The 115,343-nt window shown below is 30.3% G+C and carries 148 protein-coding genes (2 of these 148 cut by a window edge); 11 read left to right on the forward strand and 137 right to left on the reverse strand.

Annotated features, from left to right (window positions below):
* The 35 genes from RBU61_RS07965 to RBU61_RS08135 all read right to left on the reverse strand — a co-directional run.
* Positions 1–101, reverse strand: the start of a protein-coding gene (locus tag RBU61_RS07965) for a chemotaxis protein CheA (protein ID WP_308879128.1). It extends 1,888 nt beyond the left edge of the window; 101 of the gene's 1,989 nt are visible here — the first part of the coding sequence; the start codon lies at positions 99–101; its stop codon lies off the left edge, out of view.
* A gap of 2 nt (positions 102–103) precedes the next feature.
* Positions 104–1,150 (reverse strand): chemotaxis response regulator protein-glutamate methylesterase, encoded by a 1,047-nt coding sequence (locus tag RBU61_RS07970; protein ID WP_308879129.1) that lies wholly within the window; start codon positions 1,148–1,150, stop codon positions 104–106.
* Complete coding sequence (locus RBU61_RS07975; protein WP_308879130.1) at positions 1,151–1,813, reverse strand: flagellar brake protein; 663 nt, start codon at positions 1,811–1,813, stop codon at positions 1,151–1,153.
* A 4-nt stretch (positions 1,814–1,817) separates the two neighbouring features.
* Complete coding sequence (locus RBU61_RS07980) at positions 1,818–2,708, reverse strand: MinD/ParA family protein (RefSeq protein ID WP_308879131.1); 891 nt, start codon at positions 2,706–2,708, stop codon at positions 1,818–1,820.
* A complete protein-coding gene (flhF, locus tag RBU61_RS07985; RefSeq protein ID WP_308879132.1) occupies positions 2,701–3,792 on the reverse strand; it encodes a flagellar biosynthesis protein FlhF in 1,092 nt (363 codons plus the stop codon). The genes RBU61_RS07980 and flhF overlap by 8 nt, the downstream gene beginning before the upstream one ends.
* Positions 3,792–5,819, reverse strand: coding sequence for a flagellar biosynthesis protein FlhA (gene flhA / locus RBU61_RS07990; RefSeq protein ID WP_308879133.1), 2,028 nt, complete (start codon positions 5,817–5,819; stop codon positions 3,792–3,794). The genes flhF and flhA overlap by 1 nt, the downstream gene beginning before the upstream one ends.
* Before the next feature lie 11 nt (positions 5,820–5,830).
* Positions 5,831–6,913 (reverse strand): flagellar biosynthesis protein FlhB, encoded by a 1,083-nt coding sequence (gene flhB, locus RBU61_RS07995; RefSeq protein ID WP_308879134.1) that lies wholly within the window; start codon positions 6,911–6,913, stop codon positions 5,831–5,833.
* Positions 6,914–6,927: 14 nt separating this feature from the next.
* A complete protein-coding gene (gene fliR, locus RBU61_RS08000) occupies positions 6,928–7,695 on the reverse strand; it encodes a flagellar biosynthetic protein FliR (RefSeq protein ID WP_308879135.1) in 768 nt (255 codons plus the stop codon).
* Between the two features lie 11 nt (positions 7,696–7,706).
* On the reverse strand, positions 7,707–7,976 hold the full coding sequence (gene fliQ, locus RBU61_RS08005; RefSeq protein ID WP_308879136.1) for a flagellar biosynthesis protein FliQ: 270 nt from the start codon (positions 7,974–7,976) through the stop codon (positions 7,707–7,709).
* A 10-nt stretch (positions 7,977–7,986) separates the two neighbouring features.
* Entirely contained in the window at positions 7,987–8,745 is a 759-nt protein-coding gene (gene fliP / locus RBU61_RS08010) for a flagellar type III secretion system pore protein FliP (protein WP_308879138.1), read from the reverse strand.
* Positions 8,729–9,226: a hypothetical protein gene (locus RBU61_RS08015; protein ID WP_308879139.1), complete on the reverse strand. Its 498-nt coding sequence runs from the start codon at positions 9,224–9,226 to the stop codon at positions 8,729–8,731. The genes fliP and RBU61_RS08015 overlap by 17 nt, the downstream gene beginning before the upstream one ends.
* A 3-nt stretch (positions 9,227–9,229) precedes the next feature.
* Positions 9,230–9,592 (reverse strand): response regulator, encoded by a 363-nt coding sequence (locus RBU61_RS08020; RefSeq protein ID WP_308879140.1) that lies wholly within the window; start codon positions 9,590–9,592, stop codon positions 9,230–9,232.
* A gap of 23 nt (positions 9,593–9,615) precedes the next feature.
* On the reverse strand, positions 9,616–10,782 hold the full coding sequence (gene fliY, locus RBU61_RS08025; RefSeq protein WP_308879141.1) for a flagellar motor switch phosphatase FliY: 1,167 nt from the start codon (positions 10,780–10,782) through the stop codon (positions 9,616–9,618).
* Positions 10,772–11,770 (reverse strand): flagellar motor switch protein FliM, encoded by a 999-nt coding sequence (fliM, locus tag RBU61_RS08030; protein ID WP_308879142.1) that lies wholly within the window; start codon positions 11,768–11,770, stop codon positions 10,772–10,774. Before fliM ends, fliY begins: the two co-directional genes overlap by 11 nt.
* 13 nt (positions 11,771–11,783) lie before the next feature.
* Positions 11,784–12,197, reverse strand: a complete 414-nt coding sequence (gene fliL / locus RBU61_RS08035; protein ID WP_308879143.1) for a flagellar basal body-associated FliL family protein — start codon at positions 12,195–12,197, stop codon at positions 11,784–11,786.
* A 22-nt stretch (positions 12,198–12,219) separates the two neighbouring features.
* The gene (locus tag RBU61_RS08040) at positions 12,220–12,936 is read right to left on the reverse strand and encodes a flagellar motor protein MotB (RefSeq protein WP_308879144.1); all 717 of its coding nucleotides are present in this window, start codon (positions 12,934–12,936) and stop codon (positions 12,220–12,222) included.
* A complete protein-coding gene (locus RBU61_RS08045) occupies positions 12,936–13,721 on the reverse strand; it encodes a MotA/TolQ/ExbB proton channel family protein (protein ID WP_308879145.1) in 786 nt (261 codons plus the stop codon). The genes RBU61_RS08040 and RBU61_RS08045 overlap by 1 nt, the downstream gene beginning before the upstream one ends.
* A 21-nt stretch (positions 13,722–13,742) precedes the next feature.
* Positions 13,743–13,937, reverse strand: coding sequence for a flagellar FlbD family protein (locus RBU61_RS08050; RefSeq protein WP_308879146.1), 195 nt, complete (start codon positions 13,935–13,937; stop codon positions 13,743–13,745).
* A 56-nt stretch (positions 13,938–13,993) separates the two neighbouring features.
* Positions 13,994–15,385: a flagellar hook protein FlgE gene (locus RBU61_RS08055; RefSeq protein ID WP_308879147.1), complete on the reverse strand. Its 1,392-nt coding sequence runs from the start codon at positions 15,383–15,385 to the stop codon at positions 13,994–13,996.
* A gap of 75 nt (positions 15,386–15,460) precedes the next feature.
* Positions 15,461–15,841, reverse strand: coding sequence for a TIGR02530 family flagellar biosynthesis protein (locus tag RBU61_RS08060; protein ID WP_308879148.1), 381 nt, complete (start codon positions 15,839–15,841; stop codon positions 15,461–15,463).
* A 15-nt stretch (positions 15,842–15,856) separates the two neighbouring features.
* A complete protein-coding gene (locus RBU61_RS08065; protein WP_308879150.1) occupies positions 15,857–16,294 on the reverse strand; it encodes a flagellar hook capping FlgD N-terminal domain-containing protein in 438 nt (145 codons plus the stop codon).
* A gap of 14 nt (positions 16,295–16,308) precedes the next feature.
* A complete protein-coding gene (locus RBU61_RS08070; protein ID WP_308879152.1) occupies positions 16,309–17,598 on the reverse strand; it encodes a flagellar hook-length control protein FliK in 1,290 nt (429 codons plus the stop codon).
* Positions 17,599–17,634: 36 nt separating this feature from the next.
* Complete coding sequence (locus RBU61_RS08075) at positions 17,635–18,870, reverse strand: hypothetical protein (protein WP_308879154.1); 1,236 nt, start codon at positions 18,868–18,870, stop codon at positions 17,635–17,637.
* Between the two features lie 11 nt (positions 18,871–18,881).
* Positions 18,882–19,316: a flagellar export protein FliJ gene (gene fliJ, locus RBU61_RS08080; protein WP_308879790.1), complete on the reverse strand. Its 435-nt coding sequence runs from the start codon at positions 19,314–19,316 to the stop codon at positions 18,882–18,884.
* Between the two features lie 24 nt (positions 19,317–19,340).
* A complete protein-coding gene (gene fliI, locus RBU61_RS08085; RefSeq protein WP_308879156.1) occupies positions 19,341–20,666 on the reverse strand; it encodes a flagellar protein export ATPase FliI in 1,326 nt (441 codons plus the stop codon).
* 4 nt (positions 20,667–20,670) lie between these two features.
* Complete coding sequence (locus RBU61_RS08090; RefSeq protein WP_308879158.1) at positions 20,671–21,432, reverse strand: FliH/SctL family protein; 762 nt, start codon at positions 21,430–21,432, stop codon at positions 20,671–20,673.
* Positions 21,425–22,429 carry a flagellar motor switch protein FliG gene (gene fliG / locus RBU61_RS08095; RefSeq protein WP_308879159.1) on the reverse strand — a complete coding sequence of 335 codons (1,005 nt, stop codon included), beginning with the start codon at positions 22,427–22,429 and terminating at the stop codon, positions 21,425–21,427. Before fliG ends, RBU61_RS08090 begins: the two co-directional genes overlap by 8 nt.
* Before the next feature lie 11 nt (positions 22,430–22,440).
* Positions 22,441–23,964 carry a flagellar basal-body MS-ring/collar protein FliF gene (fliF, locus tag RBU61_RS08100; protein WP_308879160.1) on the reverse strand — a complete coding sequence of 508 codons (1,524 nt, stop codon included), beginning with the start codon at positions 23,962–23,964 and terminating at the stop codon, positions 22,441–22,443.
* Positions 23,965–23,988: 24 nt separating this feature from the next.
* Positions 23,989–24,285 carry a flagellar hook-basal body complex protein FliE gene (fliE, locus tag RBU61_RS08105; protein WP_308879161.1) on the reverse strand — a complete coding sequence of 99 codons (297 nt, stop codon included), beginning with the start codon at positions 24,283–24,285 and terminating at the stop codon, positions 23,989–23,991.
* Between the two features lie 5 nt (positions 24,286–24,290).
* Positions 24,291–24,731, reverse strand: a complete 441-nt coding sequence (gene flgC, locus RBU61_RS08110) for a flagellar basal body rod protein FlgC (RefSeq protein ID WP_308879162.1) — start codon at positions 24,729–24,731, stop codon at positions 24,291–24,293.
* A 2-nt stretch (positions 24,732–24,733) separates the two neighbouring features.
* Entirely contained in the window at positions 24,734–25,135 is a 402-nt protein-coding gene (flgB, locus tag RBU61_RS08115; RefSeq protein WP_308879165.1) for a flagellar basal body rod protein FlgB, read from the reverse strand.
* Positions 25,136–25,361: 226 nt separating this feature from the next.
* Positions 25,362–26,141 carry a GTP-sensing pleiotropic transcriptional regulator CodY gene (gene codY, locus RBU61_RS08120; RefSeq protein WP_308879167.1) on the reverse strand — a complete coding sequence of 260 codons (780 nt, stop codon included), beginning with the start codon at positions 26,139–26,141 and terminating at the stop codon, positions 25,362–25,364.
* A gap of 126 nt (positions 26,142–26,267) precedes the next feature.
* Positions 26,268–28,352 carry a type I DNA topoisomerase gene (gene topA / locus RBU61_RS08125; RefSeq protein WP_308879169.1) on the reverse strand — a complete coding sequence of 695 codons (2,085 nt, stop codon included), beginning with the start codon at positions 28,350–28,352 and terminating at the stop codon, positions 26,268–26,270.
* 24 nt (positions 28,353–28,376) lie between these two features.
* Positions 28,377–29,480, reverse strand: coding sequence for a DNA-processing protein DprA (gene dprA / locus RBU61_RS08130; protein WP_308879170.1), 1,104 nt, complete (start codon positions 29,478–29,480; stop codon positions 28,377–28,379).
* Positions 29,481–29,484: 4 nt separating this feature from the next.
* Positions 29,485–29,973 carry an ATP-binding protein gene (locus RBU61_RS08135; RefSeq protein WP_308879792.1) on the reverse strand — a complete coding sequence of 163 codons (489 nt, stop codon included), beginning with the start codon at positions 29,971–29,973 and terminating at the stop codon, positions 29,485–29,487.
* A gap of 32 nt (positions 29,974–30,005) precedes the next feature.
* Here RBU61_RS08135 and RBU61_RS08140 point away from each other — a divergent pair, with 32 nt between their 5' ends.
* Positions 30,006–30,413, forward strand: coding sequence for a helix-turn-helix transcriptional regulator (locus RBU61_RS08140; RefSeq protein ID WP_308879171.1), 408 nt, complete (start codon positions 30,006–30,008; stop codon positions 30,411–30,413).
* 501 nt (positions 30,414–30,914) lie between these two features.
* Here RBU61_RS08140 and RBU61_RS08145 read toward each other — a convergent pair.
* The 3 genes from RBU61_RS08145 to RBU61_RS08155 form a co-directional block, all read right to left on the reverse strand.
* Positions 30,915–31,583, reverse strand: coding sequence for a nucleotidyltransferase domain-containing protein (locus tag RBU61_RS08145; RefSeq protein WP_308879172.1), 669 nt, complete (start codon positions 31,581–31,583; stop codon positions 30,915–30,917).
* 400 nt (positions 31,584–31,983) lie between these two features.
* Entirely contained in the window at positions 31,984–32,133 is a 150-nt protein-coding gene (locus RBU61_RS08150; RefSeq protein ID WP_308879173.1) for a hypothetical protein, read from the reverse strand.
* Positions 32,134–32,329: 196 nt separating this feature from the next.
* A complete protein-coding gene (locus tag RBU61_RS08155) occupies positions 32,330–32,542 on the reverse strand; it encodes a hypothetical protein (protein WP_308879174.1) in 213 nt (70 codons plus the stop codon).
* Positions 32,543–32,836: 294 nt separating this feature from the next.
* Here RBU61_RS08155 and RBU61_RS08160 point away from each other — a divergent pair, with 294 nt between their 5' ends.
* A complete protein-coding gene (locus RBU61_RS08160; protein ID WP_308879175.1) occupies positions 32,837–33,007 on the forward strand; it encodes an aspartyl-phosphate phosphatase Spo0E family protein in 171 nt (56 codons plus the stop codon).
* Positions 33,008–33,046: 39 nt separating this feature from the next.
* Here RBU61_RS08160 and RBU61_RS08165 read toward each other — a convergent pair whose 3' ends face one another.
* The 63 genes from RBU61_RS08165 to RBU61_RS08475 form a co-directional block, all read right to left on the reverse strand.
* Positions 33,047–33,154, reverse strand: a complete 108-nt coding sequence (locus RBU61_RS08165; RefSeq protein ID WP_308879176.1) for a hypothetical protein — start codon at positions 33,152–33,154, stop codon at positions 33,047–33,049.
* Between the two features lie 129 nt (positions 33,155–33,283).
* Positions 33,284–33,574, reverse strand: coding sequence for a hypothetical protein (locus RBU61_RS08170; RefSeq protein ID WP_308879177.1), 291 nt, complete (start codon positions 33,572–33,574; stop codon positions 33,284–33,286).
* Between the two features lie 17 nt (positions 33,575–33,591).
* Positions 33,592–34,008 carry a hypothetical protein gene (locus tag RBU61_RS08175; RefSeq protein ID WP_308879179.1) on the reverse strand — a complete coding sequence of 139 codons (417 nt, stop codon included), beginning with the start codon at positions 34,006–34,008 and terminating at the stop codon, positions 33,592–33,594.
* A gap of 25 nt (positions 34,009–34,033) precedes the next feature.
* On the reverse strand, positions 34,034–35,104 hold the full coding sequence (locus RBU61_RS08180) for a hypothetical protein (RefSeq protein ID WP_308879180.1): 1,071 nt from the start codon (positions 35,102–35,104) through the stop codon (positions 34,034–34,036).
* 299 nt (positions 35,105–35,403) lie between these two features.
* Positions 35,404–35,553: a hypothetical protein gene (locus RBU61_RS08185; RefSeq protein ID WP_308879181.1), complete on the reverse strand. Its 150-nt coding sequence runs from the start codon at positions 35,551–35,553 to the stop codon at positions 35,404–35,406.
* A gap of 599 nt (positions 35,554–36,152) precedes the next feature.
* Positions 36,153–36,860, reverse strand: coding sequence for an N-acetylmuramoyl-L-alanine amidase (locus tag RBU61_RS08190; protein WP_308879182.1), 708 nt, complete (start codon positions 36,858–36,860; stop codon positions 36,153–36,155).
* A complete protein-coding gene (locus RBU61_RS08195) occupies positions 36,860–37,306 on the reverse strand; it encodes a phage holin family protein (protein WP_308879183.1) in 447 nt (148 codons plus the stop codon). Before RBU61_RS08195 ends, RBU61_RS08190 begins: the two co-directional genes overlap by 1 nt.
* 72 nt (positions 37,307–37,378) lie before the next feature.
* Entirely contained in the window at positions 37,379–37,567 is a 189-nt protein-coding gene (locus RBU61_RS08200) for a hypothetical protein (protein WP_308879184.1), read from the reverse strand.
* A gap of 135 nt (positions 37,568–37,702) precedes the next feature.
* Positions 37,703–37,858 carry a CD1375 family protein gene (locus tag RBU61_RS08205; RefSeq protein WP_308879185.1) on the reverse strand — a complete coding sequence of 52 codons (156 nt, stop codon included), beginning with the start codon at positions 37,856–37,858 and terminating at the stop codon, positions 37,703–37,705.
* A complete protein-coding gene (locus tag RBU61_RS08210; protein WP_308879186.1) occupies positions 37,858–38,010 on the reverse strand; it encodes a hypothetical protein in 153 nt (50 codons plus the stop codon). The genes RBU61_RS08205 and RBU61_RS08210 overlap by 1 nt, the downstream gene beginning before the upstream one ends.
* Entirely contained in the window at positions 38,010–40,025 is a 2,016-nt protein-coding gene (locus tag RBU61_RS08215) for a DUF6273 domain-containing protein (protein WP_308879188.1), read from the reverse strand. The genes RBU61_RS08210 and RBU61_RS08215 overlap by 1 nt, the downstream gene beginning before the upstream one ends.
* A complete protein-coding gene (locus tag RBU61_RS08220) occupies positions 40,025–40,399 on the reverse strand; it encodes a hypothetical protein (protein ID WP_308879189.1) in 375 nt (124 codons plus the stop codon). The genes RBU61_RS08215 and RBU61_RS08220 overlap by 1 nt, the downstream gene beginning before the upstream one ends.
* Entirely contained in the window at positions 40,396–40,695 is a 300-nt protein-coding gene (locus RBU61_RS08225) for a hypothetical protein (RefSeq protein ID WP_308879190.1), read from the reverse strand. Before RBU61_RS08225 ends, RBU61_RS08220 begins: the two co-directional genes overlap by 4 nt.
* On the reverse strand, positions 40,692–41,366 hold the full coding sequence (locus RBU61_RS08230; RefSeq protein ID WP_308879191.1) for a putative phage tail protein: 675 nt from the start codon (positions 41,364–41,366) through the stop codon (positions 40,692–40,694). The genes RBU61_RS08225 and RBU61_RS08230 overlap by 4 nt, the downstream gene beginning before the upstream one ends.
* Positions 41,353–42,444 (reverse strand): baseplate J/gp47 family protein, encoded by a 1,092-nt coding sequence (locus RBU61_RS08235; protein WP_308879193.1) that lies wholly within the window; start codon positions 42,442–42,444, stop codon positions 41,353–41,355. Before RBU61_RS08235 ends, RBU61_RS08230 begins: the two co-directional genes overlap by 14 nt.
* Positions 42,441–42,791, reverse strand: coding sequence for a hypothetical protein (locus RBU61_RS08240; protein WP_308879195.1), 351 nt, complete (start codon positions 42,789–42,791; stop codon positions 42,441–42,443). The genes RBU61_RS08235 and RBU61_RS08240 overlap by 4 nt, the downstream gene beginning before the upstream one ends.
* A gap of 12 nt (positions 42,792–42,803) precedes the next feature.
* Positions 42,804–43,175: a hypothetical protein gene (locus RBU61_RS08245; protein WP_308879196.1), complete on the reverse strand. Its 372-nt coding sequence runs from the start codon at positions 43,173–43,175 to the stop codon at positions 42,804–42,806.
* Complete coding sequence (locus RBU61_RS08250) at positions 43,175–44,203, reverse strand: hypothetical protein (protein WP_308879197.1); 1,029 nt, start codon at positions 44,201–44,203, stop codon at positions 43,175–43,177. The genes RBU61_RS08245 and RBU61_RS08250 overlap by 1 nt, the downstream gene beginning before the upstream one ends.
* 9 nt (positions 44,204–44,212) lie before the next feature.
* A complete protein-coding gene (locus tag RBU61_RS08255; protein WP_308879198.1) occupies positions 44,213–44,779 on the reverse strand; it encodes a LysM peptidoglycan-binding domain-containing protein in 567 nt (188 codons plus the stop codon).
* A gap of 36 nt (positions 44,780–44,815) precedes the next feature.
* Complete coding sequence (locus RBU61_RS08260) at positions 44,816–45,460, reverse strand: DUF4339 domain-containing protein (RefSeq protein ID WP_308879199.1); 645 nt, start codon at positions 45,458–45,460, stop codon at positions 44,816–44,818.
* 64 nt (positions 45,461–45,524) lie between these two features.
* Complete coding sequence (locus RBU61_RS08265) at positions 45,525–47,750, reverse strand: phage tail tape measure protein (protein ID WP_308879200.1); 2,226 nt, start codon at positions 47,748–47,750, stop codon at positions 45,525–45,527.
* Positions 47,743–47,916 (reverse strand): hypothetical protein, encoded by a 174-nt coding sequence (locus tag RBU61_RS08270; protein WP_308879201.1) that lies wholly within the window; start codon positions 47,914–47,916, stop codon positions 47,743–47,745. Before RBU61_RS08270 ends, RBU61_RS08265 begins: the two co-directional genes overlap by 8 nt.
* Positions 47,917–47,933: 17 nt before the next feature.
* Entirely contained in the window at positions 47,934–48,419 is a 486-nt protein-coding gene (locus RBU61_RS08275; protein WP_308879203.1) for a hypothetical protein, read from the reverse strand.
* A gap of 46 nt (positions 48,420–48,465) precedes the next feature.
* A complete protein-coding gene (locus tag RBU61_RS08280) occupies positions 48,466–48,897 on the reverse strand; it encodes a hypothetical protein (protein ID WP_308879204.1) in 432 nt (143 codons plus the stop codon).
* Positions 48,898–48,909: 12 nt separating this feature from the next.
* Positions 48,910–50,031: a phage tail sheath subtilisin-like domain-containing protein gene (locus RBU61_RS08285; protein ID WP_308879205.1), complete on the reverse strand. Its 1,122-nt coding sequence runs from the start codon at positions 50,029–50,031 to the stop codon at positions 48,910–48,912.
* 13 nt (positions 50,032–50,044) lie between these two features.
* Complete coding sequence (locus RBU61_RS08290) at positions 50,045–50,584, reverse strand: hypothetical protein (protein ID WP_308879206.1); 540 nt, start codon at positions 50,582–50,584, stop codon at positions 50,045–50,047.
* Between the two features lie 8 nt (positions 50,585–50,592).
* Entirely contained in the window at positions 50,593–51,036 is a 444-nt protein-coding gene (locus RBU61_RS08295) for a hypothetical protein (RefSeq protein ID WP_308879207.1), read from the reverse strand.
* Positions 51,033–51,509 carry a hypothetical protein gene (locus tag RBU61_RS08300; protein WP_308879208.1) on the reverse strand — a complete coding sequence of 159 codons (477 nt, stop codon included), beginning with the start codon at positions 51,507–51,509 and terminating at the stop codon, positions 51,033–51,035. The genes RBU61_RS08295 and RBU61_RS08300 overlap by 4 nt, the downstream gene beginning before the upstream one ends.
* Before the next feature lie 3 nt (positions 51,510–51,512).
* On the reverse strand, positions 51,513–51,902 hold the full coding sequence (locus RBU61_RS08305; RefSeq protein ID WP_308879209.1) for a hypothetical protein: 390 nt from the start codon (positions 51,900–51,902) through the stop codon (positions 51,513–51,515).
* Positions 51,903–51,946: 44 nt separating this feature from the next.
* The gene (locus RBU61_RS08310; protein ID WP_308879210.1) at positions 51,947–52,996 is read right to left on the reverse strand and encodes a hypothetical protein; all 1,050 of its coding nucleotides are present in this window, start codon (positions 52,994–52,996) and stop codon (positions 51,947–51,949) included.
* Between the two features lie 18 nt (positions 52,997–53,014).
* Entirely contained in the window at positions 53,015–53,380 is a 366-nt protein-coding gene (locus RBU61_RS08315) for a hypothetical protein (RefSeq protein WP_308879211.1), read from the reverse strand.
* A 15-nt stretch (positions 53,381–53,395) separates the two neighbouring features.
* Complete coding sequence (locus RBU61_RS08320) at positions 53,396–54,583, reverse strand: hypothetical protein (RefSeq protein ID WP_308879212.1); 1,188 nt, start codon at positions 54,581–54,583, stop codon at positions 53,396–53,398.
* 164 nt (positions 54,584–54,747) lie between these two features.
* Positions 54,748–56,946, reverse strand: coding sequence for a hypothetical protein (locus tag RBU61_RS08325; protein ID WP_308879213.1), 2,199 nt, complete (start codon positions 56,944–56,946; stop codon positions 54,748–54,750).
* Between the two features lie 4 nt (positions 56,947–56,950).
* Positions 56,951–58,624, reverse strand: coding sequence for a hypothetical protein (locus tag RBU61_RS08330; RefSeq protein ID WP_308879214.1), 1,674 nt, complete (start codon positions 58,622–58,624; stop codon positions 56,951–56,953).
* Positions 58,625–58,629: 5 nt separating this feature from the next.
* Positions 58,630–59,286 (reverse strand): hypothetical protein, encoded by a 657-nt coding sequence (locus RBU61_RS08335; protein ID WP_308879215.1) that lies wholly within the window; start codon positions 59,284–59,286, stop codon positions 58,630–58,632.
* 194 nt (positions 59,287–59,480) lie between these two features.
* Entirely contained in the window at positions 59,481–61,043 is a 1,563-nt protein-coding gene (locus RBU61_RS08340; RefSeq protein ID WP_308879216.1) for a hypothetical protein, read from the reverse strand.
* A 180-nt stretch (positions 61,044–61,223) separates the two neighbouring features.
* Positions 61,224–61,379, reverse strand: a complete 156-nt coding sequence (locus RBU61_RS08345; protein WP_308879217.1) for a hypothetical protein — start codon at positions 61,377–61,379, stop codon at positions 61,224–61,226.
* A 109-nt stretch (positions 61,380–61,488) separates the two neighbouring features.
* Positions 61,489–62,157 (reverse strand): hypothetical protein, encoded by a 669-nt coding sequence (locus RBU61_RS08350; RefSeq protein ID WP_308879218.1) that lies wholly within the window; start codon positions 62,155–62,157, stop codon positions 61,489–61,491.
* A gap of 394 nt (positions 62,158–62,551) precedes the next feature.
* Positions 62,552–63,331 carry a hypothetical protein gene (locus RBU61_RS08355; protein ID WP_308879219.1) on the reverse strand — a complete coding sequence of 260 codons (780 nt, stop codon included), beginning with the start codon at positions 63,329–63,331 and terminating at the stop codon, positions 62,552–62,554.
* A gap of 94 nt (positions 63,332–63,425) precedes the next feature.
* Entirely contained in the window at positions 63,426–64,403 is a 978-nt protein-coding gene (locus RBU61_RS08360; RefSeq protein WP_308879220.1) for a DUF4062 domain-containing protein, read from the reverse strand.
* 194 nt (positions 64,404–64,597) lie between these two features.
* The gene (locus RBU61_RS08365) at positions 64,598–64,915 is read right to left on the reverse strand and encodes a hypothetical protein (RefSeq protein WP_308879221.1); all 318 of its coding nucleotides are present in this window, start codon (positions 64,913–64,915) and stop codon (positions 64,598–64,600) included.
* A gap of 72 nt (positions 64,916–64,987) precedes the next feature.
* On the reverse strand, positions 64,988–65,245 hold the full coding sequence (locus RBU61_RS08370) for a hypothetical protein (RefSeq protein ID WP_308879222.1): 258 nt from the start codon (positions 65,243–65,245) through the stop codon (positions 64,988–64,990).
* Positions 65,246–65,545: 300 nt separating this feature from the next.
* Positions 65,546–66,346, reverse strand: coding sequence for an HNH endonuclease (locus RBU61_RS08375; RefSeq protein ID WP_308879223.1), 801 nt, complete (start codon positions 66,344–66,346; stop codon positions 65,546–65,548).
* A gap of 191 nt (positions 66,347–66,537) precedes the next feature.
* The gene (locus RBU61_RS08380) at positions 66,538–67,296 is read right to left on the reverse strand and encodes a DNA adenine methylase (RefSeq protein ID WP_308879224.1); all 759 of its coding nucleotides are present in this window, start codon (positions 67,294–67,296) and stop codon (positions 66,538–66,540) included.
* A 192-nt stretch (positions 67,297–67,488) separates the two neighbouring features.
* A complete protein-coding gene (locus RBU61_RS08385; protein ID WP_308879225.1) occupies positions 67,489–67,902 on the reverse strand; it encodes a hypothetical protein in 414 nt (137 codons plus the stop codon).
* Positions 67,903–67,907: 5 nt separating this feature from the next.
* Positions 67,908–68,237 carry a hypothetical protein gene (locus RBU61_RS08390; protein ID WP_308879226.1) on the reverse strand — a complete coding sequence of 110 codons (330 nt, stop codon included), beginning with the start codon at positions 68,235–68,237 and terminating at the stop codon, positions 67,908–67,910.
* Positions 68,238–68,431: 194 nt separating this feature from the next.
* The gene (locus RBU61_RS08395) at positions 68,432–68,572 is read right to left on the reverse strand and encodes a hypothetical protein (protein WP_308879227.1); all 141 of its coding nucleotides are present in this window, start codon (positions 68,570–68,572) and stop codon (positions 68,432–68,434) included.
* A 189-nt stretch (positions 68,573–68,761) separates the two neighbouring features.
* Positions 68,762–69,451: a DUF2786 domain-containing protein gene (locus RBU61_RS08400; protein ID WP_308879228.1), complete on the reverse strand. Its 690-nt coding sequence runs from the start codon at positions 69,449–69,451 to the stop codon at positions 68,762–68,764.
* A 48-nt stretch (positions 69,452–69,499) separates the two neighbouring features.
* Positions 69,500–70,372: a hypothetical protein gene (locus RBU61_RS08405; protein ID WP_308879229.1), complete on the reverse strand. Its 873-nt coding sequence runs from the start codon at positions 70,370–70,372 to the stop codon at positions 69,500–69,502.
* Between the two features lies 1 nt (position 70,373).
* Positions 70,374–71,771 carry a ParB/RepB/Spo0J family partition protein gene (locus tag RBU61_RS08410; RefSeq protein ID WP_308879230.1) on the reverse strand — a complete coding sequence of 466 codons (1,398 nt, stop codon included), beginning with the start codon at positions 71,769–71,771 and terminating at the stop codon, positions 70,374–70,376.
* Positions 71,772–71,921: 150 nt separating this feature from the next.
* The gene (locus tag RBU61_RS08415; protein ID WP_308879231.1) at positions 71,922–72,104 is read right to left on the reverse strand and encodes a hypothetical protein; all 183 of its coding nucleotides are present in this window, start codon (positions 72,102–72,104) and stop codon (positions 71,922–71,924) included.
* Positions 72,105–72,115: 11 nt separating this feature from the next.
* Positions 72,116–72,325, reverse strand: coding sequence for a hypothetical protein (locus tag RBU61_RS08420; protein WP_308879232.1), 210 nt, complete (start codon positions 72,323–72,325; stop codon positions 72,116–72,118).
* A 10-nt stretch (positions 72,326–72,335) separates the two neighbouring features.
* A complete protein-coding gene (locus RBU61_RS08425) occupies positions 72,336–72,998 on the reverse strand; it encodes a putative metallopeptidase (protein WP_308879233.1) in 663 nt (220 codons plus the stop codon).
* Positions 72,976–73,503, reverse strand: coding sequence for a Holliday junction resolvase RecU (locus RBU61_RS08430; RefSeq protein WP_308879234.1), 528 nt, complete (start codon positions 73,501–73,503; stop codon positions 72,976–72,978). The genes RBU61_RS08425 and RBU61_RS08430 overlap by 23 nt, the downstream gene beginning before the upstream one ends.
* A gap of 57 nt (positions 73,504–73,560) precedes the next feature.
* Positions 73,561–73,701 (reverse strand): hypothetical protein, encoded by a 141-nt coding sequence (locus tag RBU61_RS08435; RefSeq protein ID WP_308879235.1) that lies wholly within the window; start codon positions 73,699–73,701, stop codon positions 73,561–73,563.
* Positions 73,694–73,828, reverse strand: coding sequence for a hypothetical protein (locus RBU61_RS08440; RefSeq protein ID WP_308879236.1), 135 nt, complete (start codon positions 73,826–73,828; stop codon positions 73,694–73,696). The genes RBU61_RS08435 and RBU61_RS08440 overlap by 8 nt, the downstream gene beginning before the upstream one ends.
* A 12-nt stretch (positions 73,829–73,840) precedes the next feature.
* Positions 73,841–74,719 carry a hypothetical protein gene (locus tag RBU61_RS08445; protein WP_308879237.1) on the reverse strand — a complete coding sequence of 293 codons (879 nt, stop codon included), beginning with the start codon at positions 74,717–74,719 and terminating at the stop codon, positions 73,841–73,843.
* Between the two features lie 45 nt (positions 74,720–74,764).
* Complete coding sequence (locus tag RBU61_RS08450) at positions 74,765–75,646, reverse strand: hypothetical protein (RefSeq protein ID WP_308879238.1); 882 nt, start codon at positions 75,644–75,646, stop codon at positions 74,765–74,767.
* Between the two features lie 10 nt (positions 75,647–75,656).
* Entirely contained in the window at positions 75,657–75,788 is a 132-nt protein-coding gene (locus RBU61_RS08455; RefSeq protein WP_308879239.1) for a hypothetical protein, read from the reverse strand.
* Positions 75,788–75,991: a DUF6011 domain-containing protein gene (locus tag RBU61_RS08460; RefSeq protein WP_308879240.1), complete on the reverse strand. Its 204-nt coding sequence runs from the start codon at positions 75,989–75,991 to the stop codon at positions 75,788–75,790. Before RBU61_RS08460 ends, RBU61_RS08455 begins: the two co-directional genes overlap by 1 nt.
* Before the next feature lie 54 nt (positions 75,992–76,045).
* Positions 76,046–76,348, reverse strand: coding sequence for a hypothetical protein (locus tag RBU61_RS08465; RefSeq protein ID WP_308879241.1), 303 nt, complete (start codon positions 76,346–76,348; stop codon positions 76,046–76,048).
* Between the two features lie 11 nt (positions 76,349–76,359).
* On the reverse strand, positions 76,360–76,794 hold the full coding sequence (locus RBU61_RS08470; protein ID WP_308879242.1) for a helix-turn-helix transcriptional regulator: 435 nt from the start codon (positions 76,792–76,794) through the stop codon (positions 76,360–76,362).
* A 190-nt stretch (positions 76,795–76,984) separates the two neighbouring features.
* Positions 76,985–77,149: a hypothetical protein gene (locus tag RBU61_RS08475; RefSeq protein WP_308879243.1), complete on the reverse strand. Its 165-nt coding sequence runs from the start codon at positions 77,147–77,149 to the stop codon at positions 76,985–76,987.
* A 177-nt stretch (positions 77,150–77,326) separates the two neighbouring features.
* Here RBU61_RS08475 and RBU61_RS08480 point away from each other — a divergent pair, with 177 nt between their 5' ends.
* Entirely contained in the window at positions 77,327–77,686 is a 360-nt protein-coding gene (locus RBU61_RS08480; RefSeq protein WP_308879244.1) for a hypothetical protein, read from the forward strand.
* Here RBU61_RS08480 and RBU61_RS08485 read toward each other — a convergent pair.
* Both RBU61_RS08485 and RBU61_RS08490 read right to left on the reverse strand, forming a co-directional pair.
* Positions 77,679–77,912: a hypothetical protein gene (locus tag RBU61_RS08485; RefSeq protein WP_308879245.1), complete on the reverse strand. Its 234-nt coding sequence runs from the start codon at positions 77,910–77,912 to the stop codon at positions 77,679–77,681. The two genes, RBU61_RS08480 and RBU61_RS08485, sit on opposite strands and share 8 nt — an antisense overlap.
* A gap of 13 nt (positions 77,913–77,925) precedes the next feature.
* The gene (locus RBU61_RS08490; protein WP_308879246.1) at positions 77,926–78,171 is read right to left on the reverse strand and encodes a helix-turn-helix transcriptional regulator; all 246 of its coding nucleotides are present in this window, start codon (positions 78,169–78,171) and stop codon (positions 77,926–77,928) included.
* A 164-nt stretch (positions 78,172–78,335) separates the two neighbouring features.
* On the opposite strand from RBU61_RS08490, the gene RBU61_RS08495 reads away from it, so the two are divergent.
* From RBU61_RS08495 to RBU61_RS08510, 4 genes are all read left to right on the forward strand, one after another.
* Positions 78,336–78,737, forward strand: coding sequence for a helix-turn-helix transcriptional regulator (locus RBU61_RS08495; protein ID WP_308879247.1), 402 nt, complete (start codon positions 78,336–78,338; stop codon positions 78,735–78,737).
* A gap of 121 nt (positions 78,738–78,858) precedes the next feature.
* Entirely contained in the window at positions 78,859–79,302 is a 444-nt protein-coding gene (locus tag RBU61_RS08500; RefSeq protein ID WP_308879248.1) for an ImmA/IrrE family metallo-endopeptidase, read from the forward strand.
* A gap of 116 nt (positions 79,303–79,418) precedes the next feature.
* Positions 79,419–80,252, forward strand: coding sequence for a hypothetical protein (locus RBU61_RS08505; protein ID WP_308879249.1), 834 nt, complete (start codon positions 79,419–79,421; stop codon positions 80,250–80,252).
* Between the two features lie 17 nt (positions 80,253–80,269).
* The gene (locus RBU61_RS08510; RefSeq protein WP_308879250.1) at positions 80,270–80,716 is read left to right on the forward strand and encodes a peptidoglycan-binding domain-containing protein; all 447 of its coding nucleotides are present in this window, start codon (positions 80,270–80,272) and stop codon (positions 80,714–80,716) included.
* A gap of 146 nt (positions 80,717–80,862) precedes the next feature.
* Here the strand turns inward: RBU61_RS08510 and RBU61_RS08515 are convergent, their stop codons facing one another.
* From RBU61_RS08515 to RBU61_RS08535, 5 genes are read right to left on the reverse strand one after another with little or no spacing between them, the layout of a single operon-like run.
* Positions 80,863–81,528, reverse strand: a complete 666-nt coding sequence (locus RBU61_RS08515; protein WP_308879251.1) for a hypothetical protein — start codon at positions 81,526–81,528, stop codon at positions 80,863–80,865.
* A gap of 19 nt (positions 81,529–81,547) precedes the next feature.
* Complete coding sequence (locus tag RBU61_RS08520) at positions 81,548–82,318, reverse strand: ImmA/IrrE family metallo-endopeptidase (RefSeq protein WP_308879253.1); 771 nt, start codon at positions 82,316–82,318, stop codon at positions 81,548–81,550.
* Between the two features lie 16 nt (positions 82,319–82,334).
* On the reverse strand, positions 82,335–82,697 hold the full coding sequence (locus tag RBU61_RS08525; protein WP_308879255.1) for a hypothetical protein: 363 nt from the start codon (positions 82,695–82,697) through the stop codon (positions 82,335–82,337).
* 12 nt (positions 82,698–82,709) lie between these two features.
* Complete coding sequence (locus RBU61_RS08530) at positions 82,710–84,359, reverse strand: hypothetical protein (RefSeq protein ID WP_308879257.1); 1,650 nt, start codon at positions 84,357–84,359, stop codon at positions 82,710–82,712.
* 15 nt (positions 84,360–84,374) lie between these two features.
* The gene (locus tag RBU61_RS08535; RefSeq protein ID WP_308879259.1) at positions 84,375–85,463 is read right to left on the reverse strand and encodes a 3'-5' exonuclease; all 1,089 of its coding nucleotides are present in this window, start codon (positions 85,461–85,463) and stop codon (positions 84,375–84,377) included.
* 100 nt (positions 85,464–85,563) lie between these two features.
* Here RBU61_RS08535 and RBU61_RS08540 point away from each other — a divergent pair, with 100 nt between their 5' ends.
* Positions 85,564–87,300, forward strand: a complete 1,737-nt coding sequence (locus RBU61_RS08540) for a recombinase family protein (protein WP_308879262.1) — start codon at positions 85,564–85,566, stop codon at positions 87,298–87,300.
* Here the strand turns inward: RBU61_RS08540 and RBU61_RS08545 are convergent.
* From RBU61_RS08545 to RBU61_RS08650, 22 genes are all read right to left on the reverse strand, one after another.
* A complete protein-coding gene (locus RBU61_RS08545) occupies positions 87,203–88,330 on the reverse strand; it encodes a YifB family Mg chelatase-like AAA ATPase (RefSeq protein WP_308879265.1) in 1,128 nt (375 codons plus the stop codon). The two genes, RBU61_RS08540 and RBU61_RS08545, sit on opposite strands and share 98 nt — an antisense overlap.
* Before the next feature lie 74 nt (positions 88,331–88,404).
* On the reverse strand, positions 88,405–88,758 hold the full coding sequence (locus tag RBU61_RS08550; RefSeq protein WP_308879266.1) for a YraN family protein: 354 nt from the start codon (positions 88,756–88,758) through the stop codon (positions 88,405–88,407).
* Positions 88,748–89,035 carry an EscU/YscU/HrcU family type III secretion system export apparatus switch protein gene (locus RBU61_RS08555; RefSeq protein ID WP_308879268.1) on the reverse strand — a complete coding sequence of 96 codons (288 nt, stop codon included), beginning with the start codon at positions 89,033–89,035 and terminating at the stop codon, positions 88,748–88,750. Before RBU61_RS08555 ends, RBU61_RS08550 begins: the two co-directional genes overlap by 11 nt.
* 4 nt (positions 89,036–89,039) lie before the next feature.
* A complete protein-coding gene (locus RBU61_RS08560) occupies positions 89,040–90,476 on the reverse strand; it encodes a hypothetical protein (protein WP_308879270.1) in 1,437 nt (478 codons plus the stop codon).
* A 20-nt stretch (positions 90,477–90,496) separates the two neighbouring features.
* Positions 90,497–91,105, reverse strand: a complete 609-nt coding sequence (locus RBU61_RS08565) for a ribonuclease HII (protein WP_308879271.1) — start codon at positions 91,103–91,105, stop codon at positions 90,497–90,499.
* Between the two features lie 11 nt (positions 91,106–91,116).
* On the reverse strand, positions 91,117–91,965 hold the full coding sequence (ylqF, locus tag RBU61_RS08570; protein WP_308879273.1) for a ribosome biogenesis GTPase YlqF: 849 nt from the start codon (positions 91,963–91,965) through the stop codon (positions 91,117–91,119).
* 45 nt (positions 91,966–92,010) lie between these two features.
* Complete coding sequence (rplS, locus tag RBU61_RS08575) at positions 92,011–92,358, reverse strand: 50S ribosomal protein L19 (protein ID WP_308879275.1); 348 nt, start codon at positions 92,356–92,358, stop codon at positions 92,011–92,013.
* A 113-nt stretch (positions 92,359–92,471) separates the two neighbouring features.
* Complete coding sequence (gene trmD, locus RBU61_RS08580) at positions 92,472–93,197, reverse strand: tRNA (guanosine(37)-N1)-methyltransferase TrmD (protein WP_308879276.1); 726 nt, start codon at positions 93,195–93,197, stop codon at positions 92,472–92,474.
* Positions 93,194–93,697 (reverse strand): ribosome maturation factor RimM, encoded by a 504-nt coding sequence (gene rimM, locus RBU61_RS08585; RefSeq protein WP_308879277.1) that lies wholly within the window; start codon positions 93,695–93,697, stop codon positions 93,194–93,196. Before rimM ends, trmD begins: the two co-directional genes overlap by 4 nt.
* Before the next feature lie 46 nt (positions 93,698–93,743).
* Positions 93,744–93,974 (reverse strand): KH domain-containing protein, encoded by a 231-nt coding sequence (locus RBU61_RS08590; protein ID WP_308879278.1) that lies wholly within the window; start codon positions 93,972–93,974, stop codon positions 93,744–93,746.
* Positions 93,975–94,007: 33 nt separating this feature from the next.
* Positions 94,008–94,265 (reverse strand): 30S ribosomal protein S16, encoded by a 258-nt coding sequence (rpsP, locus tag RBU61_RS08595; protein WP_308879279.1) that lies wholly within the window; start codon positions 94,263–94,265, stop codon positions 94,008–94,010.
* Between the two features lie 33 nt (positions 94,266–94,298).
* Positions 94,299–95,639, reverse strand: a complete 1,341-nt coding sequence (gene ffh, locus RBU61_RS08600; RefSeq protein WP_308879280.1) for a signal recognition particle protein — start codon at positions 95,637–95,639, stop codon at positions 94,299–94,301.
* The gene (gene ylxM / locus RBU61_RS08605) at positions 95,639–96,022 is read right to left on the reverse strand and encodes a YlxM family DNA-binding protein (RefSeq protein WP_308879282.1); all 384 of its coding nucleotides are present in this window, start codon (positions 96,020–96,022) and stop codon (positions 95,639–95,641) included. The genes ffh and ylxM overlap by 1 nt, the downstream gene beginning before the upstream one ends.
* Positions 96,023–96,105: 83 nt before the next feature.
* Positions 96,106–97,389: a signal recognition particle-docking protein FtsY gene (ftsY, locus tag RBU61_RS08610; RefSeq protein ID WP_308879283.1), complete on the reverse strand. Its 1,284-nt coding sequence runs from the start codon at positions 97,387–97,389 to the stop codon at positions 96,106–96,108.
* Between the two features lie 10 nt (positions 97,390–97,399).
* Positions 97,400–100,978, reverse strand: coding sequence for a chromosome segregation protein SMC (gene smc / locus RBU61_RS08615; protein WP_308879284.1), 3,579 nt, complete (start codon positions 100,976–100,978; stop codon positions 97,400–97,402).
* 63 nt (positions 100,979–101,041) lie between these two features.
* Entirely contained in the window at positions 101,042–102,127 is a 1,086-nt protein-coding gene (locus RBU61_RS08620) for a radical SAM protein (RefSeq protein WP_308879285.1), read from the reverse strand.
* Positions 102,120–102,842 carry a ribonuclease III gene (gene rnc, locus RBU61_RS08625; protein ID WP_308879286.1) on the reverse strand — a complete coding sequence of 241 codons (723 nt, stop codon included), beginning with the start codon at positions 102,840–102,842 and terminating at the stop codon, positions 102,120–102,122. The genes RBU61_RS08620 and rnc overlap by 8 nt, the downstream gene beginning before the upstream one ends.
* Before the next feature lie 49 nt (positions 102,843–102,891).
* Positions 102,892–103,125 (reverse strand): acyl carrier protein, encoded by a 234-nt coding sequence (acpP, locus tag RBU61_RS08630; protein ID WP_374212499.1) that lies wholly within the window; start codon positions 103,123–103,125, stop codon positions 102,892–102,894.
* Positions 103,115–104,137, reverse strand: a complete 1,023-nt coding sequence (plsX, locus tag RBU61_RS08635) for a phosphate acyltransferase PlsX (RefSeq protein ID WP_308879288.1) — start codon at positions 104,135–104,137, stop codon at positions 103,115–103,117. Before plsX ends, acpP begins: the two co-directional genes overlap by 11 nt.
* Before the next feature lie 236 nt (positions 104,138–104,373).
* Positions 104,374–104,553, reverse strand: coding sequence for a 50S ribosomal protein L32 (gene rpmF, locus RBU61_RS08640; RefSeq protein WP_072972552.1), 180 nt, complete (start codon positions 104,551–104,553; stop codon positions 104,374–104,376).
* A 13-nt stretch (positions 104,554–104,566) separates the two neighbouring features.
* Complete coding sequence (locus RBU61_RS08645) at positions 104,567–105,085, reverse strand: DUF177 domain-containing protein (RefSeq protein WP_308879290.1); 519 nt, start codon at positions 105,083–105,085, stop codon at positions 104,567–104,569.
* 66 nt (positions 105,086–105,151) lie between these two features.
* Positions 105,152–106,348, reverse strand: coding sequence for an acetate kinase (locus tag RBU61_RS08650; protein ID WP_308879292.1), 1,197 nt, complete (start codon positions 106,346–106,348; stop codon positions 105,152–105,154).
* Between the two features lie 112 nt (positions 106,349–106,460).
* Here RBU61_RS08650 and RBU61_RS08655 point away from each other — a divergent pair, with 112 nt between their 5' ends.
* Positions 106,461–107,705, forward strand: a complete 1,245-nt coding sequence (locus RBU61_RS08655) for a nucleotidyltransferase (protein WP_308879293.1) — start codon at positions 106,461–106,463, stop codon at positions 107,703–107,705.
* A gap of 53 nt (positions 107,706–107,758) precedes the next feature.
* Positions 107,759–108,973, forward strand: coding sequence for a sporulation integral membrane protein YlbJ (gene ylbJ / locus RBU61_RS08660; RefSeq protein ID WP_308879294.1), 1,215 nt, complete (start codon positions 107,759–107,761; stop codon positions 108,971–108,973).
* Here the strand turns inward: ylbJ and RBU61_RS08665 are convergent.
* The 6 genes from RBU61_RS08665 to RBU61_RS08690 all read right to left on the reverse strand — a co-directional run bounded on the left by RBU61_RS08665 (position 108,966) and on the right by RBU61_RS08690 (position 114,643).
* On the reverse strand, positions 108,966–109,412 hold the full coding sequence (locus RBU61_RS08665; protein WP_308879295.1) for an ATPase: 447 nt from the start codon (positions 109,410–109,412) through the stop codon (positions 108,966–108,968). The two genes, ylbJ and RBU61_RS08665, sit on opposite strands and share 8 nt — an antisense overlap.
* A 5-nt stretch (positions 109,413–109,417) precedes the next feature.
* A complete protein-coding gene (gene coaD / locus RBU61_RS08670) occupies positions 109,418–109,900 on the reverse strand; it encodes a pantetheine-phosphate adenylyltransferase (RefSeq protein WP_308879296.1) in 483 nt (160 codons plus the stop codon).
* 11 nt (positions 109,901–109,911) lie between these two features.
* Positions 109,912–110,469 carry a 16S rRNA (guanine(966)-N(2))-methyltransferase RsmD gene (gene rsmD, locus RBU61_RS08675; RefSeq protein ID WP_308879298.1) on the reverse strand — a complete coding sequence of 186 codons (558 nt, stop codon included), beginning with the start codon at positions 110,467–110,469 and terminating at the stop codon, positions 109,912–109,914.
* Between the two features lie 68 nt (positions 110,470–110,537).
* On the reverse strand, positions 110,538–112,598 hold the full coding sequence (gene recG, locus RBU61_RS08680; protein ID WP_308879299.1) for an ATP-dependent DNA helicase RecG: 2,061 nt from the start codon (positions 112,596–112,598) through the stop codon (positions 110,538–110,540).
* Between the two features lie 50 nt (positions 112,599–112,648).
* Positions 112,649–114,268 carry a DAK2 domain-containing protein gene (locus tag RBU61_RS08685; RefSeq protein WP_308879301.1) on the reverse strand — a complete coding sequence of 540 codons (1,620 nt, stop codon included), beginning with the start codon at positions 114,266–114,268 and terminating at the stop codon, positions 112,649–112,651.
* Positions 114,269–114,286: 18 nt separating this feature from the next.
* Positions 114,287–114,643, reverse strand: a complete 357-nt coding sequence (locus tag RBU61_RS08690; RefSeq protein ID WP_308879303.1) for an Asp23/Gls24 family envelope stress response protein — start codon at positions 114,641–114,643, stop codon at positions 114,287–114,289.
* Between the two features lie 194 nt (positions 114,644–114,837).
* Here RBU61_RS08690 and rpmB point away from each other — a divergent pair, with 194 nt between their 5' ends.
* Positions 114,838–115,029, forward strand: a complete 192-nt coding sequence (gene rpmB, locus RBU61_RS08695) for a 50S ribosomal protein L28 (protein WP_094900042.1) — start codon at positions 114,838–114,840, stop codon at positions 115,027–115,029.
* A gap of 148 nt (positions 115,030–115,177) precedes the next feature.
* On the opposite strand, the gene RBU61_RS08700 is transcribed toward rpmB, so the two are convergent.
* Positions 115,178–115,343, reverse strand: the 3' portion of a protein-coding gene (locus RBU61_RS08700) for a hypothetical protein (protein WP_308879304.1). It continues 5 nt past the right edge of the window; only the last 166 of its 171 coding nucleotides appear in the window; the start codon falls outside the window, past its right edge; the stop codon is at positions 115,178–115,180.

Genomic DNA, 115,343 nt, shown 5'->3' on the forward strand with positions numbered 1-115,343 from the left:
AAATCTTTTTCTAACTCTAGTAAAACATCATTCATATTTTGCAAATGCTCTTTTGCTTCCTCTACAAATATATTTATATATTGACCGATATCTAAATCCATTTCTACACCTCCAATTTATTGACTATCTCTTTTCCTATTTGTTCCAAAGGCAAAATTTTATCTATAGAATTTGTAGCAATAGCTGATTTAGGCATACCAAAGACAACAGATGTGGACTCATCTTGAGCTACAGTGTAACTATTATTTTTTTTCATTTCAATTATGCCCTTTGTTCCATCAGAACCCATTCCTGTTAAAATAACTCCAACCTTTGAATAACCTTTTATTTTAGATACGGATTCCATCATTCTATCAACTGTAGGTCTTAATCCCATTACTTTAGATTCTTGATTTAACTTTATTACAAGATTATCTGCCATCTTTACAACTTCCATATGATAATCTCCTGGTGCAATATATCCATGTCCCCTTAAAAGTATATCACCATCTTCAGCCTCCTTGATTTTAATATTTGAAATAGAATTTAATCTTTCTGCTAAAGATTTAGTAAACTTAGGTGGCATATGTTGTACTATAACAATGCTAGCATTAATATCCTTAGGAAATTCTGGGAGTAAGGTCTGTAACGCTCGAGGTCCTCCCGTTGATGTTCCAATAGCTATAATATTGTCAAATTTTTTATCTACTAGGGTTTGTTTTTCAAATAGTGGCTTTGGAATATTTTTTTTCTTGGCGGATTGCCTAATATTAGGCTTTGCTTTCGCACCTGCTTTAATCTTTTCAATGATCTCATTTTTAATTTCATCTTGACTTAGACTAAATATATTAGTAGGCTTTGATAAAAAATCAATTGCTCCTTCGTCTAATGCTTTTAGTGTTAATTCTGCTCCTTCTACTGTTAAGGAGCTAATCATAATAACAGGTAAATCATATTTAGATATAATATGTTTTAATGTTGTTAACCCGTCCATTAACGGCATTTCAATATCTAATGTTACTATGTCAGGCTTCAGTGTTTCTATTTTTTCCAAAGCTTCTTTTCCATTTTTGGCAGTACCTACTACAGATATTTCATTATCTAGTATTAATACATCTGTTAATATTTTTCTAATTAAAGCAGAATCATCTACTACTAAAACTTTAATCATCTATATCAATCCTTTTAACCTTAAAATTCGCTGTTGCTCGAAAATATATTTAATAATTTCATCTCTCATTTCACTTTCAATCTCTAAAAATTTGATACCCATGCTATACTTGTAATTAAAACTATTCAATTCTTCCACCCGTATAACTCTAGCCTTTATCTTTATAGATTCTCCATTTACATTAAAGGAACATACTATTTCTTCTCCTTCTTTATGTTTGTAATTACAGTTAAGCTTCATTCCACCACCTGAAATATCTTTAGTTTCACAATGCTCATAAAATTTCTCAATATTATCACCTTGAGCTATTAAATGCTCTTTTTCTACTTTTAACCTCGTTAAAAGTCTATAGTGGTCCCTCAACTGAATCTTCTTTATTTCTGATATTCTTTCTATAGTCAAAGTATAAATAGATGAAAGATTTCTAGCTAATATTTTGGCTGTGAATAAATATTTTCCCTTATTTTCAACATTATAAGATATATATATTTTTTCATTTTTATGTAGCAAAACTAAATTACTTTGTTTAATTGGTCCGCTAATTATCATTTCATTTGATTCCAATATATCTAAAATTTGTGATGGATATGTAACACTTTTGTCGTTAGGTTTAATAATATCAATTTTTGAACCTATACTTAAATAATCAGCTCTAAAACTCACTTATTCACCTCTTCCCTCTAAAAATATCTACTATTTTTTTACTGAAGCTTTTTTTCGTATTTTCATCTTCCAAAGATTTGCTACCGAGAAAACTCATAGCAATTACATTTATTTTTCTCGAAATAGAATTATTAGGATTAGATATTGTAAAAGGTATCTGCTTTCTTACAGCATTATTAACTAATTCACTTCTCTCTATATACCCTAAATAATTAATATTTATCTGTAAGAATTTATTTGCAGCATTATAGAGTTTGTCAAATATTTCTTTTCCTTCATTTCTGCTGTTGACTAAATTACAAATTATATTTATAGGTCCTATAAATCCTGTATAAAATATGGATTTTATTAATGTATAAGAATCCATAAGGGATGTTGGGTCTGGGGTACAAATTATTATAGTTTCATCAGATGCCATTATAAAATCAGTTACAGCTTTTGAAATTCCGGCTCCTGTGTCTATTATAATATAATCTGCACAGGATTGTAACTTCTCCATTCCTTCCATTAACTTTGAAAAATTATCGTCCTTTAATAAACTTAACTCTTTTAAACCAGAACCTCCGGAAATAATCTTTACTCCTTCAGGGCCAGCAGCCATTATTTCAAATATATCTTTATTAGAAAATATTATATCCGATATGGTATAGTTAATATTAACTCCAGCCAGTATCTCAATATTACTTAATCCTATATCTGCATCAATTATGACTACCTCATAGCCCAATCTCTTTAAAGATATGGCAAAATTAATAGCAAAATTAGTCTTGCCTACTCCACCTTTACCACTAGATACAGAAATTACTTTAGCCCTATTCTTTACTACTGATATTTCCTCTTGGTTCATAGTCTTAGACTTCATAATATTTCTCAAGTTTTTTGCTTGATCATTCATTGTTATTCTCTCCAATAATCTTTTCAGCAATATGATCAACATCTACCATTTGAATGTCATCTGGTACATTTTGTCCTATTGTTAAATACGAAAGTTCCTTATTTGTAATATACCTGATATTTAAAATATTTCCGTAATTTTCGGCTTCGTCTACTTTAGTAATTATTAATCTATAATTATCTAAAAAACTATATTTTTCTATTAAGTTTTTTAATACCTTACAATCTATATTTGCATTAATCAGTAAAAAGATATCCTTAACATGGGTGGTATCTATAATCTGTTGTAATTCTTGTATTTGTTCAATATCGTTATGATTTCTTCCAGCAGTATCTATAAAAATAATATCTTTATCCTTAAATTTATGAAGTGCCTTTTCCATATCGACTTTATTATATGCAACTTCTAAAGGTAGTTGTAAAATATCACTATAAACTTTTAATTGTTCTACTGCAGCAATTCTATATGTATCAGATGTAATTAAACCTAGTTTATGTTTATCTTCAAGCACAAAGCTGGCTGCTACTTTAGCCAATGTAGTAGTCTTTCCCACACCTGTAGGACCTACAAAAAAAACAATCTTTTGTGAATCATCAATGGTAGTAGGTTTCGGGCTTCCTAAAATTTCAACTAAGTTAAACTTCAATAATTTCCTAATAGTATCTTTATCTTTTTCTTCTAAGTTAATTTGTTTTTGATTTTTTTCCAATATATCAGTAGCTATTTCAGAGTTTACTCCGTTTTTCACCATAATATCATAAAATTCCTTCAAAATAGGTGGAAGTCTATCTTTTTCTTCTCTCATTTGACTTATGGAAATGCTTGTCATCATATTCTTCAATTGGGTAAGCTCTCTATTTATATTACCTAGTTCCTTTTCATATGGATGAACAGTACTTTTACTTAATAAATTCTTTTCCTCAAAGCCCGCCGTAATTTCTATTAAAGGTTTTTTTAGAAAACCAAACAGACCTTTAGCCCTGATAGTTTTAGTACTTAATACTACTGCATCAGGGCCTAATTCCATTTTTAATTTTAGCATGGCTTCATGAGTTGTTTGACCTATATATTTTTTAATCTTCATTATATAACTACCACCCCAACTGATTGAACCTCTACTGAAGATTCAAGTTCATTATAAGATATTACAATTATATCACGAGTCATCTGCTCTGTTAGCTTTTTAAAATATAATCTAACAATTGGTGCTGTAAGTATTATAGGTTGTTCTCCTATTGATGTAAGTTTTTGAATAGCTTTAAATGTATTATTAAGTATTAGTTGTGCTTTATTAGGATCTATAGATAAGTATGAACCTGTTTCAGTTTTATTGATAGAATTCATCATCAATTCTTCTATTCCATTATCTAAAGTAATTACATTTAAACTATTATTTTCAACATATTTATTAGTAATATATCCTGACATTCTTTGTCTAACGTACTCTGTAAGTAAATCAGTATCACTTGTAATACTTCCATAATCCGCCAATGTTTCTAGTATACTAACCATATCTCTTATACTAATCTGCTCCCTAAGTAAATTAGATAAAACTTTTTGAACTTCTCCAAGAGACAGTACTTTTGGGATTACCTCTTCAACTACTGCAGGATATTCTTCCCTAACATTTTCAATTAATGTTTTTACATCTTGTCTGCCAATAAGCTCATAAGCTTTTTCTTTTATTACTTCAGTTAAATGAGTAGCTATTACAGAAGGTGGGTCTACCACAGTATATCCAAATATTTCAGCCTTTTCTCTTTCCTTTTCTGTAATCCATTTTGCTGGTAAGCCAAAAGCAGGCTCTGTAGTATCTATACCTTCAATATTTCCTTCTCCCATACCTGAGTCCATGGCTAAATAATGATCAAAATATACTTCACCTTTTGAAACTTTAACTCCTTTTACCTTTATTATATATTCATTGGGATTTAGTTGAATATTATCCCTTAATCTTACGATTGGAACTACTAGACCCAGTTCCATAGCAATTTGACGTCTGATCATTACTATCCTATCTAGTAAGTCTCCACCTTGATCTATATCAGCTAAAGGTATTAATCCATATCCAAATTCTAGTTCAATATCGTCTACCTTTAATAATCCTAATACATTTTCTGGCTTTCTTAATTCTTCTGCCTCCGTTGTAGATGCTATTTCCGGTTCCGCCATTTCTGGTTTAGCTGAAATGTTTGCTCTTAATCCAATGAACATAAAAATAGATCCTAATAAAATATTCGCAAATTTAGGTAGAGGTGTAAATAGACCTAATACCATCATTACTATACCTATGATAAATAATATCATTTTATTAGAGAATAACTGTTTAATTAAGTCTTGTCCTAGGTTGGCTTCAGATGCGGCTCTAGTAACTACTAGACCTGTAGCGGTAGAAATAAGTAATGCAGGAATCTGACCTACTAGTCCGTCTCCCACTGTTAATATAGTATATCGCTGTAACGCTTGTTGAAAAGGCATACCCTTTCCTACAATTCCAATAAGAAATCCTGCTCCAATATTAATTATTGTAATAATTATACCTGCAATAGCATCACCTTTTACGAATTTACTGGCTCCATCCATTGCACCATAAAAGTCAGCATATTTTTGTACATCTTTTCTTCTTTGTCTAGCTTCATCTTCCGTAATTAATCCAGCATTCAAATCAGCATCTATAGCCATTTGTTTACCTGGCATTGCATCTAAAGTAAATCTAGCAGCAACTTCAGATACTCTTTCAGCACCCTTCGTTATTACTAAAAAGTTTATAAGTACAATTATAAGGAATATTATAAAACCAACAACAGCATCATTTCCAATTACAAAATTTCCAAAGGCTTCTACTACTCCACCTGCATCTGCATCTTTAAGAATACCTCTTGTAGTTGAGACATTTAAACTCAACCTGAATAAGGTGGTTAATAGTAGCAGTGATGGAAATATAGTTATTTGTAGTGCATCCTCTGCATACATAGATAATAATAAAATCAATAAGGATAGTGAAATATTTAGACTTAATAAAAAGTCTAACATTCCCTTTGGTACAGGGATTATGATCATAAGAATTATCCCAATTATTGCTAAGGCTACAAATATATCTCCTCTCTTCATTTCCTATCCTCCTAAATCTCATCTTTTAAGCTATAAACATACGCCAATACTTCAGCAACCGCTTCATATAAATCTTCAGTAATTATATCACCAATATCTATTGAATCATAAATAGCTCGTGCCAAGGGTTTATTTTCTACTATTGGTATCATATTTTCCCTAGCTATTTTTTTAATATTTTCGGCTACTAGATCCACACCCTTCCCCAATATATAGGGAGCATAAAATTTATCTTTATCATATTTTATTGCCACTGCATAGTGAGTAGGGTTTGTAATTATTACATCTGCCTTAGGTATATCCTGCATCATTCGGCTCATAGCCATTCTTCTTTGTCTCTCTTTTATTTTCCCCTTAATAAAAGGATCTCCCTCAGTTTGTTTGTATTCTTCCTTTATTTCTTCTTTGCTCATCATAAGATTTTTTTCATGTTCACGCCATTGAAAAATATAGTCCATAATTGCCAAAACAAAAAGGACACTTAAAATTCTTACAATAAATCCATAAAGTAAGTCAGAAAAGTTTACCAATGCCTCTATGGGTTCTAGACTAGAAAGTTTTACTATTCTTGTTATTTGATTTTTTCCATAGTTTATAGTAACATATCCCACTAGTCCTAGCTTTAAGATTGATTTAACCAATTCCATTAAAGCACGTTTAGAAAATATTCTTTTAAAACCTTCTATAGGATTTAGTCTATCTAATTTTATCTTTAATGTTTTATTAGTAAATAAAAATCCTACTTGAAAGTAATTAATAATTAGGGAAGATAAAAAAGCAATTATTAAAATGGGAGAAGATATCGTTACGAAAACAATTAATATCTTTAAAAAGTTAATCATTAGATTATTATAATTTAAAAAAATATCTGTATTGTTTATTTCACTAAAAATATCAACCATAAATTTTTTTAGCTGCCCACTTATGAAACCTCCAAATATCTTTATCCCTATAAAGCAACTAAAAAGAATAACGACAGTATTGATCTCTTTACTTTGAAAAATTTGTCCTTCTTCTCTTGCATCTCTTCTCTTTTTTGGCGTAGGCTTTTCAGTTTTTTCAGAAAATAATTGTAAATTCAACTTTAATATCATAGTATCAACCTTAATCAAATCTTAATAAATTTATAAATATCATTAATAATTAAATCTAAAATGCTATTTACTGTAGTAAAAAAAATAGGCATACTAATTATAATAATTAATAGTCCGATTATTACTTTTAAAGGCATTCCTACAACAAATACATTCATCTGCGGTATAGTCTTAGATATTATTCCTAAAACTATATCTGTAATAAATATTATTGCCACTATTGGTGCACTTAGCTTAAAACCTATTTCAAAGGATTTAGCTAAAGAATTTATAAGTAGGTTTAATGTATCACCAGTATATTTAAAGCTTCCTATAGGTAAAAATTCATAACTATTAACTAGAGCTGATATGATTAAATGATGTCCATTAACACTCATTAGCAATAGGAATGAAAGTATATAGTAAAAATTGCCCATTAGCGGAACTTGCGTTTTATTTAGCGGATCTATTACATTTGCCATACCAAATCCAATTTTCATATCGATAATTTGACCCATTACATAAAAGGTTGAAAAAAATCCATAGGAGATAAAACCAATTATTATTCCTACCATGAGTTCCTTTAATATAATAAATAATAATACTTCATTAGCGAAATTAGAACTTGTAGGTAAATAAGATGTTATCAGTAAAGATATAAAAAAAGTCAAACCTACTTTCATTGTATTTGGTATGTTTTGAGAACTAAAAAAAGGTGAAAAAATAAAAATCCCTGATGTCCTAACCATAACGAATAAAAATAATTGATACTTACTAAGAAGTAAATCTAATATCATATCCATATTATTCACCTTTAATATATGTATAAGTTAATATTAGTAAGTAATTCCGATGTAAGCTGGACCATTAATTTAATTATCCAAGGTCCGAATAAAAGCAAAGATAAAAATACCGCAACAATTTTAGGTACAAAGGCAAGAGTAGCCTCTTGTATCTGAGTAACAGCCTGAATAATACTAACTATTAATCCCACAACTAAACTAATTATTAGCATAGGGGCTGAGGCAAAAAGTACTGTACGTATTGCATCTTGAGCTAATTTTAACATATCTACATTATTCATCCTATCACCCCTATTTAAATCCTAATACTAATGATTTTATTATTAAATTCCATCCATCTACTAATATAAATAATAATATTTTAAAAGGTAAAGATATTATTACTGGTGGTAACATCATCATTCCCATAGCCATCAATGTACTGGCAACTACCATATCTATGACTAAAAAAGGAATATATATTATAAATCCGATTTGAAATGCTGTTTTCAATTCAGAAATTATAAATGCAGGTATTAATACATGTGTTGGTATTTCATCTAAAGAACTTACCTTACTAATATTTTTCATATTTAGAAATAATCCTAAATCTTTATCTCTAGTTTGTTTAAACATAAAATCCCTAATAGGTTCCATTCCTCTTTCAATAGCAATATCCTGGCTAATCTCCTCTCTGATATATGGTTGTATAGCTTCACTATTAACCTCAGTAGCAATAGGTGCCATTATAAAGAAAGTTAAAAATAGTGCTAGTCCAACAATTGCCTGATTGGGAGGAGTTTGTTGAAGCCCCAATGCATTTCTAATAAAAGATAATACAATTAGAATTCTAGTAAAGCCAGTCATCATTATTAATAATGATGGTGCTAAAGTAAGAATCGTTAAAATAAAAAGCAATTGAAGTGAAAATACATAATTCTGTGGATTATTACTATTTTCTAGAGTAACGTCTTTTCCAAATAAGGATACAATAGGCTCAGCCCAAACAAAATTTGAAAATACAATCACTAAAATAAGTGATATTATGATTATCTTAATACTTTTCTTCATGATCCTTGCCTTCCTTATCCTTCTTGATATTTAATTTGCTAAGTAAACCTATTACAGTTTTATTTATCTTAGACTCATTACTTTGTTTTAAATATTTGCTTAAATAGTTATCAAACTCTTCATCCCGTATAGAAAAATTCTCTTCATCTATTATGTCTATAACAGTTGTGGCACTATTAGTTATAGACATAATATATACTTTATTGTTTATCTTAGTTATAATAATTTTAGAGCCACCTGGAATATTTATCATATCTATTATGGATATGTATTTACTTGTTCCAACACTTTTAAAATTTTTAGCAATAAGTTTTGTACCATATAAACTAAAAAATATAACTAAGGCAAAAATTATAATATAAAAGATCAACTGTAGAATTGTTTTAGCTAAACTAACGTCTTCATATCCTGAACCATATACAGGATATGAATATAAAAATATAAAGGTAAATATAAGGTATAAATTTCCCTTTGTTTTCATTATTTAGCTTAAAACTTTCTTTACTGCCTCAACAACTCTTTCAGGCTGGAACGGCTTAACAATGAAATCCTTCGCTCCAGCTTGGATTGCTTCTATTACCATGGCTTGTTGACCCATTGCAGAACACATTATTATTCTCGCATTACTATTTATCTTTTTAATTTCTTTTACTGCATTGATTCCATCCATTTCTGGCATAGTAATATCCATAATAACTAAATCAGGATCTAATTCCTTATATTTTTCTATTGCTTTTAATCCATTTTCTGCTTCTCCTAATATGGTAAAGCCATTTTTCGTCAAAATATCTTTTATCATCATTCTCATAAAAGATGCATCATCTACAACTAATATACCATTTGACATTTCAAAGACCTCCTATTTCGCCATTAAATTATTCTCTTGTTTGAACTTTCAATTTCTGTTACCCTTACACCAAAGTTATCGTCAATAACCACTACTTCTCCCTTTGCAATATATTTTCCGTTTGCATATATATTCAAAGGTTCACCAACTAGTTTATCTAGCTCCACAACAGTACCTTGTCCAAATTCTAAGATTTCGCTAATCCTTTTATGCGCTCTACCTAATTCTACTGTTATTTCTACAGGAATATCTCCTACTAAGTCAATTGAACCTTGATGAGTTGAACTGGAAGATATATCAAAACTTTGAAATTCTGGTTTCTTCACAATAACTTTTTCTTCACTTGCCTTGCCTATATTATTATAGTTCATATTCTCAGTTCTATCAATATTGTTTTCTTTATTATTAGATACGCTATAATTATTTTCATTTATGACTTCTTTTGGAGTTTCTGGTTCTTTTTCTATAATAGGTTGGATTTCTTCAACCATGGTTTCTTCAGCAATACTAGATGAACCTAATAAATTATCAACCAAAGTTTTACCAAATTCTAATGGAACTAATTGCATAATATTACTATCTATTAAATCTCCTATAACCATTTTAAAAGATATTTTAATTATTGGAGTAGATGTATTTAATAAGTCAATTTTATGTTTTCCTTCACTAAAAGTAATTTCTATAGACTTTGGAGGTTCTATGTCTATTTTTTTCATAAACATTTCAGATAATGATGTTGAGGCAGAGCCCATCATTTGATTCATAGCCTCACTAACAGCACTCAAATCTAAATCTGTTAACTCTCTTTCTGTATCAAAGTCTTCTTTACCCATCATAAGGTCTGTAATAATCTTAGTATCATCTGTATTTAAAATTAAAATATTTGATCCTTCCAAACCTGCTTTATAGCTAACATCTATGGCTACAAAAGGTAATTTATAGTCATCTGCTAATTCATCTGCAGTTGTTATAGTTACCCTAGGGGTAGTAATATTCACCTTTTTATTTAACAATGTAGATAAAGTCGTAGCAGCAGTGCCCATACTTATATTTCCTATTTCTCCTAGGGCATCCATTTCCATTTCTGATAAAAATTCTTCATGATCTTCGAATTCAATTGTAGATTCGTTGCTTGAGTCACCATTTAAAAGAACATCTATTTCTTCTTGAGATAACATATCAGTGGTCATTTACCATTTCACCATCCTTTACAACTTCAGTTATTTTCACAGCCATTTTTTTATTTATTACACCTATTTCACCCTTAAATTTAATATTACTTCCTACTCTTATGGATACCATATTATGCTCGGTATTTGGTAGTTTAATAACATCTCCATAGGATAAGTTTAATATATCTTTTACAGATATGGTTGTATTCCCTAGTTCCGCTATTACTGGAATGCCTGTTTGAAGTATTCTAGTTTTAATAAGATCTAGATCCTTCTCTGAATGTTCCTTAGTAGACGTCGCAAACCAATATCTTGTATTTAACTTATCTAATATTGGCTCCAATAGTATATATGGAATACATATATTCATCATTCCTTCTATAAGCCCAATCTCTATATTCATAGTTATTAGTGCGATTGTTTCATTGTGCGGAACTATTTGTGCAAACTGTGGGTTTGTTTCAATCTTTTCCAACATTGGATTTAGTTCTATTACATTACTCCATGCTTCCTTAATATCATTTACTATCTTCTGCATCATTTTCTTTAAAAGAGATAGCTCAATTTCAGTAAAAGATCTAACTTCTTGATTTTCAGATCCATCTCCACCCAGTAATCTATCTATTATCGTGTAGATTATATTAGGGGAAATATCTATAAGTATTTGTCCTTTTAAAGGATGAAAATCTATTATATTTAAAAATGCTGGATTAGATAATGCGTTACTATATTCACTATAGGCGAATTGGTCTACAGTTAAAATCTCTGTCTTTGCTGGAGCTCTTAAATATCCCGTTAAAAAAGTTTGTAGATATCTTCCAAAGTTCTCATGTATAACTTCTAAGGTTCTTAACTGCTCTTTAGATATCTTTTGGGGATTTTTAAAATCATACTTCTTTGCTCTCTTTGTATTGTCAACTTCTTGAATTTCCTTAACGTCTACTTCACCAGAGCTAAGAGCATTAAGTAGGGCATCAATTTCAGATTGTGACAGTATTTCAGACAATTGAATCCCCCCTTTATTGAATTATAAAATCATCAAAATATATATTAGTTATACTTTCATCATTAAATAACTCTATAATATTTTCTTTTAATTGACTTTGTAAATTAATTTGCCCTTCTTTTCCCTTCAGATCTTCATCTGTTAAGTTTCTTATAATCTTATTCGCTTCATCTCTAATGAGGAATTGCTTCTCAGTTAAGTTCTCAAGAGTTTTCTTACTAGTGGTTTCTAGCGTGAATTTCAATTTCAATATTTTCTTACTATCCTTGATATTACAATACATATCGTCTAATGTTAAAGAATAGGTCTTTAAATTCTTTGCAGTAGTTGTAGTTCTACTTGAAAAGAAAAATATACCTACGCCTATACCAGCAATCAATGATAAAAGTAAAATAATAATTATTATTAAAATAGTGTTTTTCGACATAGTATCACCTCATTCTATTTTACTACGGTTCTAATTCTATATAAGCATCATTTAATATTACAATATCTACTCTTCTGTTTTTAGCCTTATTCTCAGGAGTGTCATTTGGTGCAACCCCTCTATAATAACTATATCCTGAAGATGATATTCTATTTCCTTCTATATTTTCAGTTTCAACTAAGTATCTTAATACATTAGTTGCCCTGGCAGATGATAATTCCCAGTTAGTAGGAAATTTTGACACCTTTACAATTTGATCAGAGTCTGTGTGCCCTTCTACTTTAATATGCCTTGTGGAAAACTCTTCTCGATTTAAAACTTCTGCCACTGTTTTTAAAATCTCCAAAGATTCTTTTTTAATCTCTGCACTACCCGAATCAAAGAATATATTGTCCATAAATCTAATGACAATTCCTCTTTCTTCAGGTTTAATAGTAATTTTTTCTCCTAGATTTAAAGTTTCTGCATATTCTTCTAAGTCCTTTAACATCTCAACAAGTTCAGCCTCTAGATTATCTTCGGGAAATTCCATGGGAAAGTCTAAAATAGTTCCACCACTTAATACCCCAGTGCCACCTTGAAAGCTGGCCATTATACTTTGAAACTTTTCAGAATCTACTGAGGAAAAAGAAAATAGGAGAATAAAGAAACATAATAGAAGTGTAACTAAATCACTATAAGTAGTTAGCCATTCAGGTGAGCCTCCACTTGGTTCTTCCCGTCTTCTCTGCCTAGCCACTATGCTTCCTCCCTTCCTAATTCCTTTTCCATAGACTTTCTCATTTCAGGTGGTATAAAAGTCTTAAGCTTTTCCTCAATTATTCTTGGATTTTCTCCTGCCTGTATGGAAAGTAGTCCTTCTATCATTAGTTCCTTAATTAGAACTTCTGATTTACTTCTTACCTTTAATTTTTGTGCCAGGGGTAAGAAAATAATATTTGCTAATGCAGATCCATAAAATGTTGTTATTAAAGCAACAGACATATTAGGACCTATGGATTTTGGATCTTCCATTTTCTGAAGCATATTAATAAGTCCTATTAATGTACCAAGCATACCAAATGCAGGAGCAAAGGCTCCCATAGACTCAAGGATACCTTGTCCTTGAGTGTGCCTATCTTCTAAAAACATAAGCTCTGTCTCTAGGATATTTCTAACAAGATCAGGGTCAGTCCCATCCACAATTAACATAATACCCTTTTGTAAAAAATCATCATCTAATTTAGAAGCATATTCTTCTAAGGAAAGTAGTCCTTCTTTTCTAGCCACATTAGCAAGGTTGATTATATCATCAATTATTTCATTAGCTGATGTTGCTTTATGCAAGAAGGCTTTTTGAAATACCTTTCCTATGGTAGATATTTCCTTTAATGGGTAGGCTAAAAGTGTAGCAGCTACAGTACCACCTAATACGATAACTACTGAAGCAAAATCCCAGAAATCCAATAAACTACCAGATTGTAAGATTCCCCAAACAGTAAATCCAATACCTAGAAATAATCCTAAAATTGTCGTAATATCCAATCCTTACACCTCGTTTCAAATTTATCTTCCTTCGAAGCTATGTATCTTTCCTTTATATTTAATTACTTTATCCATTACATCTTCTACAGAATCTGATACTACAATCTTTTGTCCATTAGTAAGAGTAATAACAGTATCCGGTGTTGCTTCAATAAAAAGTATAAGTTCACTATTTACTACAAATTCCTTATTATTTAACCTTTTTACTTTTATCATAGTTATCCCACCTTTTTAAAGGATAGGGTAGATAAAATCTACCCTATAGTATTATATTATCTCTTCATATTAACAAGCTCTTGTAACATCTCATCTGAAGTTGTAATAATTCTTGAATTTGCTTGGAATCCTCTTTGAGTAGTTATCATTTCAGTAAACTCAAGAGAAATATCTACGTTAGACATCTCAAGATTACCTGATCTTATGGCTCCAAGTCCACCTGTACTTGCCTTACCTAATTGTGGCTGTCCTGAGTTTCTTGTGTCTATAAAGTTATTACCTCCTAGTTTTTGTAATCCCATAGGATTATCAAACTTAGCAAGCATTAATTGTCCTAAAACCTTCTTCTCATCATTGCTGAATATTCCCAAAACTATACCTTTGGAATCAATAGTAAATCCTTCTAAAGTTCCTGAAACATTACCATTTTGGGGATAAGGCTTTAAGTTCATTTCATTGGCATATTGAGTTATATTTTTAGTAGTTTCTTCATTTTCTGGATCGAATAAAACTATAGTTTCAAATGTACCAGAGGTTTTTGGAACTGGAGTTGGAGTTGGAGTTGCTGATCCAGGATCATCCACTATTACTTTTCCTTCCTTATTATGAGTAAACTCAATAGTATCACTAATCTTAAAAGTAATGTCATCAGTTATGGCAGTTGTTAACTTACCATTATTATTAAAAGTTAATTTTCCAACTCCTGTTCCAGCTAGGGTAACACCAGCTAGAGCTCCACCATGATCGTCTGCATCTACATAATTATTATTAGATAAATCCGTCACTCTTTTAACTTTATAATCCCATCCATTACCATTATCTTTAATAAACTCAAAAGTCACTTTATATGAGTTCCCAAGGGAATCATGGATAACTGTATCAATTAATTCCTTATCTCCCTCTTCTGCTCTACTATCTAAATTGCCTTTAAATATTACATCCTTTGTGGCAGTAGGCGCTTGAGTCTCTGACATATTTATTCTAATATTAGTTATATCTGAAGTAACATTTCCTTCATTATCTACTCCATATCCTAACACTTTGTCTCCATTAGCTGTAACTAGATTTCCAGCTGCATCTAAAGTAAAGTTTCCAGCTCTTGTATAGTATTTATTATTTAAATTGGGGTCTGAAGTTATTACGAAGAAGCCTTCTCCTTCTATCATAAGGTCTGTTGCGTTGTCTGTTCTTTGTCCTGGACCTTGAGTGTGAATAGTATTAATCGACCCTGTAGTTACTCCCATACCTATTTGTTGAGGGTTTGTACCTCCTTTTCCTCCTTGTGGTGCAGAAGCTCCTCCTACCACTTGACTAAATACTTCTTGAAAAGTAACTTGTCCTCTTTTAAATCCAACTGTATTTACATTGGCTATATTATTACCTATGGTATCCATTTTGCCTTGGTGTACCCTCAGACCTGATACGGCCGAGTACATTGATCTCATCATATTTCATTCCTCCATTTTTTCGAGCAGTCATAGACCTTCTATCAGTCAGATCTACATAACCTCCTACTGGTCCAGTTATATTATTACTGCTCCATCAATATTAGTAAATATATTATCTTTTAGTTGCTCTTTATTAACTGTTGTAATTATTACTTTATTATTGATATTTGCTATAAAAGCTTTATCATCCATTAGTATTAAAGCATCATTTACACCTTTCATCTCTGCTTTATGAAAAGCTTCTTGTAATCTATTTATTTCATCTGAACTTAAACTCATATCCCTACTGTTCAATCTTTCTGTTGCATGTTTTGAAAACTTAATTTCTGTTTCTTTATTTTGAATTTTCTCCAGTATATGGTTAAAACTCTTATTAGAATTCATTTGTTTTCTTTCAGTAGGTTTTGATGAAGTAATTAATCGGTTTTCAAGTTGTCTAATATCTATTTTACTCATAAGAACAGCTCCATATTAATCATCTATTGTGTTATCTTCTTGTTCTTTCCCATTTTCGTCTTCTGAACCATCAACAGGTTCTTTATCTCCAGGTATCTCTCCTAAATATGCTTCCATCGCTTTTCTTATATTGGTGATTTCCTTCAGTATCTCAACATTAGCTTGAATCTGATTTAAATTCATCATATCCATTCCATCTAATATTTCCTCTGCCATATCTTGCACATTTTCATTTAAGTTTTGCATTTGCTCAAGGGCACTAAACTGTGCTAATTGTGCAATAAATTCTCTATCCTCCATAGGATTAAGAGGATCTTGGTGAGATAGCTGAGTAGTCAACAACCTTAAAAATGCATCTTTATCTAAATCATTGGTTTTTTTATCTTCTGTTGGAGTATTGTTTTGTTGTCCAAATTTATAAATATATTCTTGATAATCATTATTTGTTCTCATATTAACCCTCCTATCTAAGCCAGTAAATCAAGGCCATTTTCTGAGTATATATTCTCTGTTTTTTTTGATACTTCTAATGATGTGTCTTCGTAATTTGATATTGCTTTTTTATTTTCCGATTTGATTTTTAACCTTTTATTATTTTGATTAAAGTTAAATTTGTTAGGGTTATGTTTATCAAAGTCACTACTATTTCCTACAAAGACTTCAAAGGTTTTAATCTCCAACCCAGTATCTTTTATTTCTTCTCTTAATTGGATCAGATTAGCTTCTATTATTTCTTTAGTCCTTTGGTTATCTACTATTACCTTTGCTATTACTTCATTTTTAGTAACTTCAATATTCATTAACATTTCACCCAGAACTTCTGGTTTTAATTGAATCCTGATTTCATTTTTTTCTCCAGCTAAATCAATTCTAACCTTTTCCACTATTTGATTTATAACTTCCTTAGGATTAACTACTTCTGGCTTCTCCAATTCTGTTGAAATTTTTTTAGTATATTCTACATTCTGTTTGTGTACTGAAAAAGAGGGTTCATTATTGATTTTATCTTCTTTGTTATTTTCCTTTGCTGAATTGGCTTCAAGATTATCTTTAGATGACATTTCCTTAGAATTATTATTCTCTAAGTCAACAGGTTGTTCTTCCTGTGTTACAGAACTAATTAGTTCTGAGTTCACTTCATTATCTAAAGATATATCCTCCTCTATGCCTTTAGTATTTTCCCTTACTGCACTTTTGGGTTCTGGCTTTATTTCATTATAAGCTAGATTTGCATTTTCCTCTGAAACTTCCTTATTTCCTAAGTTTCCTTTACCCTTTTCATGGTCTGCTTTGTTGATTAGAAGTTTTTCAAAATCAAACTCATTTTCAATTATGTTTTTATTTTCTTCAGAACTTTCAATATCTAAATCTTCATTTTCTAAAACAATCTCATCAGCTTCAATAGAAATTTCTTGTCCTTCGGCAGATTCCATAACATTATCATCTTCTACAGTATTTATCATATTGTTAGCTAAAAACATTAAGTTTTCATATGCTATCTTCTTTTTCTTATCTTCTTTTTCTACTGTATCTAAGTTTTCTGTATCTTCTACTTTAGTTTCTTCTGTTTTATTCTTAGTGTTATGATCTTTTGTTTTAGCTAAATTTTTATTATTAGAATGTTTTTTTTCATCAATCTTATTATTTATTGATTTTAAAGTAGAGGAGAAATCTTTATTTTTTTCAAGATTATCCTTGTGAGCCACTTCAAGATTAGTATTTATAGATTGTTTGAAATCAAAAACTATAGCTTTCATCTATTCACCTCCTTCTAAATAATCTTTCATTTTTTCTTAGTCCTTTGGCCTTGCCAAAAGTCTAGTAATTTGTGAAGCCTTATCAGGCTCCATATAATCAAAAACCTTAGATAAGGTTTGATTTTTCATTTTTGACAATACGTCTACAACAATAGTTCTATCTGATAATTCATAGATGTTTTCTGAATTTATCTCAATGGAAGTTATAGTGTTAGTGTTCTGCATCATTTTTTCAACAATTTTCGCTATTTTATCAGGAGCCATTTTCTCATAAATCATAACAAGGTTATTTATCTTATTGGAATACTCATTTAAAAACTCCATTGTTTTACTTATATCACTGGTTATATTTGTCTCTGATTTTGTTAACTGTTCTTCACGAATTATTGCCGCAAACAAATCTTCTATAAACTTTTCATCTTTTATATTTGATAATAATTCAGCTGACTTTAATATTGATAAATTCCTATATATGGTTCCTAATTTATCTAGAGAATAAGCCTCTGTATTTCCAATGGTTTCTATGGACATATCTAAGGGCTTAGTTTCATATACTTTTGCCACATCTATTAAAGTGTTTATTTCATTAGTCTTTTCATTAATTACTCCTTCAATTGAAGTCTTTTTGGTTTCTTTAAAAGTATTTGTAATATAAGCTCTTATATCAGAGTCAACATAATATAATATTTCTCCTAATTTATCAGTTTTAACTTCGCTTAAAACTTTTAAAAATTCCCTATCTGAAAACTTTTTTTCTATTTCCAACAAGGAGGTTAATATGTCTTGTCTTTCAATTCTACTTACCTCTAGTTGAAATTGCTCTTTTTCTTCTTCCTGAGCCTCTTCATATATGGAAAATAGTAGATCTTTTCTTAGCTCCATGTTTCTAACTTTCAATACTATTTCTTCAGTTTTGGAATTAGAAATATTATTCATTTCCTTTAAAATATCTATATAGAGCTTTTCATCATCCTTTTTGATTATATACATCTTATCTGCTGCCACACTTGGATCTAAATCTATATAATGTTTGGAAAGATAATTTATCTTTTCATCTTTCTCAACCTCTGTAGGATAATTTCTAAAGTGCTCACCTATTATACCTGGCATCTTAGATAACATTTTGTTTGTATTATTCTTAAAGTTTTTATTTGTGCTATAAATAAGAATCGTTATTCCTAAAGGTACAAGAACTATACTAATAATTACAATAGATATAATCCTAGATATTTTGTTGTTTTTATTTCCTCTTTCAATGTTTGTTGTTTCCATTTATTTGCCCCCTATTGTTGGCTAGTATTAAATGTAACTATACCATCAAGTAACTTTTCCTCTTGCCTCTTAGATTCTATAATAAATTCTTTATAATCATTTTCTTTTAACTTTTCAAAAGCTTTTTTTTCCTGCATAGCAACTAAAAGTTCTTCCTTAGCTTCTTCTAGTTCCACTTTCATCTCTTCTATTTTTCTTTCTTGATTTTGAATAGTTACGGAGATATCCTGCAAATAACTATTATATAGTTTTAAATTACCTATACTAGTGCTTTTCACTGATTTGTTTTTTTCTACAACTAAATTTTCTTTATGTTGATTAAAACCTATTAATCTTTCTTCTTCATTGTTTACTCTTGAATTTATGTCTCCATACTTAGATTTTTTTAAGTCTTCAATGTTTTCTTTGTAGTTTAGAACCTTTTCTAGCTTAAAACTATAATTCATCAATCAATGTACCTCCATGAGTTTTTAATTTAATTTTGTAGAAATTGTGTTCATTAGTTCTAATGTCTCCTCAAAGGTTGATGTTTTTTGAGTTTCTTGTCTTAAAAAGTTTTCTATATCATCGATTAAATCAATAGCTGTATCAATTTTCTTGTTCGAACCTCGTTTATATGCTCCAATATTTATCAAGTCTTCAGCTTCTTGATAAGTAGCCATAATATCTTTTATGGAACCTGCTATTTTAATATGTTCCTTATCTGCTATATTAGGCATTACCCTACTTATGCTAGCAAGAACATCTATGGCTGGATAATGATTGGCATTTGCAAGTTTTCTAGATAATACAATATGACCATCTAATATCCCTCTTGCAGTATCTGTTATAGGCTCAGTTAAATCGTCTCCATCTACTAAGACTGTATAAAGTCCTGTAATAGTTCCTTTATCTGAGGCTCCTGTTCTTTCGAGTAACCTTGGCATAGTAGCGAAAACAGAAGGAGTATATCCTCTAGTTACTGGTGGCTCTCCTATGGCTAATCCTATTTCACGTTGTGCCATGGAAAACCTGGTTAGAGAGTCCATAAGTAACATTACATTTAGACCTTGATCTCTAAAGTACTCTGCTATTGCAGTAGTTACCATTGCACCTTTAACTCTTATTAAGGCAGGTTGATCTGAAGTGACTACAACTACAACAGATTTTTTTAATCCTTCTTCTCTTAAATCATTTTGAATAAATTCATTAACTTCCCTTCCACGCTCTCCTATTAAACCTATGACATTTACATCTGCAGTACTATTTCTAGAGATCATGCCCATTAGTGTACTTTTACCTACTCCGGAACCTGCAAAAATACCTACTCTCTGACCTTTTCCACAGGTCAATAGACCATCTATAGCTCTAACCCCTACAGATAGCGGTTCCTTTATAACCATTCTATCTAATGGACTTGGTGGTGAACTGGAAACGGGATAATATTTATTAGACTTAATGGAACCTAAGCCATCCATAGGATTTCCTAGTCCATCAAGAACCCTTCCTATTAATTCATCTCCTACGTTGACCCTAAGAGTTTTTCCACTACCTACTACTATACTTCCACTAGCTATCCCTTCCATTTCCCCTAGAGGCATGAGAAGAATCTTATCCTCTTTAAATCCAACTACTTCAGAAAGAATAGGCTTGTCACTCTTATACGGATATATGTAGCAAAGTTCACCAATAGTTGCCATTGGTCCATTTGACTCAATAGTGAGTCCTGTAACCTTTGTTATTTTTCCAGTATATTTCATAAACCTTTTCTCTTTTACTGCCATGGTATATTTTTTAATATTAATTGTATCTTCCATATCATCACTCATTATTTAATATTGTTGTTAAAAGTTCTTTTACTTCTTCCAATTGATTTTCAAGACTTGCATCTATATTTCCCTTAGATGTCTCTAAAATGCAATCTCCTTTTACTAGAGAAATATCATATTTAATATCAAGTTCTGTTATCATACTGGCCTTGGCTAATATTTCCTCTTTTGCCATTTCCAATATATTATAATCTTCTTTAGAGACTACGATGGTTAACTTGTCCGTTAAATCTAAATTACTAATTCCGTTTAATACTAGGGATACAATAAGTTCATTATCCTCTTCTGTTTTTTTATCTATAACCTTTTCATAAATATTTATTACTAGTTCAATTATATCTTCCTCTAATTCTTTAAGAAGCTTGTCCTTAGTAGATATATAGTCATTCTTTATATCAAGAGCCTCTTTTATTAATTGACTAGATTCGACTTTACCCTCATTATATCCCTTTTCATAACCTCCTTTATAGCCTGCTTCATGACCTTCATCATATCCGATTGCCTTATGCTCCTCTAGGATTTCCTTTGCCTTCACATATGCATCATTTATCATAGATTCTTTTTGTCCTTCTGAATCTTCTATTATTTTAAGAGCTTCTTCTTTTGCTTCATCTATGATTATTTCATATTCTTTTTCTGCTTCTTCTCTTGCATCTTCTATGATTTTTTCTATTACTTTTTTATTTTCACTATCATCTATTATCTTTTTAGATTCTGTCTCTATTACTCTAAAGGATTTTATAACATTAGACAATTATCTCATCTCCTCCTCTAGGAGTAATTATCTCTCCATCATCTTCTAATTTCCTAATGATGTTTACTATATTTTGCTGTGAGTCTTCCATATCTCTAATACGAACAGGACCCATAAACTCTATATCCTCTTTAATCATCTCAACTAGACGTTTTGACATATTAGTGAATATAAGGTTTTTAACTTCTTCACTTGCACCTTTAAGAGCAATAGCCCATTGTGCATTATCGATTTCTCTAATAACTCTTTGAATACTTCTATTATCAAGAGTAATAATATCTTCAAATACAAACATTCTTTTCCTGATTTCTTCACTTAATTCTGCATCTCTAGTATCTAATTCTTCCATAATATTCTTTTCTGTACTTCTATCTACAGAGTTAAGTATATCTACAACTGCTCCTATACCACCAGTAGTCGTATAGTCTTGTGCCAATATATTTGAGAACTTACTCTCTAAAATTGACTCTATTTCCTTTACTACCTCTGGTGATGTCCTATCCATTATTGCTATCCTTCTTGTAACATCTGATTGTTTTTCAGGTGATAAGCTTGAAAGCAATTGTGCAGCCTGTCCTGGCCCTAAGTAAGATAATATCAACGCAATTGTTTGCGGATGTTCATTCTGTATATAGTTTAAAAGTTGATTAGGGTCAGCCTTTCTTATGAATTCGAAAGGTCTTACATGTAATGAAGATGTAAGTTTACTAATTATGTCGATGGCTTTATCAGATCCCAATGCTCTTTCTAATACGTCCTTGGCATAATTAATTCCACCTTCAGAAATATATTCCTGTGCCAAACATATTTGATAAAATTCTTCAATTACTGTTTGTTTCTCTTCTGGAGAAACCATTCTCATGTTTGCAATTTGCAGAGTTAGTTCTTCTATTTCTTCTTCATTTAAATGTTTAAATATCTCAGCAGATTTCTGAGGTCCTAGGGCAATAAGTAGTATTGCCACCTTTTCTTTTCCACTAAACTGTCTCCTAGACATATTAAATTCTCCTATTCATTTAACCAATTTCTAAGCAATTGAGCAACGGAATCAGGCTTTTTCTCAATAAATCTATCAATTTGAGCCTTCATTTTTGATTCCTCTGCTTCAAAATCAAGATCTGCGACTTCCAATTCTATTGCAGATTTTTCTCCAAGCATTCTCTCTAGTTCTGCCTCAGCAGTTTCTCTAGATTTCTTTCTTCTGTATAAAATTATACCTATTATTAATATAATTAGTGCCAATATACTTAGGCCTATATATAGCCAGTTATTATTTCCATCTTGAATAATATTATTATCAGTAGCTTGATTATTATTGAAACTTGCTGCTTTTACTTGAACTTGTTTAGTATCTAAACCAGTAGCTGCATATATTAAGTCAGTAAATTCTTTTTCCATCTCTGGAGTCATTTCACCATCTACTAATGCATTCTTATTTACTAATACTGCTACAGTAACGCTTTCAACTTGTCCTGGTGCCTTGCTAATTTCTTTGTTTATTTCATTTAATTCATTATTTATTATCCTGCTTACTTTGTCATATCTGCTTGAGCCATCATCTATTGTAGTGTAATCTTCTACATTAGTGTCTGTTCCCGCAGCTCCACCTACTGCTCCTCCTGCCATATGCTCCTCTACTTCTTCTAAGGAACGGATTAATCCTTCTTCGTTTCCTTCTATTGGAGTAGCAAATTCTGTTATAGTTGTCTTTTCCATGTCCATATTAATTTTTACACTTGACATTACATCTACGTTGTTAAATCCAACAACATTACCTAAAAACTTCTTTATACTTTCATTTATCTTAGATTCTATTCCATGCTTTACTTCAAACTGATCTTGGGAGAAAATATTTTCTTCATCTTCTTCACCTAATAATCGCCCTTCATTATCTACTACTTTAACATCTTCAGGATCCATATTTATAGAACTGGCTACTAGATGTTTTATTGCCTTTACCTTCTCTGAAGACAATGATCTATTATCTCCTTTTACAATAAAAACAGAAGCTGTAGTTTTATTATCATCATTATCTAATATGAAATTAGTGGCCTCTTTTTCATCTATAAATACCTCTGCACTATGTATCCCATCTATCTCAGATATGGTAGATGCTAATTCACTTTCACTTGCCTTTTTCATTCTCTGTTTTTTATCATAATCTGTCATAGTCCAACTACTATCATTAAAGGCATCCATATATGTATAACCTTCTTTTGGTAATCCGTAAGTAGCTAATTCTATTTTTATACGATTCTTATTTTCTGCTGGTACTAAAATACTCTTCTGATCCTCACCTGTTTTCCAAGAAACTCCCATTTCGTCTAACTTGGTAGTAATCTGTCCCATATCCTTTAAACCTAAATCTCCATATAGGACTTCATATTTTGTACGGGTCAACATAAGAATAAGTGCAGTTACAGCAAAAATAACAAATAAGCTAATAAATGCCAATTTAATTTTCTTTTTCTTATCCATTTCTTTCCAGTACTCAGTTATTTGTAGTTTTAACTTATGTATCGATTCTTGCACTTTTGCACCTCTCCCTATCTATCCTTAAATTTGAATCCTCATGATTTCCTTATACGCTTCTACAACTTTACCTCTTATGGCCATAACAACCTGTAAAGCTGTGTCTGCCTTATCAGCAGCTATTGTAACATCGTGAAGGTTGTCCACTTCTCCTATGGCTAACATTTTCTTATACTCTTGACTTTCTAACTGCATTTCATTAACTTTATCTAATGCATTACTTAGTAGGTCACCAAAGCTATTTTCTGTCTTATTATTTACTATCTGATTATCCATTTTAGATATTAAACTATTATAATTATTAATTTTATTTATATCCAATTTTCTTACCTCCTACCAATGTCTAGAGCTTTCATAAGCATAGATTTAGATGCATTCATGGCTGTTATATTTGCATCATAAGAACGTTGTGCACTAATTAAATCTACCATTTCTTTTACAGTATCTACATTTGGTTTTTGAACGTAACCATTTTCGTCAGCATCTGGATGCCCTGGTTCGTATACCAGTTTGAAAGGAGATTCATCTTCAACTATTTTACTAATTTTTACTCCTTTACCACCTATCTTATTAGTATACTTACTTAATTGTTCTGAAAATGACGTTGACTTGTTTTCTTCAAATACAGCCATTTGTCTTCTATAAGGCATCCCCCCAGTTGATCTTGTAGTATTTGCATTTGCCATATTTTTTGTAATTATGTCTATTCTAGTCTTTTCAGCTGTTAAAGCACTTGCCGATACATTAATTGGATTAAAAATACTCATAATTATTTACTCCCTTCAGTAATAACATTTTTAATTTTATCGAATTCACCAATTATTTGTCGTACTAAGGCATCATACATAATAGTGTTTTTAGCTAAGTCTGCAGACTCTGTATCTATATTCACATTATTTCCATCTATTCTATATGATATAGATTTATCTTCTGTAACTACAGGCGAAAAAGTGTCTTTACCTATTCCAATGTGATTCTCATGGGTTTTTGCTAAATTAATCTTCTTACTTTTTATGCTTTCGGTTAATTGTTCTTCAAAAGCTACTACTTTTCTCTTATAATTTGGAGTATTTTCATTGGCTATATTATGGGATATAGCTTTATTTCTTTCCCAAGTTCCATCTAAGGCTTTTTGATAAAAATTGATATTATTATACATACCCTTAAACATTAAATCACCTCACTATTTTATAATATAATTATATTTTAATTAAAATAATATATTAAATTATGACATAAGTCATTTTACGCCTTTTTTCTTCCTATTTTTACCTTTTCCGATATTATATTACTATTCTACAGTTTCCACATATTTTATTCAAGCCCTAAAATCGATTAAGTCCTCTGATTTTGCAAAACATTACTAAAGTCCTAAAGAAAAAAGAATAGTAAAAATACTATTCTTTTGACTTTAAAAGTTCATCTATTAACTTATCATTTAATATCTTAATATGTGTTCCTTTCATTCCTAAAGATCTTGATTCTATAACCCCTGCACTTTCAAACTTCCTTAGTGCATTTACTATGACGGATCTAGTTATTCCTACTCTGTCGGCTATTTTACTTGCAACAAGTAACCCTTCACTTCCTTCTAATTCTCTGAATATATGCTCCATGGCTTCTAATTCTGAATATGAAAGAGTTCCTATGGCCATTTGAACAACAGATTTCTTTCTTGCATCTTCTTCTATTTCTTCGGATTTTGCTCTTAATATTTCCATTCCTACAATTGTGGCACTATATTCAGCTAAAACCAAATCCTCTTCAGTAAACTCTTTTCCAAATCTTGCTAAAACCAAAGTACCTAGTCTTTTGCCACCACTATTTATTGGAATTATAGTTGAAACTTTGTCTGGATAACTACATTCTGATATCTGATCAAAAACACAGTCTGTAATTTCCCTTACATTTTCATTGGTTTCATTGTATTTCAATAATTCCTCATTGTATTTTTTAGGAAATCTCTTTTCCTTGACTATTTCTGATTGAATAATATCACATTCAAATCCAGTAGCTAATTCATAACCTAATACTTTTCCACTAGTACTAGCTATATATACATTTGCATCAAGTATATTGCTTAAAATACCACTTAATTCTGAAAAGGAAACAGGTTTTGTACCATACCCTTGCAATGTCTTGTTTAATCTTCTAGTCTTTTGTAATAAATTTTCCACTAATTAATCCTCCTTTTATAAAGTATAATTGATTGTCTATAATGTTTTTTCATTTATTGTAATATTTAAATTATCATATATAATTTTACTATAAAAACATAAGATTGTACAGAAAATTTTAATTATTTATACTTTTCCAATTTCAGTATAGCCACAATCTTTGTTTATGCACTTGATTTTATTTTCTTTTTTAGTTCTCTTTATGACCATAATGCCTTTACATTGAGGACATTTTTCTTTTACTGGCTCATCCCATGAGACAAAATCACATTTCGGATAATTGCTACAGCCATAGAAATATCTACCCTTTTTAGATCTTCTTTTTACAAGATTACCATCGCATTTAGGGCATTTAACATCCAGTTCATCTACTATGGCCTTAGTATTTTTACATTCAGGGTATCCTGGGCATGCTAAAAACTTACCAAACCTTCCATGTTTTACTACCATGTTTTTTCCACATTTTTCGCATATTACATCAGATACTTCATCTTTAATTTCAATTTCTTCAATTTCTTCTTCAGCCTTTTTTAATACTACGGCAAAATCTTTATAGAAGTCTTCAACTACTTTAACCCAAGGCAAATCTCCTTCAGCAATTTCATCTAGTTTCTCTTCTAACTCTGCTGTAAATTCCTCATTTACAATATCTTTAAAATACTCTATTAACAATTCATTTACTAAAATTCCTAATTCTGTAGGAATAAATGATTTCTTATCTAGATTAACATAATCTCTTGATAAAATAGTAGCTATTGTAGGTGCAAATGTACTAGGTCTACCAATTCCCAGTTCCTCTAATACTTTAATCAATGATGCTTCTGTATATCTACCTGGCGGCTGAGTAAAATGCTGATTTGGTTTAATCCCATTTACTATTAGTTTGTCTCCTATGTCTAATAAAGGTATTTGCATATCTTTCTCTTCTTCATCACTGGTAATATAAATCTTTAAAAACCCATCAAACATAAGCTTTGATCCATTAGATTTAAATAAAACATCATTACTATTTATTGTAACGGAAATAGTATTATAAATTGCTGGAGTCATTTGAGAACCTAAAAATCTTTCCCAAATCATCTTATAAAGTTTAAATTGATCTTGAGACAAGGAATCCTTAATGGAAATAGGAGTTCTAAGTATGTCAGTAGGTCTTATTCCTTCGTGAGCATCTTGAGAATCCTTCTTAGATTTATTTGTATAATCATTTCCACCATTTGTATACTTGTCTCCGTAGCTTTCCTTAACAAATAAAGCCGCTGATTGGATAGCTTCTTTTGAAACTCTTGTGGAGTCAGTTCTCATATAAGTAATTAATCCTACGGAGCCTTCTCCTTTTATATCAATTCCCTCATATAATTGTTGAGCAATTATCATAGTCTTTTTTGTAGTAAAACCTAATTTTTTTGATGCATCCTGTTGCATGGTACTAGTAGTATATGGGGGATATGGATTTCTTCTTTTAGTTCCTTTTTTCACATTAGTTACAACAAAATTTTCTAAATCTATTTTGTTTAAAATTCTATCTACTTCAGATTTATTCTTTAAATCAAGTTTCTTTTCTTTATCTCCAGAGTTTTCACCATAGAAGCTAGCTTCAAATTTCTCTTTATCTTTTTCTAAATTTGCTTTTATACTCCAATATTCTTCAGGTATAAAGTTTTGAATTTCATTCTCTCTATCACAAATTAGCTTAACTGCTACAGATTGTACTCTACCAGCACTTAAACCTTTTCTTATTTTTCTCCATAATAACGGGCTTATCTTATATCCTACAAGCCTATCTAATATTCTTCTGGCTTGCTGAGCATCAACTAAAGATATATTTAGCTTTCTTGGCTTCTTAATTGCAGTAGTTATAGCATCTTTAGTTATTTCGTTAAATTCTACTCTAACTTTGTCATTCTCATCTATACCTAAAATATAAGCTAGGTGCCATGATATTGCTTCCCCTTCTCTATCTGGGTCTGTTGCAAGAAATATCTTATTTGATTTTTTTGCTTCATTTTTTAATTCTTTTATTACAGGACCTTTACCTCTGATAGTTATATATTTAGGTTCAAATTGTTTATCAATGTCAATTCCCAAGGTACTCTTTGGTAGGTCTCTTATATGTCCTACTGAAGCCACCACTTTATAATTCTTTCCTAAAAACCTTTCAATGGTCTTTGCTTTAGCTGGTGACTCGACTATTACTAAATTTTTTTGCAATATTTACACCTCCATTAAGTAAATCTAGCAAATAGTAAACACTCTACTAGATAATTCCTTAACTACACCTTTTAATTCTAATATGGTCAATATACTATTTAATGTAGCTATGTCTATTCCTAGTTTATATGAAATAGTATCTGAGTGCATAGGTTCAGTTTCTAAAATTTTGATTAATCTTATCTCTGTTTCGCTATAATTTGAATAATCAATTTCCCTTTTACTATGTTTCTTCTGTGAAGATAGCTTATCTTGAATTTGGTGAATTTCTTCAATAATATCGTCTATTTCTAAAAGTGGCTTTGCACCATCTTTAATTAGTTTATTTGTTCCACTACTAAATATACTGTTAATATTGCCAGGTAAAGCGAAAATATCCTTACCTTGTTCTAATCCGTGATGAGCTGTAATTAAAGATCCTGATTTTTCTTGAGCTTCGATTACTACGACTCCTAAGGATAGTCCTGATATTATTCTATTTCTTTGAGGAAAATTATAGGCTAAAGGTGGAGTCCCTAGAGGAAATTCAGAAACCACACAGCCTTGTTCTTCTACATCCTTATATAAATGTAGATTTTTCTTTGGGTAAATTATATCTATTCCATTTCCAATAACTCCAATTGTTCTTCCTCCATTATCTAAGGCAGTCTTATGAGCTATAGCATCTATACCCAAAGCTAAGCCACTAATAATTGTAATTCCTAAATTTACTAGTTCCTTAGTAAATTTTTCACAGGCCCATTTTCCATAGGCAGTGGCCTTTCTAGATCCAACTATGGCTATTCCTAGACTATCTTCTTGTAAGATATTGCCTTTTGCATAAAGTACTTTTGGACTATCATCTATATATCTTAACCTTTTTGGATAATTTTCGTCATATATAGTTAGTATATTAATATTTTGTTTTTCTATATTATAAAACAACTTTTTTATATTCTCTTTATTTTTATAATATACTAGTTTTTCTTTTACTTCTTTTTTTATATTATTTATAGAGTAAACTTCATCATTAGGGGCTTCCCAAAATTCTCTCAAATCCTTAAAGGAATTGGTAATCTTATCTATATTACTATTTCCTATTCCTAAGCTACTTAACCAAATAAGAATTTCTCTTTCAGCAATATCCATTAGTCTACCCCCAATATTTATTATCTAATGTTCTATATCTAATGGCCTCCAATATATGTCTATCTTGTATTTTTTCTTCTCCATCTAAGTCTGCAATTGTTCTAGATACCTTAAGCAACCTATTATATGTTCTTCCACTAAATTTATACTTTTCAAAGGCCTGATTCATAATATCCTCTGAATCACCGGTTAACTTACAATGCTTTTTCATATCCTTAGGTGGTATCTGTGAATTGCTAAATATTTTATTATTTTTAAACCTTTTCAACTGAATATCTCTAGCTTTCTTAACTCTCGCTCTAATAAGCGCTGATGACTCTTCATTATTTTGGTTCTGTAAGTCATTATATTTTACTGGAGAGACTTCAATGTGAATATCTATTCTATCAAGTAAAGGATTGCTAATTTTCCCTAAATATCTATCTATCTGTCCTTGAGAACAAGTACATTCATGTAGAGGATCCCCAAAAAAACCACATGGACAAGGGTGCATTAGCAAAAAGCAAAACTATTACTTTAGAATGTATGTACAATGATATAAATTCTCTTCCTGAGTCATCCTTGGGAGAAAGAGTTAGGAAGTCAAGGCTACTACAAAATCTTACGATTAAAGAATTATCCAAAAAAGCTTGTATGTCCGCAGAAACAATTAGTAATATTGAGAAATCTCGGACAACTCCTAATATTAACAGTTTGTTGAAATTAAGTCAAGCTTTAAATACAAATAATATATATTTGCTAGGCACTGATAGCTGGCCAGAAGAAACTCAAGGACAAATAATATATAAATATAGAATGATCCTAGGATTGTCTCAGGAACAGCTTGCAAAGAAATGTAGCTTGCATAAATCAACTATACAAGATTATGAAAATAATATATTATCTAATCCAGATACACTAAAAATAATTTATACAAAAATAGGCTATATATAATAGGAAGGAATTGTTTCATTCAATATCATTCTATCACCTCTCCAACTATATTTATACCTTTTATTAATAAATTAGTGATATGATACTTCCAAAGTAGACAGTATAATTAAAAAACAGACTATCTACTTGGAGGTATTTTCTTATGATTATCTTTAATTAAGCAAATATTTTATTGAAGCTTAAAATGTCATAATAACACCTAATACAAGTCCTATTGTGCCTACTAAAAGTAGTATAAACACGTTTTTCCAGTTAAATCTCATAGAATCACCCCTAGAATAGATTCTACATAAGTTTAAAAACTCCTTCGAAAATAAAAAAAGACCAGAATTGATTTTCTAGGCTAATAACTCTTAATGCTCTAGGAAGGTTTTCTCTTCTCTCGATCCATCCTTTTAATTCTAAATTCTTTAAATACATATGAACAGTGTTGAAATATATAAACATTTATGGGAAGTAAACAGACTTCACATAATCCAACTTTTAAAAAATATTCAGTTTCTAAAATTCTTTGAAGAGATTGTGAAATAAAACTTCAATTTGCGAATCCACTTCAAATTTTTTACAAAGTTTATCAAAAATACATTTTATATCATCTTCAAAATTATTATTAAAACTTAAATCAGTAATTTTTAATGAAATAAGACTCTCTTTAATTTCTTCTAATAAATCATATGCACTGTCAGTTTTATTAGATAGATACTTTATAGTTCCTCTATGCAATAACCTTAATACCTTATACCATTCTGGCCTATTAGATATGTAATTAGATTCTAATTGTTTTCTTATAATTTCTTTATTATCTATGATAAAGTTTGTATCATATTTCAAAAGAACTATACTGTTTTGCAAGTCTTGTTGTGAAATTGTTTCCCTTATGTCCAAATCGACAGAAATGTTATCCTGATAAACCAAGATTAATATACCTTTAGGGTTTTCAGTAAAATTAATCATTACTGGATTGCCATAGAGTGAAATTATTTCATCAACTCCATGACTATCAATGTTGCCTAAAATTATTAAGTCTATGTCAGAAAATTTTGTTGCTGTGCCTTTTGCTAAAGATCCCTTTAAAATCATTGAAAATCTATTATTTTTACAAAATTCATAAACAGATTCAATATAATTTTTATAATTTGATGAAGGATAATCTATTTCAAAGTTAAGCATAATAGCCTCCTTTCTAATCAAAGACAATACTAACTCTAGCATAATTACAAATATACACTTGTTAAAGTTTGCCTATATACCAATTATAACATTAATTATAAAATAAAATAAGTGTGAATGTTCCACTCATTTTTGAGTGTTATATCTACACTTTTATAGTACCAAAAAAGACCCTAGATTTTACTCTAGAGCCTTGTCATATCTATATAATATTGTAATAAATATTTCTAATGTAGTAAATTTTTAGAATTAGTTGCATATAATAAGTCTCCATCCTCTATACCACTATGTTGTTGGTGATATTTTAATGAAAATAATTGAATATCTTGTAATTAAAAACCTCAATCTCTTGTATGGTAAGCAAGAGGTTAATTAATACCTTAGCTCTCAAAACTCTATACTACATTTTTTCTTGTTCTAATTCTACTAACGATACATCTATAACTTTTTTCAATACACCAGCCATGTAGTTTCTTTCATCTTCTGTAAATTTCATAATACCTAAAGAATACAATAAATCTCTAGCTATAAATAATAGGTCAACTACCATTATTTATCACCCTTTGAATAGAATTTTATACTTTAATTCCACATAGGAATAAGAAAATCCTTCTTTTTTGAAAAAGTTTTTTAAATAAAAAAGACCAGAAGAAAGTGATACGCTTCCCTCAGTCTATAACTTCAGTAATTAATTTCTTATTTTTAAAAATAATTAGGTTCAGAGTTTCCCCTGAACCTAACTGTTTCTAATTCATGCCTTGTCGTATCCATTTTCTGGAATGAATTGTTCCACAATTAGTGCAATAGTTAATTATATAAGTCCCTGGATGAGCTGGTTCATATCTAGTGGATATGTTCATATGTGTACAACATACTGGCCCTGCATAAGCAGATAATGTAGACCCAAACACCATGATACATACCATAAGAAGTAGTAAAATCTTTGTTGCTCTTTTCATTGTTTGTCACCTCCTTTTATTTTTCTAATTATATAATTCTTCAAAGAAGACGATAATCCCTTTTTCTAAAAAAAAGAAAGATAATCCAGACTACGATATGATCTGCTATTATTATACTAAATTTTATAAATTTATATAAAATACACTATCAAAACTTTACGAATTACGATGAAACAAGTAATTTTCTGTCCAAATTTTCTTTGATAAATAAAAAAGACCTTAGATTTTACTCTAGAGTCTCAAAGTATATTTAAATTTATTTAACACATCCTATTGTTAGTAGGAGGTGTTAACTTGTCTGAGATAGAAGAATTAATTAAAGATATTGATACATTAAAGAAAAACTTAAATGAATTGATTGAAAAGAAGGATTTCAATTTACAAGATCCCGAAATTATTAAAGCTAGTCAAGAACTTAATATCGTTATAACTAGATACAATAATTTAATTGCTGGAAAATTATAATAACAAAAGACCAGAATTAACTTTCTGGTCTAATAACTTTTAATGCTCTAGGAAGATTTTCTTTTCTCTCACGCTGGGAGCATATTCATTTTGTTTTATATAATCTACTATTATATTTAATACTTCTTCTTCTCTTTCAGTTAACATATAGATTCCCCCTTTACTGGATTATATCAGAACATTCGTTCTGTGTAAAGAGGGTTTTAAATAATAATATGGATCCTCTATCAATTTATCTAGTGATATGTTAATAGAGGATCCATATTATAGTTAAGCCTATTTTTTATTTTTTAATAGCTTCATCATTTCTAAGTTCTGCTTAATATATGGTAGTTGTGGATAATAGTGAACTACTAATGGCATCAACAAAGGCAGTATAGCAGTACTACTAAAAATAGTTTTTAATAAACTTTCATTCGATAAAGTTTCTATAATATTATCAAACTCAACAAGTTCTTTTAATTTTTCATACTTATCTTTTGCTGAATCTGATCTATCATCTTGGAGTATTAATGAGTCTTCTTTAGATTCTCTTAACATTGTTTCATTTTCTTGTGCTACAATCACTATTATTTCTTGTAGGCTTATACTGTTATCGGGAGTTCTTTCAAATATATTTCTTTGTGTCTCTCTATATTCATTTTGTTCTTTTTTTTTAAATATTCCTTGTATTCTTCTCTAATGTAATATATTGGAGATATATTACTCATATCGATATATACATATTCTCCACAATATATACAGTATACTTCTTTATCAAGATACTTACTATAATCATTTAAAATATCAATTACATGAGATCCTTCATGGCACCTAATTTCAAATTTTAATTCTAAAACTTCATCTTCAACTAGTCTATTTAATCTTTCTAAAGTAGGAGTCAATGGTATATCTAAGGCCTTAGTTATAGCATTTGGATAAAAACTTTTTATAATTCCACTATTACTTAGTCGCTCTATATAACTATCAATTTTACTATTGATTTCATATTTGTTTTGCATACCGTTTCCTCCTTTCATTATATTATTACCCTAAAATTTTGTTTCTAATATATTGTATTGATTGTTCTGTAGCTGAAGACTTAAAGCTTATACTATTTGTTGTTTTTATTCCAACTTGAATAGTATAATAATGCGGTATTCCTAATTCATCATTTAACGTAAAATTAATAAACCCTCTCTGATTAGTCATATATGACTTTAGTATCCCATATAAGGATTGATCTGTTAAGTCTTCATCGATATCAATCCTTGTTGCCATTCCAATTTGAGATAATCCTGCTAAAAATAATTGTGTAAAGGGGATTTCTTCCGTCCCTAACTCTACTTCTAATAGCTCAGTTTTTAAACCTTCAATATCTTTATTAATAAAATATTCATCTAAAGCTTTCAATGTATTAACTAATCTTTCATTTTGTGCCCTTGTTAATATAATATTCAAATCAGGCTTCGAGGTTACATCTACAAATTTTCCATTATTTAAGGAATTTCTAAAAGTTTCCAAACAATCGTTATAATTTTTTAAGATACTTACTTCTATAATTTCCTTTCCGATTAAAGGAGCTATTATATTATTTATTATTTTCCTCGCAGAAACATTATCGCTTCTTACTTCAATGTATTTTCTATCTATATCAATTATTACTGTTATGTTATTTACAGATTTAATTTTACTTATCTCTTTCCCCGTATTTATCGTTCTTGATCCCGTTGGATTCATGATTCTCATCATATACTTATTGTCACCAATCTTTATACAAGTATACTTAACTGGTAAATTAATCTGAGATGTATCAATGGGAAGTACTACGTTGTAAAAATTTGATTCTGATTCTATTCTTTCTATTATACCTGCTTTTTCCTCTTCGCTAAATTCAAATTTATACCATTTTACAGATGTCTTGCCAGCAAAAATTTTATCTTTGATCAATGAAGAAACACTACTATCTATGAAAAGCTGATTTTTAATATTGTAAAGATGTATCTTGACATCAGTATCTACATCAATATTTAATTCCATTTCATTTATTATTTTATCAGTATCTTCCTTGGTTAAATTTAAAAAATCTGCTGGGAAAACAATATCTCTAATCTCCATTGCTTATTCCCCCCTCAATTAATCAATATTTTAATATAATGAGAGAAAATATGCAACACAAAAAAATAAGCCCTAGATTTTACTCTAGAGCCTTGTCATATCTATATAATATTGTAATAAATATTTCTAATGTAGTAAATTCTTAGAATTAGTTGCATATAATAAGTCTCCATCCTCTATACCACTATGTTGTTGGTGATATTTTAATGAAAATAATTGAATATCTTGTAATTAAAAACCTCAATCTCTTGTATGGTAAGCAAGAGGTTAATTAATACCTTAGCTCTCAAAACTCTATACTACATTTTTTCTTGTTCTAATTCTACTAACGATACATCTATAACTTTTTTCAATACACCAGCCATGTAGTTTCTTTCATCTTCTGTAAATTTCATATTCTCCAAAGAATATAATAAATCCTTAGATATAAATAATAAACCCTCTAACATAATTTATCGCCCCTTATATAAGATTTACTTATATATTTCTACATAAGTTTTAAAACTCCTTCTTTTTCATCTAATTCTATTTCAAAGCGATATTAACTCATTATAGCAATTGCACACTTCATCAATACAATTGCATTAGCATTAGCATATAATTGACACCCTCTATAAAGTTAATATAGAGGGTAAGTTTATGCTGATTTATAACATCTCAAATTTTATTATTTTTTTATTTTAAGATAATTAAAGCATTCTATGAAAAAGTTAATTAAAGAATAAAACAAAATAAAACTTCCAACAATACTAATTATAGATAATAATTTAAATATAATTAAATCTAACCAACGAGGGAACCCCCCAAAGAAATTATAAAATGGCGAGATACCTCCTTCTAATAAATAAAAACCACGATAAAATATCAATATCAATGAACAAAAACACATCCTGAAGAACACATTAATTCTTTCCAAAACATAAATACCCCCTTTTTAATTATATCTAATTTTCTGTTGCCCATCTATTATTACATACTCCAAATTATACCATAACAAATATCTATAAAAATAAAAAAAGCCCTAGATTTTACTCCAGGGCCTCAATAATTATTTATATTCTATTATTACTTTTCCGTCTTTATATCCTACTTTATATCCAAACTCTTCTAGAAATCTAACTGGAACATAGTTTGTACTGCCTTTATCACTCTTTTCAATTATTCCTTCTACTTCTAAATCTTTACCATGAAGATTCATTTTAATTAAATTAGATTTACTTTCCATATATTTCACTCCTAAATAATTCAATATCCCTTTTGCTACTGCTAAGGCTAATTCTTCTTGCTTATTTTTTAATATCTTAGAATCATCTATATTAGTAATAAAAGCTAATTCTACTAAAGCTGACTGCATATTACTTTGTCTTAATACTACAAAATTAGCTGTTTTAATTCCTCTATTTAAAGTATAAACTTTACTAGATATTATGCTATCCTGGATACATTTTGCTAAAGCAGTACCTTTAACACTGCCTGGATAACTAAATGTCTCTACACCTTTACCGTCTACATTTTCGGCAGCATTACAATGTATAGATACAAATATATCTGCATTAGCTTTATTTGCTAAACTAGTACGTTCTGATAGTTCTAAGAATACATCTGTGGTCCTTGAATATATCACTTCTACATTATGTCTTTTTAATATTTCTCCTACTTTTAATGTTACTGATAATGCTATATCTTTTTCTTGCATTCCATTACCTAAGGCTCCTGGATCTTTTCCGCCATGTCCCGGTTCTAAAAATACTTTCATTATTGCTTCACCTCTTCTTTCTTCCTTAATATATCAAATGAATCAGACAATAGTTTTGGGATAGGTATCCCCATTAAACCCGCATTTTCAATTATACTCATACCTTCATCTATCATGAAAGCAATAATCAGTCCATATCTTACATATTCAACTTGAAGTAATAAATCTAATTGATTTCCCATTAACACCAAAAACAAAGTCATAACCTTTTTAAATATACCTTCCCACCCTGCTCTAGAACCTAATCCTCCTGATTCTGTCTTATTTGATTTTTTAAATACACCTGCAACAACAAGTCCTGAAATATAATCTATTGCCATAAATATTAGTAATGTTTGCAATGCTCTATCCCACCCTCCTATTAGACTTGTTATTGCACTTCCTACAATTGCTATTGCTGTGAATTTACTTGTTTCTATATTTGTTATATTTGTTATATTCTCCATTCCGCACCTCCAAAAATTTCATTAAAAAAGAACCTACCTAAGTAAGTTCTTTTTTATCTCTAAGCTTCTCTATTATTCATGTAATTCGAGCTCCTTAATAATACTATTTAATTGATTCCTTTCTATTGCATTATCACTAACTATTAAATATAATTCTTTATTAATATGTTTAGTATAGCAATTTTTACCTTGCTTTTTAAAATTGTAAATATAGCTATTCACCTTAAAGTAATCCTTTGGTCTTATAATATATACTTTCATGTAATCAGCTCCTTTCCTAAATATCTATACTTGCTTATTACCTAGTTAGGGAGCTTTAAACATAGCTACTTTAATTATATTTTACTATTTTGGGCAATAAAAAAGACCATTGTCTAGTCTATTGCCCTTCTTGGCTTATATTGCTAATTCACCAGTTGCTAAAAATTCTGCAACCACTATAACATATTCTTCGGGAATCACTGGAAGTATATTCCCTTCATAATTCTCTAATTCCCACTTTTCAGCCTTTACTAATACTGCATAAGCTTTGACTTTCCAAGGTTTTATCATTATTTTACACCTCCATTTAATTTTTCTTCTATTTTTGTTAATCTATCATCTAAATCAATCAGTATCTCATATATATCAACTAACATCATATCTTTTTTTTCTTGCTGCTCTTCTTTGATTTCTGATAGAGGTTTCTTATTTATTATCTCCATTATTCAAAAGCACCTCCAAATCCATTTATGACTACTTCCTCTGTAGCTGTACCTTTTTCTATAGAAACTTTTATGTTGATTCCCGATTTATCGGCAATTTTTATATCATTAGTAAAGTTGTAGTGTCTACTGATATTCACTTGAGAGGTTATATCCTCCCATGTCGGTACTTCATCAAAAGCATTGTTACAAGCTTCTACTTTTGCTACTGCTCCTGCAGGGATGGTCCATGTTGGAGTAACTAATATTTTTGTGGCCATAATGTCAGTTTCTATAGGAGCCTTTAGAGTGAATTGGATTTTATCGTCATATCTAGTAAATATATAGTTTCTTACTGCCGTAGCTCCATGTTCATCTCTAGCTTCTATCCTAATATTGTGCTGACCTATTCTTAGCCTGTACCAATCTTCGCTAGAGATAGTAAATGTATTTGTAGCACCATCTATAGCTTGATATTCTTCTTTTAATACATTGTTAATATATGTTTTTACTGTTATTGCATTACCTTCATTATCAGATACAGAAAAATCAATGCTAAAAGGTTCTGTTTTTTGCCCTAAGTCCTTGTCTTGCCCATCTATGATAGGAGCAGAATTTGTTCTTCTGAAAGTAAATCTCCTATAAGCTATACCACCTTGCTGATCATCTATTTTTATTTCTATAGTATTATTAGAGTTTAATTCTAATTTAAATAACGTTTCATTAGTTATCTCTATTTCTAAATCTTGATTTCTAGGTGCTCCACTTACAGTTCTAATAATAGAACCATTTAGTTTTTCCGTTACTACTAAGGTATCAGAGGTATCAACATCATCTACTTGATAAGTGATTAAGAAACCTAAGTTTTTATCTCCTAAGTTACTATCTTGTCCACTTATGCTAGGTGCAGTATTGTTTACTACTGTCCTAGTTGCTGATGTAGTATATCCACTTTCTGCACCTTGAGAGTCATATGCCTTTACTCTATAAGCCACAGTATTCCATCCCTTGGTTATACTATCTGTAAACCTTCTGTTAGTTCCTTTATATACTTGAGTATAAGCTGCCCCATTTACACTACGCTCTAGAATGTAGCCACTTAAATTGCTGTCAGAATCAGTACTAGCTCCCCAAGATATATCTAAGCTGTTTCCACCTCTTACTGTTGTAGGTACTGTTATTGATGGTGGTGTTGTAGGTGCAGTATTGAATATAATTCTATATGCTCCGTCGGAATCTGGTGTATCAGATATTAAAATTCCAGACGGCAGATTGCAAAGAGGACGAATGCCCGCACTACCTCTATGTGCAAGGCCGGTGCCTCTACTCCCAGAAATAGAAACCATATAGACCATGTCGATGGTAGGAGTATAAGGAGTTCTTAAGTCCCAACTAAAAGGTTTACTTGAGTCTAAGAGTGTTGTTTCTTTATATTCACTTCTGCTAACTGCATCAACTGTTGGGTATGCCTTTCTTGATTCGTCATCAGTAAATAGAGAGAGCTTACTTCCTTCTATTGTGCCTGCTTCATTGGTTAGCCCTACTTCTGTAGTTGAGGCAAGGAATATTTTTGATACTACCTCTTCGCTTCCACCTTCCAATAGCTTAGTTTTGGCTACTTTCACTGTAGTATTAAGCAAAGCTGCCACAAAGTTTGTTGCAAAACCATTCAAGAACCCAGCTTCTGTGTCGTAGCTGTTATATGTCACATTTGCTTTAATCGGTGGTGCGTCATGACTATGTTGTCCTGAATACCAATTTCCAGCTGTTGCTCCACTATTAAGCCACTGGAGAATATTTGATACTTTGTAATCATTATTTCCCCAATTCGCCCTACTGCTGAGCGGGTTTGATGGTTCTTTTCCATCAGAGGCTTTTAAGCAAAGTATTTTCTCTGATATTAAAGTTACAGAGTTGGCAGGGTATCCAGCGTGATTTTTGTCCGCTATTTGCCATATGATAGGACTTCCATAGTACTTAGAATTTATATCTTTAACCTTTGCACCCACAGGTAAACTACTCAATAATTTTGCCATTATATCACCAACCTTTTTCCTAATGAGTCATAAACTCCATGATTCAGCTCTATACTATCCAAATTAGTAAAATTAACTATAAATATATTATGAGTGATATTATTTAAACTAGCATTTTTAAGTATAGCTACTTCTACTGCTAGAGAGGTTATATCATCTTTGTTTGTTTTAGCTTGTATACTTGATTTATAGATTCCACCTTCTATATAATTCATTCTATTTGCAGAAAAAGGACTACCTTCTTCTAATACTTCTCCTTCATCTGGAATATGAGTTATACTCCCATCTTGATTTTGCACTTCTCTAAATGTACCTGGTCTTTCTGTTATACGATCCTGCCATGTCTGCTTTTCATATACCTCTATATTTTTCATTGCATTACCTCCACGACCTTAATAGAAAATACTACTAGAAGTCCCTTAGTTGCATTTTTAACTATTGGTTGAGGATTTTCTAGTAGTATATTTCCACTTTTACCTATTAATTTTATGTTCTGTATATCTCCAACTATAGTATCATCAAGCATTATAAATACTTTAAGAGTATCATTATCTATAGATGTTCTATATAGCTGTAGTAGTTTAGTCTCTGTTTCCATTTGTATTTCTGCATAATCAACTAAACCTAAAATTGATTGTGCTATTTCTTGTATTCCTTCCCCAGTTATCATAGTTTCGCCTCCCCACTTTTAAATGTTCCAGTTAATTTATATCTTTGAGAAGTATCTGTTTTGCTTGTATTTACGTTAAGTGTAGTACCGAAGCTGACTCCTTCAGTTTGAATATAAGGTTTAGTTCCACATTTGAATGTACCACACATTAAATAAGGTACTGGATATTCTTTATAATTGGTTTGAAGTTCTAGTTCTTTTGAATGTTCACTTGTAAGCCTGAAATCAAGCCATGAAGGTTTTATTTTTTTAATTATCTTTACTATTTCATCTATGTTTAGAGACTTTATATCCTTAAATGCCACATCAAATATATACTCTGCAAAATGCTCGGCAATTTCAACATCCCCAAAGAAAGATAGTATTGCTTCTATCTCGTCTTTTCTTATAACATTTTCATCAGACATAAATTGTATTAATTCAGATATTACTCTTGCTTTTCTTATTTCAATGCTATCATAAATATTAGAAGGAAGCTTGAAAAACTTTTCCCATTGCTCTAATCCTTTACCCTTTCCGGTCAAAGGATTTACTTCATTTTCTAACATATCAATATCATATTGAAGTTTGTCTAATGAATTTCCTATAGCTTGTGACTCTATATCTTTACTTTTGAAGAGATCTTCGGGAATTTGATTTTCTATAATTTCTTTATAACTAAGTTGTGACATTAAATTCACCCTCTTGAGCTATAGCATTTTCATTTAATTGTATGTTTTCTATGGGTTCTATAACTTCAACATCTATTACTTCTTCTAAATCATATATTGCATTAGCTAAACCCATTTTTCTTATAATGCCACCTATACCAACAACTTTAATATAGACTCTTATTGATTGTTTTATCCTTTCAAGAATAGTCATATCTTCAATCTTAGACTCTAGAGTAAAACCTTCTTTTAAAGACACTTTTATAGCAGTATTAAATATATAAGCTTCAGGTTTGATTACTCCTAAATCACATCCTAAAGGTCTTTTTTCTAATAGATGCTTTAGTGCCCTTTCGACCAATTCATCAGAAGGAATTCCATTGGCTGCAGCTATAAGTACGTCTGTTGTCCCACGTCCTCTGTTCATCTCTAGGGTTTTAGCAAATACAACACCATCTACTTCTCTAGCTCTATTAGCAAAAGCATCATCTGTTCCATAAAATTTATCTTTCTTAAATCTACTTCTATATTCTTCATCTTCTTCACTTCCGGAGCCATCTTTAAAACCTTCTATGTTTTTTACATACTCAATTCCTACAGGTGGATTATTGATAATGGAAAATACTCCTGGAGGTACGTTTGACTCTTCTCCTGTTTCTATAGTTTCTCCTAGGACTTCTATTTCAGTTTCTCCTGCAGGTAATATTACTTTTTCAGTAGTTACTCCATTTATCAGCTTTCCATATACCTCTGGATTAGTTGAAAACATAGTTCCTTCAGGAATAACTATATCTTCTTGGCTAGGTTGTTTTCTGCCAAAGATAACTGCACCTATAGCTCTAGTTGCATCCTTTCTATCTCCAATATTCATTCCTTTTCCCCACATATCAAGATAACTATCTGTTGCAGTCATAGGATTACTTTGTTTAAGGATAAAGGCTTGATTGTAGTAAATCCCTTCAATTTGTGCTGCATAAACTTTAGATTTTATTGCTATATCTGAAGCATTTGATATATTATCTACTCCTAATTCATTGGCAAAATCAATTAATATTTCTTCTACGATTTCCTCATGAGATTTAAATATAAAATCACTCATATTATCACCTCTAATCTATCCTGGATCTCACTCCAAGTAAAATAAACTAGAATAAGAATCTTTTTCTTATCTAGCCATTGAACTTCTACTCTTTCAATTAAAATATCTTCCTCAGGTTCTAAAGCTTCTCTGACATAAACATCTGCCATTGCTGGAACTCTAGAAGGTTTCTCTCTATACAGAAGTTTTAACCTACTACCTAAGCCTTCATCATATATAAAAGAGCCTCTTTCAACTATAAGTCTTATTAACATAGATTGTTTTTTAGACCCAATCCCTTCGACCATCTGTAAATCTCTTAAGCCTTTTCTAACTAAATCCCCACTCTCTATTTTATAGTCAATCAATCTAATCACCACCTAGATTCTTTCAGTGCTACCATCTGGATTTATCTTAAAATGTTCATTTATAATAACTGTTCCATCATTTTTAAGCTGAATCTTAGCTCCACCTTGGGAATATAATTCAACTTCTCCTGGTTCTATTTCTTCATCTACTATAGTGCCTACTGCCACTATATTTGACCCCATACTCCAATTCTTAATTAGTTGAACACTTGCACCGGAAGGAGGATTCCATCTAATACCAAAAGGAGCTATGAGAGGTACTTCTCTATATTCACCTAGCCCTATAGCATTTATTTCTTTACCACTACTTGTTACATTACCTAACTCAGAAGTATTATAATTATCTTGTCTTGATTGCCTTTCCCTTGCTCTTTGATAGCTCATTATAACCCCTCCCATAATGGCCTTAACCTTATAATTTTTTCATGACCAATATTAGTATTCTTTTTATCCCTAACTCCAACAATAAAAAAAACACCATCTGTCTTGGTGACTTTATCCTTTACATATGCAGTTTTATTTGTTTCAATAGGATATTTTCCATTTATAGCAATCTCAATTTCAAAACTACCTCTTTTTCTCTCTTGAATATGCCTTTTAGCTATTTCTTGTCCTTTTGATACGCTCTTAGCTTCTCCATCTTCTATTATCATTCTTCTGACATATCCTAGTGTAGTTAATGCTGCATCTTTAAACTTTGACAAGATTCTAGTTTGTGATGGGGGATAAGTCGCATATGACATTCCGCTTTGTCCTTTAACCCATACTTCACTTTTAATATCTGCCCCTCTTTTCTTTTTACTAAATCTTTTCATTCTTATAGCATCTATGGCTAAATCATTACTAAATTTATAGTTGGGAGATCCGCTGTAATTTAATACATCTGCTACAAGAGTGCCATCAGGAGTGCACCATAACCACATGCCTAATTTCTTAGTTTCTCTAAATATGGCATCCCATTCACTATCCCCTACTTCTACTACTATTTTACTTATAACCTTATCATGCTTACTGTTTACTTTAGCTTTAAATCCATAAGGTCCAGCTATCTTACTAATAAAAGTGCTCAGTTTTAATTTGTAATATGTTTTAGGTTCAGCATCATTTTCTAGAAGTATCATAGATTTATCTCTTCCACCTATTTCTATTTTGCTTCCATTATCATCCCAATACTCATCTACATCATCAGCTATTCCATTTAATATTACTCCATAGTCTTCAGATATTTTTAAGCTATCATTAGGATTAAATACATCAGCATTTACTCCATAGCCCTTTTCATCAATAGGATTTTCTATAATTATATTGAAATGGTCAGCAGGAATATCTAGTGAAGTTTCTATATCATACTCACTTATCCGCCTTATTTCATAAGTTTTTTTATTAACTTTACTATTTACTTCTACATACATAAATATCACCTACAAATTTATTTTCTGTCCTGGATAAATTAGATTTGGACTCTTAATTTGAGGATTTTTAGATATTAAGTCCTTTAAATTAATCTTATTGTTTTTAGCTATAGCCCACATAGTATCACCTTGTTTTACGGTATGAGCTTTAGGAGTGACCTTCTGTTGTGGCTTTGCTATAGTGTTAGAGGTTACTTGTTTCTTTTCTTGAACCTTTACTTCTGGAAAGTGTTCTATAAAAGAAAAACTATATTTAACATAATCAGGAGTAGGCTCTTGTTCTACTTCTAGTTTTGTAAATATAGCTTGTTGTATTTGCCATATAGGATGTATTAGTGAACCTGGTCCCCTACTATAAAATATACTAGCTAGTTTTTGGAACTCTTCATATGCACCTTCTCCTATAAATTCTCCTTCTCCATTTACTTCTCTAGGTTTCATTCCGGTATCATCTACCTCATTAATATTTGTGTAAGGATAATGGTGTATAGCTGTATTTTTTTCAAATCTTAATGAATATGTTCTAGGATTCACTGGCCATGTATAGCTTTTATATTTTAATGGTGATAATTTCAATCTAGCACCACCTTTCAATTCATGTAGAAAAGACCACTAATTAGTAGTCTTTTCTATTTCTGATTCTTTAAAGATTCTCTCATTACTAAGCAATAAAAATGCAATTCCTAAATATATAGGAATAAAAAACAATTTAAAGTTAGCTCCATTATCTCTTACATTTATTAAATCTGTGATTAAATTTACTACTGCTATTCCTATGCCCCAGGAATAGCTCCATGATTTTATTTTAGATACCTGTAGTCCGATAATGATTGTAACTATTGAAGCCACAGCATTCCATCCTAAAGTCAAATAAGTCGTAGCATCACTATAATACACCCCAGATAACATAGGAGTTAAAGAATTAATACCCCATAGGGCACCCACCAATACTAGTAAAATACCTGCTATTTTTATAGACGATTTTCCCTTATCATAATCATAGACTCTTTTCTCTTTAAAAATACTAGGATTGAACTCAGGTATCCCTTTAAAAGTATTTTTTGACTGATAATTTTCAGGATAAACATAGTTGCATACATCAATGTCTTTGATACAAACCCAATCATCCAAACCTATATGCCATAAATGGTAATCTTTTTTTATTTTCTTTTCATTTAACAACTTTATTATTTCTTCTTTATCAAAAGGTCCATATACTTGAAACCAGTCATTATAGAACCAAATTTTATTATCCATGATTATCCCCCCATTAATACTATTAACTAAATAATACCATTAATAGCTGAAGGATTTCAACCAATTAATAAGGCATATCTATTCTTCCGTACCTTCTTGCTTGAACTTCTGATTGTTTCTCGACCTTCTTATAATCTACCTCTACTCTTTGAACTGGAATATTTTTACCATCAATATATATCTTGGTCTCTACTTTAGGAGCTTCTACGCTTATTCGGTTTTGCATATTTATTTTATTATCTAAATCCTTTAATTTTAACAATTCATCCATTACGTTAGTTTTCATTAAGTTTATAGAACTTTCTACTTGTTCTTTACTTATTTTATTATCTACAGATTTAGGCTTAAGACTACTACCATCCCTCAAGGAATAAAGATTCATGTTATTTCTTGAGGGATTAAAGTTATTTGAATTATCTTTATTAGTTTTTTTATCTTCTATTGCATTTAATAGTTTATTCTCCAATTCGTCATACTTTTTACCACCTACTTTGTATTCCTCAGGAACATAAATCCCGGTTGTAAGACTTGTTGCATATCCGATATACGCTACTTCTCCTGGAAGTGGTATTGCTTCAGAATTAGGCGCATTTGGCTTAGGAGGTGTTCCCGCTACTGTTGGCACTTCACCTTTTCCAACACTATTTATGTTTTTCCCATAGATATTAACCATATTAGCATTGACATTCATTGTTTGCAAGGTTTTAACAAGCGCTTCTGCAACATCTGATTCTTTATTGTCTTTTATCGGTTTAAAATTCTTATTAAACCAATTCATTGCATCAATAAACTTTTTAATCCCATATACCTTTACTACACCTTTAGCTAAATTCCCAACCTTCTCCCTATTTTCTACCCCATCTTTACCGACAAAGCTTAATGTAAAGTTTCCTATTGTCTCTAAAAACTTAGCCAATGGTGGATTTATCTTCTCTAGTTCTTTTACTGATTCAGCTAATGAATCTCTAAACTTATCAACTGGGGTAAAATCTAGAGAAGATAACTGGTTCTCTAAACTCTCTATTTCAAGCATGGTTAATTGTTTTGTATGAGGATTTTCAGTAGATTGTAAAGTGTCTTTTAAGTCCTCTATCTCAAGACCTAATTTGACTTTTTTAATCCATGGCTCCATGATTGCATTTAATAATGGATCTAATGTCATTATATGCTCCAATCCCACACCTTTTATTTGATTCCAAAATAATTTGAACTGCGTCTGCATACTTTCTAGTCTATCATTAAAAGCATCCTTCATTGCTCCAGAAGAATTATCCATATCACCTAATATTTTTTGGAATTCCTTTAAGTCACTTATTAAAGGTAATATAGCTCTGGCAGCTTCATCACTTCCTAGTAAGTCTTTGAAAAAACCTTTTCTTTGTTCACTAGTCATATTTCTTTTATCAAATTGATAGTTTAAATCCTTAAGTATTTCTATCAAAGGTCTAGTATTTTTGTTTGCATCTTGTATTTTTACGCCAAATTGCCCCATCCTTTTAATTACTTTTGTATCAGTAAACTTATTAAACATCTGATTTAATGAAGTCGTAGCAATATTAGCTGGTATGGCATTTTTAGTAATCATAGCAATAGAACCATATAACTCCTCTAATGTAATACCTGCGGTCTTTGCATTTGCTAGTACACCAGTCCCCAATGAAGAAGCCAACTCACTATAACTAGTAATACCGTCTTTAACAGTCATAAATTGCAAATCTAGTATTTTATTAAGGTCCTTAGCTTCTAGTTTATAAGCGTTCATAGTACCCATAGCTGCCTTAGTAACTATATCCATATCTGAATCACCTGCTACCCCTGCCATTCCAAATTTTCTTGAAAACATAGTAGCATATTTAGGATCAGCACCTGCAGATATTGTGTCATATATACCTTGAGTGATTTTATTAAAATCTGTTGGTAAAAGACTAAACATCTTTATCGAATCTTGATACATCTTTCTTTGACTATCAGATGTTTGGTCATATAAGGTATTTACCTTTGATATACCATCATTTAATTGAGTAAAATCTCTTAAAGTCGCTCCAACATATACTGCTGCTGCAGCTGCAGTACCCTGAAATGTTCTTTTTGCTACTTTGTCCATCCATTTCATTCTATCAGCAAATGAAAGAACTACCTTATCAGCATTAGCGAACGAGCTTGTAAATTTACTTACTCCTTTATTAGCTTCATCCCCCAGTTGTTTTAAATCTTGCCTTATTTCTACAAACGCACCCTTAGACTTATTTTTAGCATCTACAATAACATTAACTTCTCTTTCTTTAGCCATCTATATCACCTGCCAAGGCTCTGAATTTATTTTCATCAAAGTTCTTATTTGTTGAATGAACTTCTTCCTTAATTTCTTCTCCACATCTATTACATCTATTTTCTTCGGTTTCGTGTTTGCATTTATTACACATTCCTTCTACTCTTTCATCTATATCTATTTTCATATTTGCATATATCCAGGTTAATTGTCCCTCTGTAAGGTTTTTAAATTCATCTGAAGAAGGAAGTACTTTAAAATAGTCTGCAATTCTCCATTTAATTCTTTCAGTTCCATCTTCTCTAATTTTTTTTTAATATCTTCAAATTCTTCTAATGTTAAATCTTCTAGGTCAGAAGTTTTTCCATTCTGTACTTCAACGAATACATTGTGTAACTCGTACACTTCTTTAGGATTCATAAATTCATTTATCTCTTCAAAATCACAAACAAAATACTCTCCTAAATTTTCAGGGTTTCTCATTGCTTCTTTTAACGTAAACATACTCAATATTAAATCAGCTGTGTCCATATCAACTGGATGTTCTGTCGCATATCTCATTGCATTTTCCCTTGCTCCGATAATATCTTTATTATTAAGTGATACTATGCCCACCCTTTCATTTGTACCTGGATAATTAACTATTTTATGCTCTAGTATTCCTTTTCTCATATTTGCTAACTTAGACATATTAATTACCTCCTAATATAAAAGGTGTAGCCTATATGACTACACCTTATTTCATAATTCTTTTAAATTTTGCTGCTTTAAACCTCATATTCTCTGCTACTTTATCCTTTAATTCCCCTGATTCACTTACTTCACTCCAATTACACATAGAATACATTTCAGATCTATCAGGTTTCTCTATAACAAAATCAAAGTTTTCTAATTCATCAAGAAATATTCCATCTTGTAGAGCTTCATCAGTCACATATGCCCTAGAGATTTCAAGTTCATAACTTGTCCTGCCTCCATATGTTGCTACTGCTTCTGATTCACCAAAGGCTTCCTGTTCTTTAGTTTCTTTTGTCTTAGTTGACTTATAGCTTTCTACTACTGCTACCTTCCTAGAAACTCCATTTTGAATTATTCTAAAGTATATATTGTCACTAATAGGCACTGTAGGAGTAGCAAATAGTTGTAAATTCATTTTAAATTTATTCAATTCTCACACCCCCTAAACTAAAGCTTTTCCATGAAGGAATATAGTGTTCAATGGCAACACCACTTTATAATTATAATATACATGGAATCTAGTCCTTTTATCTGCTTGTCTCTCTATTTTATATACGTTTGGTTCTTCAATAATCTCCTTTTCAGCCTGTTCCATCAACCAATTCGTCGTGTCTGATTTTACTTCATTCATTTTATTAACACTAGCTTTAACTCTTGGATGAAGAGTAGATAATCTATTTCTTAGTCCTTCATCAATATAATCTTTAATCTTTGCAACAGTTCCCTCCTGATATTTATCATCTTCAACAGGTGGATTAACCCCATCATCTTCAGTATAGGTAGTTACCCATCTATCTATAAAGATTCTTCCATTTATATTTCTACAGGCAGCAATACCATTTCCATATAAAGCTTCTAAGTCTTCATCATCAAATCTATTATATAGACCACCAAATAAATCCGGATGAAGTTGAATATTATGAAGTGGCATAGCTGGATCTAACTCTAATGCATCATATGCAGCACAAGCTGCAGCTAAATAAACTGAATCGTCATATGCATTACCTTCCAAGTCAAGTGGAATACTTCCCCACATAGTAACTCTTCCTGAATTAATAGGTTTTGCTAATTTAGTCCAATTTGCTACTGTATCAGCAGTTGATCCTACATGTGCCCTTCTCTCTTTTCTATTTTCTGATGCCTTATCACAATGATTTCTAATCTCCATATGAACATCTTTATCAGCTGAATCTGTGATTACTATCTTTGGAGCATCCTCATTATACAAAATATCTAATGAAGCTTTATATTCTGCCTTTGTTACTTCTCCCTCTGCTGGTGCTATTACTGGAACACAGACCAGCCTATTTACCCCTAAAAGAGTAACTATTTCAACTAACTTTGACATTTCACTATCTTTACCAAAAGTATTATAAGCATCTTCTTTTACTTGAATAGCAAAGGGTTTAACTTCTAAAGGCTTGCCTTCTTCATCTTTATATATTTCTGGATCTACTTGAGCAACTATTCCCATGGGCCAACAAGTACCAGGGAAACCCATTACTTCTTTGGATACAGTAGATTCAGAAAATACTCCTACTCTTTGTGTATCTTTTATAGCCATATTGCATTACCTCCTATTCTTTTATTTCTCCATGTGGTTCAATTTCATCAATTACATCATATCTAAACTCACGCTTCCATAATGCTTTAATATGAAGAGTACATCTAGCATGAAATAAACCTTCTTCAAGAGGATCTTCTGTTGAAGTTCCTTCTCTAAATTCAAAAAAAGTAATACCTGGTATAGCATTACTTTCAAAATCAAATATATATTGTAGTCTTTCTTGTATTCTTTCTATTTCAGTTTCTCCGCCTAGTTTTGGAGAAGTACTATTCCATATATGAAAATCGTAATAAAGGTTCAACTCTCTTCCTTTAGTCTCTATAAACTGATATTCTTCTTCGCTAAACTCTTCTCCTATATAATCTTCAAAGAACATAGGGTTAGTTGATATTTTACCCTTGGATATTGTAATCAATGGTTTCTTTAAAGGTAAATCTGTATCAACTTTAATATAATTTTCTCTTATATCTATATGCCCTAACTCTTGCTTTTCTTTCAGAAAATCCATTAGTAGTTTCTTTACACTGGTTATTGGTGAATTATGATCCATTTAATCACCTACTCATTTAAAATATCGTCAATAATTTTTCCTGCTATATCTAAGTATTTATTACTATCCATTAATTCGTCAACAGCGTCATCTAAAAATGGTCTAGGTCGCATAACTGTAGTACCATCATGTACGTGACAAGCATAGTTAGCTATATTCATGTCTGCAAATACTTTATGTTTAGCTCTTCCCATGCTCTTAATTTTCAATGACCTCTTTAAATTTCCTGTTCTTACTCCAACAGGATACGGCTGTTTATAAAAGCTTATAGATTTTATCTTAGGACCTTTTTTTACTTTTCCTATCTTAGGGCCATTTACATTTTGAATTGCACCTTCTAATATTTCAGTAGCTATTTCCTTAGATATTTCATCCATGGCATTATCTATTTCCTCAGAAGTTAATTCCAAGTCTCTTAATACTTCTTCTAGACCAAAGATACCACTATTCATTTATCCTCTCCTATAAGCTCTAATAAGGCAACATAAGTTAAATTTATATCTCCTATTTTATATACATCAGGATTTTTTATTTTCCATTTCTTATTCTTATAAACTAGATAATCCTTTTCAGATAAATTAAATATATCTACATCAGATTTACCAACATAAACATAATCATCTTTCTTTACTTGCCCTATAGCTGCCAATACTATTTCTTCAAATCCTTTTTTCCCTATGTCACTAGCTGGAAATATAAAGGCTTTTAAAGGTATGGTCTCTTTTTCCCTATTGATGTAACATTCATCATCACAATCTATAGCTGTAGGGTTTTGTCTATGCCATTTGGGGTTTCCATAACCAGTATTAGGATTAAAACATGGACATCTTTCACCTATAGGATGAATGTAGAGAGTAGCACTTTGTCCATACTTATCTGTCCTTTTGTCAAATATTCTTTTATATTTAATATTGCTCTCTCTCATGATTTATCCTCCCATTATTCCAAAATAAAAAGGATCTTCATCCTGGATAAGATAAGGTTTTAATTTCTCCCATCCATCATTGACAAAATCCTTTGCTCTGCTCATTCTATTTTTAGAAGAACTGTTTTCTCCTATTTTAATAGGTCCTACCCCTAAAGAAACTGAATCATCTTCATCATTGGATTGTTCCTTGATAAATTCACCTATAATTATTTCAGTAGCTCCTAGATTTATAATAGACTGGATAGAGGTATCTTCAGTATTTAGATACTCTTTATCTATTTTAGATTCTATAAAAGGCGTCATTTCTTCTATAGTATCCTGTATATCTTCGTCATAACTTTCATCAAGTCTAGCTTTTTTCCTAACCCTTTCAACCTTTACTTCAATCATTTAATCACTCCTCAAGTAGAAAATAGACCTTCCATTGAGAAGATCTATTTCCATTTAAGCACCTTTGCAGATGGTTGGAACAACTTATTGAAACCGCCTACTCTAGATATGGAAGTTCTTTCAAATTGTTTATCAATAAGTTTGTCTGATTCAGTCGTTACACTTTGCTCTACGATTTCTTCTAGACACAATCCTTTATCTAATCCAACAATACCTTCCACACCTAATTCCTTTACCTGATCAGCTCTTACAAGTTTCGCACCTAATGGAGATATAAGTTTACCATCTTTCTGAAATGTAAATCCTGCTTGTGGATCCTTAAATTCTGGTAATGTCAATATATCCTTTAATTGCATTTTAGGAGCCAATACAGTATTCATTTCGTATGGGTCGAATTCAGCCCAAAATGCAATATATTCATCATAAGTCAATTTACCTGCAGTTCCACATATAGTAGTGTCTCCTATTTTGAATACATCTGCTGCATTACTATTTCCATCTCCATCTCCATCTATTATTACACTAATTGCATCATAGGCCATATCTAAAGCTATTTGCCTACCCATTTGTTGTAAGAATATCTCAAATACGTTTAATTTCTTTCTTCTTAATGCCTCATAAGAAGCTTGAAGTAACCTTCCATATTTAAAGATATCTACTACATTTTCTTTAGTTTTTATAGTAGTTACTGGTAATTGGCCTCCTTCTCCTACTCTTTTTAGGCTTTTTCTCTTCTTTGAATCTTCTCCATCATCCATATATATGGACCTGTAAGTATCGCCATCTATATTAGTTGTAGTTGCTACTATATCAGGCAATATATTGGCCTGTTCTAATCCTACCAATACAGTTCTTGAAACATATTCAGGAAATAATACTGATGAATCAGTTGTAGCAAAGAATTTTTCTATAACATCAGTACCTGGACCCTTTACCCTGATATCAAATCTTTTTAATTGTCTCTCAAATGCATCTAGACCATCATCATAGTTTTTAGAAGAATCCTCTTCTTCTAATAATTGTGTCAAGGTCTTCCCCTTAGCCAATGCTTCTGTATACATCCCTTTTTCTAAATTAATAGTATCAAATGCCATTATTCAATTACCTCCTTCTTATAATAAAATTCCTACGATTTTACTTGCAGCATCTACAGATAAGACTAAATATTCTCTTCCTGCTGTATCATCTACTTTTACTCCACCTTTTCCATCTCCTACAAGCTTCGAGTATCCTGCTTTAGGAGCAGTAGTCCCAGTATAGTAAAACTCAACATATCCTTTGACTTGTACATTTACAGCACCATCTTTTTCTACTTTTATTGCTTTTCCATGTACGTCTTTACCTGTAGCCGCAACTGAAACAGTTTTGTCAGTGGTTATTTCTACTGATTTACCTGCATCTTCACTGATTAATTCACTTGCAAAAGTAATATTTAATGCTCCAGCACCATCAAATGCAATCATATTTATATTTACCATTATTCAAAACCTCCCTTACATTTTAAAAGCAGTATTATCTACTTCTTTTTCTTCTAATTTTTCTTTTTTCTTGCCTTTTGTTTGTGGTAATGGCGGGTACTTCTCGTCCACTTTCTTTTCATATTGTTTTTTAAATTCTTTGAGTTCTTCAACTTCGCATTTTTCGAATACCTTAGACATCATTTCTTCATTAAATGCTTCACCCTCTGCCATTTTGCCTAATCTACAACATTCTTTCTTTAAATCTTCAACATATTGGTCCCCCATAGCTGCTTTAGGTTTTAATTCCTTTAATTCTTTTTCTGCATCTTCTGCTTTTTCAATAGCTTCATCATAAGTCTCTAAATCTTTTTCTAAATCAGCTACAGGTATTTCTACGACATCAGCATTATCAGCCTTAGCTTTTTTAATTAATCCTTTTAAGTGTTTCATTGACATCTCTCCTCTCTTAGTAATCTGAGCATAAAAAATACTCGGTTCTTTTTCCGAGTTTTTCTCATGTCTATCACTATTAGTTTTTTCTTTTTTTCTTGACTCTTTTTCCAATTTTACACCCTTAACAGTTTCTGCATCGCTATTACAAGGGACTGCTACAAAACTAAATTCATAAGCATCTGTGGGGTCTTTCATTCTTAAATGACATATCCCTTGATTTTTATATTCCCTTCCTGGATAATGCTTACAGTTTTCATAGTCAAAGAAACTATTTCCACATATAGAGCACTCTAAATCACTTATTCTAAATCCTATACTTACTTCTTTGTATATTCCAGAATCTATCTTAGCAATCAGTTCTTCATTTCCCGCTTTAATTGTATAGGCCCAGGCTTTTAAAATATATTTTTGTTCTCCTTTAAAATTTGTTTCTCCTTCTACAGCCTCAACTTTACATTTATATATTCTTGAGTGCTGATTTCCACTTTTCCATGAATGATCTAAGATTCCTGTCTTGCCTATAAAAAGCTTAGATAAGGTATTTAAATCTTTTTTATCAAAGTATTCAAATTCTCTATCCTTATCATTTGAAGTTAGGATTATAGGATAAATATAAACGTCCTCTGATGTAAGTTCTTTTCTAGAATATCGATTTATTAATTCCAGATCCTTAGAGGGTATTTGTTCTCCATCTTGTGCATTTTTCACTTCGACAGAAGCTTTTAAATGCATTCTCTCTTGGGCAAGTTCTAACTTGTTCTTGGCCATATTTTCACCTCCATATATAGCTTTAATTGTTACCTTTTATTTAAATTTTTATTTTATTGTAAAGAACTAAGTTCTAACATTTTAAAGGTGAATCTACCAACAGCACTCTCTCTAAATAAATCTCTCATTTTTATTAAATTATCATTATCCATCTGTTCACCTCCTTAGACATTTCCTATATACTCATCATATTGCCTTTTAGTTCTAGGTTTCTTTCTGCATCTACAATGTGGATGAGTATCTTCTACTACCTTAGGTGCATCCTCTAATGCCCACATTTGACCATCAAGTGATAAACATATATGACAAGCATCAGGTGCTGCATCCCATTCACAATGAAAAAATCCTTCTGCCTCATATTCTGCCATCTCTGCTCTATCTATGGCCATAGCACTTTCAGACCTTGCGAGCCTTTCCCAGTACCATCTTTCACCTGTGATAGATTTCTTTAGCCTATATTCTAGATCTCTAGCCCATTCAACTGGATTATCTCCTACTGCAGCATGTTCAGCCATAATATTTAATACATCAGCTTTTTTATTTTTAGCTTTAGTACTAACTAACTCCATGCCATTTCTTAGGAGCTCCTGGACATATGGATGATTATAATTAGCCACAATCTCATTTGTTTCTGATGCATAATCAGGAAATTCTTCTCTTATAACTTGATTTCCTCTTATTGCTCCATATCCAAATGCATTCAGTAGATATTGACCATAGGTACCATAATACTCAATAATTTCATCTTCTGATCCTTGTCCTATCATTTCTATTACAAAATCTTTTATAGCATCTTTAATTTTATCCTTAATAAAATCAGGAAGTTCTTTTGTTTTTATATAACTCTTACCTTTATCTTTATTGCTTTCTTCTAATACTGGTATTAAATCTAATATTTTCTTCTCTAGTCTATTAACACATTTCATATAGCCTTTTAATGTGTCCTGCTCTATTTGTAATTGAATAGGATCTGTTGGCTGAGCATTAAATGGACTTTTATTTATGCTGCAACTACATTTATGTTTTGATTCTCTTCCCATAGACTTATTATCTTCTTGTCCATCTTCTTGTCCATCTTCCTGATTCTCTTCTTCATCTTCTGGTGGAAGTAATAAAAAACTTGGTGGAGCTTCTCCTACAGGTTCCTCATATCCTAATTCCTCTGCAGCAATATCTTGATCTATTATATTTTCATTTCTAAGCTTAATGACGTTTTCTATTTCTTTCCCTCTTGCCTGTTGCTTAAATATTTCTGCTCTAGCTTCTTCCACTTTGTCTTGAAGGTTTATTTGTTCCCATATTACTTCATAAGGTATCTTTCTTCCTGTTACGGTTTGCCACATGTCTATAATATATTTAATCATTGGAGTAACTTCGTCTTGGTAATTATCTAACTCCGATGTAAGAAAGTCAGCTTGTTGCTGACTCATTCTCTCAGTAGTTGACCATGATAAACCTAACAAAAATGGGGGTAATCCAGTTTTAGCTACTAGTTGCTCTAATACCTGCTTAACTGGTACCTCAGAGTCTAGTATTTGATTATCTGCCCCTATTACCTTTATTTGTATATCTCCCACACCTATAAAGTCACTTACTTTACCATCTCTACCTTTCTGCATAGCTTTATTAAAAGCTTTCTCTATTATCTTCATTCTTTCTTCTACTTTTTTGTTATCCATCTTATCATCAACAGGCTTATAAGTAACTGAATATCTTACATTACCAAACCTCTCCCAGTTATTACTCATGGAATTAAATATCTTAAGTAATATTCCAGTCATAAAAGGCATTGACCTATATAAACTAACTCCATATGGATTATCTCCTTCAGGATCCAAAGGAGTAAATAATATAAGATCCTGATATGGTAATACAATTGGATCCATTTTCCCTGGTTGAACTTGACATATTAAGTTTTCAAGAGGATTATCAGTTTCTTTTAATCTTATAGTCCTTACATCTACGTTTTTTAATGCAAATATATCATTCTTTGCATTATTAAGTACTATTTCTCCAGCACTATTACCACATTCGATTAACTGGTCCAAGTATGATTCTATAAACTTATCAATCCCTATTTGATTTGAATTCACTTTTACATTATCAAGGAACTCTCTGATTTGTGTTTCTTCCTTATCTGAATCACATTGTATATCAAATTTACCTACTAGCCTTACTATTCTATTTATAGCAGTATCTAAGATAGGAACTGCCTCTCTCATTGTTTTATATAACTCATATTCTACTTCCGATGGAATATATTTATCTATAGCACTAAACGGATGACTATTTGAATTTCTCGTCTGAACCGTAGCTACAATAGTAGATTCTTCCTTTTTCTTAAAAAAATTAAATAAGCCCAACATCTCACCTCCTATCTCCTGATGATACATAGAATGGTTCATCTACTACAGTATGCTTTCTTACTTGTAAAGCAATACCTAATGCCATGACCCTATCATCATGGCAGCCTTCTTGTGCACCCATTTTACCCCCATCTAAATTAACAAATGTTATAAGTTCATCTACGAGTTCCATAGATTGAATATCTAAGTATCTCTCCCTAATACCTTCTTGTAAGTCTGATACTAATATAGGTTTAGTTTGCTTATTAGTAGGGAATCCAGGTTCTTTTTCTTCCTCACCAGTAGCACTGTTATATTTAACATGATTATATAAATTATCATAAATATCGTAGTTAATTAATGTATTTAATACTGCATGGCCATGATTATTTCTTTCTACTCCTGCTGCTGCATTATTATAATATAATCCCAATCTCTTAATCTTCTTAGCAAATATATCAGGCTCCCAATGTCCATGAAGTTCTGCGACTTGCCTTCCAGTTTCTTTTTCTATTACTATAGCTACTGAATAGTCTCCACCATCTTTTCCTTCTGCAACGTCAGATCCCATTACATACTCTAAATCAGAATTAGGTTCTTCATATACTTTAAGTTCACCTTTATACTTCTCATGTATGAAACTATTAAAATCTATTTCATAATCATCATATTCGTTTAGTCTGTATTTAATTTCTGCAGCATGATCTATGGAGTACTCTTTATAGTTTATAATTCCTTCCAGCTTTCTCCTTATTTCCATTAAAACCTTTATATCAAATACTGGTCTACCTGATGTTAAGAAACAGCTTTGCTCATCTTCTGGATATTCTTGTTTAAACATATCTTCTTTTGTTAATCCATCCTTATCAGGCATTTCGGATATTTTCCATCTTCTCCATTTGATTTGCTCTAAAGATAAATTATAAGTATCTATTAATCTTTGTTCTTCATCATCTAATTCTAGCTTCTCCCCAGGATCTAACTTCAATTTATATTCGGGATGGTCAAACCATCTATAGAAATGATTAGTCCATATAGATTTTTCTGTCTTAGCCTCCTGATATGTTCTATAAAAATAGTTACCAACACCATTGGCTGTGGTCTCTAAGCATATTTCACCATCAAAAGGAACTGCCTGAAATAGACCCGTTGTAAGTTCTTCTGGATTAGGCCAGAAAGCTACCTCTGAACAATGGAGGTAATTTATAGTATCACCACGACCAAATGAGGTATTTCCTGCTGTACCTACTGATATTCTAGAGTTGTTACTTACAAAATAAAATTCTTTTCTATTTCCATATTTAGGCTTATTCATTCCTGCATTTAATTGTAGCTTTTTTTCTTCTGGAAGATTTTCATACATTAATTGTACTGCTGCAAATATCTTTTGAGTAGAATCATTGTTATGAGCAATTATAACGGCTGTAACATTCTTTTCATTTATTATTCTTTCAAAGTACTCCGCTACCTTTAAAGTAGTAAATCCTAATTGTCTAGGTTTTAATATAATATCTCTTTTAGTCTTATTCCCCCAATACATACTCTGTATTGGGTTAAATGGCAGGGGTATCAATTCTTTGTCTTTAGTTTTTATATATAAATACTTTTCAATATAATCTTTTCCTACTAGATCTAGCTGTGTATCTTTTATATTGTTCACTTTCTCATCTATCTTACTTAGTATGTCTAAAAGCATTTACATCACCTATCACCTCTTATTCTTAGTTGCTCCTCAGCTAACCATTTTAATTTTCCATTAGCTGCAATCTCTTCTAATACTTTTAAAGTAGTTTCAGTATCATATTTTTCAAATTCTTGTATAAATAAATTAATAAATTCCTGTACTATCTGAAAATCATATATCTTTGATTTCAAATCTGACAGGAATTTATTATTTTCTCTTACTTCTCTAGTAAGCATTGTATAGTCTTTTATATTTCTCGATATGCTTTTCTCTATATTATAAGCAAATTCTTCAGGAGTTATCTTTATTCCCATACTTTGTATTAGCTTTACTGCTGTTTCGCTAACATTTTCTACTACTTCTGATATACTTTCTAGTCCATCTAATTTATTTAAAACTCTTTGAGATACATCTAATTGAGTTTGAATAATATCATAAGTACGATTTACTGTTTTCATTACTCTTCTTTTATCTTCTCTAATTACTTCTACTACCTTTTCATCTACTTTATCCTCATGTTTATCTAACCATCTTTTCACTGCCATAGCTGATAATTTAACATTATCTTCTTCCTTAACGATACTTACTATTTCGTTATAAGTTTTATCGTTATTTCTTAATTTTAATATTTTATCTTCTAAGCCATGTTGTTCTATTTTACTTGGTCTTGCCATATTATCACCCTTTAACGTTATATGATTAGAAATAACGCTATTATTTATTTTTGTATAAGAAAAGAGAGCCTGTTGGCTCTTAAATATTACTAATCTATATTTACATATTAAATTCTAACAACAATGCCTTACTTCTGTAATCTTTTTTTGTCTTATATTAATATTTATTCGAATAGACTTCAATCCCTTGCATTTTACGCTTGATCCTCTTGTACATATATCCACCCTAAAGCTAATTTCGCCTTTGTTGTTACATCATCTCTGAGTAATTCGTATTTATAGTTTTCATAAATTACATCTTTACCATTTTCGTCTGTATATACTCTAGTGAATATGGTTTTTTCTTTTCCTAATGTGTTATATGTTAAAACTATTTTTTCTAACTCTCCATCTTCTTCCTGAGATATAGGTATATGTATACGTTCATCTTTACTGATAATTGGTATTTCTATAGCTAATTGATTTTTATTCCCATTTATTTTAAAGTAAATTTTAAACACTCCGTCGACTATTATTCCTGGTCCACAATTAGTTAAAGTAATAAAACCACATCTTCCTGTATACTCTTCTTTCAATTTCTTTTCATATGATTCTATTAAAAGTATTTTGTCTCCTTTAAATTTATATGATAAATCATTCATACGTAAATCTTCAGAATAGGTATCAGTCACGCTTAGCAATGCTCTATTATTAAGTTTGTATTCTTCATCTCTTGATTTTCTATTATCTAATATAGTTAAATAGACTACTATTAAGGCTGTTATTGCCCCTATTATACTTCCAATATATCCACCTAAGAATCCTACCCAGTCTTCATTTTTTATATTGGAATACATATTGTTCCCAATAATCAAATAATCTATCAAAACAGGAATTAATACAGTTGCTATAATAATAAATATTGCTAGTAAAATTTGTTTTTTATACTTCATCAATAATTCCATAAGATTCCTCCGTGCTTTTCTCTTACATTTTTCTGGATAACTAATATCTCTATCACCCTCTTTAATACATTTACTCATCTTATCACTACTATCGGTTAATTTATCTTGTACTATCATCTGTATGTAAGATTTATTCATATATCGCTTACTCCCATCTTTTTCATCTGCTATTAAATAAAAAACTTCATCTTGCCATAATATATTTCCGTATAGATCTTCATCTTCATCTAGATAAAACAAATATCTTTGTTCTTTTCTTAATTTCATTTCAAGTGTTGTCTTTTCATAACTTTCGGATATAAAATAAAGGTAATAGCAAATTATGAATGTTATTATAAAATAAATTGATGCATGTCTGTTACTCTTATCAGTGTCAATACGCATAACTATAGAATTACTAACAACAAATAATCCATATAAAAATGGTATTAATTTATTAAGTAGTTTGATATATTTATTACGTTTGATTTCTTTTGTAACTAAGATTATATTTATTGAAAAGATTATGAAACAAATACCCATGCAAACATCTTCTCTGGAAAAAATACGTTGAAAAAGCAAACCTATATCTTCTCTTGTTAGAATTGTAATTAGATAAAAAACCAATCCTATCATAAAAAACATAAAAGCATTATAAATAAAACTAAATAATAAATCAATAGTATCATCGAATTGAACCAAATTTTCTTTAATAATATTACTTCTATTAAGTTGTTCCTTATAAATGGCGTTTATAAAATAATTCATACCAAATATTACAAAGAATGAAATTATAGCTAAATCTTTTATATTCTGAATGCTATCTAAAAACATAGTGTTCCCCTTTCTCTATAGAGCTTATCTCTAATACTTCGACATTAGAACAGAAATTCCTTCTTTTTATGTAAAGATTTCCAATTATCTTATCCGTTTTATTTCTTTACAATTATTGTAAGGTACTTTCATCATCTTAGTTTATTACATAGAAATAGGCACCTAATAGTGTGCCTATTTTTAAACTATTTTCTTTAACATTATAGTCTTTTTACCTTTAGCTTCTATGAGCCGTTCATTAACCATCATTGCTGCAATTAACGAAGCATACCTTGGTGATAATTTATAATTTTCTAGTAAAAATTCTCCTAGTCCTTTGTTCATTGGAGCGGTCATACTTGCTCCTTTAGACAAATTGTGACAAGTGGAAGTTAAATATATCTACTTTAATTTATTGCATGAAAAAAGAGCCTGGTTAGCTCTTCATCATTTAATAATTCCCTATTCAATAAAAATCATCAACTTCAATATCAAGTTTATAAGATTTCGTTTCTGCATTATCTGCTGCTATTATAACCATAAGATAAGCTCCTTCTTCCACTTCACATTCAGAAAAACTAATCTCATAAAAATTAATAGGTATGTTAGGATAAAGTCTTTCAGTATCAGTAGAAATCCACTGATAAGTTCGATAAAACCCAAGCCCATGTACATGATCTCTTTTTTTAACTACCGGAAATAAATTCTCTAGCTGCCTTTCTAGTTCTTGTGTTACAAAAACTCCATTAAATTGAAATACAATTGTAGGATTTTTAGCTACAACTTTTCCTTTATTTTCAATTGCAAACATTAATTCAGATCCAGGTCTTGTAAATTCAACAATCTTTCCACCAATCATTGCTTTGGAGCCTATTCCCATCGATTTACTTAATTCTAGTAGTTCTTGAAACTTTATAGTATTTTTAGCGGGATACGGCTTTGCCTCTATAAGAGTTTCATTAATACCGTATGTCCCATAACTAAAAAACATCTGCGGCTGTGTGTTGTCTTTTATGTATGTCAAAGAAGTAAATACTACAGCAATTAAGGATATAATTAAATTTAAATCATATTTCATAGCATTCTCAACTTTTGAAGCTCCTTTCTTTTTGTTCTGATACTTACGCTTTGTCATATTTTGTTACTCCATTTCTATCGCATCTAGTATTTTCATAAAGAACCATAATTTGGGTTATTATTCAACAAAAGCAGCCAATGAAAATAGAAGAGATTCCAATAATTAAATTAGAGTCTCAGCGAGAAACCTTATAATGAGTTTAACTCATTTTACCTAAACCATGAATCCTAAATCTACCTGTTTATTTAAGCATCAGGATTCCTCTGTGCCTTTGTATTACATTTTTCCTTAATACCATTATTAACATATTTTCTTCTGTTTCATCCCTCTAAATAGTCCTGTTTTGCTTTTATCCTGATTTCATCCAATGATCACCACCTACTTATTTAAGTTTGTTTTATTTGTGTGTTTTTTGAAAGAAAAAAAGCCGGGTGGCCCTCATAATCATATTTTATATCATCAGTTTTCTCTTAATAACATCATCACTTACTTCCGCTATTTCTGTCTTAGTGAAGTGTACTATACAAATTCGGTCATCTATTTCCTCTAGATAATCAAGTTTATTATCAGATACAACAACTATTAATCCAGATAGTGACTTATTATATAAGCAACTTTTCTCCTCTATTAGTAACTTTAATCTACTACTAACTTTTTTAATGCTATTCTTCATGGACTGAGAAGAAAATACTTTAACTTCAATAAGTACCATTTTAGACTCCCCTTCTAGGACAATATCTACCATACGATTAAAATCCCGAGGTTCATATTCTATTTTGTAATCATTCGCATAAATATTCTTTAACCTATTAAATATAAGCTTTTCATAAACTAATGAGCTTATATTTGAGTGTTCATTAAAGTTTTTTTCTTGCATAACGTTCTTTAAATTATATTTTAATTCTTCCTTTTCTTCCTCTCTAATTGAGGAATTATCAATTACTTCTTTAACATCTTTAATTACATTATTTTTAATAAGCTCAACATTGTTCTCCATAACTGATATTTTTTCAGTTATCCTTGCATTAAGTTCATTAGCACTATTATTATACATTGTGCTTTGTACTATCGCAACAAGAGCCAAAATTATAGAAGCCCCACTCGAAAACATAGATATTATATTTACGACACTATCATTATCATTTAATCTCCAAGTTAAAATTATTATTATAAAGCCTAAAAAAGTAGACATCAACCAAAACCAATCTCTATTGCTCCAATTTTTAAACATTTATTCTCCTACCTTTCCCCAATTATAATTCTACATAAATAGAGAAGATCCTTCTGCAATCGTTCGATAAATTATGACAACCCTTGTTTGAAGATTAAATGGATTTCTTTTTCTCTAGATTCCTCAATATCGCTTTCCCGTTTTCAGTAATTTTAAATTGTGCATCCTCTAATGAAAAAACATCATTTATTAGTAATATCTTATTGATTTCTTCTTCACTGCTTTTATCTAGCTCACAACCTTTGCCACTCCTTTTGATAGAATCTAAATTTAAATTATCTATAATTAACTCACCTATTTCATCTTCTTTTAAAGTACCACTTTTTAGGTACTTATCTCCTAGAATATTAATAATCTCGCTTACTTTCTTTGCCACAATAAACCTTCTATCTTCCTCAAAGTAGGAGAAAAGAATAGGTCCACCACTTGCAACTATTTTCCCCTCCAATATCAATAACTCAATTTCACTTTCTAGTTCTTGAATTGATACTGAACCTTCAATTTGTTTTCTTAATTCTTCATTTTCTTTCATTAGTCTATTATTTTCTAATAGCAAATTCATTGGGTCGCCAAAATCTGCGCGTACCCATCCTGGCCTTGGTGAAATATCTTTTTCTGATGTTATAGATTGCAAAACTTGAACTTTTAATTCATTTATATCTTTAAAAGTATTTCCTCTTAATCTCTTGTTAGTTGCTTTATTTATGAACGTATTTAATTTCTCTATGTTCTCAATATCTATTTTATCTCTAGATATAGCAGAATCATCCTTCAAAAATACTAGTATTGGTATCTCTTGTTCTACAGCAAAATCATATTCCATTTCTGTATAGCTGAGCCCAGTTTCTTCATTTATAGTTCCATATCTGCCACCTATTATTAAAATATAGTAATCTACATACTTTAAAACACTTTTAATATATTCAAATTGTTTCAAATTAGAAGATGGAAATCTTTCCATGCCAATTGGTAAACAGTCACTAGAAATTAGTACTTGCTCTACCGCTGATCTCTCATCTTTTAAATCTGTATATGTGGAGCTTACAAACACTTGATATATTTTTTTATTCATAGAACTCTCATCTCCTTTCCTTAAGATATATTTCGACAGAAAGGGAGAAAATCCTTTATAAATCGTTCGACATATTGCGACAACGTATAAAGCCGACGGACGTATCCAATCAGCTCTAATATAAAGGAGGCATCACTTCCAAGTATTTATATCTCTCCTTAGATTTATTGCATGAAAAAAGAGCCTGGTTGGCTCTATGATATGATTTTACCTTCTTCTGGGATTTCATTCTGAATTTCTTTTAAAGCATTTATACACATCTTATTAAATCTTATGTTCTTCATATTATTAAATTTACTTTTCATATTAAATATTTCTGTAATTAATATACCAGATGCATATATTATGAAAAAGTATAACATATACCTATTAAGCATGTCACCTATTTTATAGGATTCATCTTTATAGACCTTCATAACATTCTTTATTATTTCCTGATCCGTTACAGCTTTTATGTTATTTTCAACTATAAATCTAAGTGTATTCCAATAATGATTTGGGATATCTCTCAAACCAAACATAAAAAAAGTAATTATGCCAGAATAAAATATTGGTAGAAGATTGGAATTATAAATTGTTATTGTTTATTCTTCTATGTATTTGTATCTGTCCCCCCTTTCTTTTACTAAGACTCCCTCCACATCATCTCCAGAAATTTTATATTTTTGCCCTTTGCTAAAAAAACCTGATATATCTTCTAGTTCATAATTTGGTCCAAAGAAATTTTTAGTTACCAATTTACCAGATATCGTTTTCTTTAATTCCCCCAAATCTTCATCAAGCCAATCACCCTGTCTAAATAAATGTACACTCCCATTTTTTACCTTAATTAAAAATTTCATATGTCTCCCCCTTCCATAAAGCACATTGAATAATTTCTTTTATTTATTTGATTATATCTAATATTAATTATATATTCAAATAGATTTCATACAGTTTATCTAATCTGCTTCACATTACCCTTATCACTTTTATAACTTCTCTCCTGCATACATTCTTTTACACTGTCATAGGCTCCTGCCACAACTATATTTTTATGGCCACGATAGGGGCATGTAACATAATTACCTTGTTTCTCCTTAAATCTTACTTCTTCAGATAATAATACAAATGTTTTATCACTTAAATCAAATAAGTAACATTTATTTTAATATCTCTTTTATATCTTGATGACTTAGCCATGGTCTTCTTCTATGAACCATTTTATGGCAATTTGAACAAAGTAAAACTATATCATTAACACTTGTTGTTTCTCCTGCTTTCATTTCAGATACAGGTTTAATATGATGTCCTTCTATATAGTCTTCTCCTATTTTTCCATATACTTTTTCAAAGTCAAAACCACAAGCTTCACAGTATACCTTACCATTTATCTCTTTAAATCTTTTTTTAGCAGCATTTATTACTCTGGGATTTCGTTCAGCTCTACTATGCACTTTATACTTTTTCTTACCTTCTGGGAACTCTTCTATAACCTCTTCCATAGTATCTAAATTCTCTAATATATCCCCTATTGATATTTCTTTTTCTTCCATTAAATCCTGCTTTCTTGACAATACAAAATATTTTGCTCCATCAGATTCAGAGTCAATACCTTCATATTTAAATATTCCTGCATATTTAAACTTTTCTTTTTTCTTATTTCTTATAAATGCATAAATGTTGTAATTATTTTTTGAATTAATTATTGATCTATTCCCAACATACTCTTCTTTATATATTCCATTGTTACTTTCAAGAAAATATTTTAAAATATAGTTTTCAGATATCCACTCGTTTTTATAATTATCTCCTAATAAGGTGCATAAAATAGCAACTCCTTCAATTTGCCCATTTCTTTTAATAGGATGTATACCTTTAACCTGGTTCACTCCAGATATCATAGATACATCTTTTGCTGTAACTTCCTTACCTACTTCCCAAAGTTCAATTTCAATAGTCATGATATCACCTCTTTTAATAATATCCCTTGACCACATTATAACATAAATGGAATTATTTACTTAATCATAGATTATATATAAACTTTATGTTCATTTAAATTAAAAGGTTATCATTTATGAGTGTATTTTTTTAGACTATATAATAAATCCCGCTTAGGGAACTTGCCCCAAGCAGGATTTACTATTTTTAATTAATAGTTGGTTATTATCAATTCTTTATATTTCTTTCTTGCTTCCATATTATTAGATACACTATATAACACTTCTGCTTCTTTAGTATTAAAATCCTTATACCACTCTCTAACTTTTTCGTGGTCATTTATCGTTAATAAGAATTTGCCCTTTAAATTAATTAGTTTGTCTCTAAGCAATAGATGATGTTCTTCTCCAAATTTATCTGAATATCCACAAGTTTCAAAATAAGGTGGATCTACAAAGAAAAATGTATGCTCTCTATCATATTTATCAATTACTTTTTCAAAGCTTAGGTTTTCTACATAAGTGTTTCTTAATCTTTCTTTTAACTCTCCTAGTACATTCTTATAAAATATCTGTGGTTTTGGCTTAGAAGTAGTTCCATAGCCATAGTTATTCCCCCTGCCTCCAAAACTTTGTGTTATTAAATATAGAAACCTTACTGCTCTATTTATTTCCGTTAAATGCTCTATAGTGTAATTCTTATATTCATCAAACATATCTCTACTACTTATTTGATACTCTAGCATTCTTTCTACTTCAGGAGCATGGTACTTAATCATATTGAATAGATTTATCAATTCTTTATCTATATCATTAATTACCTCTACCTTAGAAGGCTCCTTACCAAAATACACCCAACCCGCTCCGAGAAATAATTCTACATAACAGGTATGTTGTTCTGGTATCATTTCTATAATAGTTTTTCTTAATCTACTTTTCCCTCCCATTCGTGGGATTGGTGGTTTTAACATTTAGACATCTCCTTTTATTGTATTGGGTTAATAGATGTACACCGCCCATCACATCAAAAAGGAGCAATAAAAAATCCCACCGGGGAACTGGTGAGATTTTCGTAATCCTTATTTACTTGACACATGATTCATTTTGGAATAGTTTTCCATAATATAATAATAGCACACTTAAAACGAACATGGCGAACAAGTTCAAGAATTGCCTAAAAATCTATTATGTATCATTCTTACGCTATCAGCTGTATTATTTCCGCCTATACTTGCTGCCACCTGCTTCCATTCTAATCCATTTATATACCTTAATGTGAATATCTGCCTCACTAAGCTATCTCCTATATTGTTTATGTAGTCATTAGTTTCTTCTACTAAGTCTATTAGCTCCTCTACTCTTCTATTCAGCTTTCCCTGCAATCTATTTAATTTATTATCATAACCTTGATAATCTACTCCTGTAATCAAGAAATTACTTTCTATATAGGGGAAATAAGGAGTAGACCCCTTTACTGAATCTGTTGTTATAGTGTAAGTAATGTCTTCTATTTGCTTTTTTAATATTTCTATTTCGCTTTTTAAATATTTTAGCTCTGATAATTGTTCTTTATCCATTTCTCCTACTCTCCTTTCCTCTCTGCCTCAATCTGTTTCATGACTATATCTATATTAAGCTTAGTCTTATATATAAACTGCATATTACTTTCATATAAAGTCTCTGCTATATCTCTTTTCATCTTTAAATCTGCTATCTTTTCATTCCCCCGACATAAGTCAGATATAATTGTTACCGGCATACCTTCTGCTCTTAATCTTAAGATTTCTTTTGCCAATTCTACTCTATAGTCTCTCTCTGCTATCGCTTTAGCTTTTCCTCTTACTTTTATAATTGTGATTGCTTTACTTAAATCATTTCTATATTTATTTAATTCCATCTGTAAATCCTGCATATCTTCCCTCCCCAAAAAAGAAAAGCCCAGGGATTTTATTTTATTATCCCTGGGCTTCTAGAGCCTCTATCTATGATTTAACACTTACGATATCAATAAAAATACCGCATAATTCTTTTCTGAACGATACGGTATTTAAACTAAATATTTGGTTTTAGTAATTATGATATTAGATATAAAAGTTGTACACCATATTATCTTGAATTCTTATTAATATAAATATTCAATGCTTGCACTGCTTTAAATGATACAAAAATAGCCGAAATATAAAGCATAACTTCTAATACAGCTTTAATATAAACTAAAACAACACTTAAATAACTAAAACCCACCATAATAATTCCCCCTCTGTTAAAGTTTAATATCATTTGTTACACATCATTCTGCTATTACGAATTACTTACATGAAAATTATACCATATAACACCAATATACTTATGATAACATTACTTTTCAATACCGTATTATTCAGTTTTCAATGTTCAGTTACACAAATAATATTCTATATATAATGTCTGTGATATTTATTGAGGAACAACTAATTCTAAAATATTATCTTCTTCTCCTGTAATTCTACCTGATATGCTAAAGTTTTCTCCATCCTCTACACCCTGATAGTACACATCTCCAAAACCTTGAAATTTTGTATTACTATTAATAGTGCGTTTGAATTCCATGTTATTGTATTCATCTATGACGGCTTGATCTTTTACTAAAACTAGTCCCCATTCTTGGTTTACTTCTTTTTGTTTTTCAAAAGCCTTATTTAACCCTTCTATAAACCCTAATGCATAATCATTTTCTAGTCCTTTGGTTGAATATCCTTCTTTACTATATTGGTACCTTAACTTCTTAACCATAGATACTATGCAATCAATAGCATACTCCAAAACTATTCTACATACTGTTACATCCTCATCCTTGCCCATGAACACAATAGTATGTGTTTTGTTGGTTCTATAAAAATGATAACATCCAAAATTTTCAGCAACTACACTAGCTAATTTCCCCTTCCACTTACCTTGCCTAAAGGTTATATTTGTTTTACCTTCTATTACATTAATATCTTTATGCTCCTCTATTTCCTTTAACGAAATTTTATGTTTTACTAACAACTCTTGAGCTTTTAGCATTGCTGATTTGGCTTCATACTCATTTGAGCTTTCGCTAAGTGCTAATAACTTTTTTATTCTTAAAACTATAGTGGTGTCCAATTTTGTCCTCCTCCCATGTATAATAAACGCTTCATAACTTTGTCTTGTTTAAACTGCTACTTTTATACCTCTTCTTTTCAATTCATTAATTAATTCTTTAGTGCTTGTCTGATTAATCTTTTCTATTCTGTCTATATATTCTTTAGGTTTTCTATCTTTAACCAAACGTCTAACTTTAAAATCTTCTTCATTGGCATCAAACAGTTGGAAATCGGCTATATTTGTATACTCTGTATCGTTTAATATTACCCACCACATATTATTAAGATTACGATATACTCTTCCTCTCATTAATCTACCTTTCCAATTTCTAAAATACTTTATTTGACCGTTATATATTGTTTTCCCATCCCTATCAGTGTTGTTATAGCTATATTCACAAGTAGTTCCATCTAAATCCGATAGGTTAAAGTCCATGTTTTTTTGGGGATAATGGCACGACTCTACATAGTGTTGTTTTATTTTATCTTTAGAAAGTTTGTACTCAATTCTAGTGTTCTCAGTAATTCCTAACGCTTTTAAGAATTCAGCTATCTTATTTGCTTCATTTATAAACATAAGCTTTATCATATATGGCATTTTTTCAAATTTATCAAAATCATAATACCCTCCATATTTGTTTTCATAATTGATATTCTGAAAGAACTCAAGTCTAAATCCTCTTGGATACCTTTCAGCCTTAAATTCTAATGTCCCTTTTCTTCCATACCAATGGTCTTTATTTAAACTTTTATAACGTCTCTGATATTCTGGATCACGCCCTATTTGAAAACCTCTTGTACTCATAAAATTAAGTAATCTATGAAGTATAGGATAATCAGACCATTTATTTCTATCTTGCCAGTCATGTTTTTCTCCAGTATCATTTATCAAGTTAATTATAGCTGAATTTTTATCTATACTAAAAAAATATCCTTCCATTTTATTCCTCCTCATCATCCTTGAATAGTTCATGAGTTCCATCTTGAAGTTGCTTCTCTTCCTCCGACATTTTATATCCTAATTTCTTGAGGAACTCATATACATAATCAAGCTCTTCATTGCTTTTATACTTATCTTGCCAATCAAGATAGTCCTCTTTATTGTCAAGCGAATGGTAGGTTGACTGTAACAAGTATAGCTCCGGTTGTTTCCATATATGGTTTACTATGTCCTTCCACTCAATTTTTTTATCTTCCTTTTCAGTTGCCTCTATCCCCATGATCTCTGCTAGTTTTTCAGATGATATTCTATTATATCTGTCTACACTTGCATATAATGTAGCTTCTATTATTGTGTTCATGTTTTTCCTAGATTTTGTATTTGAAATTTCCTTTACAAAATCACTTCTTAATTTATATGCTCTTTCAGATATTTCTTTGAGTGCTACTCTCCTGGATTCTTTTCTCTCTCTTTTTAATCTTCCTTGTTTTTCTGCTTCTGTCTCTATATCTTTTCCTGTATCTTCTTTATATAAGGTGATATGATACTGCCCTACCTCATAAAAATATCTTACTGTATCTGCCACATCACTAGGCCTTTCTATGGTTTCATCACTGCTAGTACTATAACTTTTCACATATCTCAAAATATTACTTCTTGATTCTACTTTTGTAGCAAACTCATTTAACTGTTCTATTATTTCAGAGGTTCTTTTATATCTTTTTTCCTTATCAATGGCATTTCTTAATGTCCAATGGAAGTCATGAGTTCCTACTTTTTCTAATACTTCATTCCTTAGTTCTATATCCTGAATCTTTTCTAACTCAACATAGTCCATGAGAGTACCCCCACGGCTAGTTGACTCTTTTAGTTTCTCCTGGTCTAATTCTAGAAGCTTCATTCTTCTACGAACTGTACTTTCTGAAAAACCTGTTTTCTCTGAAATATTTGTTACTGATTCACCTAGTTCTAACATCATTTGAAATCCCTGGGCCTGCTCATAAACTGTAAGGTCTACTCTTTGCATATTTTCGAGCAACATTGTTGCTACTTGTGTTTTTTTGTCCATCTCTATTATTGCACATGGAACTTCTTTTAGTCCTGCTAGTTTAGCTGCAGCTAATCTTCTATGCCCAATGATAACCGTATATTCACCCTTAGGCTCCCAATTCTTGCATGGTGGACTGTTTGTTTTATCATGTTCATCTTGACATTTGCCAGCCGCTCCATTGAATGCACTGCAAGTCAAACAGTAACCCTCTTCTTCTGGCACTATTGTTAGGTTTTGCAGTACCCCACTTTCCTTTATACTTTCCGCTAGTTCCGTAACATCCCCTAAATCCTTTCTTGGATTATGAGGATGTGGAAATATCTTATCAACTCTAATAAATTTAATCATAATTAAATGTTCCCCTTTCATTTTTTAAATGATTTTAACTATTCTTTCCTGTGTCAAATTTGTTCTTAGTTTTACACCTGTGACATATTATTTCTGCCTTTCCTTCAAGTTCAAGAAGTAATTTGCCACACCTTTTGCATCTGATTTTTTTCATTGCTTCACGCTCCATTTTTCAGCTGAATAGATAATTCTAACCTTGTCCCAAATTTCTATATATCTATTTTTCTTTACTTCTCCCTCTACTATCTTTGTCATTTCTTTAAAATTCTTATAAGGTATAGCTTCAGCTACATTGATACTTAATTCTTTAGAGGTTTCTATTAGCTTGTCCAATTTTCTCCCTCCTAAAATAGACTTAATTGCTCTCCTAATATCTTAAATTCCTCAATATTTCGTCCGTTTACAATTAAAGGCATATATACAACTCCAGGTTCATCTACTAACTCATAATGTGCCACTGCTCCTGTTTCGGTTATTGAAAGTATCCTAACTAATTCTTTCTTTTTCCCCATATGAGCTAATAATGTTTTATCTCTATGAATATGAACTACCATATTAATCCTCCTAGAGTGCCTTTTTATCTTTTCCGTCCATATATCTATTGAACTCCTGCAGGTTGAACATATCTATTTGCTTGACCACTGGTTCTAGTTCTCTCCAAAGTATTTCATCTTTCAGGAGATTTTTTATTTTGCCTTGGGTAGTTGCCCAATCTGTGCCAAATGTTGATATCATGTTATTCCAATCTTCTACATCGTGAGGCTGTAAATCTCCATATTCGTCTATATGCCTAAGTTCATGGTAAAGTAAAGCTATTATTTGTTCTCTTTGCATTCTCTCAATATAATAATTTCTAGTTTCTAAGATGTATTCATATCCTGTCATTTCCATAAATTGTTTATTAGCATTACTTATTCTAGCCATCCAATGTTTTTTAGGCTTTGTGCTTTCTGGCTCTTCCCATTCCATATCTTCTATAAATAAAATCTTAGAAGGTTTTATATGTTTTAATTCTTCAAACCTCTTAACTAGTTTTTCAACTATTGGTCTATAAATCCACGTCTTAATCCAGTGCTTATGTCCAAACTTGGCATTATCTAGTTCTCTTACATGATGCAGTTTCCCTGAATCATCTATGTTGGTATATATTAAGTGGTATCCTCCTGAGAATTCTTTTTCTAATATTATTTCTCCTGTATTATCATCAATTATTCTTAGTTTCTTCACTATCTATCCCCTCCAGGTAATCTAGCATTATTCCATCTCTAGATTTTATTTTCTTACAGTTACATTCAAATTCATTAAATGCTATACTTCCGAATCCTCTTTTACCTTTATTTTTTTGATACTGTTTCCAGTACCAGGATAATGTAAGCCAATCCAATCTATAAACCTTGTCCAACTTAGTAAAATTGATTAATAGAAATGCTATTCCTCCATGCTCGTACCAATTCTTCATGAAATTTATTTGATGATCCTGAATATTACTAAGAGGAAATCTATTTTCTTCTCTGGTCTCCTTTGCATCAAATGCCAAAGGCATACCTTGATATACTCCAATAAAATCCAGTGTGCTTTTTTCTTCATAGTAAGCAGAGGTAATTTTTCCTCCTCTTCGAATTGGCTTCATTGGTGTAGCTATCTTTTGCACTAATGCTATTCCCTTTCTTTTATAAGCTTTATTCGATATGTTTATTATTTCTTCAAATACATCTCCTTTGTGATAACCCATAGATACACTCCTTATTTTAAAATACTACTTACTATAAATTCTTTAAGTAATGTCCCTCTAATTAGCTTTTTCCATCTCCTGAATATTCTCATTAGCTACCATCTCCTTTGCCTTAGCCATAGCTTCATGGAAGCTACAGTTATAATCAAAATACATTCTCTCAACTTCTTCAGCTAATAATAGAACTGGCTTATTCAAGTGGAGTCACCTCCAATATTTTGATAGCTCTATCTAACGCTTGTCTGTCTTTTTCAGAAAGATATTTATCTGCACTTCTTTTATATTTCAAGCTCGTCAACCTTCCTACCATCTCATCCTTAGTCATAAAAAATCCTCCTTATAGTGCTTCATTCTGATTTCTCATTCTTTCTGAGTGTTCTCTTCTTTTTCTTTCAGCTACGTATTCTAACTGATCCGCTGTATATTTATCCGTTCTACTTTCAAAGTTATGGAATCTAGTCTTTTTAGCTACAACATTTTTAGACTGAGTTTTGCTTCTATCAGTAGACAGCTTCATACCTCCCCAAGATTTCCAGTTATTTAGAATTCTATTGACATATGTTCTATTTCTTACTCCTTGATTGGCAGACTCTAAAATTGCATTCTTGACCCATTCAAATCCATATCTTTCCTTTGAGTCCATTATCCACTCAGGAGTAAATCCATCATACTCGAATCCTGCACTTTGATATAATTTTGCTAGTTCTGAAAATTCATCATCAAAAACAAGTGCATCATTTTCTGTATTAATACTAGTATTTATATCGTTTAGTTTAGTTTGGTTTAGTTTATATAATGTGCTACTACTGTGCCCCTCCTGTGACTCCTGCTGTGTACCTTTCGTGCCTACTTCTGTGCCTACTTTCTTACACTCAACATCCTTTGTTCCTTCTTTTGTGTTCTGTTGTGTGTCTACTACTGTGCCTACTTTTTGACTATCAAACCTTACCATTTTATATTTTCCAGCTTGGTTTGAAGTTCCTTTTTTATACTGAACTAATCCTTTTTGAATTAATACATTTCTTGCTTTATCTAGCCCTTGCCGAGATAATCCAGTCAACCCCTGTAGTACTAGATTGGCTACAGTAAACTCATCAGCCCATCCTGCTTTATTGTTTATAGACATTAGAGCATGCCATAAAGCAATTGCACCTGTCGATAATGTGTTATACAAAAGCCAATCATAGAACGAATTTATCTCTTTTATATAGTTCATTTAGTTATCACCTTCTTTATATCAAGGGGGATTTCTCCCCCTAAACTAAAATGGATTATCTTCGCCATCAAATGGGTTATCCATAAATTCTGCTGGTATATCTTCTATCTCGCCAGTTTCCATATTTACTGCCTCTTTTTCTTTAGAAGGTTCTTTTTTAGGACTACTTACTAGCATTTCACATGCCTTTTTAATCACTGGATCTGTCCTATCATTTCCTAGTAGCCACTTAATATAGTCGGGTGCCTCCTTATATACTTCCTCTAATGTTTTACCTTTGTGTTTGCCAAAAGTTAATTTAATATTCTTAGATTCTACTTCTGTCATTGTTGAAACCTGTTCTTGTTGTATAAATTCTTTCATATCTTCCATATCTTGAGTGAATAGTTCGGAAAGACTTGCTACAGTTAGTACTGCGTCTATTTGGGCTCTTTTCTTGGCCATCTTAAGTATTGTATTGGCTTGACTATATATCTCTTCATTTTCAAGCTTATACTCTGCCTTACCCCACCTATTAATTTTACTTTTAAGAGAGTCTTTATCTATCCCTACAGGTAAATCTTCTTCCTTGTACCATCTCCATCTATACTTGTCCTCTTTGGAGTTACAAGACCCTACACCTTCAGTTATCTTCCGTCCTTGTTGAGATAAAATACACTTCATTGTATAAGCAAATATCCCCTTATCATAATCCTCTATCTTTTCCATGAATTCATATTCACTAGTTAAACCAAACATCATCAAAATCTTTTCTCCACCTGGCTTTAATAATGTAGGCTTAGACGTACCTGGTATAACATCATAATCATGCCCTGATTTTAATTGGCTTTGTACTGCTGCTTGAATTTGTGTAATTTTATTTAAAGTTCCTACTATTGAGCTAACCTCAACACTTTCTATTAAACTCATCATTAAGTTATTAGACATATTATTCCTCCTAATTTTTACTTAGATCTTCTATTATCAACTTCTTATTTATTTCAACTGCCAGTAATTTAGCTCCACACTGGCAGTTATATAATTTATTCTTCTTTATTTCTATTTCTCTACCACATTTAGGACAGTTCATTAAGAACACTTCCTTCTAAGTTCTTCTACAAAATCCATATCTTTAAAACTTACTTGTCCTTCTATTTCCTCTATTTCTTTAGGCTGTTCTGTATTATCTTTCATATGTTCAATCTTTATCTTTTTATAACATCCAGGACCATATCCACGTTTTGCTGATTCTTTATTAGTTAATGCTCGTCCACATCTTAAACAAATTGACATTTGTATTTCCTCCTTAGGATCTCTATGTTATAATAGAGTTAATTAGATATTTTTTTAATTTATTGAGCTTTTCAAGTTGCCGCTTGAGAGCTCTTTTTCTTTTTTGGATTTATATCTCTTTACTCTATGGTGTATATTGCTATTTGTAGAGTTATATATTTCAGCTACTTGTCTATAAGTCATCCCTTTGTTAAGAAGTTCTATCATATCCTCTACATCGTCATTACTTAGTTGGAATTTTTTATCAGATATTACTGAAAATGCTTTTTCAGGTAACATAAATTCTTCTGAACATATAGCTATAGTTAAAGCTGCTATATTATATCTAAGATCTAATGCAGTTTCTGTATTTAACACCTCCTCACCCCCTATCTTGAAAATACTACCGAAAGAGCTGCACCTGCCATTTCAAACACTTCTTTAGTTACTTCATCCCATCTATCCTCTTCATGCCTGTCTATTCTTCCATCACAAGCTATCTTTATCATGCAAGGTTTGACATCATCAACATCCCCAGATTCCTTTTGGAGTACCAGGACTGATTTAGCTATATCTGTAATATCAATTTCGGGGAGAATCTCTTGCCCTAGTTTCGTAGATAATCTTAAATGTTCATATCCTAACCACTTAGCCCCATATACTGTTGCCATGTCTGCTACTATATCTCCGTGGGGAATCGTATTTCCTAACTCATAGTTTCCTAATGCTCTTACACTTACCCCCAACCTCTCGGATGCTTCTATTTGGGTTAAACCTGCAACATTTCTAGCTAATTGGTATATATTTCTGCAACTTTCATTCATTCAATTTCACCTCTTTTCATGATAAAATTTAATTAATGAAGAAACTAAGCTGTTTTCTTTTCCTTTTCTTTTTTAATCTTTTCTAGCTTTGTCCATTCCTCATTTAGCCTAGTAGTTAGGTCTTCTGCTTTGCATATGAAACAGATTAATCTAATTTGTTTCATCTTTTCCTTTCCTCCCTTCTTCAAATTTAATTTTCCTCACTTCCTTCTTTCTTTTTATTGATTTTTTCTTTAAATTCTTCTGCTCTTATAATTCCTCCAAGTACTTTGTAAAAGTTTTTTTCTATCGCTTGATAATTTTCATCATAAGTAGCAGCTAACCCATCTAATATTGGTGTAGGTAATCTTGACATGCTATCCCTCCTTTCTCTTTATATTGCTCTTCTCACCTCCTATGCTGTTTTATCTTCCAATAATTCTGCTACTGTTACTACTAAGAACCTTTCTATTCTCTTTTGCTCTATTCTTATAATGTGTTGTGTTTTTATTCTCTTATGATAAAATTACAATTATGATAGGAGCTGATAAATTTGTACACTATAGTTCACTTTTTTATATTAAGATCATTAGTTTATTTTAACGTTAAAAATATTGGATTTACCGGATTCCCCATGCCCATAGAAGAATTACTTAAAAGCATTTGGTTTCTACCAGTCTCAAATAACTATAAGGCTGCCCAAATATATACATTAGAAAATGTAGGACTATTATCTACTTTCAATCATGAATACGGTGACGAAAATGAAAAAAGAACTCTAATGATATATTTAACTAAAGATGGTTGGTATCGGTATCATGAAAAAAAGGCTAATATTTCCAACACCATATTCCAATGTATTTGGAATGTTATAATCCTTTTATTTGGTTATTACTTGGGGAAATTTAGCTAATTTGAAAAATTATTAAAGTAACTATAATTCCAATCATTATACCAAAGATAAAAGTAATAAACCTACTACTAAAAAACATTCTTGTTTCAGCATCACGCTTTTGATTTATTAAAAAAGCCAAATCTATTCTTGAAATTTCAGTTTCTAAAAGTTTCACTCTTTCTTCAATCGTTAAATTCGGATAATCTTTAACTGTAAGTATTTCTCCCTTATCTTTAACTCTCACCCCTTCTCACCTCCTATGCTGTATGATTATCTACATTGCGCTTTGTTGTATTATTGTTTAAAAAAATATCTGGAAATAATTTTTCCATAGGCGTTTCATATATTTCTTCAAAACCTTTCGCAATTATTAAAGATGGATTTCTTTTCCCTTGCTCTATGAACGATATTAATTGTTGAGTGGTATTTAACTTTTTTGCCACATATTCTTGTGACCATTGATTATTTTTCCTTTTATCTATTAAAAATTTCCTTTTATTCATTTTTTCACCCCTCTCGATATTGCACTTTGTTGTATTCTATAACCATATATTACACTACACTTTGTTGTATGTCAATAGTTTCTTTACATTTTGTTGTAAATGGTTTTTTAAACTACATTTTGTTGTATAATTTAAGTATCTTTTAGGCTTGAAAGGAGATTCATATGATAGGAAATAGAATTAAAACTTTAAGAATAGAAAAAGATTTACTACAAAAAGATTTAGCTAATAAGTTGCGCTTATCTCAACAAACTATAAGTCTATATGAGTCTGGGAAAAGAGAGCCTGATTATGAAACATTAAATAAAATAGCTAAATTCTTTAACGTTTCAGTTGATTTTATTTTAGGTAATAGCGATATCAGAAACCCATATAAGGATAATAAAGAAGAACTTCCCGACAGCTTTGAAACTCCTGAAGAAGCAATTAAATTTCTATTAGAACAAAATGTAATCATGGGATTTGGTGGCTTTGATGTTAATAAGCTTTCTGATGAAGAAAAAGTTGAGTTTGCTAATGAATTGCTAAATCAATTGAAATTATTGAGTTATAAATATAAGAAGTAGGACGTAGTACAAATATAAAATGGTTTGTGCTATAAAAAAATAGAGCATAGTATAAATATAAAATAAAATACAAAACTAATTAAAAATAAATTATAAAAGCAGTTTGTTTTGAGGTGATATTATGGACTTAACCTGGATTGATGAATATGTTGATGGAGTTATAGATTATTGTTATTCTAGAGATATTTTTGAAATATATGACTCATTAAATATAGATATAAAAAGAGTTGATAAGGATGATTACATTCTACAAGATAATGAAGCTATTTATATTAGGAGCCATTTTGGCTTAGAGGCTGTTTTTATTAGAGATAATCTTCCTTATCGGTATGAAAAATTTGTTTTAGCCCATGAACTTGGACACGCCCTATTACATATTGAAGTAACCAAAGCCGCTTATAATAGTAAGCTTATAAATAGAGGAAAGTTAGAAAAGCAGGCTGATTATTTTGCTTTAAAACTTTTAGATATTAGCATAGATGAGATTTCTTATGAAGGATACACCCAAGAACAAATAGCTGAAGGCCTGTATGTTAGAGAAGAAAGCTTAGATTTTATTATATAATTATAAAATAGATATAACTCAAATTTAAGTATTTGAGTATTTTTTAGGCTTTATAACAGAACTGACATTCGACACAATTCGACAAAATACTTTATTTGCGAAGGAGGTGTTATATCATGGATAAATTCTGGGAATTACTTATTAATGCAATAAAAAATGGAGACTACGATTTAATTTCAATAATCTTACTATTGTTTATCTCTATATGGCTATATAATGAGTTCAGAAAGAGTTATATAGCGAATAAATCAGAGGACAAACTAGACATAGAGAAAGCCTTAGAACAATATTCTAAGCTATATTTCGGAATAGCTGCATTTCAATCAAAAAACATAGATTCAATAGAATTAATTGAATATATTAACCAAGCGATTGTATATTTTCCTAAAAAGGTTGCAAAACAAATACTAGAATTAGATAAAAATGATTTAAATCCTAATTCACCAAAAATCGAAGAAATTAGACAAACTGCCAAAAATGAGATTAATTCACTAAAACTTAAACAACGTACTATTTCAGTATTTGACTATGGCGAAGATATATTTGAGCAAATCTCTTGGTTTATTTCTAAAAATAATTTTGATTCTTTTATACAACCATTCATTTATTTTACATTTACTTTAATAGGGATTATCTTTTTACTTTCTATTGCAATAACTATACGAAGGCTATCTGGTTTTTCAAAAATAGCACTTATTGCTTTTTTGATAAATTCATTACTATCTACGTTTATTATGATGCAACTTTCTCAATTAATGCTCAATAAAAATGTAAAAGCTGAATTTTACAAATACTTTTTATTTCTAATTGCAATTCCTTTTTCCATAACATTACTACTGCTTAAATATCCTGTAATTAGAGGAGTTCCGATTATTATTAACACAATCACAATTATTATATTTGTATATCTGGCAAACAAAGGAGCATTTACGACACCCAAAAATAAATAATTTAAGGAGGAATACTAATGAAAAAAAGAAGAATTACATCATTAATGTTAGCTGCTACCATAGCATTAACACCTGCTGCTACTTTAGGCCATGGTGGTAGAACAGATTCTAATGGAGGACATAAGGATAACAAGAATGCAAGTGGCTTAGGTAGTTACCACTATCATTGTGGAGGTAATCCTGCTCACCTTCATGATAATGGAGTTTGTCCTTATAGTAGCAAAACTACAACTAAATCTAGTACAAGCAGTACAAAGAAGACTTCTACTATCTCTGCAACTGATAAAAAAGCCGAGATTAAAAAGATTCAGGAGAAACTTAATGAGTTGGGCTATGATTGTGGAAAGGCTGATGGGATAGCTGGAGAAAAAACTAAAGAAGCTATAAAGGCATTTCAAAAGGATAATGAACTTACTGCAGATGGAATTGCAGGAGCTAAGACTAAGGAAGCATTGGGGATATAGATAATGTGTAACAATAAACCGATGTAAAACTAATTACATCGGTTTATTGAAAAATAATTGATTTTAAAATTATTTTTTATATATGTATTTCTATCCTTGTTAATTTAACAATCTTTTCTCTTGTTAATTTCCATTAAGCTAAGATTCTATAATTTTCCACTAGATATTAATCTATTTTTAGCATCTAAAAAACTTTCTTTCTTTGTTTCATCTTTTATATTTTTAGTTTCTAATAATTTTTCCCCATCGTAAAGCTTGTCCAATAATTTACCTACTTCATTTTCCTCTAAGCCTGCTCTTCTTAAGAATGATCCAGTTGAAAATACATCTACTTGTCTTCCTATTCTTTTCCTAATATTGCTCTTACTTCTAAATTCTTTACTTCCATTATCATCTGATAACAAAATTTTTAACGATAAAACTGTAGCATATATAATAGAAACTTTTTCTCCTAAGTCTTTTTGTCCCTTCTCGTAACATTTATTACGTTTATCATATCTTATATTATGTTCAACTAAAAGCTTTTCAATAAGTAAACGCTGTTTTGAATCAATAAACACGTCTTCTGATAGCACTAAATTATATGCTCTATTTTTATTTATTTCATTGATATATTCTACATATGCATTCTTAAACTTTTCTTTATTTGAAAAGCTTTTGCCTTTTAACTCATGCCAAACAGCATCTGCAAATAAAATTTTATTAAAACACTTAAATACTCTTTCCCTTTCTAATAAATAGCATATGTTTATCCAAAAATCAGCATCACATAATGGATACTCCGCTATATCAATTTTTTCAATGCATTTCATAATCTCACACCCTGTTAATTTAATAGTTTGTTACTTCAAAAAACTTAAAAACATCTTCAATTTCTTCATAATCAACCAATCCATTTCTATAGTTATTAATCATATCATTTTTAAAGCTTTCTGGAATTACATATTCAGGACTAGGACTATTTAATTTAAAATTTATATCATATGATAAACTCATTTCCTCCAGTTCCTGCCAATAAGGAGGATGATAATATTTTTTCAAATAGGCTGGTATTTTAGGTATAAAGTTGAAAAATTCACTCAGATATTCATGCTCACATATTTGTTCAATAGCATATACTATAGCTTGAAATGATACATGATATATTTGCTGTAATTGAAACACACACCCTATTGTAATTTCTTTATTTTGATTCATTCCCATTCTTTTTAAGTTTAAAAGTAAATCCGGTTTAGGTATTAGTAAATTACTTGCAAACTTTTCTGCCCTTATCTCTATTTCATTTTTATCCCGTAAATCATTTGTGCATAATCCTATATCAGACTCTTCGTAATAAATGTGATAAAGTTCATGCGCTAAAGTAAAATTTTGTCTTCCTACTGGCTCAGCATTGTTTATATAAATACATTTATATGTGATATTCGTATCTTCTTTATTAAAAGTGGTTCCTGATACTTTCATTTTGTTTGGAAATTTCAATATTATAAAATCTTCACTCAATATTTCACTTATATCTCCTATTGCTTTCTTCTCCACCAACTTAAATTTGGCCTTAAAATCATTAACATTATCTAATATTCTTAATAACTCATCTCTTTCCATTAAATCCCCTCCTTAATCATTGATTAAGTTTTTTATGCCTTATTATCTCAGAAAACAAACCGCTGAGAATTTTTACGAAACAATCCAATTCTTCATCTTCTTCATTTTTCCTAAACTTTACTTCATCTTTATCTTCTATTATTCTTGTCAATTCTTCAAACGATATTTCTAAATAGTCAGAAACTATATTGAGCATATCTACATCAAACATTATATTCCCTGATACTATATCGTTTATTATTGTATTATCTTTCAAGTTAAATGAATTTTTATACCTTTGAAATAAGTCGCTTACATTATCATTTCGATCTTTCATTTTATTTTTCATTAATTTTCTTATCTCAGAGTCAGTATATGCAACCCTTCTATTTGTTTCCATTAAAGCACCTCCTTAATTTAAACAATTTCCTATTTTGTTTAACGCTTTTAGGAATTCCTTTTCTTCCCTATAACTTAACTCTCTGAAGGTTTTATTATCATAAATATGATATTTAAAATATGGAAACTTTTTACTATTATGTTTATAATCTATATTCAACTTCTTTACATCTTCTTTGAATTGACTATATTTAACATTATATATTTTTGTATATAATACTAATCTATAAATATCTTCATGTTGCTTAATATCCATATTTAATCTATCTCCACGATTTTCAACTCTTATTTCTATACCATAGTATGCCTTTAGTTCTTTATTTTTATTTAAAATTTTCTCATAATTATTAACTTTCTTATACAAGAATAATAATTGGTAGATTTGCTTTTTATACAAATCTTCACTTTTATAAAATTTAGCAATTTTTTCTTGTAGTATAGTAGTTTGCTTATCTATATATTTAGCTTTTATTTCATTGGTATATATATTGCTAGTTATTTGTTGAGGCAGATTAGTAAATCCTAAAATACAACAATATATTGAATAAGCTATAAAAGTATTTGCTACTTTTTTGTTTTGTAGTATACTTCTTAATTCTTTATAGCCTTTTCTCTTTAATAAAACTAAGTATAAATTTTTTAATATATTTGAATCTATTTGGTCGTATTTTACATCAATATCGTTTTTTACAATTCCAAGATATATTTTTCTTATATCTTTCTTGAATTTTTCTATGGTTACATCTTGCCCTATATTAACAATAAGTTTTTCTACATAATCATTTGAAAATCTATCTTTTTCTATAAAGTTTAATATAATTATATTATCATATATTAATTTTAATAACTCAATCTCTTCTTTAGTTAAAAACTCACTTAGAATTTTATTGTTTAATATTATTCTTCGATCCTCTTCATCTATGTCTATAATAAAGTTTATTCTACTATTTTTTTCTTTACTTTTTTCTTTTATTGCAAAGTTAAATATATTTTTAAAATACTTATTATTTTTGTTTGTTTTTATTAAATTCTGTAAATTTTCTAGAAATAAATATTTATCTAAGTCGTCCGAATAAAGAAGTCTATCATTATCTAATGTTATCCCGTGATACAGCCCCTTTAAAGTGTCAAAAAAATTATCATTATCCATTTCATTTTTTATATAATTTTCATCATAAATATTATCCCTTTCAAGGAAACTTTTACTTTTTATATAACTGCTATCCTTCTTGAATTGCAGGGATTTTATTTTTTTAATCTTTCTTATATATTTCAGCGTTTCTTTAGTTTCTAATGCATAAATAGCCCCTTTTATTGTTTTGTTCATATTAGATATATCTTCAAAACGTATACTTACATTGTCTAAGTTAAAATATATGGTTTTATAGCATATATATATATTATTATTAATTTTTATTAATTCATTTACTTTCTTATTTATTTCAAAAATAACAAGATGTTCTGATAAGTTACTATTGGCATCTATTGACACTTTAGGCCTATTTCTATATAACAGAATAGCATTTTCAAGAATTTCATTATTTAATTCATAATATATATTTGTTCCGAAATTTCTATTTTTATAAAACTTTTTCGGGGATATACTTCCTGTTGAAAATATATTATTAAAATTTAATGATGATGTTACTAAATAAAATTTCATATAAACTCCCCTAACTTAAATATATCTTTCTTTATATTTCCTTATTTCTTTCATAGCATCATTTTGAGTATCTTCATAATAAGTTAAATATAAATTCTCATTTGTTCTTGTTGTAGCTACATAAAATGCTCTCCTAAACTGTTCAGGAATGAAATTCTCTATCTGATTGCAACTAGGTATAAAAACATCCTTAAACTCTAACCCTTTTGAACTATGAAATGTCATTATTTTAGGTAAGTCTGTTTCAAAGTTCAAGTTATCAGATAGTTTTCCTGACTTTGTCTCTATTAAAAACTCTTTATCTATCTCTTTAAATATATCACTAGCTGTATCTACGTCTTCATTTTTAGGATACAAAACAACTACATCTTTTAAGCCTTTATCTATTATAGTATTATAGATATATAATATCTCTTCTTTTTTATCAGACAATTTATTTATGGTGATAGTTCCTATATTGTTTTTACATTTTTCCACAAGGTCTCCACTTCCACTTACAATCATTTCCGAAAACTTCATAACTTCCCTTGGAACTCTATAGTTATGCTCTAGCTTTATATGATCAACATCTGATTCAAATACCCGTTCTTTTATCTCATCAATACTTATTCCAGTTTCAATTCTATAGTATATCTGTTGAGCATCATCACCGAACAAAATTACTCCCTTTTTAGCAGCACCTACTAGCTTTTTTAATATTCTCTCTGGTACATCCTGAACCTCATCCACTATTACATAATCATAAAAGTTGTCTTTTATCTTTTCTTTTATATTCTCTTTTTTTAATTTCTCGATATATAATATATCAGCTTGTCCTAAACTTGACTTTAATAGTTCACTTATTCCAGACTCGATATACTCTTTTAACGTACTAGTAAATACTACAAAAAGTACATTTTCATTATTTCCTTCAATTGTTCTGTGTAATCTATGTAAGGCCAATAACGTTTTTCCACTTCCAGCACTGCCTTCTGCTATTAATTTACTGCTCTTAGAATATAACATATATCTCTGGTTGTCATCTAGTTCTGATTCGGGCATAAACCATTTTTCCTTCTTTTCTATATCTTTTCTAAGCTCTTCAAGAACGCTAGGATCTATCATTTTTCCCCCTCCACCTTTTACCATATTATACCATTTGCTTACATATTAACCTATTTATGCTATAATATCAAGAAAACACATGTTTTGGAGGGATAAATAAATGAAAGAAAGGCAAATGAAAATAATACCTGGTGCTCCTTTGGCAGCTATATACACTAGAAAATCTAGAGCTACAGAGATGGGAGAATCTATAGAAAATCAAATTGCTAGATGTATTGCATTATGTGATTACAAAGGATGGGGATATATAGTTTACGTAGATTATGACTACTCTGGAAAAGATACGGATAGACCAGATTTCTTTGAGATGATGAAAAAAGTTAGGAATAATGAATTTGATTATGTAGTTGTATATCATATTTATAGATTTGCTAGAAATATGAAAGATTTTACTATTCTAATGGATGAGTTTCAAGAGTTAGAAGTTGGATTTACAAGCATAAGTCAAGACTTTGATACCTCTACTCCAACAGGTCGAGCTGCTATGTACATGACAGCAGTTTTTGGTCAACTAGGTAGAGAAGATACCGCCATGCAAGTAAGAGATAATATGATCTATCTTGCCGAAAAAGGTAGATGGAATGGTGGCCCCGTTCCATACGGATTTGATACTTATTCAGAATTAGTAGAGTATAGGGATGGCGAAGGAAATAAAAAAATTACTTATTTGATAGAAAATGAAGGAGAGTCAGCTTTTATAAAAAAGTTCGCTGAATGGTATCTTGAAACTAATGGCTCTATTAGAGGTAATGTCACGAAGGCAAATGAATTAGGTTATAGGACTAAACGAGGTGCTTATTGGAATTCAAGTCAAATGTCAAGAATACTTCAAAATCCTCTATACTGTATTGCAGATGAAGATTCATATGAATATTTTAAGGATAATTTTACTGGTATTTTTTCAGACAAAGCTAGGAAGAAAGAAAACTGGAACGGCACCCATGGACTAATGTTTTATAATAGAAGAAAGCCATATAAGAAAACATCAAGACTTAGAGATGAAACAGAATGGATTTTAAGCATTGGAGAGCATAAAGGGTTTATTCCTGGAGAAACTTTTGCAAAAATACAGCATAAATTGAGTAAGAATAAAAGCCAACCTCCACGAACAGGACAAAGTATAAGATCTCCTCTGGTTGGATTAGTCAGATGTGGTAGGTGTAATTCTGCAATGTCTATTTTTGGTTCTCATAAAACAAGCGATAAATCCAAAGGATACTATCATTACTTTAGATGTCTCACTAGAGAAATAAAGTCTAAAATTTTATGCGACAATAGCAATGTAAGAGCCGATATTCTAGAAGACTTAGTCCTATCTAATATATTTGCTTTAATAGACAATGAAAACTCTTTAAAATCGATTTTAGAGGCTACAAACAACGATATAGAAGATAAGCGTACTCCTCTTATGTCAAAAGCAAATAAATTAAAATCAGATCTAAGTAATATTGATTCTGAAATCAATAACTTGGTAGATGCATTATCAAAAAACATCCTTCCCGAACTCATGATAAAAAGAAAATACAAGGACCTTGAAAATAAAAAAATCGAGGTTAGAAATGAGCTAGAAAAAATCAATATTGAATTGAGCAATAATTATTATGAAGATAAATTCGATATTGATACAGTAAAGAAATATATTAAGAATTTAAAACATAATTATAAAGACTTAAGTTTTGAGCAAAAAAAAGAACTCCTTAACAGTATAGTTAAAGAAGTTTCTATGGATAGAAATAAAGTTAAGCTGACATTGTACTTTTTACCTGGGAAATCACTTCAAGAATATAATGACCTTGCTCTTTGCTCCCACATGGACAAGGATTTAGGCTGGCGATGAACATAAACTTGGCGGGATAAGTCAAACTAGCACTTGTCCTTGAAATAGTAACAATTCCATCTTCCAATGGTTGGCGTAATACCTCCAATACCTTTTTAGGAAATTCAGGCAATTCATCTAAAAATAAAACTCCATTGTGTGCCAATGATACTTCACCAGGTTTTGGCACTCTGCCACCACCTATTAAAGATATGGCTGATGCTGTATGATGAGGAGATCTAAAAGGTGGATCTTTAACTAAAGAATTAGGGGGCAAAAGTCCTGATATGCTATAGATATTAGTTACTTCTATTGATTCTTCAAATGATAATTCAGGCATTATAGTAGGTAGTCTTTTGGCTGCCATGGTTTTTCCAGCCCCAGGCGGCCCTATTATAAGCATATTATGTGACCCGGCAGCAGCTACTTCTAAGGCTCTTTTTAAGCCTGCCTGTCCTTTAATGTCAGAAAAATCTAAAAAATGATTATCATCATTTGGATTTATTAATTCTTTTTCTCTTATATATGGATTTATATGTAATTCATTATTTAAAAAGTCCACTACATCTTTTAAATTTTTTATGGGTATTATTTCCATATCTTCTATAACACTGCACTCATCTTTATTTTCATATGGAACTATACACTTAGAAATATTCCATTTCCTCATGGCAATTACCATCGGTAATGCACCCTGAACTGGATTTAATTTTCCATCTAATGAAAGTTCTCCAATAAAAATTGTATTATTAATGTCAAACTCTGATATAATCCCAGATGACTTTAAAATGCCTACGGCAATTGCTAAATCCATCTGCGAGCCTTCTTTTTTTAAATTAGCTGGTGCTAAGTTAATTGTAATTCTACTTAAAGGAAATTCATATCCACTATTTTTTATAGCTGTTCTGACACGTTCCTTAGATTCTTTTATAGATGTGTCCGGTAATCCAACTATATTAAAGACTGGAAGTCCTCTTGATAAATCAGTTTCAACTTCCACAATATTTCCATTTAGTCCCTGTAATACGCAAGTATTAATCTTTGAATACATAATAAACACCTCTTCTATATGTAATTATGTTATTACCTGGGTAATGGCGAAAATATGCATTTTTCTAAGTTTAATCAACAAAAAGAATTCTCAATATGATTTATTCTTAATTCTGGTGTCAAATATACTTCTATTATGTCATATCTCATCTGATAGTTTAACAATTTATTTTGCTTCATATATAAATGAGAACAATAAATAATCTTTTCTTGTTTCTTTCTATTAACGGCTTCGTATGCATAACCAAACTTCACACTTGTCCTTGTCTTAACTTCAATGAAAACTAATATATCCTTATCTAAAGCAATTATATCTATTTCTCCAATTTTATTCCTATAATTTAAATTTAAAATATTATAGCCCTTTGCAACAAGGTATTCCTTAGCTGTTAATTCTCCTTGTCTACCTTTGTCTATATTATTTCCCATATTCTCTACCTCTTTGAGCATCTAAATTATATATATAAAAGATTATCTCTGCAACAGCATCATATAACTCTTCAGGAATAGTTTCATTTAACTCAAGTCCCATAAGGTTTTCAACTAAGTTTTCGTCTTTGTAGATGGTAATATCTTCCTCTATTCCTTTTTCTATTATCTTTTCTGCAACAAGATTTTGCCCCTTGGCTATAACTCTCGGAGCTATCTCTTCCTTATTATAGGATAATGCAACAGCCTTATTTTGAATCTTTTTCTCTTTTTTCATAGCATTACACCTTTAAATCTAAGATATAGGTTGGAACTGGATTAGGAATTATAGTATCTATTATTTCTATATTATCATCTATAATAAATTCAACCCTGTCTAGACTATAACCTATTGATTGAATTTTTTCAACCAAATGTTGTTCAGTTGATTTAAATAATTCTAAATCTTTCCTCTTTACGTTTATTTTTATATAAAGATTATTAGATGATAATTCGCAAGATACCTTAATATTTCCAAGATTATGAGTTTCAAGGTTTATAAATATATTAATTTTATCATTATTTCTTTTTTTTCTTTTATCTTCCTTTATTAATGTTATTATTCCATCTAAATTTCTTTTTTCATAATTAATTGGAAAAAAGACAAATGATAAATCTCTATTAATTTCATTTAAAAAATCGATTTTGCTTTCTAATCTATTTAAATCTTCTCTTAATTGTAAATCTGAATCGTTTTTTAAATTGTTAATAATTTTTTGTAACTCTACTACTCTTTCATCCTTAATTAAGTTAATATTCTTTAGTATATTATCTTCATAAGACATAGCTTTAGCTTTGGTAAGCTCAGGAGACTTTATTTTACTCAATATATTATCAATCTCTTTAAAGTCTTTTGAAAATTCAATAGGGTCTTCATTGAAGTCTCTTATATTTTTGATATTATTTAATGAAGATTTTATATTGTTCTTTAAAAAGAAAGTAATTATTTTTATATCTTCATCAGAAAAATCTATATCAATATTATTTATTATGCTTTCTTCTGTCCCCTTTATTATACTTAATTTAGGTTGATTTTCCATAAGGACTTTAGATTCGTTTCCCATGAAGTTCTTGATTTGCTGACTTATATCCCTATATTCTTTAAATTCATCTTTATCTATAATCAAAAAGGATTTTATATCCATTTTTTCCACAGAAATATCATTATCTTCTGCTAAACTTTCATTTAAATTTGTTGAATTTAATAAAATAACCTTATCATCTTCTTTTAAATTTGACAGTTGGTATAGTTTGTCTAATGTTTTTATGCAATAATTTAAGTTTTTTTCAGTTATGGGAATATTATATTTCATCAAACTTTTTACAATTTCAATGGATTCTTTAGTCTCTTTTATATTTAGACCTTTTAAAAGCTTTATAATAGAATCATTTTCTTTCTTATGGATTGATTTATATGATATGAGCTCTTCCTGAACTAAAGGTTTTAATTGAACCTTATTATCATCAGATGATTTAACTAAAAATGATACTTCATCATCTAATTTTATATTTAAATCTGTTTCTAGATTTGCTTCAAATGTCCCATAGTTTTTAATATCAATAATTATATTTTTTCCCAGTATATCTACAATCTTTCCCTCTAAAATATTTCCTTCTTTAAACATATCTTCTTTATTTTTTAAAATTATATTATTTAACAAGAGACTTTGGATTTTCAATTAAATCCCCCTTTTTAAACCTACTTTAATATATTTTTTAAAAATGTCATTCTGTGGATAGGTGATGGTCCTAGGTTTTGTAAACACTCTCTATGTTCCTTAGTACCATATCCCTTATGTTTTTTTAAATTATATCCCTCAAATTCTTTATCCCATTCTATACATAATCTATCTCTAAAGACTTTAGCTACTATAGATGCACAAGCTATTCCATGAGATTTATCGTCTCCCTTTACAATAGATTCTTGAGGTATATTCAGATCAACCTTTTCTGCATCAATAAGTAGAAAATCTGGATCTATCTTATTTCCTTCTTTATCTTTCAGATTTTCCACTGCATATTTCATAGCCAAACGAGTAGCTTCTTTTATATTAATCTCATCTATTATACTAGAGTTTACTCTGCCAATGCCACAGGCTATAGCTTTAGATAGTATTTCATCATATAAAATATCACGTTTTTTTTCAGAAAGTTTTTTAGAATCCTTTACTCCATTGATTATTATCCCATGTGGCATTATTATTGCACAGGCAACCACATCCCCAGCTAAGCAACCTCTACCTACTTCATCTATACAAGCAATATTTTCATATCTTAATAATTCATCTTTACGTTCAAATTCTATCACAACTATCTCTCCTAGTCTTCAGGGAATTCAAGGGTAATCTTACCTATTATACCTTTTCTAAATTCATCTAATAAGATATTGCTTACCTTTGTATAATCTATTTCTCCACCTTTGACTATACATCCTCTTTTTTTGCCTATATCCTCCATTACTTCTAAAGAAGTTTTATCTTCCAATTCCACATTATAACGATTATTTAAAAGATTTGGAAAATATTTCGCAAGCCTTTCCACTAGTTTAAGGGCTAAGGTTTCTGTATCTAATATCTCATCTTTAATCGCACCTGTAAAAGCAAGGTTTAGAGCTACTTCTTTGTCTTCAAATTTAGGCCATAATATTCCCGGAGTATCTAATAACTCTAAGTTGGTCTTTGTTTTAATCCATTGGTTAGACTTGGTCACTCCCGGCCTATTTCCAGTTTTAGCACCTTTTCTTCCTGATAAAGAATTAATTAATGTAGATTTACCTACATTGGGGATACCAAGTATCATGGCTCTAGTAGGTCTATTGATTACTCCTCGCTTTTCATAAGCTTCTCTTTTTTCTTTTGTAACCTCATAGGAAAGTTCTTGTAATTTATCTATTCCCTTTCCTTCTAAAGCATCCATGGTAAGTGATTTAATTCCCTTATTTGAAAAATAATCCTGCCACAATTTATTTCCATTGTTACTTGCCAAATCTGACTTATTTAAAATAATAATTCTAGGTTTTTCTCCAACTATGGAGTCGATAATAGGATTTTGACTACTGGCTGGTATTCTAGCATCTATTAACTCAAAAACAACATCGACCATGGAAAGAGACTTCTGTATAGATTCCCTTGTCTTCTTCATATGTCCTGGATACCAGTTAATATTCATTATTTCACCACCTAAATAAAATTGGGACTATAAAGTCCCAATAAATTAGTAAAATCTTTTTTCTTTAACTTTAGCAGCTTTACCTTGTCTATCTCTTAGATAGTAAAGTTTAGCTCTTCTTACCCTACCTCTTCTAGTTACTACTAGTTTTTCAATTCTTGGAGAATGTATAGGGAAAGTTCTTTCAACACCTACTCCATAAGATAATCTTCTTACTGTAAATGTTTCTCTTGCTCCGCCACCTTGAATTTTGATTATCGTACCTTCATATACTTGGATTCTCTCACGAGTTCCTTCAACAACTTTGTAATGAACTTGAACAGTATCTCCTACATTCAAGCTAGGTAAATCATTTCTTAATTGTTCATCTTCTAACATTCTAATTATATCCACTGTATAGACCTCCCTTCTCCTTAGATGTTCTTACCACATGGCAGAGGACCATCCGTAATTCCATACGCTAGGTATTATAGCATATGTATAATTCAATTACAACTAAATTGTAATCATAAAACTTTCTTTATTTTTGATAGAATAACTTTCTCCTCTTCAGTCAAAGTCTTATTATCTAATAAATCAGGCCTCTTAATAAAAGTAGATTTTAAGGATTCTTCCTTTCTCCACTGTTCTATCTTCTGATGATTGCCTGAAAGTAATACTTCTGGCACCAAATGGCCATTAAACTCTCTCGGTCTTGTATATTGAGGGTATTCTAATAAACCTTTATAATGGGATTCATCCATATATGATTCATCTGATCTAAGTACACCAGGCAATAATCTTACAATTGCATCAATAAGTATCATTGCAGGAATTTCTCCACCTGTTAATACAAAATCACCAATAGATACTTCCTCATCTACATAATTGTCAATAATTCTATTATCTATACCTTCATAATGACCACATAAAAGAATTAAATGTTCTTCCTTAGCCAATTCATTGGCAAGCTTCTGATCAAATCTTTTTCCTTGAGGTGATAAATATATTGTTCTAGAATTATATTTTTGAACACTATTTATAGCATCAAAAATTGGCTCCGGCTTCATAACCATACCTGAGCCACCTCCAAAAGGATAATCATCTACTTTCTTATGCTTATTTTTGGAAAAGTCTCTAATATTTATACTATTTATTTCAACTTTATTTTCTTCATAGGCCCTACCTATTATACTCCAATTTAGTAGAGGTGAAAAAAACTCAGGAAATAAAGTCAATATATCTATTTTCATTCTATCATTCCCTCTATAGGGTCAATCACTATTTTTTTATTATCTATATCAACATCGACAATAAATTGCTTCACAGCTGGAATAAGATATTCTTTATCTTTTTCCATATCTTTTATTATATATATATCATTACTAGGTCCTTGGATTACATCTGATAAAATTCCTATTAATTGAGATTTAGTATCAAAAACCTTAGAGCCTACTAAATCATAGATAAAAAAATGATTTTCTGGTAAAACAACTTTCTCAGCTTCATCAACATATATAAAGTTATCTTTAAAAGGAATTATTTCGTTTATATCGTTAAATTCCTTAAACTTTAATATTGCTAGGTTTTTATGGTATTTTACCTTCTCTAGTTTTACTTTGATTTTTTTATCACCAATATATGCAGTTTTCAAATAATCAAATCTATTAAGGTTATCAGTTAATGGGTATATTTTTACCTCACCTTTTATTCCATGAGAGCTTATTATTTTACCAACTATTGTATATTCCATTTTTCACCTATCTCCAATATTTTAAGGGATTAGGTCTTCTAATCCCTTACTGAATAATTTCTACGACAACTCTTTTGTTATCTTTGATTGCTGCTGCCTTAACTACTGTTCTTATGGCCTTAGCAATTCTACCTTGTTTTCCTATTACTTTACCCATATCTTCAGGGTGAACCTTAAGTTCAATGATAACAGACTGACTGCCCTCTATTTCATTGACTACCACATCATCTGGATTATCTACAAGAGACTTTGCAATAAATTCTACTAATTCTCCCATTTTTAGCACCTCCTAGATACTCTTCCTTAAGGATTATTCAGCTTGATTTTCATATAAACCATTTTGTTTAAATAATCTATCTACAGTATCAGTTGGTTTTGCTCCATTTTTAATCCAGTTAATTGCTTTTTCATTATCTATCTTAACTGTTTTAGGTTCAGTTAATGGATTATAATAGCCAATTTCTTCGATAAATCTTCCATCTCTAGAAGCACGAGAATCAGCAACAACTATTCTATAGAAAGGGTTTTTCTTAGCTCCCATTCTTCTTAATCTAATTTTAACTGCCATTTATTTCACCTCCTTAAAAATTTGACTATTTATTTAGAAAAAGGGGAATCCAAATTTCCCTTTTTTCTTCATTGTTTTTTCCATATCAGTAAACCTTTTCATCATTTTCTTAGTTTCTTTAAATTGCTTTAAGATTTTGTTTACTTCTTGGACTGAAGTACCACTACCCTGGGCTATTCTTTTTCTTCTGCTACTATCTATAATATCAGGATTATCTCTTTCTTTCTTAGTCATAGATTGAATTATTGCCTTAATCCTATTAATATCTTTTTCATTTACATCTAAACCTTTCAATGCTTTAGAGTTCATTCCTGGAATCATACCTATCAATTGATCAATAGGTCCTAGACTTTTCATTTGTTCCAGCTGATCTAAGAAGTCATCAAAGGAAAATTCCTGATTCCTAATTTTTTGTTCCAATTCTATTGCTTTCTTAGCATCTATATTAGCTTGAGCCTTTTCAATTAAACTAAGTACATCACCCATACCTAATATTCTTGAAGCCATTCTATCTGGATGGAAAGGTTCTAATTGATCAAACTTTTCTCCCATACCAGCAAACTTTATAGGTTTTTCTGTTACTGCCCTAATGGATAAAGCTGCTCCACCTCTAGCATCTCCATCAAGCTTAGTAAGTATAACTCCTGTAATCCCTAGTTTATCATTAAAAGTTTCAGCCACATTAACTGCATCCTGTCCCGTCATAGCATCAAGTACCAATAGGACTTCATTTGGATTAACCGCATCATGGATATTCTTTATTTCATCCATTAATTCTTCATCGATATGAAGCCTTCCCGCAGTATCCACTATTATTACATCGTTTCCATTTCTTTTTCCATGCTCTAAGGCAGCCTTTGCTATGTCTACTGGGTTTATTTTGTCCCCCATTGAAAACACTGGAACATCAACCTTTTCTCCTACTACTTCAAGTTGTTTAATAGCTGCAGGTCTATAAACATCACAGGCAACCAATAAAGGTCTTTTGTTTTGTTTTTTTAGATTAAATGCCAACTTCCCAGTAGTAGTAGTTTTACCAGCACCCTGTAAACCACACATAAGAATTACTGTTGGTGGAGTAGAGGCAAAATTTAATTTAGCTTCTTTCTCTCCCATTAAATTAGTTAACTCTTCATTTACTATTTTTATAACCTGTTGGCCAGGTGTTAAACTTTCCATTACTTCATAGCCAATTGCTCTTTCCTTAACTTTCTTTGTAAAGTCTTTTACGACTTTAAAGTTTACATCTGCTTCCAAAAGAGCGAGCCTTACTTCTCTCATGGCTACATCAACATCTTTTTCTGAAAGTTTACCTTTTCCCTTTAATTTCCCCAAAGCATTTTGAAGTTTTTCTGATAAAGATTCAAATACCATTAGTCCACCACCTCCCGGCTATTATGGAGTATCTTTTTACAAATCTTGTTAATATCTATTGCCTTATTTTCAATTATATTGTCATTTCGATCTTTTGCAATTTTTATAATATCTTCGGCGATTTCGACTATATCCTTAATTTCTTTATGACTTGAATAAAACTTTTTTACTAGCCTTAAACTCTCTTCATATTGGTAAAGCTTTTGTTCTGCTCTTTTTAAAAGATCAAAAACCCCCTGCCTTGTAACATCAAGTTCATCACCAATTTCAGCTAAGGATAAATCATGAATATAATATAGTTCTATTACTAAATATTGTTTCTCACTAAGTAACTTTCCATAAAAATCAAATAAAATTCCTACTTCAACAAGTTTCTCAACCATTATATCACCAACAAAATAATACTGTCAAGCATTTTACTTGACAGTATTATTCTAGTATAAGATTTCCCTTTTGTCAACAACTATTAATTAAATAGAGCTTCTACAAAATCCTCAACAATAAATGGCTGTAAATCTTCTATTCCTTCACCTACACCAACTAATTTAACAGGTATGTTCAACTCCGCTTGTAAGGCTATAATAACTCCACCCTTTGCTGTTCCATCAAGCTTAGTAAGAGCAACGCCTGTTATATTTGCAACTTCTTTAAATACTTTAGCTTGATTAATAGCATTTTGTCCTGTTGTTGCATCAAGTACTAATAATACTTCTTTTGTAGCATCTCCATATTCTCTTTCTGCAACTCTAAATATTTTATTTAACTCGTTCATAAGATTAGATTTATTATGAAGTCTACCAGCTGTATCACAGATTAATATATCAGTTTTTCTTGCCTTAGCTGCTTGAATACCATCATAGATAACGGCAGCTGGATCTGCACCCTCACTATGAGATATTACATCGACGTTAGCCCTACTTCCCCACTCCTCTAATTGTTCAATGGCTGCAGCTCTGAAAGTATCTCCTGCTGCTATTAAAACTTTCTTTCCTTGTTTTTTAAAGTTATTAGATAACTTTCCTATGGTAGTAGTTTTACCAACACCATTTACTCCAACAACTAAAACTAAAGCAGGAGAAGGTTCTATATTTAAATTATTGTCTGAAACGGATTCTAACATGATTTTCTTGATTTCATCCTTTAGAAGTTCCTTTACATTATCTGGCTCAGTTACTTTTTCTTCTTTTACTCTGTTTCTTAACCTATCGATTAATTCCATTGTCGTATTTACTCCAACATCTGCAGTAACTAATACTTCTTCCAAATCATCAAATAACTCTTCATCAATTTTCTTATAGGATTTTAGTACACTATCTATTTTATTTGTAATATCATCTCTAGTCTTAGTTAGACCACTCATAAGTTTTTGAAAAAATCCAGCTTTTTTAGGTTTTGTTTCTACTACATCTTCTTCTACTTCTTCCGGCTCCACTAATTCATCTACAATTTCTTCTTGTATATCTTCAGCATCTTCTAGTTTCTCTTCTATTTCCTCTATTTCTTCTACTATATCTTCCAGTTCCTCAATAATCTCTTCTACTTCTTCCGCTTCTTCAATTTGCTGTTTAATATCTTCTGTCTCTATTATTTCTTTTGAATCTTCTGTTGTCTCTTCCTTTTCTTCTATTTGCTCTAGTTCCTCTATTTCTTCTATCTGCTGCTCTAGTTCTTCTTTATTACTTTCTAGGATTTCCTCTTTTAAATCAATGTCTTCTTTTTTCTTTCCTAAGTTTTTTAACCACTTAAACATTTTTCTCCCCCTAACTCGCTATTTCATCAATATTATCTTTTAGTTTAACCGATATTAATTTAGATACTCCCTCTTCTTCCATAGCTACTCCATATAATATATCTGCTATTTCCATAGTAGTCTTTCTATGGGTGATTAAAACAAACTGGGTGTTCTCATAGAAGGTTTTCAGATAATTAGTATACCTACTAATATTTGCTTCGTCAAGAGCTGCATCTATTTCGTCCAGTATACAAAATGGTGAAGGTTTTAATGTTAAAATTGCAAACAATAAAGCCACTGCCGTTAAAGATTTTTCTCCTCCTGATAACAAAGTTAGACTTTGAAGTTTCTTTCCAGGTGGTTGAGCTTTAATTTCGATTCCAGAGTTTAATATATTTTCCTCATCTTCTAAAACTAGCTCTGCTTGTCCCCCATTAAATAGATTTTTGAATATGTCTTGGAAATTGTCGTTTATCTTCTTAAAGTTCATAATAAATTGCGTTTTCATATTGGTTTCCATATCTTTTATAACTTCTTTTAAGTTTTCCTTAGCATTTATTAAATCTCTTTGTTGTTCTAGGATAAAATCTAGTCGTTCTTTTAAGTTTTTGTATTCCTCTATTGAGCTTAGATTTACTGTACCCAATTCTTTAATTTCAACTTTTAATTTTCTAGATTCTATTATTGCTTCTTGAATATTTTTAATTTCCACTTCATAATTCAATGCTTCTTCAAAGGATAATTCATAATCATCATTTAACTTTTTATGATAGTTTTCCAACTGTACAGTCATTCTAGCCAGTTTGACTTCATTTGAATTAAGTTTTTTTTCAGATTCTCCCATTGCTTTATTTATTTCATTTAATTTATTTTGTTCAGAGTAAAATTCCTCCATAAATTTAGTCTTATTAGATATTAAATCTTCTAATTCTCTTTTTATATCTTGGGCAATCAAATTTAATTCTTCTATCTTTTTATTTAAGTTTGCCTTAGTTTTGTTGATTTCGTCTATATTTTCCATATTCAATATTATCATTTCTTCTTTTTCTTTCATAGAGTTATTAATACTATGAACTTCTGCTTTATTTTTATTCCATTTTTCCTGTAAATTGTTTATATTACTATTGAGTAGGTTAAGGCTTATCTTAGTATCTGTAATATTCTTCATTTTTTCTTCTCTAATAGACTTTTCTTCATTATAGGCAATAGTTAGATTTTTAATTTCCTCTTTTTTATCTATAATCTCTTTATCTAGTTTTGATAATAAATCAATAATCTCTATTTCCTTATTTTTATATTCCTTGACCTCAGTATCTAAATTATTTATTTCCTTTTCTGCTTTTTCAATAGACTCCTTTAGTCTATTGATCTCACTTATATATTTCTCTTTTTGATTCCCTATATTTATTATTGAATGTTCAGTTTCCTTAATGGATTTATCCAATTCAATTATTTGTTCTTTAAATTCTGTTAACTTGCTTATATAAATGGTTTTTTCTTGATTTAATTCTTCCTGTACTTTATTTAATTTCTCTATGTCTTTAAGTAATTTTTCTATTCTGCCTTTTCTACTTATTATGCTAATACTACTATTCCCTTGACTTCCACCTGTCATGGAACCACCTGGGTTTAAAACTTCCCCATCAAGTGTAACTATTCTAAGAGAATGATTATATTTATTTGCAAGCTTTATTCCATAATCCATATTCTCAATTATTACAGTTCGTCCAAGTAAAAACTTAAATATACTTTCATATTTTTTATTATAATCTACTAATTCATAACCTAGACCATGTATTTTAAATTCTTCTCTATCTTGAATGCTTATATCTAAAGTATTTCCTTTTATAACATTAAGGGGTAAAAATGTTACTCTACCTAATTTATTACGTTTTAGATATTCTATGATTCTCTTTGCATCTCCTTCAGTTTCAGTAACTATATTTTGAACATTGGAACCTAGACTAATATCTATTGCTCTTTCAAACTTTTCATCTACTTTTATAAGTTCTGCTACTACACCTATAAGACCTTCCTTTAGCTGTGACTCTCTTTTAGCAGCCTTTAATAAGGATTTTACGCCCTTATAATATCCTTCATAGTCTTCTTCCATGTTTTTAAGCAATTTGAAACTAGAAGTCTTTGATTGAATTTCCATATTATTAGTATTTATATTTTTATTTATAGATTCTAATAACTCACTAGTATCTTTTTCTTTTCCTTTTATAGACTGTAAACTCTGATTCAAAGCTGAGAGTTCTTCTTGTAAATCTTCCTCTTTCTTAGATACCTCATCATAGAAATTAGCATTTGAGTTTTTTTCAGTATACATTGAGTCTATTTCTTTTTTTAATTGAAATATTCTTTTTTCAATATTTTCATTAAAAGAATTAATACTATTTAATTCTGATTTCCTATCAGAGGATTTATTGTATATTTTTATCATATTATTTTTTTCTAATTCTATATGTTTTTCTTTTTCCTGCAATGTTTCAAGCTCTTTTTCTAGCTCTATATTTTTTTCATTATATCTTTCCAGGAGTATGTTATATTCTTCTTCCGCCAATGACTTCTCTTTAATTAAATCATCATTAGTTATACTTAGCTCCTCTAATCTATTAATTAAATTTGTTTTTTCTTCTTTTAATCTATCTAAATCCTTATTGTAAAATCTTTCCTTTTCTTCAATTATTGCAACTTGATTTTGATCTTTATCAAGTTCATTTATAATACTTGAATTTTTATTTCTATAATCTTCTATATTAGATTCTAACTCTTCTATGGTTTTCTTAAGTAAATTAAACTTGTTTTCAAATAAATCTCTATCTAATACTTTTTGGTTTAACTCTTTTTCTAATATGGTTTTTTCTTCATTTATTTCGTCTATTTGGATATTCAGCTTTCTTATATCTCTTATAGATAGGTTTATTTCTAACTCCTTTAATCTATTATATAATTCAGTAAAATAGTTAGCTTTTTCAGACTGAATTTCTAACACTTCCAGCTGACTAGATAGTTCAAATATTAAGTCCTTAATTCTTATTAGATTATCTTGAGTCTTATCTAGCTTTCTTTCAGCCTCTTCCTTCTTTGATTTATATTTTACTATTCCAGCTGCCTCCTCAAAAATATGTCTTCTATCTTCAGGCCTATTGCTTAGTATTTCCTCTATTCGCCCTTGTCCTATTATGGAATATCCATCTTTACCTATTCCAGTATCCATAAATAGTTCACGAATATCCTTTAACCTACATGAATTTTTATTTATATAATATTCCGATTCCCCTGATCTAAACATTCTTCTAGTAACGGCTATTTCTTCATAATCAATTGGTATCTGTCCGTTTTTATTATTAAAGGTAATAGTAACTTCTGCATATCCTAAAGGCTTTCTCTTACCTGTACCTGCAAAAATTACATCTTCCATCTTACTTCCCCTAAGATTTTTTACACTTTGTTCTCCTAGAACCCATCTTATGGCGTCAGATATGTTACTCTTCCCGCTTCCATTTGGCCCTACTATAGCTGTAATACCGTTTTTAATCTTAATTTCTGTTTTATCAGCAAACGATTTAAACCCTTGAATTTCTACTTTCTTTAGCTGCAATCATAACACCTCTTACCTATTATAACTAAAGGTTTCCAATTCGTAGGAAACCTTTATATTAATCTAAATAATAGAATTCTCCTTTAAGTAGGATTCCATTAGTAGTTTCATATTTATTTTATCATAAATTTCATCAATTGTAATACTAATATGATTTATATCTAAAGCTTTTGAATATATCTTTACTTTATTAAATTTATATTCCTGAGTTAAGTATTTTATATTTGTAGACTGTTGTCCAGCTATTGAAGATACTTTTTTACTATTAGATTCTATTACTAAGGTTTTGTTATCTGTCTTTATTTCTTTAGTCCTAAAGTAGTAATCTAACAGCAATCTAAATATATTGGATTCTACCAACTGCCTAAATGCAGGATGAAATGGCCCTGCTACAACATCTTTCCCCAATTGAATATTTTCAGTTGGTTGTAGCCCTATTCTTATAACATCTATATTATTTATTTGGAAAAGCATAAGTAAAACAGAAGAAATATCTATGGCTTCTTCAAGAGATAATGGTTTGTATTTTTTATCTAAAAAAAGTTTTTCTAAATAAGTTTCTTTTATTATTAAAGTTGGATATATCCTTACACAATTTGGCGATAATTTAATAAATTCTTTACAAGTATTAAGAGACTTTTCCATAGTATCAGAGGGTAATCCAATCATCATCTGTAACCCAAGATTAAATCCAAACTCCTTAATAAGCTTGGAAGCTCTATATACATCCTCAGATTTATGTCCTCTCCCACTTTCATATAATACATTTTCGTCTAGAGATTGGACACCTAATTCAATAGTATCTACTGAATAATTCTTTAAATTATTTAATATAACTTCATCTATTGAGTCTGGTCTAGTAGATAATCTAATCCCATTTATCTTTCCTTCTTTTTTATATTTATATGGAATAGATAATAATTGTTTTTGTATTTCTATATCGATTGCCGTAAAGCTACCTCCATAGAAAGCCACTTCTATAGTGGAATTTGGTTTAAATGTCATTAGATGATCTTCTATTATTCTTTGAACTTCTTCTTGAGTCATATCTGTAGATAGACCTGTAATCTTTTTTTGATTGCAAAAAACACAATCATGGGGACATCCATAATGAGGTACAAATATTGGAATTATATAATGTCTACTCATTCATTTCATCCATTACTAAAAGAGCTTCCTTAGCAGCCATCTGTTCTGCTTCCTTTTTACTTCTTCCTGTACCCGTTCCCACTATTTTATTATCTACAATTAGATTCATATAAAATATCTTGTTATGGTCTGGTCCTTCCTCTTTTACAACTCTATATTCTATCTTTGCCCTAGTTATTTTCTGGAGATTTTCCTGTAGCTCAGTTTTATAGTCAATAAATAATGCTCCTTTAGCTACTGCATATACAATATCTGCTTCAAAATTTTGAAGTAATAGCTTATTTACAGTTTCAAAATCACTATCCATATAAATAGCACCCACTAAAGCCTCCGTTGCATCTGCTAAAATAGATTCTCGTTCTCTACCTCCAGTGCTCTCTTCCCCTTTGCCTAATAAAAGATATTTTCCTAGTTCAATCTTTTGAGCAGCAAAGGCTAAAGAAGATTCACATACTACTTTTGCTCTTATTTTAGTTAATTCTCCCTCTGGATAATTTGGATACTTTTTATATAGATACTGACTTACTATTAAACTTACAATTGTATCTCCTAAAAATTCTAGTCTCTCATTATTATCTGTAATCTTTAATTTGTTTTCATTTGCATAAGAGCTATGGGTTAAAGCCTTTTTTAATAAGTTAATATCTTTAAAATCATAGTGTAAGTTTTTTTCCAACGGTTCTAACCATTTAACTCCCTTATTATTTTCCTTCACAACTACTACCTCCAATTTTTTAGAAGAATAATTGGACCATATGGCCCAATTATTCTTCTAAAGCATTTGTAATATATTCAACTGCATCTCCTACAGTTTTTATGTTTTCCATATCTTCATCTTCAACTTCAAGTCCAAATTCATCTTCCAATGCCATAACTAACTCTACTAAATCTAAAGAATCGGCATTTAAAGTGTCTTTAAATGAAGTATCTTTTGTAATCTCATCCTCATCAACGTTAAATTGTGTAGCAATTATTTCCTTTATTTTTTTATAAGCCATTATCATCAACCTCCAAATTATTATTTAGTAAATGCTTATTGTCTTCAATTATTTTTATTACATCTTTATCAATAAACTTTATTAATTGTCTAATAGCATTTTTAATTGCAAGGGCATCTGAACTACCATGAGCCTTTACTACTGGTTTTTTTAATCCTAGTAAAGGAGCTCCGCCATGTTCTCTATAGTCCATTCTTCCCTTTATGTTCCTTAGTTCTGGCTTTAACAAACCTGCACTTATCTTAGTCTTAAAATTCTTTGTAAACTCTTCTTTTAATATTGAGAAAATAGACATAGCCATTCCTTCAGTCAGCTTTAGCACTATATTTCCTACAAATCCATCAGCTACTATAATATCCACATCTCCATTTGGTAATTCCCTCGCTTCAATATTTCCTTTGAAGTTTAAATTTGATTTTTCTATTAACTCATAGGTTTCTTTAGATAATAAATTTCCCTTACCTTTTTCTTCACCTATGTTTACAAGTCCCACTGTCGGTGAATTTATTCCCATAACATGTTCCATATAAATAGATCCCATTAGAGCAAATTGATGTAAATACTCAGGCTTGCAATCCACATTAGCACCTGCATCTAATAATAAAGAAAATCCTTTTAAGGTAGGATACATTACTGATAAAGCTGCTCTATCTATGCCATCTATTCTCTTAATTATAAACATTCCTGAAGCCAATAAAGCTCCTGTACTTCCTGCAGATAAAAAGCCATCTCCCAGCCCATCTACCAATGCTTTAGAGCCTACTACCATAGACGAGTTTTTCTTCCTTCTAATTGCCATAGCCGGATTATCATCATTGGTTATTACGTCATCTGCATTTATGATTTCCACTTTCTCTTTCGCATAATCATATTTTTCTAACTCGATTTCTATGACATTACTCTTGCCTACTAATATGGCATTAATACCATATTCATTTACAGCATCTATAGTTCCTCTAACTATTTCAACTGGTGCATTATCTCCACCCATAGCATCAACAATAATTTTCATAACCTTTTCCCCCAATGCCATGTATTTTAAAGCCACTGATATTTAATATATATTAGACTAAAATAAAATGCAAGATTAAAATATGTATTATAAAAAACTTTCCATTAAAACATTTTAAGATAACTTTTTTTGAAATTCATTGAGATTAAATCTAGTTCTAAAATGAAAAAGATACAAAATAAAACTTTCCTATTTTGATTATAAAAAAAGATAGTGGCAAGCACTATCTTTTTTTATTATTCTACTGCTATAACTTCCCTGTTTTTGTAATAGCCACATGATCTACAAACTCTATGTGGTTGTTTTGGTTCATGACATTGTGGACACTCAACAACTGTAGCTTTGTTTAGTCTATAAGAAGAAGCTCTTCTTTTATCCCTTCTAGCTTTAGAAGTTTTACGCTTTGGTACTGCCATTTAAAACACCTCCTTAATTCTTAGGAAAAAAATTCTTTAGTTTTTCAAGTCTTGGATCAATATTTTCCTGAATACAATTACATTTTGTATTATTTAAGTCTGTTCCACATATAGAACATAATCCTTTGCAATCAGAGTCACATAAGGATTTCATAGGTAAAGAAACAACCACTTGATTTAGAATATAATCATCGATTTCTAAAAAATCATTCTCATATGAGAATATCTCATCATATCCGTCATATTCCTCATCAGACATTCCTTTTCCTTTTGCAAGTTTTCCAGATACTCTAGTTTTTATTTGATTAGTAGCAGGTTTTAAACATCTATGACAATTTTCACTATAGGTATAATTCACCTTAATGTCTATTGTCCCTTCCCCATCTACCTTAAATACTCCACCTTCATATTTTACGGGTCCAACTATCTCAATGTTTCTCGCACCTAAATTGAAGGCCTTTAATTCTAATTGTCCTTCAAAGTGCAAAAAATCATTAGTTCCATCAAGAAAACTTGATAAGTCAATTATCATACTTTTCACCTCTTAGACTAACAAAGATAATTATATAAAGGAGGCATGAATTTGTCAAGAATAATATTATTTAGATACTAATTCCAATGTATCTCTAGCTATCATTAATTCTTCATTTGTAGGAATAACAAGTATTGTAGCTGAAGTTAAATCCTTGTTAAGTTGAGCTTCTTCGCCCCTTACATTGTTTAACTCACTATCAATTTTAATTCCTAAACACTCTAATCCTTCACAAACTTTTTCTCTAATATATCCTGAGTTCTCACCAATACCTGCTGTAAATACTAATGCATCTATACTACACATAGTAGCTACATAAGCACCTACATATTTTTTAACTCTATTAACGAATACGTCTAATGCAAGTTTTGCTCTAGAATTTCCTTCTCCCATCGCTATTTCTAAGTCTCTAAAGTCACTGCTAACTCCAGATATTCCTAGTACACCTGATTGTTTATTTAGCATATTGTTTACTTCTTCAAAAGTCATACCTTCTTTATCCATGATAAATGGAATTATAGCTGGGTCTATATCTCCTGATCTAGTTCCCATTGCTAATCCTTCTAGAGGAGTGAATCCCATACTTGTGTCCATGGATTTTCCACCTTTTACTGCACATACACTGGAACCATTTCCTAAGTGACAAGTAACAATATTTAAATCTTTAACATCTTTACCTAATATTTCAGCTGCTCTTAAGGACACATATTTATGAGAAGTTCCATGGAAACCATATCTTCTTATTTTATATTTCTCATAGTATTCATAAGGAATAGGATATATATAATTATCGGATTCCATTGTTTGGTGGAATGCAGTATCAAATACTGCAACCATTGGTGTATTTGGCATTAATTCTTTACAAGCTTCTATTCCAGTAATATTTGGTGGATTATGTAAAGGTGCTAGCTCAATACATTCATCAAGAACTTTCATAACCTCATCATCTATTATTACAGAAGAAGCAAATGTTTCTCCACCATGTACAACTCTATGTCCTACTGCTCCTATTTCATCCATGGCTTTTATAGCTCCATGATTTGGATCAATAACAGCATTAAGTACTAAACCTAAAGCAACCTTATGGTTAGCCATTGGCTCTTCAATTATTACTCTTTCTTTACCTGTAGTATCGTGTTTAATTCTGGAACCTTCGATTCCTATTCTTTCTACAAGTCCTTTACATAGTACTTCTTCTCCATTCATATCTATAAGTTGATATTTTAATGAAGAACTTCCACAGTTGATTACAAGAATCTTCATATTTCTTATTCCTCCTAATTAATTGTTTTTATCTATTTCATAATATTACATTTGTGTTAAAAAATCAACATTATATGGTATAATAAAAGAAAATATAATTTTGGAGGTTATTATGACAGTAGTTGGACTTATTACTGAATACAATCCTTTCCATTTTGGTCACAAATACCACCTAGAAGAATCTATCAAAAAAACTAAGGCTGATTATTCCATCGCAATAATGAGTGGTTCATTTTTACAAAGGGGTGAGCCCTCTTTTATCGATAAATGGACTAAAGCCAAAATGGCAATAGATAATGGTGTAGACTTAGTCTTAGAACTACCATTTATCTTTTCAACACAAAGTGCAGAATTATTTGCCTATGGCGGTATAAAACTTTTAGATAGTCTAAACATTGTAGATTATGTATCTTTTGGTAGTGAAATCGGAGACTTAGAACCTTTAAATACATTGGCTTCCATATTGGCTCGTGAACCAGATTTTTATAAAGAAAAATTAAAGTCCAATCTATCTTTAGGCCTATCTTACTCTGTCTCAAGAAGTAATGCTCTCCATGATTATATCAATGATTATTATCCTAATAATACTTATAACTATGAAGAAATACTTAATAAATCTAATAATATATTAGGAATTGAATATTTAAAAAGTTTAATAAATATAAATTCTACAATAAAGCCTGTTACAATAAAAAGATCTGGTAAGGATTATAATGATTTAAACTTATCTAATGATTTTGCCAGTGCAACTGGAATAAGAAACTCCATTATAAGCAATGGATTACCTTCTATAAAAGATTTAGTACCCTTTGAAACATATTATCACCTAGAAAAATATCTAAAGAAATATAATAAATTTAATCTTATAGAAAATTATAATCAAATATTACTTTATTTAATTAGAACTATGGACATAGAAAAACTTCAATGCCTATTAGATATAGAACCTGGTCTTGAAAATAGAATAGTTCAACAGGGAAATAAAAATAATGATATTAAAGAAATAATTAACAATATTGTAACTAAGCGTTATCCTAGAACTCGTATTCAAAGATTATTTATTCATCTACTAAATCAACTTGATAAAGATACTTTCTGGGAACTTTATAATATCTATCCCTCTTATATTCGTGTCTTAGGCGCTAGAAAAAACGGCTTAGCACTTATTAATAAAATCAAGAAAAATTCTTCTTTACCTATTATAACTAAATTTGCTGATTATAAACATTTTAAAAATAATTCCTTAGAAAAAATTCTTAGGTTTGATAAAAAAGCAACAGATATATTCTTCATAGGACTAGAATCTTCTATGACTATGTCAAATATGGATTATTATAATTCACCTTATATTAAATAACTCATCATATTGTCCTACTATATTTCATAATATGGTTTATAGGAGGTGTAAATATGAGAGTAAGAAGTAAAAGTCAAAACAATTACTCTACTTTATTATTTTTAATAATTATCATCCTTGCTTTATTTGGAATTATTGCTAATCCCAAACTTTCATTAAGCAGTGCCACATCGGGAGTATCAATATGGTTTAACATTGTATTGCCTTCTCTTTTGCCATTTTTTATTATATCTGAAATACTTATAGGCTTAGGGTTCGTTGACCTGATTGGAAAGCTATTAGGGCCTTTAATGGGTCCCTTATTCAAAGTACCAGGAGAAGGGGCATTTCCGTTAACCATGTCTGTGCTATCTGGATATCCTGTTGGTGCTAAACTAACATCTAGACTAAGGGAAGAAGGTTTAATAACAAAAAATCAGGGCAATAAATTAATATGCTTTACAAGTACTTCTGGCCCTCTTTTTATGCTGGGAGCTGTTAGTATTGGAATGTTAAATGATTCTAGCCTAGGACCTCTTATTATCATTCCACACTATTTAGCAATCCTATGTCTTGGCTTATTATTTAGGTCCTACAAATCAGATAATAAAGAATTTACTAGAAGCAATAAAAGTATTTTCGAGGAAATTCAAGAATCTTATAACTCTTGGGTAAAAACAAAGAAATCCATAGGTTCTTTGATAACAAAGTCAGTCAAAGAAAGTATGGACACTATAATTTTAATTGGTGGTTTAGTGATTTTTTATTCTGTATTAGTAGAAGTATTATTTAACATGAAGTTTATAAACCACTTTTTATATTTATTAAGTAATATATTGTCAATAGATTTACAGATAGTAAAGGGATTTATTGTGGGGATATTTGAAGTCACCATGGGGTGTAAAAATATTGCAGCTGCAAATATAGATTTCATCTATAAAGTATTATTAATTAACTTTATAATTGGCTGGAGTGGCATATCTGTTCATAGTCAATCCCTTAGTTTTATTAATAAAACAGATATAAATGGTAAACTCTATATATTTTCAAAATTCCTCCATGGAATACTTTCAAGTATCTTTGGTTATATAATATACCTAGTAAAATATAAAAATTATATCCAATCTACATTTTCAAATGCCATAACTTCCTATGGACAATTCGAATTATTAGATTGGATTTATCTACTAACTAGTTCAGCTAAGTTAGCTTTAACCATTAGTATATATATTTTTATACTATCTGTACTTATATCTTTATTATTTAGGAAATCAAGAAGTTTTAGTTAGGGCCTCTTAATTCCTTTCTATTTTCATTTATTAACTGAATTAATTCCTTTAAATTCTCTTGAGTTTCTTCCATTAAGCTATCTGCATACTCCAGTGCACCAATTCTAATTTCTTTAGCATTTGATTGAGCTTTTGTAATAATCTCCTCTGCCCTGGAGCTTGCTTTTTTTGTAATTTCATCTTGGTCTACTAATTCTTCTAATCTATACTCTGTTTCTTTCAGCAATGTATCTGCATCTTTTTGAGCTTCTGCTAAAATCCTTTGTCTTTCATCCTTTATCCATGATGCCTGTTTTATTTCATCTGGCAATTTAATTCTAATCTCTTTTAATATTTCTAAAATTTCAAATTTATCTACCATCACTTTTCCAGAAAAAGGTACACCTGTACCAGATTCTACAATATCTTCAATTTCATCAATTAATTTTAATACTTCCATATGTATTATAGTCCTCCTTCAAATTTATTTTTCAGCGCCAACTCTACTACTTCAGGAACAAAACATGAAATTTTTCCTCCAAACATAGCAACTTCTTTTACAATACTTGAACTTAAATAAGCATATTGACTACTAGATACCATAAACATTGTCTCTACTTCGTCATTAACCTTTTTATTTACTAAAGCCATTTGCATTTCATATTCAAAGTCTGAAACAGCCCTAAGTCCTCTAATCATAGTAGTACAGTTCATTTTTACTGCATAGTCTGTAAGAAGTCCTGAAAATGAGTCTACAGTAACATTAGGAAATTTCTTTGTTACTTCTCTTAATAAATTCATTCTTTCCTCTAATGAAAATAGATTCTTTTTTGATGAATTATTTAGTACAGCTACTATTAGATTGTCCACTTTTTTAGCGGCTCTTTCTATAATATCTAAATGTCCATAAGTAACTGGATCAAAACTACCTGGATATATAGCATTCATATATTTCCTCCTTATTGTTTCTTCCTATAAAATGATAAGGATTTATTTCCATATCTTCTTAAATCTCTCTTATTAAAATTATATAATACATCTTCTAGTTCTAATTCTTTTTCATGTTCAATTATTATCAGTCCATTTTCTGCTAATATACCGTCTTCATCAATCTTTTTTAATATCTTGCAAATAAATCCTTCTTTAAAAAAAGGTGGATCTATATATATATAATTAAACTCAAGTTTTTTTTCACCAAAGTTTCTTATGGCAACCATAATATCTGATTTCAAAACAACACTTTTATCTATAAGTTTAGTATGAGCCAAGTTTTCTTTTATAATGTTTATGCTATCCATAGAATTATCTACAAAGTAACATAGCTTAGCTCCTCTGCTTAAAAATTCTATTCCTATGGAACCTGAGCCTCCAAATCCATCTAATATAATACTATCTTCGTCTATATGTCCTAAAATATTAAATAAGGATTCTTTGGTCTTATCTTCAGTTGGTCTAACATTTATACCTTTAGGTGTTTTTAACTTGTGTCCTTTTCTTAACCCTGAAATTACTCTCAAATATTTACCTCCTTTTGAACCCAATATTACTAATATTTTATCACATATTTTCTATTTTAAAACATAAATTAATTAAATGTTAAATTTTCACCAGAATTTAAAAAAAGTTTTTCTATTTTTTTCTTTAATTCTCTATACTTCTCTTCATTTAACTCCCTATCTTTATTAAGAATATTTATTGCTTCCTTTTGTGCAATTTTTAAAATATCCATATCTCTAAATAAATTCGCTACCTTTAATTCTGGAAGCCCATGCTGCCTAGTTCCAAAAAACTCTCCTGGTCCTCGTAATTCTAAATCCTTTTCAGAGATTTTAAAACCATCATTGGAGCTTTGCAGTATTCTCATTCGTTCTCTAGATATAGGATTTTTACTTTGGTTTATTAGTATACAGTAAGACTGATATTCTCCCCTGCCAACTCTTCCCCTTAATTGATGTAATTGAGCAAGACCAAATCTTTCTGCATTATAAATAACCATAATATTTGAGTTTGGCACATTTACTCCTACTTCAATAACTGTTGTAGAAACTAGTATATCTAATTTATGATTTTTAAATTCTTCCATTATCATATCTTTTTCCTTAGATTTCATTTTTCCATGTAATAATCCAACTTTAAATTCCTCAAACACATTTTCCTTAAAATTTATATATAGTTCTTCTGCTGCATTTATATCTAAGGTTTCTGACTCCTCAATTAATGGACAAACTATATACGCTTGTCTTCCATTTAATACTTGCTTTTTAATAAAGTTATTAGTCCTCTCTATCATCTCTGGACCAACAGCATAAGTTTCAATTTCTTTTCTCCCTGGGGGCAGCTCGTCAATAATTGAGATATCTAAGTCTCCATATAAAATAAGGGCTAAAGTTCTAGGAATGGGAGTTGCAGTCATTACTATAGTATCTGGATTATCACCTTTTTTAGTTAAAACTGCCCTTTGCTTTACACCAAATCTATGTTGTTCATCTGTAATTACAAGTCCTAATCTGTTAAACTCCACATTTTCTTGGATAAGGGCATGGGTACCTATTAATGTATCTATTTTCCCTTGTTTTAAGTCCAACAATATTTCTTCTTTTCTTTTAGGAGATAAATTTCCTACTAGCAGTTCAACCTCTATATTATAATCTTTAAAAAAGCTTTTAAAGGATTCATAGTGCTGGCTTGCTAATATTTCTGTAGGAGCCATCATTACAGCTTGATATCTAGATAATATGCACTTAAATATGGCAAGAATAGCTACTATGGTCTTTCCTGACCCTACATCTCCCTGTACTAATCTATTCATTTGAAAATCACTTTCCATATCATTTTCAATTTCTTTAAATACTTTAATCTGAGCATTTGTAAGCTTAAAAGGCAGACTCTCAATAAATTTATCTACTTCTATAGTCTTTTTAAATTTTATACCTTGATTATTGCCGATACTTTTATTTTTAATGATAAAAAGCCCTACTTGTAAAGTCAATAGTTCCTGAAAGGCCAATCTCCTTCTCGCCTTCTCAAGTGATTCTTTACTTTTTGGAAAGTGAATATTTATAATTGCTTCTTTAATTTCCATTAAACTATATTTATTTATTATTTCTAAAGGAAGAAACTCTTCAACTCCTTGTAGGTATTCGCTAATTGTATATTTAATAAGCTTTATTACCTCATTATTAGTCAATCCTTCTGTTAATGGATACATAGGTATTATTCTTCCCACCTTATCCATTGTACCTATTTTTTCAAAAACAGGATTCATTATTTGAATTTCTCGTCCAATTTTATTTATTTTACCATTAACTATTATCTTTTCACCAATACTAAACTTATCCTTTAAATATTCTTGATTAAACCATGTTAGATATGCATTATACATATTATTCTTCACAGGAATTTTCAGGATAGATAAATTATTTCTAGGTCTTATTATATTTGCCTTACCTACAACTTCAACTTCTAGGCTTATTTTTTCATTTATCTGAGCTTCTCCCAAATCTCCAAACTGAGACCTATCATCATAGTCTCTAGGAACAAAATATAACAAATCTTCCACTGTATTTATATTTAGCCTTTTTAATCTAGAGGCTCTCTTAGGTCCTACACCTTTTATATACTGGATATTCATTGATAGTGATTCCATAACTTCCTCCAAGTTTATAATATTATAAAACCCTGCCAAAGGCAGGGTTTTTATTCCACGGAAAATATATAATAATATATTGGTTGACCTCCAAATATTAATTCAATATCTAAGTCATCGTATAAATCAGATAAGTGCTTTTCTAAATCTTGAGCTGTTTCTTCACTTAGGTCACTTCCATATAAGATTGTAATCAATGAAGCATCTTCATCAACCATATTTTCCAGCAGCTTAAGTGAAACTTCATTTATTTCTTTTCCACTGGCAACTATATCTCCTTCAGCAATGCCTATAATATCGTCCTTATAAATTTTTGTATTATTAAATTCTGTATCTCTAACAGAGTAAGTGACCTGCCCTGTTTTTATATAGGTTATTGCTTCCTTCATAGTTCCTGTATTTTCTTCTATAGATTTTGATTCATCAAAAGCAAGTAAAGCAGCTATTCCTTGAGGTATTGTCTTAGAAGGAATTACAGCAATATTTCTATCACTAAGCTCTTTGGTTTGTTCTGCTGTCAAAATAATGTTACTATTATTAGGAAGAATAAATATATTTTCTCCCGTAGTATTATCAATAGCCTTAAGTATATCCTCTGTACTTGGATTCATAGTCTGACCGCCAGAAACCAAAGTATCTACATTAAGTCCTTTAAATACTTCATCTACTCCTTCTCCTATGGAAATAGCCACAAAAGAATATTTTTTCGTCGGTTTAGATTGCTTTGAATTAAAAAGAATCTCTTCATGTTGGTATCTCATATTATCAATTTTTATATCATTTAACTCTCCGAGACTCAGGGCCCTTTCAAGCACTGTTCCGGGATTGTTTGTATGAACATGGACTTTTATTAATCCTTCTCCCCCTACTACTAGTAAAGAATCTCCTTGTACAGATAATTCCTCTCTAAAGGAGTCAATATCATTGTAATTAGTATTAATTATAAATTCAGTACAATACCCATATTTAATATCATCAGTATCTATATGTTCTTGACGAACATATTCTTGTTTTTCTACCTTTTTTTCTTCAACTTTAATTTCAACATTATCTATTCCCGCTAAGGCGTTATAAGCCCCTATTAAGACATAAAGCAGACCTTTGCCACCAGCGTCTACGACTCCCGCTTGCTTTAAAACTGGAAGCATTTCTGGAGTTCTGGCAAGGGATTTTTCTCCATGATCTATTACCTTTTTCAGGAAAACTAAAATATCTTTTTCTTGTTTACTAATAGATACAGCATATTCTCCACATTCCCTAGCTACTGTTAGGATAGTTCCTTCCGTTGGTTTCATAACAGCCTTATATGCCGTATCGGCAGCTTGTTTAAATGCTTCTGCAATTGTTTTTATATCTGCAGTATCTTTTTCATTTAATCCGTTTGCAAATCCACGAAAAAGTTGTGATAAAATAACGCCAGAATTACCCCTGGCTCCCATAAGGGAGCCGTGGGATGTAGCCAATGCTATTTTACTAACACTATCTTCATTTAAATTAATTCCTTGTTTAATAGCAGAATTTACTGTAAGTGACATATTCGTACCTGTATCTCCATCAGGAACAGGAAATACATTTAAGGAGTTTACCTCCTCCTTATTATCTTCTAGGAACTTTGCTGCACCTGCTAATGCCTTTTTTAGCATTGTTCCATCTAGAATTTCTATTCTCAATTATAGTACCTCCTTAAACTACTTTCCAACTCTAATTCCTTGTACATGTACATTTATTTTGTCTATTTTTAGACCTGTTAAACTTTCAATGTTAAATTTAACTCTTTCTATTATATTTTCAGCAACTACAGAAATTCTTACTCCGTATTCCAATATAACATGCAAATCAATCGTTAACTTTTCGTCTTTCGTATAGACTTTAATGCCTTTAGCTAAATAATCCGATTTTAATAATTCAAACAATCCATCTGTCGCATTTTTAGAAGCCATACCCACTATACCATAACTTTCCATTGCTGATATTCCCGCAAGAGTAGCTATTACATTATCATCTATACTAATTGCTCCATATTCGGTATTAGTTTTGGCTGACATAAATAATCGCCTCCTTATTTTAAATATGCCATATTTTCTATTTTACCCCAAATTTAGAAATAGTTCAACTAAATCATATTATAATAATACATTTTAGTTGCATTTTTACTAATTATTGTGTTAGAATATAATGTGTTATTATTGAATAAAAATACTTAATAAGTATTTTCATAGTAGTTAAGGAGGTGTTTCGAATGGCGAAAGTTTGTGAAGTATGTGGAAAGGGAAAAGTATTTGGTAACAAGGTTACTTTCTCAAATAAAAAGAGTTCAAGAAGTTGGTCACCTAACATTAGATCAGTAAGAGCTGTTGTTAATGGTGGAACGAAAAAAGTTAATGTTTGTACTAGATGTTTAAGATCTGGATATGTTGAAAGAGCATTATAATTATGTAATCAAATTAAAAAAGGCTTCTATCTAAGAATTATAAGGAGGCCTTTTTTGAGACTCATTTATGCAAAGTCCTTTTATGTAAATACTAAAACGGGACTTTTCTGTTTTTATAAAACAAGGCTTCCACTTATAAAGGAAAGCCTTATTTTATTTTTAAAATTAATGCACCCATTATAAGGAGTCCTATTCCTATTAATACTAGAATAAATTGTATAGGTATAAACCTCATAATTATTAATAGTCCTACTACTGCCAAAGTTATACCTACTATTTTTTTTATCCTCCTTATATATCTATAACAAAACCTC

This window comes from Tissierella sp. MB52-C2 (genome assembly GCF_030931715.1).
Lineage (GTDB): Bacteria > Bacillota > Clostridia > Tissierellales > Tissierellaceae > Tissierella.

Bases quoted from the DNA above. Each gene is read 5' to 3' on its own strand.
- RBU61_RS08180 (WP_308879180.1), bottom strand. From the start codon at position 35,104: ATGGAGATTAGAGATATTGTTTTCCCAGCAGATTTTTTAAATTTAACC.
- RBU61_RS08555 (WP_308879268.1), bottom strand. From the start codon at position 89,035: ATGAAAAAAGAGAAAAAGATTCAAAATAAGGCTGTTGCATTATCCTAT.
- ylbJ (WP_308879294.1), top strand. From the start codon at position 107,759: ATGAGAGTAAGAAGTAAAAGTCAAAACAATTACTCTACTTTATTATTT.
- RBU61_RS08230 (WP_308879191.1), bottom strand. From the start codon at position 41,366: ATGTCACAACTTAGTTATAAAGAAATTATAGAAAATCAAATTCCCGAA.
- RBU61_RS08375 (WP_308879223.1), bottom strand. From the start codon at position 66,346: ATGACTATTGAAATTGAACTTTGGGAAGTAGGTAAGGAAGTTACAGCA.
- rpmF (WP_072972552.1), bottom strand. From the start codon at position 104,553: ATGGCAGTACCAAAGCGTAAAACTTCTAAAGCTAGAAGGGATAAAAGA.
- RBU61_RS08260 (WP_308879199.1), bottom strand. From the start codon at position 45,460: ATGGATAATAAAATTTGGTTCTATAATGACTGGTTTCAAGTATATGGA.
- RBU61_RS08350 (WP_308879218.1), bottom strand. From the start codon at position 62,157: ATGACAAAGCGTAAGTATCAGAACAAAAAGAAAGGAGCTTCAAAAGTT.
- RBU61_RS08490 (WP_308879246.1), bottom strand. From the start codon at position 78,171: ATGAATAAAAGGAAATTTTTAATAGATAAAAGGAAAAATAATCAATGG.
- RBU61_RS08175 (WP_308879179.1), bottom strand. From the start codon at position 34,008: ATGCAAAACAAATATGAAATCAATAGTAAAATTGATAGTTATATAGAG.
- trmD (WP_308879276.1), bottom strand. From the start codon at position 93,197: ATGAAAATAGATATATTGACTTTATTTCCTGAGTTTTTTTCACCTCTA.
- RBU61_RS08440 (WP_308879236.1), bottom strand. From the start codon at position 73,828: ATGACTAAGGATGAGATGGTAGGAAGGTTGACGAGCTTGAAATATAAA.
- RBU61_RS08235 (WP_308879193.1), bottom strand. From the start codon at position 42,444: ATGAGTGATTTTATATTTAAATCTCATGAGGAAATCGTAGAAGAAATA.
- RBU61_RS08515 (WP_308879251.1), bottom strand. From the start codon at position 81,528: ATGAAATGCATTGAAAAAATTGATATAGCGGAGTATCCATTATGTGAT.
- fliR (WP_308879135.1), bottom strand. From the start codon at position 7,695: ATGGATATGATATTAGATTTACTTCTTAGTAAGTATCAATTATTTTTA.
- RBU61_RS08475 (WP_308879243.1), bottom strand. From the start codon at position 77,149: ATGTCAAGATTACCTACACCAATATTAGATGGGTTAGCTGCTACTTAT.
- RBU61_RS08540 (WP_308879262.1), top strand. From the start codon at position 85,564: ATGAAAGAAAGGCAAATGAAAATAATACCTGGTGCTCCTTTGGCAGCT.
- RBU61_RS08645 (WP_308879290.1), bottom strand. From the start codon at position 105,085: ATGATAATTGACTTATCAAGTTTTCTTGATGGAACTAATGATTTTTTG.
- RBU61_RS08145 (WP_308879172.1), bottom strand. From the start codon at position 31,583: ATGCTTAACTTTGAAATAGATTATCCTTCATCAAATTATAAAAATTAT.
- RBU61_RS08510 (WP_308879250.1), top strand. From the start codon at position 80,270: ATGAAAAAAAGAAGAATTACATCATTAATGTTAGCTGCTACCATAGCA.
- RBU61_RS08520 (WP_308879253.1), bottom strand. From the start codon at position 82,318: ATGGAAAGAGATGAGTTATTAAGAATATTAGATAATGTTAATGATTTT.
- RBU61_RS08655 (WP_308879293.1), top strand. From the start codon at position 106,461: ATGACAGTAGTTGGACTTATTACTGAATACAATCCTTTCCATTTTGGT.
- fliJ (WP_308879790.1), bottom strand. From the start codon at position 19,316: ATGAATTATAGTTTTAAGCTAGAAAAGGTTCTAAACTACAAAGAAAAC.
- RBU61_RS08060 (WP_308879148.1), bottom strand. From the start codon at position 15,841: ATGAGTAAAATAGATATTAGACAACTTGAAAACCGATTAATTACTTCA.
- RBU61_RS08650 (WP_308879292.1), bottom strand. From the start codon at position 106,348: ATGAAGATTCTTGTAATCAACTGTGGAAGTTCTTCATTAAAATATCAA.
- RBU61_RS08225 (WP_308879190.1), bottom strand. From the start codon at position 40,695: ATGATAACTGGGGAAGGAATACAAGAAATAGCACAATCAATTTTAGGT.
- RBU61_RS08530 (WP_308879257.1), bottom strand. From the start codon at position 84,359: ATGAAATTTTATTTAGTAACATCATCATTAAATTTTAATAATATATTT.
- RBU61_RS08285 (WP_308879205.1), bottom strand. From the start codon at position 50,031: ATGGCTATAAAAGATACACAAAGAGTAGGAGTATTTTCTGAATCTACT.
- fliY (WP_308879141.1), bottom strand. From the start codon at position 10,782: ATGACCACTGATATGTTATCTCAAGAAGAAATAGATGTTCTTTTAAAT.
- fliP (WP_308879138.1), bottom strand. From the start codon at position 8,745: ATGAAGAAAAGTATTAAGATAATCATAATATCACTTATTTTAGTGATT.
- RBU61_RS08320 (WP_308879212.1), bottom strand. From the start codon at position 54,583: ATGGCCAAGAACAAGTTAGAACTTGCCCAAGAGAGAATGCATTTAAAA.
- RBU61_RS08165 (WP_308879176.1), bottom strand. From the start codon at position 33,154: ATGTTAACTGAAAGAGAAGAAGAAGTATTAAATATAATAGTAGATTAT.
- RBU61_RS08265 (WP_308879200.1), bottom strand. From the start codon at position 47,750: ATGGCTAAAGAAAGAGAAGTTAATGTTATTGTAGATGCTAAAAATAAG.
- ylxM (WP_308879282.1), bottom strand. From the start codon at position 96,022: ATGGTTGAGAAACTTGTTGAAGTAGGAATTTTATTTGATTTTTATGGA.
- RBU61_RS08340 (WP_308879216.1), bottom strand. From the start codon at position 61,043: ATGTTTTTAGATAGCATTCAGAATATAAAAGATTTAGCTATAATTTCA.
- RBU61_RS08450 (WP_308879238.1), bottom strand. From the start codon at position 75,646: ATGTCTAATAACTTAATGATGAGTTTAATAGAAAGTGTTGAGGTTAGC.
- RBU61_RS08345 (WP_308879217.1), bottom strand. From the start codon at position 61,379: ATGACCGCTCCAATGAACAAAGGACTAGGAGAATTTTTACTAGAAAAT.
- RBU61_RS08215 (WP_308879188.1), bottom strand. From the start codon at position 40,025: ATGGCAAAATTATTGAGTAGTTTACCTGTGGGTGCAAAGGTTAAAGAT.
- plsX (WP_308879288.1), bottom strand. From the start codon at position 104,137: ATGAAAATTATTGTTGATGCTATGGGTGGAGATAATGCACCAGTTGAA.
- RBU61_RS08070 (WP_308879152.1), bottom strand. From the start codon at position 17,598: ATGAAAGCTATAGTTTTTGATTTCAAACAATCTATAAATACTAATCTT.
- RBU61_RS08210 (WP_308879186.1), bottom strand. From the start codon at position 38,010: ATGGAGATAATAAATAAGAAACCTCTATCAGAAATCAAAGAAGAGCAG.
- RBU61_RS08385 (WP_308879225.1), bottom strand. From the start codon at position 67,902: ATGGATAAAGAACAATTATCAGAGCTAAAATATTTAAAAAGCGAAATA.
- flhF (WP_308879132.1), bottom strand. From the start codon at position 3,792: ATGAAGATTAAAAAATATATAGGTCAAACAACTCATGAAGCCATGCTA.
- recG (WP_308879299.1), bottom strand. From the start codon at position 112,598: ATGGAATCACTATCAATGAATATCCAGTATATAAAAGGTGTAGGACCT.
- RBU61_RS08020 (WP_308879140.1), bottom strand. From the start codon at position 9,592: ATGTCAAATGGTATATTAGTTGTAGATGATGCATCTTTTATGAGAATG.
- RBU61_RS08140 (WP_308879171.1), top strand. From the start codon at position 30,006: ATGTACAATGATATAAATTCTCTTCCTGAGTCATCCTTGGGAGAAAGA.
- RBU61_RS08270 (WP_308879201.1), bottom strand. From the start codon at position 47,916: ATGAAAATAGATATAGATGAAAGAGTAGAAGGAATGTGTAATAAATGC.
- flgC (WP_308879162.1), bottom strand. From the start codon at position 24,731: ATGAGTATTTTTAATCCAATTAATGTATCGGCAAGTGCTTTAACAGCT.
- RBU61_RS08370 (WP_308879222.1), bottom strand. From the start codon at position 65,245: ATGAAATTTTTAATTAAGGTAAAAAATGGGAGTGTACATTTATTTAGA.
- RBU61_RS08065 (WP_308879150.1), bottom strand. From the start codon at position 16,294: ATGAGAACAAATAATGATTATCAAGAATATATTTATAAATTTGGACAA.
- rimM (WP_308879277.1), bottom strand. From the start codon at position 93,697: ATGGAATATACAATAGTTGGTAAAATAATAAGCTCTCATGGAATAAAA.
- RBU61_RS08545 (WP_308879265.1), bottom strand. From the start codon at position 88,330: ATGTATTCAAAGATTAATACTTGCGTATTACAGGGACTAAATGGAAAT.
- RBU61_RS08355 (WP_308879219.1), bottom strand. From the start codon at position 63,331: ATGTTTAAAAATTGGAGCAATAGAGATTGGTTTTGGTTGATGTCTACT.
- RBU61_RS08690 (WP_308879303.1), bottom strand. From the start codon at position 114,643: ATGTCAGCCAAAACTAATACCGAATATGGAGCAATTAGTATAGATGAT.
- RBU61_RS08150 (WP_308879173.1), bottom strand. From the start codon at position 32,133: ATGGTAGTTGACCTATTATTTATAGCTAGAGATTTATTGTATTCTTTA.
- rpsP (WP_308879279.1), bottom strand. From the start codon at position 94,265: ATGGCAGTTAAAATTAGATTAAGAAGAATGGGAGCTAAGAAAAACCCT.
- RBU61_RS08535 (WP_308879259.1), bottom strand. From the start codon at position 85,463: ATGATAGATCCTAGCGTTCTTGAAGAGCTTAGAAAAGATATAGAAAAG.
- RBU61_RS08665 (WP_308879295.1), bottom strand. From the start codon at position 109,412: ATGGAAGTATTAAAATTAATTGATGAAATTGAAGATATTGTAGAATCT.
- RBU61_RS08505 (WP_308879249.1), top strand. From the start codon at position 79,419: ATGGATAAATTCTGGGAATTACTTATTAATGCAATAAAAAATGGAGAC.
- RBU61_RS08330 (WP_308879214.1), bottom strand. From the start codon at position 58,624: ATGCTTTTAGACATACTAAGTAAGATAGATGAGAAAGTGAACAATATA.
- RBU61_RS08460 (WP_308879240.1), bottom strand. From the start codon at position 75,991: ATGTCAATTTGTTTAAGATGTGGACGAGCATTAACTAATAAAGAATCA.
- RBU61_RS08525 (WP_308879255.1), bottom strand. From the start codon at position 82,697: ATGGAAACAAATAGAAGGGTTGCATATACTGACTCTGAGATAAGAAAA.
- RBU61_RS08050 (WP_308879146.1), bottom strand. From the start codon at position 13,937: ATGATAAAAGTAAAAAGGTTAAATAATAAGGAATTTGTAGTAAATAGT.
- RBU61_RS08195 (WP_308879183.1), bottom strand. From the start codon at position 37,306: ATGGAGAATATAACAAATATAACAAATATAGAAACAAGTAAATTCACA.
- fliG (WP_308879159.1), bottom strand. From the start codon at position 22,429: ATGTCTAGGAGACAGTTTAGTGGAAAAGAAAAGGTGGCAATACTACTT.
- fliI (WP_308879156.1), bottom strand. From the start codon at position 20,666: ATGGAAGATACAATTAATATTAAAAAATATACCATGGCAGTAAAAGAG.
- RBU61_RS08430 (WP_308879234.1), bottom strand. From the start codon at position 73,503: ATGGGTTATCACAAAGGAGATGTATTTGAAGAAATAATAAACATATCG.
- RBU61_RS08620 (WP_308879285.1), bottom strand. From the start codon at position 102,127: ATGAGTAGACATTATATAATTCCAATATTTGTACCTCATTATGGATGT.
- RBU61_RS08305 (WP_308879209.1), bottom strand. From the start codon at position 51,902: ATGATTGAAGTAAAGGTTGAAAGGGTTAGGAAAAAAGCTAGACTTGAT.
- RBU61_RS08275 (WP_308879203.1), bottom strand. From the start codon at position 48,419: ATGTCTAAGTTAGCAAATATGAGAAAAGGAATACTAGAGCATAAAATA.
- RBU61_RS08245 (WP_308879196.1), bottom strand. From the start codon at position 43,175: ATGAGCTATCAAAGAGCAAGGGAAAGGCAATCAAGACAAGATAATTAT.
- ffh (WP_308879280.1), bottom strand. From the start codon at position 95,639: ATGGTATTTGAATCTTTATCAGAAAAACTTCAAAATGCTTTGGGGAAA.
- RBU61_RS08295 (WP_308879207.1), bottom strand. From the start codon at position 51,036: ATGAATAGTGGTATCTTTGGTCTAGAAGAAGTATTAAGAGACTTGGAA.
- RBU61_RS08495 (WP_308879247.1), top strand. From the start codon at position 78,336: ATGATAGGAAATAGAATTAAAACTTTAAGAATAGAAAAAGATTTACTA.
- RBU61_RS07970 (WP_308879129.1), bottom strand. From the start codon at position 1,150: ATGATTAAAGTTTTAGTAGTAGATGATTCTGCTTTAATTAGAAAAATA.
- RBU61_RS08590 (WP_308879278.1), bottom strand. From the start codon at position 93,974: ATGGGAGAATTAGTAGAATTTATTGCAAAGTCTCTTGTAGATAATCCA.
- acpP (WP_374212499.1), bottom strand. From the start codon at position 103,125: ATGGCTTATAAAAAAATAAAGGAAATAATTGCTACACAATTTAACGTT.
- RBU61_RS07980 (WP_308879131.1), bottom strand. From the start codon at position 2,708: ATGAATGATCAAGCAAAAAACTTGAGAAATATTATGAAGTCTAAGACT.
- RBU61_RS08445 (WP_308879237.1), bottom strand. From the start codon at position 74,719: ATGAACTATATAAAAGAGATAAATTCGTTCTATGATTGGCTTTTGTAT.
- flgB (WP_308879165.1), bottom strand. From the start codon at position 25,135: ATGTTTAAGGGTATGTATAATAATATCAATTTTTATCAAAAAGCCTTA.
- RBU61_RS08185 (WP_308879181.1), bottom strand. From the start codon at position 35,553: ATGTTAGAGGGTTTATTATTTATATCTAAGGATTTATTATATTCTTTG.
- RBU61_RS08550 (WP_308879266.1), bottom strand. From the start codon at position 88,758: ATGGGAAATAATATAGACAAAGGTAGACAAGGAGAATTAACAGCTAAG.
- rpmB (WP_094900042.1), top strand. From the start codon at position 114,838: ATGGCGAAAGTTTGTGAAGTATGTGGAAAGGGAAAAGTATTTGGTAAC.
- fliQ (WP_308879136.1), bottom strand. From the start codon at position 7,976: ATGAATAATGTAGATATGTTAAAATTAGCTCAAGATGCAATACGTACA.
- dprA (WP_308879170.1), bottom strand. From the start codon at position 29,480: ATGGATATTGCTGAAAGAGAAATTCTTATTTGGTTAAGTAGCTTAGGA.
- RBU61_RS08290 (WP_308879206.1), bottom strand. From the start codon at position 50,584: ATGGATCATAATTCACCAATAACCAGTGTAAAGAAACTACTAATGGAT.
- fliL (WP_308879143.1), bottom strand. From the start codon at position 12,197: ATGTCGAAAAACACTATTTTAATAATAATTATTATTTTACTTTTATCA.
- coaD (WP_308879296.1), bottom strand. From the start codon at position 109,900: ATGAATGCTATATATCCAGGTAGTTTTGATCCAGTTACTTATGGACAT.
- RBU61_RS08075 (WP_308879154.1), bottom strand. From the start codon at position 18,870: ATGGAAACAACAAACATTGAAAGAGGAAATAAAAACAACAAAATATCT.
- ftsY (WP_308879283.1), bottom strand. From the start codon at position 97,389: ATGTTTAAGTGGTTAAAAAACTTAGGAAAGAAAAAAGAAGACATTGAT.
- RBU61_RS08250 (WP_308879197.1), bottom strand. From the start codon at position 44,203: ATGTATGTAGAAGTAAATAGTAAAGTTAATAAAAAAACTTATGAAATA.
- RBU61_RS08300 (WP_308879208.1), bottom strand. From the start codon at position 51,509: ATGAGAGAGAGCAATATTAAATATAAAAGAATATTTGACAAAAGGACA.
- RBU61_RS08455 (WP_308879239.1), bottom strand. From the start codon at position 75,788: ATGAACTGTCCTAAATGTGGTAGAGAAATAGAAATAAAGAAGAATAAA.
- RBU61_RS08190 (WP_308879182.1), bottom strand. From the start codon at position 36,860: ATGAAAGTATTTTTAGAACCGGGACATGGCGGAAAAGATCCAGGAGCC.
- RBU61_RS08135 (WP_308879792.1), bottom strand. From the start codon at position 29,973: ATGCACCCTTGTCCATGTGGTTTTTTTGGGGATCCTCTACATGAATGT.
- RBU61_RS08155 (WP_308879174.1), bottom strand. From the start codon at position 32,542: ATGAAAAGAGCAACAAAGATTTTACTACTTCTTATGGTATGTATCATG.
- RBU61_RS08390 (WP_308879226.1), bottom strand. From the start codon at position 68,237: ATGCAGGATTTACAGATGGAATTAAATAAATATAGAAATGATTTAAGT.
- flhA (WP_308879133.1), bottom strand. From the start codon at position 5,819: ATGAAGAGAGGAGATATATTTGTAGCCTTAGCAATAATTGGGATAATT.
- RBU61_RS08395 (WP_308879227.1), bottom strand. From the start codon at position 68,572: ATGGTGGGTTTTAGTTATTTAAGTGTTGTTTTAGTTTATATTAAAGCT.
- ylqF (WP_308879273.1), bottom strand. From the start codon at position 91,965: ATGAATATTAACTGGTATCCAGGACATATGAAGAAGACAAGGGAATCT.
- RBU61_RS08410 (WP_308879230.1), bottom strand. From the start codon at position 71,771: ATGATTAAATTTATTAGAGTTGATAAGATATTTCCACATCCTCATAAT.
- RBU61_RS08015 (WP_308879139.1), bottom strand. From the start codon at position 9,226: ATGAAAACAAAGGGAAATTTATACCTTATATTTACCTTTATATTTTTA.
- RBU61_RS08055 (WP_308879147.1), bottom strand. From the start codon at position 15,385: ATGATGAGATCAATGTACTCGGCCGTATCAGGTCTGAGGGTACACCAA.
- RBU61_RS08380 (WP_308879224.1), bottom strand. From the start codon at position 67,296: ATGTTAAAACCACCAATCCCACGAATGGGAGGGAAAAGTAGATTAAGA.
- RBU61_RS08470 (WP_308879242.1), bottom strand. From the start codon at position 76,794: ATGAATGAAAGTTGCAGAAATATATACCAATTAGCTAGAAATGTTGCA.
- RBU61_RS08500 (WP_308879248.1), top strand. From the start codon at position 78,859: ATGGACTTAACCTGGATTGATGAATATGTTGATGGAGTTATAGATTAT.
- RBU61_RS08360 (WP_308879220.1), bottom strand. From the start codon at position 64,403: ATGAATAAAAAAATATATCAAGTGTTTGTAAGCTCCACATATACAGAT.
- RBU61_RS08200 (WP_308879184.1), bottom strand. From the start codon at position 37,567: ATGAAAGTATATATTATAAGACCAAAGGATTACTTTAAGGTGAATAGC.
- RBU61_RS08335 (WP_308879215.1), bottom strand. From the start codon at position 59,286: ATGGCAAGACCAAGTAAAATAGAACAACATGGCTTAGAAGATAAAATA.
- RBU61_RS08220 (WP_308879189.1), bottom strand. From the start codon at position 40,399: ATGAAAAATATAGAGGTATATGAAAAGCAGACATGGCAGGATCGTATA.
- RBU61_RS08310 (WP_308879210.1), bottom strand. From the start codon at position 52,996: ATGGCATTTGATACTATTAATTTAGAAAAAGGGATGTATACAGAAGCA.
- RBU61_RS08405 (WP_308879229.1), bottom strand. From the start codon at position 70,372: ATGGAAGGATATTTTTTTAGTATAGATAAAAATTCAGCTATAATTAAC.
- RBU61_RS08420 (WP_308879232.1), bottom strand. From the start codon at position 72,325: ATGGTAGTTCATATTCATAGAGATAAAACATTATTAGCTCATATGGGG.
- RBU61_RS08205 (WP_308879185.1), bottom strand. From the start codon at position 37,858: ATGATAAAACCTTGGAAAGTCAAAGCTTATGCAGTATTAGTAAAGGCT.
- flhB (WP_308879134.1), bottom strand. From the start codon at position 6,913: ATGATATTAAAGTTGAATTTACAATTATTTTCTGAAAAAACTGAAAAG.
- RBU61_RS08315 (WP_308879211.1), bottom strand. From the start codon at position 53,380: ATGGTAAATATAAATATGATTGCATTTGATGGTGCTGGAGCATTAAAT.